The organism is Natronotalea proteinilytica (assembly GCF_055379935.1).
In genome coordinates, this window is sequence record NZ_AP043947.1 from 1,095,756 (window position 1) to 1,211,098 (window position 115,343).

The following is a 115,343-nucleotide window of genomic DNA, read 5'->3' on the forward strand; positions in this document are numbered from 1 at the left end:
GAACGCAGAACGTCGGGCCCACGCTACGGAGGATCCGTGCAATATGCAGGCGCTGCGTCTGCGTGGCAGTGGGATGCGGGCATCACCTACACGACCGGAGAAGACGAGGTGCAGGATGGAATCCGGGCTCCTGCTTTTGGGGGCCGTCACAACGTGCAGGAGTTCCAGTTCAGCGGAGCGGCACAACGCAGCCGCTCGGCACTATCTGTGCAGCTGCGCGCCGACGCCGGCTGGTGGGAAGGGCGTGGGACCGATCCGGTGTTTCGTGCGGTCAATGTGATATCGGAGGATGCTCACCTGCAACTTGAAGCCTCTCTGTGGCCTGGCGAACGGCGCGCGCAGGCCAGCTGGGGCATTGGAGCGGCGATCCGGGGCGATGAGGTGCTGCGCCGGGACGTCGTGAGCCAGACGGAGTGGGCTGCAACAGCTCTGCAGACAACGGTTCGGGGATGGATACAGCATCAGATAACCTCTTCATTCGTGGCTCGTGTTCAGCCACAGGTTGGGTACTATCAACCGGTTGCCCACCGCTATGCAGCACAGTCTCCCACGCGTCTGACCTCCGAGATTGTCTACCCGGACTACGCCTACTACAGCACGGCTCGATGGGCTACGCGGATGCACATGGGCATTGGGTGGCGTTCTTCAGGCGCCGACTCGGACCGGCTCCGGCTGTCGGTGACGGGCGACTACAGCCGGGCACAAGCCCCCATCGAAGCATCACGCCGTGCACTCCGCATCACGCTGCACGTGCTTGGGCGATAACCATCTATCTAATTTTCTACTTTATGAAAACGTCTTTTACCATGCGCATCATTACTATGCACACCTCGTCTGGCCCTATTCGTGTTTCGTTGCTCATTGGAGCAATCGTTACGACGTTCCTGCTGACAGGCTGTGCATCCATCAGCCCAGACCTCGCGCAAGAGGAGACTGCATCGTGGCAAGAGGAGCCTTGCTTTCCTGTAGAACAGTTAAACGATGACGATCGTGCACTGGCCGACTCGCTTATGCGGGATGCCGTCAACTACCAGGCTCTGTACACGCTTGTGGGCGACTTGAAACCGATGAGTACGCTGGTGCAGAAACGATTTGCCCTGGCACGTCCCGACTCGGTAGTAGCAGGCGTGCGAGATGCGATGAAGGGGGAGGCAGCGCAAGCAGCCTATAACGATGCAGACCAACTGCACCGGGTGGCCGATGCGCTCTCCTGCGGGGCAGTCCAAACCGTCGTCGTTCCGTTCAACGCAACACGCGAGGGAAACCGCACCGTGCAGGCGCTTCTTGTGGATCAGCGCACTTTGGGACGCACACTGGAAGATGAGTCGCCCTTCTGGGGCCAGTGGGCCTTTACGCCGAATGCAGATCCAGCAACAATTATCACAACCGTAGAGCATGAGGCATCGCTCGACCGCTTCCGCGGATACGGATACCTGTTTGGATATCCCGAGCATGCCGTTACGTTTTTCGTGGAAGCGGCACGAACTGGGGAAGAGGAAGACACATTCGTTGAGCGTGACTTCTTCCACATTCCTACAGCAGAGGCGGAAACAAGCCGGTTCACGTATGCCGTGCCGGAAGGGTACGTGCCTGCCGAGCCAGACTCTACGATCCACCATCGGGCCATGGAAATTCTGAACCTGTATCGTGAGCGGCGTGCCCATCACAAGGAAGAGAACGACACACTGCAGCCGGTTGAACTACTGCGTGAATGGTACCGTGACAAACCTGAGCTTGACCCACGCCGTCCAGGCACAGAGTAAACCACTCAAAGATGATAGCGCTTGAAAGGGAGAACCACTGCCTCAACATTGATCTGTGAGAGAATGTAACCCGGCAATCCGCGCTGCACAGAAATAGAACTGGTGAACCTCTTATACGTCGAGCGGGGTTTACTGTCATCTATGCACTCGCACTCATCTATCTCCTTCAGCCCCATGCTACACCGAACCGTGTTGCTCCTTCTTCTTTCAGCGGCGATCGTCGTGGCAGGCTGTGCCGGAAATGACGATCTAGGCCCGATGCAGTCGCCTGATGGCGATCCGATTGTGGATGAGGACTTTCTAACGGCAACGATGTGGGATGATGGAAATGCCGAGATGGCCTTTTATCATGTCGAACGCAACCACACGCAATACGAAGAGGGCGTGTCGCAGTCTTTCATGGTGGGAAGCTACCTGGTCAAGCATGACTACAGCGTGGCCGATCAAACCAAAGCGGTTGGAGAGATGGATGGCGAGGCGGCGTTTAAGTATAGCCTGTTTCAGGAAATCGACGCGGGGTCATACGAACGCAAACAGAACTTCGTGGTCAACGCCCGGCAGTCCGATTTGCGTCCATTCAAAGAATCATTTACCAGTTACGATTGGTGTTCGAACATCTATCGCGAGTTAGCGGTGGATGCGTCGGGAAGCGCTTCGTTTATGATGCGCAGTGATGATTATGGCAACACCGATCGCACCTTCAATTACCAGATGGGCGCCTATACCCCAGCTCAACTGCCGGTTGTGATGCGTGCCCTTGCGTTCGATGATAACGACGAGCATGTCTTCCACGTAATGCGAGACGATGGCTCGTTTGTCCGTGCCACCGCCACCCGTGAAGCGACCGAAACAGTATCTCTGGAGCATCTCGAAGAAGAAGGCGAGCGGATCGCTGTGGAGTTCGAAGACGCCGTCCCCGGTCTGGTGACGGCGATGGATGTGTCTGAAATGACGTACTGGCGCAGCACTACAGACGATCGCACGCTTTTACGTGTGCGCGGCGAAGATGTCGAGTTTGAGATGAGTCTGGTAGAAACCCTGCGTACCGCCTACTGGGAAGAAGACATCTGGGAGCAGCTTGAGCATGTCGATTCTCATCCGTAAGCGCTGGTTGGCCGCTACGTCCAAAGACGCGGTACGTCCATACGGACATCAAACAGAAGCACTTCGCTGTCGGCTGTAGCAGCGAGGTTGAGCGCGTCGATGTGGGTAAGGCCCACGCCGTCGCCGGAGTGAAGGGTGAGGGTGTTGAGGGTGTCGGGGCTGGTTTCTATGGTGAGTTCGCCCTCAACCACCTGCACCCAGGCGCCGCGTCCGGCGTCAAGCGGATGCGTGGCGGTGTCGCCCGGAGCAAAGAGCCCGGCATATACGAACGCATCCGTGTTAATCGGCATTGTGCCTTCGCGTCCATCAGGCGAGACGTAGCACCGAAACTGCCCTTGACGCTCGGCGGGCGTATACTTCTTTTGTCCATAGTAGAAGTCGGTCCCCGCGCGATCAGGCACAAACCACATCTGGTAGTTGTGCTCGACGGTGTCGTGCAGGTTTTCTTCGGAGTGGATCATGCCGCGGCTTCCGGCGCTGATGAGCTGCATCTCGCCCGCGTTCACCTCGGCGGTGTGGCCCTGGTCGTCGCCGTGGGTGAGTGTGCCCGAGGATACGTACGTCAGGATCTCGGCATCGCGATGTGGATGCGCGCCAAAGCCTTCGTGGGGCTGGATGTGGTTCTCCACTATGACGCGCAGCGGGCCAAAGTGCACCCACTCGGGGTCGTGGTAGTTGGCGAAAGAGAACGTCATCCAGTTATCGGTCCAGCCCATGTCCTCAAACCCGCGCTCGTCGCTGCGGCGCAGGCGAATGGTGGGCGTGTTGGAGGCGGTGGTTGTGGACATAGCAGTACGGGGGCGAGCAGAGCGTATGATTTCTTGTGTTGCAACACACAAAAGGAGGGGTGGATTCCTTGTGTGGAGCCTGTTGCGTGTTGGTTACGTAATTCTTGTTCTGGATCGGAATGACTTGAAGGGAGGTATTTGCGACAGGTGCGACACGCCCCCAGCACCGCACTCGAACTTTCTGGCAAACTAAGACGCGGTGCTGGACAGCCCCCTTTTCAACTCGTACCCTGCATATCCATCTTTTGCCCGAATCTGTCTACTGTGTAATGCTCGACAAAGAACATGCGCTATGGAACGCTGGATATTCACGCATCGCCGGGTTGGATGAGGCCGGACGCGGCTGCTTGGCTGGTCCGGTGGTGGCGGCCGCGGTGATTTTGCCGCATGATGTGTCGCTGCCCACGGTAACCGATAGCAAAAAGCTCTCTGCGAAAAAGCGTATAACCGCCCGTGCAGCCATCGAGGAGCAGGCCGTTGCCGTGGCAGTAGGTATCTGCTCGCCCGAAGAAATTGACCGTTGGAATATCCTACAGGCGGCGCTCCGGGCCATGCAGCGCGCCACCGACGACTGCGTGCCCCGCCCCGACTATCTGCTCATTGACGGCAATAAATCTTTCAACGACCCGCCGTGTCCGCACGAGGCAGTTGTAAAGGGAGATGCCACCAGCCTTTCTATTGCCGCGGCGTCCATCATTGCCAAGACCGAACGCGATGCGATGATGCACGCGCTGCACGAGGAGCATCCCGAGTACGGGTGGGACAGCAATGTGGGGTATCCCACCAAAGCCCATTACGCTGCGCTGGATACCCATGGCACGACCCCGTATCACCGGCAGTCGTTTAAGCTGTCGCGTAGCGGGTGAGTTTGGGCCATAGATCGCCGGGAACGCAAGCGGTCCCCGGCTATGGGTTTGACTCATCTCGTGCCGTTCTGTAGCCCGGGATCAGGAGCGAAGCGGATATCCCGGGCGGCCATTGAACCACGCTAAACACGTACTCAAGACCTGTCAGATCAGATCTCTACCCGATACAAATCCTTTCTAGAGTTTGTAACCCTTCACGAACAGAGCGTTACCCACCGCTACTCATCCGGCCCGTCTACAATTTCGATTTCGATCTCTGCCACGCCCGCGTCGATCATGTTCAGCGCTTCGGCAGCGCTGCGCGAGAGGTCAAGGATACGCTCCTCTTTCTGGGGACCGCGATCGTTGATCATGACGGTGACGGTATCTTCTGTGAAAGGGCGCGTCACCTTTACATAGGTGCCAAACGGAAGCGTGCGGTGCGACGCCGTGAGGGCATCCGGATCGTAGGGTTGCCCGCTCGCGGTGGGGTTGCCAGCCAGGTCATCCGCATAATAGCTGGCCTGTCCAGTGGTGCGAAGCGTATCGGGCGATGTTTGGGCATACACGGCAGAGGCGCCAAGCCCTGCGGTTACAACCAGCGCGAGTGCAGCCCCCCAAAAGAGGCGAATCAGATGGTTCATGCGTGACATCCAGTTTAGAGAAACGAAGGATAGAAACAGCGCGCGTGGGTAGCTACCACGAAGAAGCGCCGCCGTTGGTCGAAGATGCGTCCTGGTCGTTGCTACCGTTCACGATTTCCAGCGTCACCTCGGCAAGGCCATCATCGATCATGTTGATCTCGCGGGCTGCACGACGCGACAAGTCAATCACGCGCCCATCCACAAACGGCCCCCGGTCGTTGATGCGCACAACTACCGAAGCCCCTGTATCGACGCGTGTAACGCGCACCTCCGTATCAAAGTCGAGTGTGCGATGCGCTGCCGTCAACGCCTCAGGGTCATAGGTTTCGCCGTTGGCCGTGGTGCGCCCGGCAAACTCATCGCCGTAAAAGCTGGCAATGCCATCAGGTGTCTCGGCCACCTCAGAGGGCGGTGCGGTGCAGGCCGTTGTAACAAGCAGCAGACCGGCCATCAAGACAACACGAATAGAAACAGGCATACACAATACCAGCGGTGACCAAAAACAAAAAGTGCCAGGGCGTGCCGAACATAGGCTGGACATTGAGCACCCGTCCGAGTCAACCAAGTCAATCAAACGAACACGCAACTACCACGCCAGGACATTCGTATTTTACAATCCGAATTACTCAATCACAACCCTGATCTTCATGACACGTCGTGAGTTAGCCGTGCAGGGCATGGATTGTGCCGGATGTGCACGGAGCGTGGAAGGAGCGGTCCAACAGGTTGATGGTGTTGCAGGGGCCCAGGTGCGTCTGTTGAGCGGCAAAATTGTTGTCGATGCCGAAACGGGCCGGGATCCCTGGGCCAATGTCGAATCCGCCATTACACGCGCGGGGTACGAAGTGGCCTCTGCAGATACGCCTGAAGTGACTCAATCGCACACGCGTCGCTCGTTCGGGCTGTTAGCCGGGGTGGCGGCTGTTGTACTCGCGCTGGCTGTGCTTGGCCACGGACTCGGCGTGTTTCACTGGATCGAAGACACCATTCCGGCTCCCCTCGGCTGGTTGGGCACACTGGCGCTGGGCTACCCCGTGTTCAAAAAAGTGGCCGCAGCGACCTGGAATCGAAACGTCATTGCCCACACGCTCATGACCGTGGGCGTTATCGGCGCATTGGCCACCGGAGAGTGGGTCACAGCACTCATCATTGTCATTTTTATGCGGTTGGGCGATTACGTAGAGTCGTTCACCACCAACCGGGCTCGTGGCGCCCTGCGTTCGCTCATGCGCCAGGCTCCGCAAGAAGCGCGCGTTATTCGGGGAGATGCAGAGCGCACCATCTCTGTTGAGGCCGTACGTCCTGGCGATACCGTTGTGGTACGCCCCGGCGAAACGATCCCCGTCGATGGCACCGTGATTGGCGGACATGCCACCATCAACCAGGCGGCCATCACGGGCGAGAGTATGCCCGTAGAGGCCACCGAGGGCGCCTCCGTGTTTGCCGCCACCGTAGCCCAGGGCGGCCATTTGCGCATCCGGGCCGAAGACACCGGCACCGATACCACGTTCGGACGCGTCGTGCAGATGGTTGAGGAGGCCGAGGCCCATCAGGGCCGCATGCAACGCTGGGCCGATCAGTTTTCGGGATATTACTTGCCGTTTGTCGCGGTGGTAGCAACCGGTACGTATCTCATTGGCGGGAGCGTTATGGCCACGGTGGCTGTGCTCGTGGTGGCGTGCTCGTGTGCATTTGCGCTGGCTACGCCCGTTGCCATGCTGGCCGCCATTGGCACCTCGGCACAGCGCGGTCTTCTCATCAAGGGCGGCAAATACCTTGAGCGACTGGCCCAGGCCGATGTGCTTCTGATTGACAAGACCGGCACGCTCACGCTGGGCGAGCCGCAGATCACCGAGGTGGTACCGCGTAACGGATACGCTGAGGACGAACTGCTGCGCCTGGCTGCTGGAGCCGAGCACTACTCCGAGCATCCGCTGGCTGCAGCTGTGCGACACGCCGCCCATGCACGCGGCCTCACCGCATCTACGCCCAGCGACTTCGAGGCCCTCCCCGGACGCGGCATCCGCGCGCAGGTGGAGGCGCGCACAGTGGTGGTGGGTAACGCCAACCTTGCCGCCACCGCTGACCTGCCCGACCTTCCGACCGACCAAACTCCGCTGTATGTGCAGGTGGATGGCACCCTGGCCGGCTGGCTCCTCGCCGCCGATGCCGAGCGAGCCGGCGCCGTGTCGGCTCTGCAAGCATTGCGGGATCGTTTTGATCACATCGAAATCCTCACAGGCGACCGCCCTGCCGCCGCTGCCGCTGTCGCCGAGCGCACCGGCGTATCGTACCAAGCCGAGTTACTTCCTACTGATAAGATTGAGGCCGTACGGGCGCACCAGGCCGCCGGGCACACCGTCGTGATGATTGGCGACGGCGTCAACGATGCGCCGGCTCTGGCACAAGCCGATGTGGGCATTGCGATGGGCGGCATTGGCACCGATGTAGCCATTGAAGCGGCTGATGTCGTACTTATGCGTGAAGACTGGGCTCTCGTACCCATGCTCTGCACCACCGCCGACCGTGCCATGGGCGTCGTTAAAAGCAATCTGATGCTGACCGCTGTTTACAACGTGGTTGCGTTGTCCGCAGCAGCCGGCGGTGCTCTTCCCCCTGTTCTGGCAGCTGCCATGCATTCGATTCCCGACCTGGGCATTCTGGCGAACTCCTCACGCCTGCTCCGCCAATCGCCTGATGCGTAGCGCGATGAGTTTCGGGGCCGTGTCATTACGAGCGAAGCAAAACGCCTTGGCCACAGCGAGAAAGTGTTCGTTCGCTACCGCTCACAGCGCCACGTCAGCCGCAAGTGCCCTCCTCGCGATGAAAAGGTTGGCTCATACCATTCAGTGTGACGAAGCCCTATACTGTTTCTCCTTCTTTCCTTTGTAGCCACTCCTTCCAAGTAACGATACCCTTTCGATTTTCGGGGGTGATGTTCTTCCCATTTCGAAATGCACGAGCCACTTCTCCCGGAAATGGAAGCCGAAAGATGCTTTTAGACTTCTGTTTTAGCTCCATCCACTGATCTGAAAAATAGCGGAGGGTGCTAATTTCGGGCCCTCCAAACTCAGGCAATCGACCCGTATCTCCCGCCTGAAGATGTTCTACGATTTGATTGGCGACCTCTCGGGAATCGACAGGCTGTGCTTGAAAATCCGTCGGTAAGAATGTAATGAGTGGGAAACGCATGGCGGCTGCAATCAGCTGGTACACCAGCGAATGAAATTGCGTCGCTCGAAGGATAGCATGCGGAACATCAGCTTCTTTAATCGCCTGCTCCGCCAACAATTTGTGACGGTAATAGCTAAACGGTATATCCTCAATACCTACGATTGAGGGGTACAAGAAGAGATCTACGCCAGCTTTCTCAGCTGCCTTAAGCATACGTTTCGTTCCACCAACGTCTACCTTTTTTGATCGTCGTCCAGGGCTTGTCGCTGCATGCACGACAACATTCACTCCGTTTACAGCATCGTTGATTCCATCACCAGTTGATATATTGCCTTCGCTCCACGCTATGCCTCGACCAGCATCATCCGGCTGAGGTCTACGACTTAAGATTCGTATGGAGTCTACTTTGCCTCTCGCTGCATCCACAAATGCACTGCCAAGCGTACCGGTACCGCCCGTAATTAGAACTTTCATGGGTGCTGCTTTCTGATGAAAGGCCTCTAATGACGCTATCAGCATAGCGTTTCAAACATGAAAACGTTACGTTGACGCTTGTAAAACAGCATTGAAGAATTTTTGTCTCGGTACCAGAGTTCAACGTTTGCTACTATCAAGTGACGCTCTGATCCTGTCAAGCATAGATGAGCACATAATCTATTCAACTTCTCTCTGCCCTGGACACAAAAAAACGGGACGCCCCCTGAAGGAAGCGTCCCGTTAACGATCTAATCCCTAAGCAGCCACGACAGGCACCTAAAAGTCCATGTCGCTCATGTCAGGCATGCCGTTGCTGCCTTTGTTCTTCGACGGACGGCTGGCAATGACCGATTCGGTGGTGAGGAGCAATCCGGCAATCGAGGCCGCATTCTCAAGCGCACTACGCGCAACCTTCGTCGGGTCGAGAACGCCCTGCTCAAGCAGCGGGCCGTAGATGTCGGTGCGCGCGTTGTAGCCGAAGTCACCTTCGCCTTCTTTCACGTGCTCCACGACGAGTGAGCCCTCAAGGCCGGCGTTCGAGGCAATCTGGCGGAGCGGCTCTTCGAGGGCGCGGCGCACGATCGAGATCCCAATCTTCTGATCCTGGTTCTCTACGTCGAGAGTGTCGAGAGCGTGCAAGGCACGGAGGTAAGCCACACCGCCTCCGGGCAGTACGCCTTCTTCGATGGCCGCACGCGTGGCGTGGAGCGCATCCTCAACGCGGGCTTTCTTCTCTTTCAACTCCGGTTCGGTCGCTGCACCCACTTTCAGCACCGCTACGCCACCGGAGAGCTTCGCAAGACGCTCTTGCAGCTTGTCGCGGTCGTAGTCTGAGGTCGCGTTCTCGACCTGCTGACGGATTTGGTTTACCCGTGCCTTGATCTGGACCTCTTCACCCGCGCCATCCACAACCGTTGTCGTGTCTTTGTCAATTGTGATACGGCTGGCTTGGCCGAGATCGTTGAGCGTGGCGTTTTCAAGACGGTAGCCTTTCTCCTCACTGATAACGGTGCCGCCGGTGAGGACCGCCAGGTCTTCGAGCATGGCCTTGCGGCGATCACCAAAGCCAGGCGCTTTCACTGCAGCCACTTTCAGCGTGCCACGCAGTTTATTCACCACGAGCGTGGCGAGGGCTTCGCCTTCGATGTTCTCCGCGATGATGAGCAACGGATTGCTCGTCTGCGCGACCTTCTCCAGAATCGGAAGCAGGTCGTTCATCGACGCGATCTTCTTATCGTGGATCAGAATCCGCGCGTCTTCGAGGTTCGCGACCATGTTATCGGAGTCGGTCACGAAGTAGGGCGACAGGTAGCCGCGGTCGAACTGCATGCCTTCCACGACGTCCAGTTCGGTGTCGAGGCCCTTTGCTTCCTCTACCGTAATGACGCCGTCTTTGCCGACGCGCTCAAACGCATCTGCAATAAGTTCGCCAATAGCAGTGTCGTTATTGGCTGAGATCGTAGCGACCTGACTGATGTCTTGCTTGCCGTCCACCTCGCGGCTAAGCGCGCCGAGTTCCGCCACCACAGCCTGCACAGCCTGGTTAATTCCGCGCTTCAGATCCATCGGGTTGGAGCCGGCGGTTACGCTACGCAGCCCCTGCGTCATGATGGCTTGGGCAAGCACGGTGGCTGTAGTGGTCCCATCGCCCGCGATGTCAGAAGTCTGTGAGGCGACTTCTTTGAGCATCTGCGCGCCGATGTTTTCGAGGCGATCTTCAAGTTCAATTTCTTTGGCGACGGTGACGCCGTCTTTCGTGACGGTCGGAGCACCAAAGGACTTCTCAATGAGTACGTTGCGGCCTTTTGGGCCAAGGGTAACCTTTACCGCGTTGGCAAGGGTATCTACGCCACGCTTCAATGCATTGCGGGCCGTGGTGTCAAAAACGATTTGCTTCGACATAGGAGTTTGATATATGGTATGTTGTGGGTTGGGGAAATCTCTGGAGAGGACCGCGTGGTACCCTTCGCTAATCAGTGAGACGACCCAGGAGGTCAGACTCTTTCATGATGAGCAACTCGTCGTCGCCAATCATGACATCGGTGCCGGCGTACTTGCCGTAGAGCACGCGGTCGCCTTCGTGTACACTCATTTCAACGTGTTTGCCATCTTCAGTGCGGCCGGGGCCTACAGCGATAACGGTGCCTTGCTGCGGCTTTTCTTTGGCGGTATCGGGAATAAACAGTCCGCTTGCAGTTTGTTCATCGGCAGGAATTGGACGAATCGCGACGCGGTCGCCCAGGGGTTTGAACTTGGACATAGGGATACGGGGTGATTATTTGTAGAGGTACATGGTTTGTGCAAAGCGGCCAAAACACAAACTCGGCCTGCAGCACTTCAAATTGCCCGCAAAGCAATCCAAGTACCAATGTGAAATGAACCGTTTTGATTTGCAGAAACTGCACACAAAGAGGGGCGTGAGGACCGGCGGCAGTCAGGGTGGCAGGACGGAAGGACTCGGATAGATATGCGTGCTGCCAGAATGCCCTGTCACCGTGGCATTCTCATTTCGGAGAGCGCAGCGGCTAGGTAGCGAAGGACAAATTGTCGGGTTCATCCTTCTGATTATTCGTGAGCAGTGCGTGTTTCTTCGGTGAGGGCCTGTAGCGCTTTGATTTGTCGCTGTTCGCGCTGATCCTTTTTGTGGAGGGTAGGAGGGGCAACGCGCTCCTGACATTGATCGGCGGTGAGTGGGCAACGCTCGCACGTAAGATTTACCGTCATGCGTTCTACGGCGGGGTCGTTCGCAAAGCGGACCTGCGATCGGAACGTATCGTCAAGCAGAAAGCCGATGGATACGCAGGAGTTGGTGGTGGGCTTCAGGGCCAGCGGGCGGGCGGTGGAGAGGGTGAAGAACTCGGCATCGGTGTTCAGGAAATACGACCGTTGTGCTCGAATCGTGGGTGGCGCCACTTCGGGGTCGTGGGGGTGCGCGCCATTGGACTGCGCGGCGGAAAGGTCTTTGAGCAGTTGAATGGCGGGCCACCGCTGACAGTAGTGTTCGCGTAGGCCAATGCCGTGGGGTACGGGGATGCCTGACAGGTTCAGAATCTTTGTGAGGTGGTAGTCGGGCGAGCCCTGTTCGTGGTGGAAGCGCAGGAAGAAAAACGCATCGAGGTCGAAGTGGTGCGGGATGAGTTGGGTAAGACGGTAGTAGAACATTTCGGGCGTGGCCTCGAACCGCTCCATCTGCGCATGCAGTGCCGCGCCTTCGTCCCACGCGGGCATGTCGAACCAGTCGTGCAGGGCGTGCAGCAGTGACGGTTCATCGATAAGCAGCGCTCCGGCGACGTAGGAGGCTTTGAAGTTGTTGAGGACCTGCTCGAACGACTCGGCGCGAATCCACGAGGAGGTGCGGGCGCGCTCGTCGGCTTCGAGGGTCAGGTAACCGAGCTCGCGGGCATAGATAAACGCACGCTGAATGGGCATCAGGTCGCCGTTTACATAGAGCGTGGGGCCCGCCTCGGGCACGTACACTGATCGGAAAGGATGCAGATCGGGGTGATCGGGCAGCCGGTCGAGGTTGATGGTGTAGCCATGGTCGTTTTCGAGGACGGCGCGCAGCGTATCGTGAGAAATAGCCGTGCCCGGTGCCCAGTCGTGGGCGTCGCGGAGGGCGTTGGCTTCAGCTTCCAGGTCGGGGAAGTAGTTGTTGTGCAACTGCTGGTAGGAGCGCAGCGCAGCAAACAGGAAGTGCTCGACCTGCATGTCGTAGGTGCGCCCGACCTCTAAGAACGTACGGATGAGCGCGCCTGCTCGCGAGGGCGCGTCCGACACCAGCGAAAACACATCGTGCGGGGCGAGCCCGAACAGCTCAAACGGAAACTCCTGGATAAACGACGAGCTGAACATCTCTTTGAGCGGGTCCAGCTTATCGTCTACGTTGAGCGACACAAGGTCGTCGTACGGCACATCGAACGCCTCGGCGAGCGCGAGCAGCTTGTCTGGGTTTGGATACTTCTTGCCTTTCTCGATCTCGCTTAGATACGACATCGACAGGCCCGAGCGCTCCGAGATTTCTCGCAGCGAGGCGTTTTCCTCTTGCCGCAGCGTACGCAGCTTCAGACCAAGAATGAAGCGCAGGTTTTCAGGACGAATGGCCATGGAGGCAGCAGGATTGGTGGGCAGAAGCGCCGGATCCAATTATTCGCTGCTAGCGAAGTTTCTTTAAGCAGCTGTGAATGCTCCAAAAGTGGACCTGATAATATCCTCTGGTAGCGAAATTTCGCTTGACAGGTAGTTTCGCAGTTCATATACATGGTAGTGCATTCATGATCGACACCCAGGGGCCAAACCATACAGCACGTTATGTCTACTGCATCGCTCGACGTTCAACCGTCAACTACTACATGGACCAAACTCGCCGACGGCGTTGAAATCAATGAGGCGGCGCTTACATCGCAGGCCAGGGCGCTGCTCACCGATGAGGTGGTGGCTTTGCTTGCGAAGGCGCACCGCCGCTTTGAGCACGAACGCCAGACGCTTCTTGCCGCGCGCCGCACCCGCCAGGCTTCCTACGACGATGGCGCCGTGCCCGGATTTCTGCCCGAAGAGGAGCATCCGGAGGCGCACACCGACTGGCAGGTGAATCCGCTCCCCGAGGATCTGCTGCAGCGCCGCGTGGAGATCACCGGCCCGGTCAACGACCCGAAGATGGTGATCAACATGCTGAGCCGCACCGACGACGGGCACCGGGCCGATGCTGCGATGCTCGACTTCGAGGACGCCATGAAGCCCACCTGGCCCAACGTGATGCAGGGCGTGCAGAATGTGAAAGAAGCCGCCGAGGGCACGCTTAGCTTCACAAAGACCGACGCCGACGGGAACGCGCTCAAGGAGTACGCCATCAATCCCAGCGACATGCCACTCCTGATGGTGCGGGTGCGCGGCTTGCACCTGTACGAGTCGAACCTGCTCGTAAACAATATCCCCGTATCGGGCGGACTGCTCGACCTGGTGCTCACGGCCTACCATACGGCGCAGACGCTCATCGATCAGGGCAAGACGCCGAAGTACTACATCCCGAAGGTTGAGCACTACGAGGAAGCCCGCTGGTGGAATACGGTACTGTCTTTTGTAGAGAAGGAATTGGGCATTGACGACGGCACCATCAAAACTACGCTCCTGATTGAGACGCTGGGGGCAGCCTTTCAGATGGAAGAGATCCTCTACGAGATGCGCACGCATGCGGCGGGGCTGAACGGTGGGCGCTGGGATAAGATTTTTAGCGACATCAAGGTGCTCAAAACACACGACGATCGCATCATGGCCGACCGCAACTCCATCGGCATGAACCGGTCGTGGATGTCCAACTACGTGAAGCAGCTCATCCGCGTCTGCCATACCCACGGCGCATTCGGCATGGGCGGCATGGCGCCGCAAACGCCCGGACGTACCGAGGAAATGCGGAAGCAGCAGGTCGAGAAAGTGGTTGCCGACAAAGAGTTTGAGGCGTCGATTGGACACGATGGCTGCTGGGTGTCCCACCCGTACTTCATCGGTCCGGCGATGAAGCCGTTCGACGAAAAGCTCAACGAGAAGGGAGCGACGAATCAGCTCGATGTGATTCCCGACCTGCCCGACCAGCCCGACCTACTCCCCAAATCCACCAGTCCGAAGACTCTCGACGGCGTGCGTGTGAATGTGCGTGTGGCCATTGGATACATGCAGGGCTGGGGCAATGATTATGGATGTGTGGCGTGGGACAACCGGATGGAAGATCTGGCCACCTTCGAGATTTCGCGTGCCCAGGTGTGGCAGTGGCTCCACCACGAGGTCACCCTCGACGATGGCACCGAGGTTACGCCCGCGCTGGTAACCCGCATCTTCGACGAAGAGATTGCCGTCATCGAATCTGAAGTCGAGGACGCCATGGAGGGCGCCTCCGACGAAGCCATCGAAGAGATGTGTGCATCCTTTCGGGTGGCACGAGCCTGTGCCGAGGATATCTTCCTTGAAGATCAGTTCCGCGCGTTTCTGACGTGTGCCTCCGAACGCTTTGGCGACGAGGCTCACAAACAGACGCTGCTTGAAGAAGACTCTTGTGTGTAGGCGCAGGGGCTAAGTAAGATGAGCAAAAGAACCTTTGATTATGTCATTGCGAGGAGCGCCAGCGACGCGGCAATCTTGTGCCTTCAAACGGGGTGACACTGCCCAATCGCAAAGCATGAGATCGCACCCCAGGAGTACTCGGGCTACGCCCAGCGCCGCGTCGGTCGCAGGCTCCCTCCTCGCGATGACAAGGTGTAAACTTCTTGTTGACTTACTTAGACGCCCTGTATTCCTACGGCCCGGTTGAGCCTGTCAGCCCTCCCGGTTCCGAGTAGCGAACCCCACCAACCAATCATCGACTTGTCCAGAAACGGACATCACCTTACCACGAGGTACTATTATGAAAAACTCAACCCCCTTATCCAACGAAGCGCGTATTGAGGCGCTGGAGCAAGACTGGGCCAGCAACCCCCGCTGGGAGGGCATCAAGCGCGAGTACACCGCCGAAGATGTGATTCGCCTGCGCGGCTCCTTCGATATGTCGTACACCCTCGCCGAGCGAGGCGCCAACCGCCTGTGGGACTTGCTTCACAACGAAGACTACGTGGCGGCCCTGGGCGCGCTCACCGGCAACCAGGCCATGCAGCAGGTCAAAGCCGGACTAAAGGCCATCTATCTGAGCGGCTGGCAGGTCGCGGCCGACGCTAACCTGTCGCGCCAGATGTACCCCGACCAGAGCCTCTATGCTTCGAACAGTGCGCCCGATGTGGTGCGCCGCATCAACAACACGCTGAAGCGTGCCGACGAACTGCATCACGCCGAAGGCCAGGGCGACGACACCTACTGGATGGCCCCCATCATGGCTGATGCCGAGGCCGGACACGGCGGTGTGCTGCATGCCTTTGAACTCATGAAGTCCATGATCGAGGCGGGCGCCGCAGGCGTGCATTATGAAGACCAGCTGGCTGCCGAGAAGAAGTGTGGCCACCTGGGCGGTAAGGTGCTCATCCCCACGCAGCAGTTTGTGGAGGTGCTTACTAGCGCCCGTCTGGCTGCCGACGTGATGGGCGTGCCTACGCTCATTGTAGCCCGCACCGATGCCGACAGCGCCACCCTCCTGACCAGCGACGTCGACGAGCGCGACCGTCCGTTTATCACGAGCGAGACGCGCACCAGCGAAGGCTTTCATCGCATCTCAGGCGGACTGGAGATGGCCACCGCGCGCAGCCTGGCGTATGCACCGTATGCCGACTTGCTCTGGTTTGAAACCTCGAAGCCCGACCTGGCGGAAGCGAAGGCCTTTGCCGATGCCATTCATGAGCAGTATCCCGGCAAGATGCTGGCCTACAACTGCTCGCCCTCGTTCAACTGGAAGGCGCACCTCGACGACGCCACCATCGCCGCCTTTCAACAGGAGCTGGGCAAGATGGGCTATGCGTTCCAGTTCATCACGCTGGCAGGCTTTCATGCCCTGAACCACAGCATGTTCACGCTTGCGAAAGGCTACAGCGAGCACGGCATGACAGCATATTCTGCGTTGCAGCAGTCCGAGTTCGAAAGCGAGGCCGACGGCTATACGGCTACGAAGCACCAGCGCGAGGTGGGCACCGGCTACTTCGATACCATCAAGAACACGATCACCGGCGGCCAATCGGAAACGGCTGCCATGAAGGGCTCGACCGAGGAAGCGCAGTTTGCGTGAGCCGATTCCTCTGCGTGCTTGCGATCAAGAATCACGGAACGGGGTGCTCCGAATCGGTGGAGCACCCCGTTTTTGGTTGTAGGCTGGATGTGGTGGCGTGTCAAACCTGAAAGCTAGTGTACCTGGACAGCGAGGTGCCCATCGCGGTGGAGTTTGTTTGGCTTTACGAAAGAGACAAGGTCTGTATGATGCCCCACAAACCATATGTCATGGTGAGCGCAGCCGAACCATCTCCCCGACGCTCAGCAGGCTCTGATCGATCGAGCGGCCCTGCTCATGTCGAGGGAGATCTTTATTCGCTACGCTCATCAGTCGCTTCGCTCGTGTCAGGACTCCGCGTCTCCTAGGCGGAGCCGCTCCGCTCAAGATGACAACATAAAACGGGGGCGTTGTGCACCCAAACAATCAGGTGTGACAGACCCGTGGCAGCTATTGAGGCAGCGTCACATCCGCCAGTTCGGCTTCGACTTCTGCACGGCGATCCTGTAGGAACGGCGGCAGCATCAGTTTCTCACCAAGCGCATCCGTTGATTCGTCATGCAAGAACCCAGGCGGATCGGTCGCAATCTCGATGTTGATACCGCTTGGCGAGCGGAAATAAATGGAGTGGAAGTAGTTACGGTCTTTCATCGTGGTGGGCGCATATCCCGCCTCGGTAAGCGCAGCACGCAGTTCTTCCTGGTGGTCGTCATCGTGCGCCCGAAAGGCCACGTGATGCACCGTGCCATAGCCCCAGCTTCCCTCATGCATATTGGGTTCGTTGTACACGTCTATGTACCGGGCGTGTGTAGCATCGGGAGCCACGTAACGCGTCCAGTCGCCATCCTGCGGTGTGGGTTCGTAATCGGCCTCCTCATACCCCAGAGCCTCAAGCACGTCAAACGCGTCTTGTGCATTGTTGGGATGCAACGTGACGCTATGAAACCCACGGAGGGCATGCTCAGCGGGCACATCGTAGCCATCCCATGGCGTTACCGTTTCCGCGTGACGGGTGTCGCCAATGAGTTCGAGGGGCTGCCCGTCGAACGCATGCAGCCGGATGACGGGCGCTCCGAAGCGTTCGGTGAGCGGATAGGTTGTTACTTCGTGCGCTGCGAGCCGCTTCTGCCAGTAGGGCACGGAATCTTCCGGAATGGCAAACGCTGTCGCGGTGGCCTGTCCGCGTCCAACTTGGCCTTGCTGGATGCTGTTATGCGGCTTGAGTGTCATGACTGTGCCCGGTGTGCCCACCGCATCAGCAAAGTAAAAGTGATACATGGTGGGCCCGCGAAACGCTTCCGAGGGATTGTTGAACAGCACGGTTTGCTTCACCAGGCGCAGCCCCAGCACGCCGCTGTAAAAGTCAATGCTGCGTTGCGGGTCATCTGCATACGCAGTTACGTGGTGCAAGCCAGGAACAGAAAGAGACATAAGCACACGGAAAGTATTAAGAGAGCAATCGTAACGGGTTACGTAAAGATGCAGAGCGAGTGACCATAAATGCAATTCGAGGCGTCCCTGTCCTTTTTTCATGGTGCGCGACGGCCCATTAGCTGATGTGCGGGGGCACCGGCTCAGAAATACTATAACAGGGCGTGTGTTCTAACAGCCTCTAAGCACGCCGATAGAGGCGTTTCTACCGTACGCATGGGTAGAAACGTGACTGCAACGTACCGAAGCAGGCGCCTCATCACTGCCCTTCTTGCTAAGAAACGAAACAAAACCGTATCAGCCGACACTAAACAGTGGATTTATGCCCTTTTGATGACCGGTGTAGTGCTCTTTTGGCGCATTGGGCATTATACTTGTTAATTGTAATTACCCGGGCTCCTATCATGGATCTGCTTTTTATACCTTCTATGACTGCTACATTTCTTCTTATCGCATTCTGCTGGCTTCTTCCTCTAACCGTGATAGGATGGTTGTATGTTCGGGATGTGTTCAACGCCCCCTCGATGCAGCGCACCCCGTCAGAAACGACCCAAACCCCAGTCGAAGTTACTCTGGACGACGCTTCGTGGATGGCTGTGGCCGAGGACGTAGTCCATGTGCCAGCGACTACCCGGGTGTACCGCGTTGATGTGGCCGAAGGGCGCGCTGTGGTACGTGTCCACACTCCCAATGGTACGACCACCTACCGAGAGTGCACTTGGTTCTTGAACTGAACCGTCTTCCAGGCGCAATATGCCACCTCACACGTACCTGTGGCGTAGCGCTACGGTGTATACAGATCGTGGTTGGCCCTCGTGTATTGGACGTGCCAAGTTCAAAGGAAGGGCGCTAAGATCCGTCCGCCCCACGTGTCGATGGACCAATGCCCCTCCGCGTCGCCACGCTTGCTGGGACGTTTCAGCATCCCCAATCCACCCTACCTGGTTTCTTTATCTCGGGGGTACGTTGGACGCAGGGTAGGGATAAGTAGGGGAGCTCGCCTCCGGTTGCGTTGTGCATAAGCCGTAAGGTAACGAAGAGGGTGCAGATAGAAGACCTGGACACGGCACTGTGCGCTGCGGAGTCTGTATGTAAGGTGTTCTCCACGTGCACGTACCAAGCCAGCGTCTTTTTGTCCGTATGACCACCTCGCTCCGCACTCGGCTTTCGACGCTGGCTAAAGCCGGGCTTGCTGTGCTCGTTGTGGGGGCGCTTGTTCTGTACGTAGACCCCCAGGCCATGGCAGCTACCATTCGGGCTGCCAACCCGTGGCTGTTGGCGTTATCTGTGGCAATGGTGATACCCAATCTATGGGGCAATGCACGCGCCTGGGCGGCCCTGATGTCGCCCCTTATGCCGCAGATGGAGCGCCGTACACTGTGGCGAGCAGTGCTGGCTGGATTTGCCGTGGGGTTCTTCACCCCGGCACGCATCGGCGAATACGCGGGCCGCGCATTCAGCGTGGCATATCCCAACAAATGGTCCGTTACGGCGACCGTATTGCTGCAACGCCTTATCGATTTGGTCATCGGACTGTGGGGGGGTACCGTTGTGCTGGTCTATGTGTGGCACACCGGATGGCTGCCGCGTGAGGTCGGGTGGGGCATTGGATGGGGCGTCGTACTCATCGGCGGAATCGGCTTTGCCGCATTCGTAACTGCCGGACTGCTTGCTCCGCGGACGATGCTTCGTCTCGCCAAAAAATTGCCATCGCGGTGGATGGCGTGGGGCACGCATCTGTCCTTTCTAAATCGGCTATCCAAACGAGCCACCGTCCTCGCCTTTGGCTGGTCTGCCATGCGATATGGCGTTTTCATTGCACAGATGGCTGTGCTCGTCATCGCTTTTGACGCCAGCGTAGCTCTGGGACCTGCGCTGGCCGGTGCCGCACTGGCCTACTACATTCGCTATCTCATTCCGTCCATTACCCTGATGGACTTAGGGATGCGCGAAGGAGCCGCCGTTTTTTTCTTGCCATTCTTCGGAGCCGATCCGGCAGCAGCGCTTAATGCCGCCCTGGTCGTGTTCGCGCTCAACATTGCTGCCCCTTCACTCGTAGGAGCCGTGTTTTTGCGTGGCTTATCCTTCACCCACGATACGGTGCCTGTACAGCAGGCCGCGCCCTCACCATCCTCAGACTCCCCTCCACCCGCTGCATGACTTCTTCTGCCCTGTGGCTGCTCGTTTCCATTCCTCTTGCAGTGTACGTGTGTGGTATGGCTGCCCTTGCATACGGACGGAGCCGTAGCGCAACGCTTCCTACCGACGCTACGGTGCCCGACTCGATTTCAGTGGTTGTACCCGCCCGCAATGAAGGCGCCACCATTGGAGACTGCCTTTCGGCATTGCAGAATCAAACGCTCCCCGAGCACACCACGCTGCAGATCATCGTTGTTGACGATCACTCCGGCGATGCTACTCGCTCGAAAGCACGAGCCCGCCTCAACACAGCCGTGCCCGCAGGCGCCGACCACTCCGAGACGGCTGCCGATCATCGTGTGTATTGCCTGCCTGCCGAGCACGGACGAGGCAAAGAGGCCGCTGTAGCATATGGCAGCACACAAGCAACCGGCGAGGTGGTGCTGGTGGTCGATGCCGATTGCGTGCCCGAATCCACCTGGGCCGCGACCATGGCCCGCGCTTGCACTGCCGATACCCCGCTGGTCTGTGGCCCCGTGCGATACGACATCGATGACGAACTGTGGATGGAGCGCTTCCAGGCGCTGGAATTTCTTGGGCTGAATGCGTACGGCGCCGGTACAGCCGGGCTGGGCGTGCCAACCATTTGTAACGGGGGCAATATGGGGCTGCACCACTCCCTCGTCGAGGCCCTGCCCCCCGATCAACTCGCCGACCAACTCGCTGCCGACGAACTCTTGCTGCAGCACGTAGCCTATCGCACCGAACACCGCGTACGCTACGTGTGGCACGAAAAGGCTCGCGTGGAAACAGCCCCTGCCTCATCGTGGCGCGCCTTCTGGAACCAGCGCAAACGGTGGGCCCACGCGACCCGCTCCTACCACCCCATTCCGTGGCTACTCTCCGCCGCTATCCTTATCGTGCATGCCGCACTGATTGGAGCCGCCGCTGTTGGGCTCTCCGATCCCGATGCGCTCTCCCAACCGGCTGTAGCCGGACTCCTCGCCAAAATGGGCGCCGATCTGCTGCTGATTCTGCCGGCCTCTCACACGGTAGACCACCGTAACCTGATGCGCTCGTTCATTCCAGCCTCGCTGCTGCAACTGGTCTACGTTGTGGGCGCTGCGCTGCACGGCGTGTTTGGCGCCATCCGATGGAAAGGCCGTACCGTCTCCGAGTAACACGCCGTCGATTCCTCCACGCCGCCTCTGCACACATGCTCCCTCTGCCCGCATCGCATAGCTGGCTGCCCTGGTGGGCCAGCGTCGGAACGCGTCCACTGCGGCCCTTCGTTCCCGCTACCTGGTGGCGCCTGAAGAGCCCGCCTACTCATCCACCAACTGCTTACCTGACCTTCGATGATGGGCCCACTGCCATCGCAACTGATCCGCTGCTTCGGCTCCTCGACCAGTACAACGCCCGCGCCACCTTCTTCGTAATCGGACACCATGTGGCCGCCCATCCGAATCGTACGCGGCGGATTGTAGAGGCTGGGCATCGGCTTGGCAATCATACGTTTACCCATGTGGACCCGTGGCGCCACGATCATGCAGTGGTAACCAGCGAGCTTGAGCGCACAGCCGAAGTCATCGCATCCACTACAGGCCAGCATGTCCGGCTGATGCGCCCGCCGTACGGCCATCTCACCCCGGCGCTATGCCGCTGGGTAGATGCACGCGGCGGACGCGTTGTCATGTGGGATGTGATGCCCGCCGACTTTCAGCTGCAGGCCTCGCCCTCCTCTGTAACGCGCTTTACCACCGCCCACCTGCGGGCCGGCAGCATCGTTGTGCTGCACGACAACCCCATGACCGAGCCCGTCACGCTCAGTGCTGTCGAAGCCATTCTTCGCTGGGGATGCGCTCGCGGATGGCACTTTGCGGCGCTTCCGCTTCCGAACGACACCGCCACGAGTTGACTTTGCGGGCGCTGTGCTCGTAGTTTGAAGCCAATATGCCCTCCTCTCGTTTTACCTACTCGTGCTCATGACTGCTTCCCTGCGCTGGATCGCGCTCATCCTGTTGGCAGCACTGCTTCTGGCCGGATGTGATAACGACGCCCCCGCCGACCCTGATGCAACCGATCCTGATACAACCGACGCGATGCCTGCCGACACTGTCGAAACGAATGATGTGGATGCTATCGAATCTCCCGAGGCTGCTCCTGATTCCGATGCCCCGTTTGAGCGGCGCGGACTGGATTATGTGCTCACGGAAACCGACGAGCAGGTCGTTGATGGCGTTGGCACACTTGGGTTCACTTTGATGAATCGCATTGCTAACATCCCTAGTCACGCCGCCGGACACTTGATATCGCCGTACAGCATCCAGCTGGCCTTTGCAATGGTGCTGCACGGTGCTGAAGACGAAACCCGTGCCGAGATGGAGGAGGTGATGGGACTTGCGAATCTGGACACCGAGGCGGCCCTTGGCAGTCTAAGCAGTCTGAGTGCTGCGCTCGAAGAGCTTGATGAAGACGTAACACTGCGCATGGCCAATCAAATCTGGTATGATGCTGAGGCGGGCGTCCGCGATGCGTTTTTGGATACCAATGCCTCCCATTTTGGCATGACGCCCGAAGCGGCCGACTTTAGCGACCAGGATGCGCTGGCCGACGCCATCAATGCATGGGTCAGCGAGCAAACGGAAGGCCGCATCGATGACATTGCGCAGCCGCCTTTTGCGCGCGATCTGGCTCTCATGCTTGTGAACGCACTTTACCTGGATGCGGCCTGGACCCTTCCATTCGACGACGCACAGACCGAAGCGCGCCGATTTACGCGCGCCGACGATAGCACCGTCTCCGTTCCTATGATGCGCTTCGACGAGCAGTCCGAAGCCGATGGACTGGACGTGATCGGCCATGCCCAGGGCGACGATTACGAGGCGGTGAGCCTTTACTACGGCGATGCCAGCTTTCGAATGACGCTCGTGCAACCCGATGCCGATATTGCACTTATCGACTGGTTGAATGCGATGGATTGGGCCACCTGGCAAGACCTCACCGCTTCTCTCCAAAATCGCACACGGGTAACGCTGACTATGCCGACATTTGAGATGGAGTATGCGGTAGAGGACTTTGGCGAGCAGATGCAAGCACTGGGGATGGCACGCGCCTTTACGCGCGACACCGCCCAGTTCAACATCGCGGAAGCTCCGATGTACCTCGCGGCCGATGCCACGCGGCACCATACCTACATCCGCGTGGATGAAACCGGCACCGAAGCTGCTGCAGCCACGGCCGTCGGCGTGGGGGTAACAAGCATGCCCCGCCAGGTTGAAGTCGTCCTTGACCGTCCGTTTTTCTACGTAATCCACGAAGAAGACTCCGGCCTGCCCCTCTTTATGGGCACCATGATGGATCCGTCTGAGGCTGCTGTACAGTAGGCCATGTCTTTGCTGTACCGACACGAGAGACGGATCGACCGAGAGACAGGGTTGCCACGTCCAGTGCACGTGGGACGTACGTGTTTAGCGATATGCCACAGATCGCCGGGGACGCAAGCGGTCCCCGGCTATGGATTTTGCTCACATTGCGCCGTTCCGTAGCCCGGGATCAGGAGCAAAGCGCTGGGAGCACCGCGACCGAGTACTCCTGGGGTGCGGATATCCCGGGCGGTCATTGTACCACGCTAAACAGATACGACAAGGGGGAGCACTACACGATTCTGTAGGCCGATTGATGGACTGATGGAGCGCAGCGAAATAGAGAGAGGGTCGACCGAGACGAAGCTGCGGAATCCAGTCGCCTCATCACTTAGCGTCTATCCACTACCCAGTGCTTTACTCCCCCACACGCATCTCTCCACGAAAACCGCGCAAACCCGGCTGCGGGCAGAAACTAAACGTTACAGTGACGTAAGACGATAGCCACGACTCATCCGACTCTTTACACCATTAGCTATGCGTCATGCCTGATCCCCGTGCGCTAACCAATGACCCTTTCGACGCCCGTGATACGTTTGACACGGGGTCGGGAGAGGCTTATCTATACCGGCTTAGTGCCCTCGAAGATGAAGGGTACGAGCTCGATCATTTGCCCGTCTCCATTCGTGTTTTGCTGGAGTCGATGCTCCGCGAGTGCGATGGCACGATGATCACCCAAGACGACGTTCGCCGCTTCGCCCAGTACGACCCGAGTGCGCCTGCCGAAGAAGAAATCCCGTTCGTGCCGTCGCGCGTGCTGTTGCAGGATTTCACTGGCGTGCCCGCTGTGGTTGACCTTGCAGCGCTCCGTTCTGCTATGGAACGCCTGGGTGGCGATCCGAACGAGATCAACCCTCAGGTGCCCGTACACTTGATCATTGATCACTCCGTGCAGGTTGATCACTTCGGCACCACCGAAGCGATCCAGCTGAACTCCGAGATCGAGTTTAAGCGCAACCGCGAGCGTTACGAGTTTCTGCGGTGGGGCAGCGAGGCATTTGAAAACTTCTCGGTGGTTCCGCCCGCCAGCGGCATCTGTCACCAGGTCAATCTCGAATACGTAGCCCGCGGCGTATGGACGCGTCCTACGAATACGGGAATCGATCTGGCGTATCCCGACTCGCTTGTGGGGACCGACAGCCACACCACCATGATCAACGGTCTGGGCGTGCTCGGCTGGGGCGTAGGAGGCATTGAAGCCGAGGCGGCCATGCTGGGCCAGCCCATCTACATGCTGATGCCTGAGGTGATCGGCGTAAACCTGACCGGTGAACTTGCCGAGGGCGCCACCGCCACCGATCTTGTGCTTCGAGCAACCGAGATGCTGCGCGAGTACGGCGTTGTGGGTCGTTTTGTGGAGTTCTTCGGTCCAGGCATGCAGACGCTCACCATTCCCGACCGTGCTACCATTGCCAACATGGCTCCGGAGTACGGCGCTACAATGGGCTTCTTCCCCATTGACGATGCGGCACTCGACTACATGCGCCGCACCAATCGCTCAGAGGAGCAGGTGCAGCTCGTGGAACGCTATACGAAGGAGCAGGGGCTCTTCCACACACCGGACACCCCAGCGCCCGAATGCCTTGATGTGTTGGAGCTGGACTTGAGCACCATCACACCCAGCGTAGCCGGACCGAAGCGCCCGCAAGACCGCATTGCGGTGCCGGAGTTGCCCGAGGAGTTCAACGAGTCGCTCACCCGCGAGGCGGGCCCCATTGGGTTTGGACTCAAGGAAGATGCGCTCGACAACACGGGAGCCTACAACGACGGCACCTACGAGCTCGACCTGAAGCACGGCGACACTGTCATTGCAGCGATTACCAGTTGCACCAACACCAGCAACCCGTCGGTAATGCTCGGCGCTGGCCTGATCGCCAAGAAGGCAGTCGAAAAAGGACTGACTGTCCCGCCGTACGTGAAGACCAGTCTTGCACCCGGCTCGAAGGTCGTTACCGAGTACCTCGTGGAAGGCGACCTGATGCCATACCTCGACCAGCTCGGGTTTAACACAGTTGGATACGGATGCACCACCTGCATTGGTAACTCCGGTCCCCTCCCCGACGCCGTGGAGGAAGCCATCAAAGACGGCGACCTGATTGTAAGCGGCGTGCTCTCTGGTAACCGCAACTTCGAAGGCCGCATCCACTCGCTCGTGCAGGCCAACTATCTGGCTTCACCGCCCCTCGTAGTTGCGTATGCATTGGCTGGCACTGTCGATATCGACCTGACTGAAGATCCGATTGGCACCGACAACGCCGGTGATCCGGTCTATCTTGAAGACATCTGGCCGACAAGCGACGAGATCAAGACCATGATCGATGAGGTCGTGAAGCCTGAGTTCTACAAGCAGGAGTACGAGGGCATCGAGGAGTCCAACGAGACGTGGAATAACATCTCGATCCCCGAAGGTTCGGTGTATGCCTGGGACGATGAGTCCACGTACATCCAGGAGCCTCCGTTCTTTATGGACCTGACGCCCGAAGTGCCGCCCATCGAGTCGGTTGAAAGCGCACGCGTGCTGGTGAAAGCCGGCGATTCGACCACCACCGATCACATCTCCCCAGCAGGGTCGATCCCTGAGGAGTACCCCGCGGGCAAATACTTGAAGGAGCATGGCGTGAAGCCGTATGCCTTCAACTCGTATGGTGCGCGTCGGGGGAACCACGAGGTCATGATGCGTGGTACTTTTGCCAACATTCGCATCAAGAACGAGCTGGTGCGCGATGAAGAGGGCAACGTGGTGGAAGGCGGCTTTACCCGCAACTTCCTGAACGACGGAGAAGTCACCACGGTGTTCGACGCGGCCATGGACTACATCGACAACGATGTCCCGCTCGTGGTGCTTGGAGGCAAAGATTACGGCATGGGCTCCAGCCGCGATTGGGCTGCGAAGGGGACCATTCTCCTTGGCGTGGATGCGGTGATCGTGGAAAGCTACGAGCGTATCCACCGCTCAAATCTGATCGGCATGGGCGTGCTGCCGCTGCAGTACAAAGAGGGCGACACCGCTGAGTCGCTCGGACTCGACGGTACCGAAACGTTCGACATTCCGCTCGATGATGATCTTGAAGCGGGCCAGGACGTGGAAGTGATCGCCACCAAAGAAGACGGCACGGAGATCCGCTTTACGGCGGTGAACCGCTGCGATACGCCGGTTGAGGTGGAGTACTACCGCCACGGCGGTATCTTGCACTATGTGCTGCGCGATTACTTGAGCAACGCGCCGGTTGCTGCGTAACACACACAGCACCTGCTGTGCACGCAACATCACAAACGCCCCGCTTGTCCTGATGGACGGCGGGGCGTTTTTATGTGTGTGGGACGACTTTGTCAGGGCAGATTCCCGGCTATGGGGTTTCTTGGCCCTGGATCAGAAGCGAAGCGGATATCCCGGTCGATCTACCAAAAGCCATCAAGCAGGGACAAGGCGGGGATCAGTGCGATCCAGAATTAGCTTGAGCGTGATGATAAGCAGCAGCACGGCTACTGGGATCATCACCTGAAACACCGTGATGAAGAGCGATGACACCTGCAATCCAAGAATCAGCACGATAGCGGGTGCGCAGCAAGCACCTCCAGCCAGCAGTCCGGGAATGCTGGCGAGCACGCCGGTAGATCGGTTGAAGCTACACGCCCGTGGCTGTTTGTAAGCAATGTAAGTGATCATCAGGTTCAGACCGACGAGCAATGAAAGCACGGCGCCAATCAGAATGTTGAGGGGCGAGATTAAAACCGTGATATCGGGCACGGTTAGACGGGCAATGGCCTCAAAGGTAACGGTACCCGTCGCATCAAACATGCGGGTCCAGTCTACCGTCTGGAACTGAACGCCGCGTCCACCCAGCGAAATATCTTGCAGCGCAATCAGGAAGAGGACAAGGTATACCCCGCCAATCCCAAAGGTTAGCCACCGGTAGAACGGCTTCTGAAGGATGGTAGACAGTTTCTTCCAAAACGACATAGCTACAAGGGGTTCGATTTGACAGCCAACGAGCGTGTATCGCGTGTGGGAACGGCGACTCAAAGCACTGTTTCACCTACATCTCCGTGCTGTCCGGATAGAACGCATGCCAGGCAAAGTGAAACGCCTCCACCGAGACGAGCTTGTCGAAGGGAAGAGCATCGGCAGCGTAGGATGCGCCGTCTACCGTATAGCTGCCATCGTCGTTGGCAGACACGGCATCGGGCGATTCGGTGGCGTAGATGTAGCCGGTGTCAAGCTGCTGATCGTACACGGCAACGAACCCGTCGGACTGCTGCACACGCTCTTCAGCCAGCGTTTCCATGACGGCGTACACGCTCTCGTCAGCCGTGCGGGCGCCTACAATCATCTCCTTGGTATGATGCGCATTGGACTCGTGCATCAGCGGAAACATGACATTTTGGGAAGTATAGTAGCCGCCTGCTGGATTGTAGTCGCCATACGGGTCGTTATTGTAATTGCGCAGGTGACCGGTATCATCGCTCAACACTTGGGTGCTGGGGTGTGTCGCCTTCCATTCGCCCCAGGTGGTCCAAATCAGATTCACTTCGTCAAGCGTTTCTCCTGCATGCGCTCCGGTCAGTCCGGTCGCATTAATTTGCGAGAAGTAACTTTCGGTGTCGCGATCGAACATAACCAGGTTGCTATTCAGCAGCTGTCCGGATACACCGAGCGTCGTTTCTCCTCGGGCAAACCCTTGCGAAGTAGCCGTTAACGGGCAATACGTAATGGCCACGTTGAATCCGCCTACTTCGTCATTTACGATCTCGTGATGCACCATAATCAGTTGCGGATACGCACGGGCATCGCCATTATGCTCGTATCCGATAACCATGTCGCCATCATCGAGGTCGGCAGCGTCAGCATCGATGAAGTCGGGCTCATCGATGGAGGGAATGCCATCGGGCGGTGGCCCACCCGACATCATGAAGTCGGCGTAGTCTGCAATGGCATCGCCCAAGACGTACGAGGTATTAGCCAGAGGTAGAGGTGGATCGATCGCATCAGTCGATTCGGCACGAAGCAGTAGCGTACCGCCCAGTATTACGGCAAGACTGGTTACTCCGATGAGCAGATTGCGTAGGGAAAACATAGCCGGGTAGGGAATTACGGGATGGCAGGTGCAGAGTGCAGGAGGTCTTATCTTATAGGCTCTCCTGGGATGGTGTAGTGCATCATACAGACATCTTGTTACACTGCGCAGGGGCACGCGCTATCACCCACCACGTGCCTTTTGCTGTTTCCTACCACTTCCCAAATGACAGTGGCCCGTAGGCACGAAGATGCATTCGGGACAGTCAGTAGCAGGGCAATATCCGCTGTAGCCGCCTGCAAAGCGAGTTTGGGACGCTCACGCAGACATTTGGGACGCTCAAACAAGCACGTAGGTCTCCTAAACACTATTATTTAACAGCCTGGCGTAGAGGGCTATATGCCCGCCATCGCTTTTTGATAATGATTTGTGTCTTTTCAACAAGCACCTTCTTTTAGCCTTATGACAGACTCATCTACTCCATCCATGACAGACTCACCTGCTTTATCACGACAATGGGGTTGTATTCACCCTGCCGTATTGGAGGCGTCGCTCATTGCGTTCGGGGGGCACTGCTCCTGTGGGCCCTGGCTCTTCCTGCAGGAACGCAGGCACAGTCTAACCCCGACTTTGAACTGGCAGAAAATGGCGTCACGGTGCTCTGCGATGATGCCGAGGTCGGCGATACCGGCGAAGTGAATGGCACCGTCTACACCAAGCGTACTCGCTCCCAGATCAATGATCAAAATGCGGCTACGACATGCACTAGCGGGATAACAAATTTAGGCACACTATTTCGCTTTAACGACTCCTTTAACGAAGACATTAGTACGTGGGATGTCTCCAGTGCGACCAGTCTTAATTCGCTATTCCTTAGAGCCGAGTCGTTTAACCAAGATCTCAGCAACTGGGATGTCTCTAACGTTACCAACATGAGAGGTATGTTCGACGGAGCCGAGTCGTTTGACCAAGATCTCAGTAGCTGGGATACCGGCAATGTCGAAGACATGCGCAATATGTTCCGGGATGCCGAGTCGTTCGATCAGGATCTAAGCAATTGGGATGTGAGCGGTGTGGTTGAGGATGGAGGCAGCTTCGATAACACCATGGAAGGGATGTTTGATGGTTCTGGGCTGTCCAACAACAATTATGATGCACTCCTCATCGGTTGGGCGCAGCTTGATCTACAAGACGACATTACATTGGGAGCTTCTGGTATTCAGTATGGCCCTGACGCCGTGGAAGCCCGGCAATCCATCATCGACGATTACAATTGGACGATCAATGATGGGGGCTTTACCGGTATAAATTTTGAACTTGCGCCTAACGGCGTCACGGTGCTTTGTGAGGATGCTGATGTCGACGATGTCGGTGAGGTAGAAGGAGTTCTTTACACCAAACGCAACGTCGAAGACATTGACACCGACAATGCTGCCACCACGTGCACCAGCGGCATTACGGATATGAGTGAGTTATTTGAGGGGGAAACCGTGTTCAACGAAGACATCAGCACCTGGGATGTCTCTAGTGTTACCAGCATGCGCTTCATGTTTAGGGAGGCCGAGTCGTTTAACCAGGATATTGGCGCCTGGAATGTCTCCAACGTCACAGATATGGGCGATATGTTCCGAGAGGCGGAGTCATTCAACCAAGATATCGGTGCATGGGATGTCTCTAGCGCCACTAGTATGCGGGTCATGTTCGGAGGCGCCGAGTCGTTTAACCAAGACATTGGTGACTGGGATGTCTCTAACGTAACCAGTATGTACGCTATGTTTAGGGAGGCCGAGTCGTTCAACCAGGACATCGGCGAGTGGGAGGTCTCCAGCGTTACCGAGATGGCCCGCATGTTCTGGGGCGCCGAGTCGTTTAACCAGGACATCAGCGACTGGAACGTCGCTAATGTCACTGATATGCGCGGCATGTTCTGGGGCGCTGAGTCGTTTAACCAGGACATTGTCGTTTAACCAGGACATTGGCGAGTGGAACGTCTCCAGCGTCACTGAGATGAACGACATGTTTAGGGAGGCTGAGGCGTTTGATCAAGACCTAAGCCATTGGGATGTGAGCGGCGTTGTTGAAGACGGAGGATTCCAAGATAACACCATGGAACGGATGTTCGATGGCTCTGGGCTGTCCACCGAAAACTACGACCGCACGCTCATCGGATGGGCCGGGCAGAGTCTGAACGACGACATTGGACTTGGTGCCAGCGGCATCGAATTCTGCAACAGCGAGCCGTTCCGGGACCATCTCGTTGAAGAGTATAACTGGACTATTGAAGACGCCGGACAAGCCGATAACTGCCCGACAACCCTCGTCGGCGACGGATTTGCTGAGGTGGACAGCGACGGCGGCGTCGATCTTGGCACCACCGATGTGCGGGTTGACTTTGATGGCGTCGTCGGTTCCGGTCGCGTAACCGCCGCCCGCTTCGACGATATGGCCGAAAACATCGAGGGCATTGACGAAGCACAGGTCAGTCCGTACCGCCTGGTTATTGTAGCTGGAGATGGGCTGGCTTTTGATAATAGCACCGAAGCCCGCTTCGATGTGAATGCATTCGGCGGAATTGCTGATCCCGACGATGTCACCGTGTACAGTCGCCCGTTGCCAGGGACAGGCGAATTCGAGGACCTGCCCACCTCGTTCGACTCCGACGAAAACGAGATCGTCGTTAACACGCCGGCTTTCAGCGAAGTGGTGCTTGCCAGCGATGACAACCCGCTTCCCGTCGAACTTAGCTCCTTCGAAGCCACGCTCGACGGCGACGACGCCCTCTTGCAGTGGGAAACCGCCTCCGAGACTAACAACGCCGAGTTTGAGGTGCAGCGCGCCAAAGGATCAACCGCTGATGCATCGGCGGATATGTCTTGGGAGACCGTTACCACGCTTGACGGCGCGGGCACCACCGACGAACCGCAGTCCTACCGGTTCACCGACACCGCACTGCCCTACGCTTCCGACAGTCTGAGCTATCGCCTCCGTCAGATTGACACCGACGGCACCGAGTCGTTCAGCGACGCGGTGGTGATCGCCCGTCAAGTGACCGAAGCGGAGCTGTTGCCGACCTACCCGAATCCGGTGCGCGGACAGGCCACGGTGCGCTTTGCGGTGCCCGAACAGCAAGTGGTGCAGCTTGCGCTGTACGATGTGCTCGGTCGCCGGGTGCAACTGGTCGCCGACGGTCCAGCCGATGGCCGCACCGAGCAGGTGTTGGACGTAAGCGGGCTCTCCAGCGGCACCTACTTTCTGCGCATGCAAACCGACGGCCACACCGAAACGCAGCGCGTGACCGTGGTGCGGTAAGGGATGCTTGTAACGATAGTGCCCCAAGACCGGACAAGGGCCGGGGCTGTCGATCAACATAAAAACGGTCTGCTGGCCGATGGGCTAGCAGACCGTTTCTGTTTAGATCGTGTGTGTCGGGGCGCCCGGATTTGAACCGGGGACCTCTTCGTCCCGAACGAAGCGCGCTACCTGGCTGCGCCACGCCCCGATACAAAAGTGACGTACCTGTGGCGCATAGGAGAAGATCCGCCAGATGGGTGACCGCTTTGTGAAATGCGTTTAGGCCCAGGCTGATCCATTCTACCCTCGCCGCGAGAATGCATCATACATTTCGTCAATCAGGTCGCCGTAGGTGTCGTGAATGATACGCCGCTTTACCTTAAGCGTCGGCGTAAGCAATCCATTTTCAACGGTAAACGGTTCATCAATCAGTCGGAAGGCTCGGATTTTCTCATAGGCAGGCGCCTCTTTGTTGTACGTGCTTACGGCTCCATTATACAGCCGGTCAACCCAGCGCTCGTCGATAAGCGCTGTATTGTCCTCAGGATGCACCGGTTCGCTTTTGTCACGACCGTGCATGCGCAGCGCTTCAAACTCGGGCACAATGAGCGCGGTTAAGAACGGACGATCATCGCCCAGTACTACAATCTGGTCGATCAGGCCCTGCGTCTTGAAGTGCTCCTCAATCGGCCCTGGATAGATGTTTTTGCCGCCTTGCGATACCAGCATGTGCTTGATGCGATCGGTCACCTGCAGGTAGCCGTCCACAAAGCGCCCCACATCGCCGGTATGGTACCATCCATCGGGATCGAACGCCCCTCGGGTGGCCTCAGGCAATCGCCAGTATTTCTCCATGATGTTTGGTCCTTTTGCGACAATCTCGCCCTCTTCGGTGGTTAGCTTCGACGGATAATCATTGCCGTTTAGCGTACCGATGGGGGCATCCGTTTCCAGATCCTTGATGCAGACTTTTACATCCGGCAATACATGCCCAACGGTGCCATAGCGCGGCGCATCCATTGGATTCACGGCAAGAATCGGTGCCGTTTCAGTGAGGCCATAGCCTTCGATGATCGTAATCCCTGCTGCCTGAAAGAACTGCCCGATTTCTTTCGGGAGCGCGGCTCCACCCGATGCCGCAAACCGGAGGTTGCCGCCCAGCTTTTCGTGAAGCTCGGAAAAGACCAGTTTGTGAGCCAGCGCGTACTGCGTGCGCAGCGCCCATCCGGCTCCTCCATTTTGTTCAGCCTCCGCATGCCGTTGTCCAGTGTCTACCGCCCACTCAAAAATGCGCGCCTTCAACGCAGAACCGCTGTCGACCTTATCCCGGATTTTGCTGTAGACCTTTTCAAAGACGCGTGGTACCGAAATGAGAACGGTGGGTTTTACCTCCAGCAGATTCTGAGTCAGCGCCTCGATGCTTTCAGCATAGCTGATGGTAGCTCCTGCTGCCAGCACGGCAGTGTACCCGGCGGTGCGCTCGAATGCGTGGCAGAGCGGCAGAAATGACAGGTGATGGTCGCTAGCGTTGAATGGCACCCGGTCGAGCGCCGCCTTGGCGTTTTCGCAGAAGTTGCGATGGCTGAGCACTACCCCTTTCGGGTCGCCAGTGGTGCCGCTCGTGTAGATGAGCGCGCTGGTATCAGAGGGGCGCACGTCGCGTCCGAGGCGTTCAAGCACGTTCTTATGCTCACGCCAGTACGTCTCACCAGTGTGCTGCGCCTCATCCCAATGCGTCATGAAGTCAGGCGCATCATCGGGCAGTTCGCTCATTACTGTTATACCCTGCAGATCGGGACACTCCCCGGCAATGGCTTCCACTTTTTTGCGCTGCACGGGTACCGAAGCCACTACCCACTGCGCCCCCGAATCACGCAGAATGTAGCCGACCTTGGAGGCAGGCAAGGTGTTGTAAATAGAAACGTTGACAGCACCCAAAATCTGTGTGGCCAGATCGGTGATGACCCACTCCGGACGGTTTTCGGACAGGATGGCAACACGGTCGTCCGGACGAATGCCTTGCGCGTGCAAGAATCCGGCAAACGCCTGGACCTTTGCCTCAAGCGCTTCCCACGAAATATCTTCCCACTGATCCGTCGTTTTGGATTTGTACCGCAGCACCGTACGCGACTGACCTCGGTATTCGTCAACCAGGCGCGTAAACAGTTCAGGAATCGTGGAGAACGCAACCTTAGCAGGCATATTAATGCAGGGGTGGGTGATTCATTCTAAATGGCCCATGTAAACATGGCCTTAAAGCGACTGTTTCTTACCCTGTTTTTCTGTCTGCGGATACGCTTCGATAGGATAGTATAGTGCTGTGTCACAGGTCAATGGTTGGGTGGTGCGGCGTCAATGATTTAGCTACGTTGTCAGAAGAGATCCCGGCTCTGCGGCGCCGGGGCGCCTTGTCCGGGATGACTATGAGTGTTGGCAAGTTCATACTCTACCCTAAGATTCACGTGTGACACAGCGCTAAGTGAGGTCACGTGTCAACGTTGGTGTTCAGGGGGGAAGCCTGCACGATGATAATAACAAAACACCTGCCTCTCGTGGCGATGCACAACAGGCATGACCTTACGGCCCCTCTGCGTCGCCACGCTTGTCGGGACGCTCCAGCATCCCTAATCCACCACCTGGTTTCTTTACCTCGGGGGGGTTACGTTGGACGCAGAGCGTCCATTCGTCCGTCGCGACGCAGAGCATCGCGACGAGGACGCAAGCGGGAGTTCGCCTCCGGTTGCGTTGTGTATACACCATAGCTCCTCTGAGGGGGACTTGTTGAACGTCTTCCACAGTTCCTTCCTCCTCGGGGAGAAAGGGTAGGATGGAGGAGAAACCAACCGGCAATCCCCAAAACTATTGTTGAGGGCACTTACAGCCAGCCGAACTCCGATCTTTGCGTAAAACGGATGGACGCCCCGTTCCGTTCGTCCACTGTGCCTGCTACGTTGTAGATTCCTACGAACCCTCTTCCTTACGCACTGCAACCCATGCCCGACCTTTTCGATGCGCCCGCCGCCGACGGCTCATCCGACAACAAGAAATTCGTGACCATCTCCGGCAACATCGGAGCCGGCAAAAGCTCGCTAACCGACATCCTTAGCACCTACTTTGGCTGGCGTGCTTTCTACGAACGGGTCGATGACAACCCTTATCTTGACGACTTTTACGACGACATGCGTCGCTGGTCGTTCAACCTGCAGGTGTTCTTTCTGTCGAGCCGCTTTCGCCATCAGCGCCGCATTGAAGAGTCGGAGCAATCGGTCGTCCAAGACCGCTCGATCTATGAGGACGCCGAGATCTTTGCGCGCAATCTCTATCAGATGAATTTGATGAGCGAGCGCGACTATGAGAACTACACGGAACTCTTCAAAATCATGACGTCCTACCTGCAGGCGCCTACCCTGTTGGTCTACCTGAAAGCCTCGGTGCCTACGCTGGTTAATCACATTCAGAGCCGGGGGCGCGAGTTTGAATCCACCATCCGCATCGACTATCTGGAGCGGTTGCAAGAACACTACACCCGGTGGATTGAAAATTACAACCGAGGCCCCAAGATGATTATCGACGTGGATGAGGTCGATTTTGTACACAACGAAGCCGATCGGCGCCAGGTCGTGAGCCAAATCGAGAGTCGTCTCTACGGACTGTTCCCGGACGAGTGATGCCACAGGTGCTCAATCTGGTTTTAGCGGGCATTGTAGGCATTGTCCTGAGCATGGGCATGTCGATAGGACCCCGTGCATCGGGGCACGGGGGAGCGTTCGTCGTTGCCGATACCACAGAAACCGACACAACAGAAGCCGACACCACGGAGGCCCCGTCGCCGGATGTCGCGGAGCCCCCCGAGGAAGCGCCGCCTATCTCTGGAGGCGATCTGATTGACTTTACCCCCGACCCAGCCGGGCCTGCCCTGGCCGACTCGGTCTACGAACGGCGTCCGTATCCAACCATTGCGGAAAACCTGGCTGAGTATCCGGGCAGCTTTCTGTATCATCTGGGGCCCGAAGGATGGCCGCACGGATGGAGCCCGTACGGACTCTCGCCGCTCAACACCGAACTCTGGCTCGACGACCGGCGCTACACCGACCCCCTCACGCAGCAGCCGCGCCACGACCTGCTCGCGCCGCTGCTCACCACGCGCCCGCATCACGGTCCACATGGCCAGCAAGCCCCTGTGGCGTTGCATCAGCACTGGCGCTCATTCACAGAAACGCGTCCGCTCACCGAGTTGCGCTATCGGCGGGGCGGTGGCGATTTGCAAGCTGTAGAAGTAGCTCACACGCAGGGGCACGATGTGGCATGGTTCGGTCAACCGGCACGCATCCATGCAACGTTTGGATACGGAGGACGCTCGACTGTTGACACCTACAGCAGCTCCGAAGTCGATCTGGAGCGTCAGGTGCTGATGCGCGTGCGGTATCAGAAGCCACGGTGGGCCGTTGAGCTTTCCAACTACTCGGTGCGCCATCGCATGGCCACGCACGGCGGCGTAGAACCGGTAACTCCCGATGTACCCGCGACGCTGTTTGCGCCCGGCGTGGCCTCGGTGCGTAATGCCGGACAACGCCAAACCATTCGCAATGACCTCACAATGCGACTGCAGGGACAGTGGAGCCGCAACCAGCCGCCGCTTCGTCTTACCGGCGGGTGGACATCGAACACGTTCGATTATACCGAAGCCGACAAAACGACGTTCTTTTCGGATGTCTGGACGGCCACGCTCCGCCAACCGCTTACATGGCGGAATCATCATTTCGAGGGAACCGCATACGTGGAGCAGCGCACGGCCACGCTTCGCGACACCGCCGACACCTCTCAGCCCACTATTACACACCGGCGCATTGGTCTGCGCGATTCGGTGACCGTGGGCAAAACATCGCTGGATGCGCGGGCCCAGTTGCAGCAGGTGAACACCCTGACGCCGTCGCCGACCGGGGCGCTGCACGTAACGCGTCCCCTCGGTCCGATCGCTCTGCATGTGCATGCGTCGTCTACCGTACGGCTGCCGTCGCGTCTTGAACGCGATGGATTCTTGGACTTTGTGACTCCGATAGAGGAGGCCGTACGCTCACGCACGAACCATCTGCGTATGGGGGCTGAAGCAGAAGCCGGAGTGTGGCAGGCGCGTATCGAGGGATTTGCGAATCAACTCGTTGATGCTGTGGAATGGGAGCGCGGCAGCAATGCGTCTGAAAGTCAGGCTGTAGTTATTCCCGGCGCGCTAAACATGGTGGGGGGCACTGCCGAACTCCGTTGGCGCTATGCCTCTGAACGGGGACTATACGCGCTGGCGCAGGCCACCACGGTTGAGGTGCTCAACAGCACAGCGTCGCAGCAACACTTCAAGTATGCCGAAAGCCTGCCACAGTTTTTTGGGCGCGGACGCTTAGGAGCGCGGTTTGTACTTTTTCAGGATCTGGATGTGGATTTGTATGTGGAGGGCACCGGCTGGTCTACATTCCGCAGCCGATGGTTTCATGCGCCCACCGGTCAGCTCACGCTGCCCGCGCTTGATGCCGCTGCTACCCCGGGTACGCCGCTCGCGGTGCGCGAGGACGGGGTAATGAATGTACACGCCGAAATGGATTTGCGCGGCGCCAAGCTAATGCTCTCTGTGGAAAACGCGCTGGGCGGGACGGATGTGAGTCCGGGCACATACATGGTGCCTACCTTTCCCCTACCCAATCAACGCTTCCGGTTCAGCATCCACTGGCCGTTATTTGACTGATGGGGAGCACAAATTGTACCCGGTAGGGTGAACCCACCCGTGAGTCTTCCCGTTTGGTTACGTGTTGTGCGTCTGCCGATCCATCTGCCTGGCTGCTTATGTCCGATTCAGCGCTGTCTGAGCATCACGCCTCAGGGCCGGTTTCGTCAATGAACCCGAACCTGAAGCGTCAAATGCAACGCGCTACGTCGTTCTCGACAGATGCCTACCTGCACGGTATTGAATCAGGCGACCGCGTCATGATGGGCCGCGCCATCACGCTTATCGAGAGCACGCGTCCGGAAGATCGCGCGCAGGCCCATGCGGTGCTCGATGCATGCACCCCCGCCTCTACCAACACGGTACGCATTGGCATTACCGGCATTCCCGGCGTGGGCAAAAGCACCTTCATCGAAGCGCTTGGACTGCACATCGTAGAACAGGGGCACAAGGTCGCCGTGCTCACAGTCGATCCGACCAGTGAACGGAGCCGAGGCAGCATTTTAGGCGACAAGACGCGGATGCCCAAGCTCGCTACGCACGACAATGCGTTTATCCGCCCATCGCCCACCAGCGGGTCGCTGGGTGGGGTGGCCCGCACCACGCGCGAAACCATTCTCTTGTGTGAGGCCGCCGGGTACACCCACGTTCTCGTTGAGACGGTAGGCGTGGGGCAATCCGAAACCGCGGTTCGCTCTATGGTGGATGCGTTTCTGCTGCTGGCGCTGGCCAACACCGGCGACGAACTGCAGGGCATCAAGCGCGGCATTATGGAGATGGCTGATGCGATCGTCATCAACAAGGCCGATGCTAGTCCAGAGCATGCGGTAACCGAAACACGACGGACGCTCCGCCAGGCCCTGCAGTTGCTGCCCGATCGTTCATCGGGGTGGACGCCCCCCGTGCTGACGTGCTCAGCGCTACGTCACCGTGGCATAGACGATGTGTGGACCACCCTCACCGAGTACATCGCGCATCTGCGTGCGTCGGACGTGTTCGCATCGCAGCGGGCGAAGCAGGCGCGTCACTGGCTGTGCGAAACTATCGACCACGCGCTGCAGCAGGACTTTTACGCGAACGCCGATGTGCAAGCGGCGCTCCCCGATCTGGAAAACCAGGTTGCCCAGGGAGACGAAAGCGCCTATGCTGCTGCCCAGCAACTCATTGCGGCGTATCGGTCGGAATCGGATTGAAGCACACGAGAGGGCCCTTCAAAACGATGGCTTCTTGTCCAACGTCGAAATACGAGCATGTCTGTCGGTTCGTCAGGGGCTGCTGAGCATGGGAAGGCGTTACAGAAGCGCTGTGACGTTATGGGGCTGTGCCCCTCCAGTAGAAACGTAACAGCGTGTGCCTTAACGGCCCGGAAGACGGCGGAGCACTTTTTTGGCCAGCGTACGTGTGTGTAGAGCGCCCCGAATGAGATGCTGCACCCCAACAGGCGATCGCACCAGGGCCCCTTGCGGCCATGAGAACCGGTGGCTGAACTCGTCGTGCGCTGCAGTGCCCCTCCAGACAAATCGAGGCACGGCGCTCCACGGATACGGCTCGGCTAGACCGCGCGCCGTGCGGTCGGTGCCTTCCCCCAGTTCGCGCGGAAACGCCCCCCATGCTTCGGCTTCGGTCCGTGAGGGCGTTTCCCAGAAGAGACGAAGCGTTTGCGCCACGGCTTCGCGCACGTCTCCAAGCACAAAAGAACTGTTGAAGCGGAGCAAGCCGTCTACAAAGGCGTGCATCGTGGCCTCCACAACTGGAAATCCCCACGTCTCCATGCGGCGGGTCCACGAGGGCTCTAGCACGGGCTCGACCTGTCCGTTTGCCCTCGTTAGCCCTGTGGTCGTGCCATGCGCGGCGGTGCAGAACGTCTCCATCAGCGTGTAGATGGCTGTATGCGGAGTGAGCACGCGGGGGAGTCCGGCCTGCCGATGCTCATCAAAAAAGTAGGCATGGCGTGCCTCGGCGTGGGCCCCTTGCTGATTGGTAAGACCGAAGAAAAAACCGGGCAGTGGTTGCGCGTCGGGGATTGTGTCCGCACGCATATCGTTGAGCATACTGTGGATGCTGCCTTTCCACCCGATGTCTACCAGAGCACTGGATTGACCATCCGTAAGCCCTTCTTGCTGCAGGTAGTCCAGAAGCAGGCGGCGCGGCGTAGGTGCTGACGTCGGCAGATCGGCAGTGCCCACTGGCTGCATGACGGCGGGGGATGGGGCCTGCGCAGCACGTAACACCGCCCGGCTCAAGTAAATATAGCGGGCCTCGCATGCAATGCCCATAGCAGGGGCCAGGCGCTGCGCAATAGGCACCAGCAAGTAGCCATCGCGAGCGGTAAAGTACAGCCGTTCGATTTGCCGGGCCTGCGCCTGTTGAAGTATCCATGCCACAAACCCTACGAGTACAGGCGCCAGTACCCCTGATGCTACGGTGCGCAATGCCTGTTCATGCGGGGTAGATGCCCCGGTATGCAGCCGCGCGTAACGCGCCGCCCCCGCCAGTTGGGCGAGTCCAGCCGGACGGCGGCCCTCCGCGCGGCTCAACGCGTGCTCATAGCGGGTCGGGTTTGCCGTGGTGTAGTGATGCGCTTGCAGTCCGGCCTCGCGTGCGAAGCGCACATCGGCATGGGGACAGTTGCCCACATGCACAACCGATTGGGAGGGAGCGTGGTCGTGTACGGTGGCAAAGAGGCCTGTACTTTTAGTGGCCCCGTGCTCGCATGAGACCAGCAGCGTATCGCCCGGGTGCCACAGTCCATGCTTATGCAGACAGGCTTGTAGGAAGGTGCTGGGCAGGTACATATCGGAGGTAAACAAGATCGGAGCCCCCTCTGCGCGAAGCGATTGGATCGCTGCTTGGGTTTCGGGGATGGGATAGAGCACCGCCTGCTCAACAGCCAGTTCGGCTTCTTTAATGCGATGCAGCACAGCATCTGAAACCGGAAGCGCGGTGTGCAGCTCCTCATAAATGCGGTTTAGCGTTTTGTGATGGCCATGCCATTCATCGGCACGGCGGTCGGCAGCTGCGCGCAGCTTCGCAAAGTCGTGTGGCGTACACGCAGCCGGCAACAGGTCGCGAACGTCCTCGCCGGTCTGCCAAAAAACAGCCTCCGGCGGATGCACAGCACGGGCCAGAACCGTATCGAACACGTCGAACGAGTAGTGAGCCGTGGACGAGTTGAGCCATTGAGCAGATGCCCGCAAGGAATCAGATAACGACATAGCACAACAGTCAAAGAAACAGGTCAGGGGAAAATAAAGTCAGGACAGCTTTGATTGATGCAGCGGCTGCAGCCAACTCCCGAGCACGCGACGTAGCGGACGCGTGCTATACCGGATGGGGGTGACAACGAGGCTTTCGGTTGCATAGCGCGCGCAAAAGGCAAAGCGGGAGTGCGCTTCTTCAGTCGGGGAGTGCCACCCGCTGGCCCACAGCGCCTGGTACCACGGCCATTGCAGCGGGTAGTGGCTGGCCCGATGCCACGGCTTATCAGCACCGGCATAGTGAATGATGTGAGCGGCGGCGGGCAAATGCGTACGGAGCGCCCGGATCTCGTGCAGAAATCCGGAGTCGGCCCAGGCTTCCACATTGCGCATCCAGTAAGGCGCCTGAATGAAGTGAGGAATGTTCCACGCTGCCGAAATCGGTTTCCAGTCGTGCGCTAGCACGGCGTTGAGGCCATCTTGATCACCAAAGTGGTTTTCGTGGGCATGATCACCCAGGTAATTCATGACCTGCTCGCTGATGCGTTCGGTGCGCCAACGCACTAAATCCATCGCCATCACGCCCGCATTGAAATACGGTGTCGTTGGAGAGAGGCCCAGCGAACGATACGAAGCCAGTCCGCGACGGTCGGAGACATACGGAACCCCTGCATCCTGCACGGCCAAGATAGCGGCGCCCTCGAAAGAGGTGGTCCACAGGTCGGCAAGATTGCCCTGCACAACGAGGTCGCTATCCAGATACAGGGCCCGCGTGTGGTGGGTGGGCAGAACATCGGGGATATGCAGACGCAGGAATGTGGTATCGTTGAGCCAGGGCGCAGTATGCGTGCTGTGCGGCACAGACTCAGGCGTTACAGCCTTCCAGTGCACCTCGACAGGAGGACCAGCATGGGTAGCAACGTCTTCCAACCGTTGCTTGCTCGCTGATGAGATGCCACCGTCTAGGATATATACGATGATGGGCTGATCGGTTGTGCAGTGCACTAGCGCCGAATGCAGCGTAACGGCCATGGGGCGAGTGTACGCATCATCGCCGCCAAGAACAAGAACAACCGGATGATTTGAGTCGGACATGGAGCGGAGTGGCGAGCTATGAGGAGAAAACGGTTCGCTTCGTGTGGCGGTAAACATGTCCGAGTTGTTTTCGCAACTCTAACGGTGTAGGGGGCATGGCGGCCCAGTTCCAGACCTGGCGTAGCGGAAGTGCCAATCGGCGCGAGGCGCGCACCGAGGGGCGCTCAGCCAGACGCGGGATCCGCTCGAAGAGCACCTCAGCCCAGCGTTCGGTGGTACGTGCTACGGTAAAGTCCTGCGCCCGCTGGCGTCCGTGCTCTACCATCGCCGTGTAATGATCGGGCTCGTCGATAAAGCGGGTGAGTGCAGCAATGACGTCGGCATCAGAGGTCACCTCCACGTAGTCGAGCGGGTCGTCGCGCAGTTCCCGGAAGGCGTATTCGGGTCCCAGGAGCGCCGGAACACCGGCATGCCAGGCGTTGATGAGCTTTGAAGCGGGCTTGTCGTGAAACAGATCGCCCCGGTGCCAGGGGCGCCGCACGGCCAAGAGCACGTCCACGTCGTGGTAGTCGTGCCAGGGCTGCGGAGCCGTGCGATCCACGGTCTCTTCGAGACGAGCGGTAATGTCGTGCATATCGAGAAATGCATCCAGCCGATCCGTGAACAGATTTGGATGCAAGTTGCCTTTGTCGCCCTTAAAGGCGAGCGTGCGGACGCGGGCCCCTCGACTCGGATCCCGTGGACGGAGGCCGGGTTGTGGCCAGTGTGGAATGTGAAACGTGCGCACGTCATCGGCAAAACAGCCATTTTGTACAATTTCAGCATCCGCCAACGGCGACCGGAATCCTACGATATCAGCTCGAATCGTAACGATGAGCAGGTCGCGATGCGCGGAGGTGTACTGCTCGTGAAACGAGGCACAAAAGTGCGGCTCTGGCAACAGTACCACAATACCTGTATCAGGCAACGTCGCCTGAATGGCGACATCGTGCCCGGCTTCGCGTAAGCGTAAGGCCGTTTGCACAACCCACGCCCGAACGCGCACCGGTTGCGGTACCGTCCAATGATCCACTGTTTCATCAACAGGGGGGCCTTCAGCGCGTGCCAGTTCGCTAGGGTCAGGACAGAAAAAGGTTACCGGATACGTAGCCATTGGTGGTATAAGAACGTAGGATATACTGAGTATTAACCTCTGCTCCTATATACCGTCCGCGGCGCACTAAACGAATAGGTTCGCGGCGCACTCATCTATGGATGTTTGGCGCACTTATGGGTGGCGTATGGCCTGTTCTGATTCAGCCCCTGTTCTGATTTCGACACTGGATAGACGCTACGTGATAACGCGATAGGACATTGCATTTTCGTCGCGATACTGAACATCGAGAGGCATCATACCCAGGTGGTCATGCCACGGTGTTAGCGTCTTGGGCCCGCTTACAGCTGGTCGGCGATGCGATCTGCCTGGGTCCAGCCGGTGTCCATGGCGCGTGCTACGCGGCCTTTACCCACGCGGAAGTCGCCTGCAAAGTACAAGCCGACCGTGTGAGCCGCATCTAACGGTTCAGGGTCGGTTGCGGTGGTGGGAGCGGCATAGCGCCAGCGGTGGGCATCGGTCCAGGCGACGCCGTCGAGCGGGTTGTCGAGGAGAGCAGCGGCCTGGCGATGTACTGCTTCGGTGTATTGAGCCGGATCGTCATCCACACGAGGCGCGGTCCACGACGGACTCATCTGCACGCACACGATCGACTGATCGCGCGGGACGCGTCCGGGTTTGTCGTCTTCGATGCTTAGCCACGCGATGGGATGCTGACGATCGGTGTTGAGCAGGGCATGAAACGGCTCGGGACGCTCCAGGCGATGACGCAGGCCGTACACGTAGGCAAATTGGGGATCGTACGGGGTGTGCTGCAGCGCGCGGGAGCACGCGTCGATATGATCGGCAGCAGGCCCGGATGCAGTGCTGGCAGAAAGAATATCGACTTGTTGGGGGGCGGGCGGTGTGAGCAGCACGGCATCGAAGGGGCCAAACGATGCATCATCGGTGCTGTAGAGCGTCCAGGTCGCATCGGCATAGGCAAGCCGCTGGATACGCGTGCTGCGATGGACCCGAGCATCGGCAGCCTCAGCAAGGACTTTGCCGAGGGTGTTGATGCCGTGTGCGTACGTCCAGCGCGGTTTGGCATTCGATTTGGGATCGCCCGGCGTGCGGGTACCGTCGGCGTCGAACGTCCACACGGGTTGCGGGATGGTGGCCAGGCGATCGGTAGAGAGATGCTGTGTGATCAGGGTGCGAATACGCTTGGGCGGATGCGGGATGTAGTTGGCACCAAAGTCGTACCGTAGATTGCCGTGACTGCGCGTAGCGGCGCGCCCGCCATAGCCCCGGCTTTTTTCGAACACGGTGACGTCTGCGTCAATGGACTGCAGCCGCCAGGCAGCGGTAAGACCAGCAGGGCCAGCTCCTATAATGGCAATATGAGGCATACGGTGTGGGAAACGATATGTGATAAATGGAAGACGATACTTCGGGTTTTACCATATTGGAGTACGCGAGCCCCTGTTGGCTGAAAAGAAAGCGCATGAAACCGTCGTTTTCTTAGCAATTGGAGGGCGGCGTTGGAACTCTGTTGGAAAGCGGATCCGTTAAAGCGGTGTGTCTATTAACCTGTTGTTTGTGGACTGCACGTGACGCGGCTCCGCACATATTTTTCTTGCGACCTGTCCCTTAGGCTTCATGCTTGGCCGCCTGCTGCTTCTTTTTCTGCTCCTGCCTGCTATTGAGTTGGGGCTTCTGATTCAGGTGCACAACCTGATTGATTTCTGGCCAACCATGGCGCTCATTATTGTAACGGGCATTGTGGGGACGATTCTGGCGCGTAGGGAGGGGACCTCTACGTGGAAGAAGGTCAATGCGCGGTTGCAGCAGGGCGGGTTGCCGGGCAATGAACTGGTTGAAGGGGTCATCATTTTGGTGGCGGGTGCGCTGCTGGTTACGCCGGGCGTGCTTACCGATGTGGTAGGCTTTCTCGGGTTGGTTCCGCCGACGCGTCGCATGATCCGCCGGTATGTTATCAAGCGGTTCAAAAAGAAGATGTCGGAGGGTCAGGCGCAGGTTCATTACGGTGGATTTTATGGCGGTCCGATGGGGCCAGACGGCATGTCTATGGGAGATACGCCGCATGGGCCCACGCCCGACGGTCCAGCTCCCAGCGACGGCCCATCAGAAGCGCCAGGTGAGGGATCCGCCCACTGGCAGGGCTCGGGCCGACAGGTCCCCGGGCATATCGATGAAGTCGACGATTCGAGATCGGGATCCGATCCACGCGATGGTGTCTAGCAGTAGCAATCCGGCTCCCTGCACGATGAGTGCAGTGCCGTGCCCTCGCCATGCCGAGGCGTCGCTCACATCGTTGTAGCTGGCGATGACCATGGCTCCTCCTACAGCGGAGTAGCCGACGTTCAAGCCCATGTTTACAAGCAAGATGTCGTGGTACGTGCGCTCGGTGCTTAGCGCATCGCTCCAAGTGTCGGGCGTACTTCGTGAGCCAAGGAGCCCTACCGTGGCGATGCCCACGTTCACAGCGCCCCATGCGGCGGATTGCATGCCAAAGCTCCACCAGTCGGATTGTGCATCGCGATCGTGCGTTGCCATCAGCGCCAGTCCGCCCGCTACGTTGGAGCCGCCCCAGGCCGCTACGCGCCACAGGTGATTGCGCTCGGCGGTGTGCCGCTGCTGTACCAACGTCTCAATCCGCTCCACCGACACGCTGAAGGCCCCCTCTGTGCTGCCATCGCCTGCAGGGGAAGGAGGCACGGTGCCGGGCGTGTCAGCAGTGGTTGAATCGGTGACCGCCGGCACAGGTGACAGTTCGGGGGAAGACGGAGCGGTTTGTGCAGAGGCGGCTGTGGCCTCATACAACGCCCATCCACCAAGTGCCAGAAGGCCCCCTGCGATCCAGCGTGTGGTTGTGCTGGAGAGCGTGCTGGAAATCCAAGACATATCGGCTGCTTAAGGTTGACGAATAAGGGGACTGAATAACTTCGAACGAGTGCTTCGTCTGTCCGGTCCCCATGATTGATGGTTTTGGACACAGCGTTGCAGTTGGCAAGCTATTGTTGTGTCTATGGGTTGCAACACGCCCCGTTTTTATGTTGTCATCTTGAGCGGAGCAACTGCGTCTAGCAGGGGCGGAGTCCTGACACGAGCGAAGCGACTGATGAGCGTAGCGAATAAAGATCTCCCCCGAGATGGGCAGGGTCGTTGAATCACCAGTAGCCGTTGAACCTCGGGAAGATGGTTCCCCCGAATGCCATTCGGGGGCTACATGGGCCTCCTCCGTCGGCCTTCGCTCACCATGACAGGTGTTTTGTTATTATCATCGGGCAGGCTTTCACTCCCCCCTGAACACCAACATTGACACTTGACTTCACTTAAGTAACGGCATGTGCAGGTTTCTTTTTTACGGTAGCGGTTCAATGTTAAATGATTGCCTGTGGTTTACATCATCGCAATCTGCTCAAACCCCCTCTGTCTGCCGACATCTCCCCCTTGGCCAAGGGGGAGAAACCCGTAGGGAGAGGGGGTTCGAAGAAGAGAGAGCTGCTGCATTCAATTGCTTTATCATTTAGCGTCTATCCACTACCTTTTTTTCGTTGCTGATGGCCTTGTAGCAGAATACGCCGTCCTGACCTCCCCCATTCTCTTACGCTGTTCGGTGTTTCCCCCTTCGCGAAGGGGGAAATGTCGCGTAGCGACAAAGGGGGATGGGCGTCCACAAAGATAACGGAAAACTTGCATACCGCGTTAAGTACGTGTTTAGCGTGTTAGAATGGCCGCCCGGGATATCCGCTTTGCTCCTGATCCCGGGCTACAGAACGGCGCGATGTGAGCAACCCCATAGCCGGGGACCGCTTGCGTCCCCGGCTTGCTGGGGCACCACATTCCCGTCAGCACCACGCTCGTCGCGATGTACAACCGGTATGACCTTCGGCCCTCTGCGTCCGACGTACCTCCCGAGGTGAAGAAATCAAGGAGACACAAGCGATTCCTGGACGGTTTTCAATTGCATGTTGGGTTTTAGGCATGTAGGTTAAGGGGCCGTTTCGGTTTGTGCTCAGTAACTAAACATCCATTATCATTATGCCTATTTCCCCTTCGCGTCACACCCCGTCCACAGCCATGGCGCCTCCCGAAGCGTGGCCCGAACTTCCGAAAGTCTCTGACTGGCAGGACACGCTGGATACCGTGCACCGGTGGACACAGATTGTTGGAAAGATCCGAATGGAAGCCCATCCGTGGGTCAATCACTCGTGGGGAACTTCGCTGTATGTTACGCCGCGTGGACTCACAACCGGCCCAATTCCGCATCATGGGCGCTCCTTTTCGATTAATTTCGACTTCATCGACCACAGGTTGCGCTTTTCTACCTCGACAGGCGAACAGCCCACGGTCTCGCTCCAACCCATGTCGGTAGCCCGGTTTTACGAACAGGTCATGACCGTCATGGAGGAGTTGGACCTTGACGTGTCCATCTATCCGATGCCGGTGGAGATTCCGGACCCTATTCAACCGTTTCCGGAGGATGAAACGCACGCGAGCTACGATGCGGATGCCGTTCATCGCTTCTGGCGGGCGCTTACACAGGCTGCGCGGGTGTTCACTACATTTCGAGCACGGTTTCTAGGCAAAGTCAGTCCGGTCCATTTTTTCTGGGGAGCGTTTGATCTGGCAGTAACTCGCTTTTCGGGACGCGAAGCACCGACTCATCCGGGTGGTATTCCAAATTGTCCGGACTGGGTCATGGAGGAGGCGTATTCGCATGAATTGTCGAGCGCGGGCTTCTGGCCGGGCACGGGACTGGGCGAAGCTGCATTTTACGCCTATGCCTATCCTGAACCCGAGACATTTCGCACCCAATCCGCGGGTCCTGATGCGGCCTACTTTCACGAAGAGCTAGGCGAGTTCGTGCTTCCGTACGCTGAAGTGCAAACCGCCTCCGATCCGGATGCTATGCTCTTGCGCTTTTTGCAGCACACCTATGAAGCGGCTGCCGACGCAGGCAACTGGAATCGGTCGGCATTGGAGTACGCCCCCTCCTCCTCGTGAGAACGAAGGGGGCGCCGTCCGGCGCATGCAATGAGGGACCGGTGCGCGCTCACTCCGAAAGCACGTCACGCAGGGCCGCCTGGGCTTCTTGGGGGTCGGCGGAGCCGTTGGTCGTGCGCATGATCTGCCCCATGAAGAACCCCATGAGTTGTTGTTCGCCCGCCCGGAAGCGTTCGGCTTCTTCAGGATGGTCGGCCACAACCTGCTCCGCAACCGTGCGTAGCGCATCGGCATCATCGATTTGCTGCAGTCCCTCTGCTTCAACAATGGCTTCTGGATCGCCGCCTTCGGTCATCATGCGTCCGAAAACGTCGCGGGCGGCGCGGTTGGTTATCACATCGGTGTCGACCAGGCGCACCAGAGCGGCGAACTGAGACGCATCGAAGGGAAGCGCTGCAAGGGCGTCTTGGTCTTTACGAGCGCTCTGCAGCTCGTTGACGATCCAGTTGGCCAGTGGCTTTGGGGCGTCGTAGTGGTCGAGGGCGTCGCGGAAGAACGTACGCAGTGGGGCATCGCCTGCGAGCAGAGCCGCGCCGTCGCGTGTGAGGCCCAGTTCGTTGTGATACTGCGTGAACACAGCGCGTTCGGCTTCGCTAAGCTGTTCGACCGGGTCGCGCTGCGCAGCAATGGAGCGCTGCCGCTGCGCCTCCTTGGCAGCTTCTTTCGCCTTGCGTTCAGCTTCCAGGTCCACCGTGTCGCCCTCCTCAGCCCAGCGGTCGCGTAATGGCACGATCTGGTTGAATACCAGCGCATCCTCCGAAGACGTCTCCGGATCCTGCCAGAAGTAGCCTACCCGCTCGAACTGGTAGCGCTGGTCTGCGGGGCCATCAAGCACACTGGGCTCGACGATGCCTTGCTTGACTTGGAGCGAATGAGGGTTCAGGTGCGACTTGAAGTCTTCCGGGCCGCCATCGGGAGCGGGCACTGTGAACAGGCGGTCGTAGAGGCGCGCCTCGAACGGGATGCCGGCTTGCGCATCCACCCAGTGAATAACGCCTTGTGGAGTAGGGCCATCGGCAGGGTCTGTGTTGCCTTTGGTGGCCGGGTCGTAGGTGCAGTGCAGTTCAATGATGGATCCATCATCGTCGCGGACGACCCGCTCGCAGGTGATCACGTAGCTGTTGCGGAGCCGCACAGCGCCCCCGGTCGTCAGGCGACGAAAGTCATCGGGCGGATCTTCGCGAAAGTCGCTTCGGTCGATGTAGAGCGTCCGCGAGAAAGGCACCGAGCGGGTGCCGTCTCGGTCGATATCCCGCGGCCACGATGGGAGGTCCATCCACTCGGTGGTGTCGGCTTCGTAGTTGGTTAGCACCACCTTCAGTGGGTCGGTTACCGCCATCACGCGCGGGGCGTGGTCGTTGAGCGTGTCGCGGATGGCATGCTCGAAGCGGCTGATCTCCACGCGGCTTTCCGTTCGCGTCACGCCCACATCGTCACAGAACGCCCGGATAGCTGCCGGTGGCACCCCTCGGCGTCGGAGCCCGGCCAGCGTAGGCAGACGGGGATCGTCCCACCCCTCCACATCGCCGCGCTCTACCAGTTGCAAGAGCTTGCGTTTGCTCATCACCGTGTAGCCCACGTTCAGCCGTGAAAACTCGTACTGGCGCGGACGCGCCTCTTGTTCGTCGTCATCCAGGCAGCGCTCTAAGAGCCAGTCATACACCCGGCGGTTGTTGTCGAACTCCAGCGTGCATAGCGAGTGCGTCACATCCTCGATGGCGTCTTCGAGCGGATGTGCAAAGTCATACATGGGATAGAGGCACCAGTCGTCATCGCGCCGGTAATGGTGGGCGTGCTTGATGCGAAAGAGCAGCGGGTCGCGCATGATCATGTGCGGCGAGGCCATATCGATTTTGGCTCGAAGCACGTGCTCCCCATCATCGAACTCGCCGTCTCGCATGCGTTCGAACAGGTCGAGGTTTTTCTCAACCGAGCGATCGCGGTACGGACTGGGGGTACCAGGTTCGGTGACTGTGCCCCGGTGTTCGCGAATTTCCTCCTCCGACTGACTATCGACGTAGGCATCGCCCTGTCGAATAAGCTGGACAGCAAAGTCGTAGAACTGCTCGAAGTAGTCGGCTGCGTGGTAGCAATGCGCCCCCCAGTCGTATCCAAGCCACCGCACAGCGTCTTTGATGGCCTCGGCATACTCTACACTCTCGGTGTCGGGGTTGGTGTCGTCAAAGCGGAGGTGACACCGCGTGTCGGCAACGTCGGCATAGTCTTCGGCGATGCCAAAGTTGAGGCAGATCGACTTCGCATGGCCCAGGTGCAAGTAGCCGTTTGGCTCGGGAGGAAAGCGCGTTACGACCCGATCTCCATAGGTGCCATTGCGCAGGTCGTCGTTAATGATTTCGCGGATGAAGTTGGTAGCAGGGGGCAGGTCGTTGCTCACGGGGCACAGCAATTGGGTCACAGAAACGATGGAAGACGTTCGTAGGAGCCGCACCCCGAAAAGATCCGCATGCTGGAATCGAAGCTGCGCTGAACTTTCTGAATCTGCCAGGGTTGACATAACAAGTGCATAATGTTGTTGAATGTAGAGCCCAAACAATGCGTATACCTTGGTGGAAAGGCGCCCTGGCGATGGGCGGAACGTTGGTTGTACTTGGGGTGGGGGCCTGGGCGTGGTGGACGCATGGCGCAGCGGATGACCGATGGAAAGCGGTAGATCGGCTGATAGAGCGTTCAGTTGGTACGGTGCCAACGATCAGTACAGCTGAACTGGCTACGCGCCTGGATCGGCTCGCACACGAGCGTCCATTGCTTTTGGATGCGCGGGCGCCCGAAGAGTACGCGGTCAGTCACATCGAAGGGGCTCGTCTCTACGACCCCGAATCACCGGCCTCCTCACTTGTTGATACCCTTGATGTTGACGCCCCTATTGTGGTGTACTGCTCGGTAGGGTATCGGTCTGCCGAAGTCGTTCGCCACCTGCAAGCACAGGGCTTTACGAATGTGGTGAATGTGCGAGGCTCTATTTTCATGTGGGCCAATGAGGGACGTCCGGTTGTGCGCGAAGGAGAGGCGGTACGTCAGGTGCATCCGTACGATGAGGTGTGGGGACGTTTGCTTGAAGAGCCGCTCCGTGCAAGCGAGGCGCCCGCTCCCTACAGCACGGGGCGGTAGTCGCCGTTATACAGCCGAGATAGACCTATGGCTTACCACAACGGAACCGGAGACCAGCCCCCGCTTGCGTCCTCGTCGCGATGCTCTGCGTCGCGACGGACGAATGGACGCTCTGCGTCCGACGTAACCCCCGACGTAAGGAAACAAGGTGGTGGATTAGGGATGATAGAGCGTCCGCAGGTCATCCTGACGCCGCCAGGCGGACAGATCTCAACGCCATCCCTGCAGACTCGGCACGTTCAGGGCGCGTGGGGTGAGCAGCAGGGCTTCCTGGCCACAAGGCGCTGAGATGCTTCACTGCGTTCAGCATGACATCCCATGGCCGGACATTCTGGAAATGACATTTAGAGGATGCGCTCTCGTCTCCGGCGATTGTGGAGCGAAGGCTGCTAGTACTGTGGGGCCACCCCCGATCTGTGTAAACTGTAGGAGATAGACAGCGTGGCAGATGCCGTTTTGGCGCGATGTGCGGTTGTGACAGGCATGCGTATCTGTTGTGTTGCAATTGCGCACAACCGTGGGTGGCAAGCTGTCACGTTCCTTCCAAATAAGCGTTTGGCATCATATTCGTGAGGATGTGTTAGTGGATGCGTATCTGTACGCACCCCTTGCTTTCTGTCGAAAAAGAAACAGCCGAGATTATGCATACCCACTTTAGACGACTGGAGCGTTTGTACGGTCGTTCTGCCGCGGCCTCGACCCAGGTGGCGGTGTCTTTTGGACGGGCTCTGCTGAATAGCGATCTGGAAGATCGGTTTCCGGGTGTCACCACAGCCGATCAGTTGGTGAATGACGCGGCACGCCTGGCGGCAAGCTCCCTTAACAAGGAGCATGTTGTTACAGCCGATGAGTTTGAAATCGAAATCCACGAGCCCGACTACACGGGCCCGGTGCAAGCCATGGCACAGGTCGTGCTTACCCAGCCCCCGCGCTCGCTGGTGACGGTGCTGTTGATCGGCAATGACGAAACGGTTATTGCAGAGGCACAAGGGTCATTTACGCCGACGGAGCGCCCCCTGCCGGAACTCACCGACATGGAGGCCGAGCAAGTAGGCCGTTCGGTGCACACCGACACTGCCACCGACGAGGCCATTCTGACGCCCGCCTCGTTCATGCCTGTGTTTGTCACTCCAATGGGTATGGTGGGGTTGAATTAAGAAGGACCACCAAAGTATCTTTGATTATGTCATTGCGAGGAGCGCTAGCGACGCGGTGAGCGCAGCGAGGAAGTGCCTTTAGGGTGCAATCTTGTGCCTTCAAACTGGGCGGCACCCGCCCAATCGGGGGGCATGACTGCGCCCAGTGCCTGTGGGGATGCACTACGCCGCTGCTTGGGGTTCCGCTGAGTCCGGTTCATCGGACGCCGGATGCTGCGGGGTCCAATTGAACAGCGCCGTCATCGCTTCAAACAGTTCAGGGTGTTTGGCACGCATCGCCTCGGGCTCTTCAAAGAAATGCTCTACGGCCACCGCAAAAAATTCCGAAGGCGCCGTTGCTGCATACGGGTCGAGGATCGAGTGCCCCTGTTCGATGCGCTTCATCTCGGTACGCACCAGTGCCTGCCACGACGCCGCCGACGTGCTATCTACAAACGACGGGACGCCATCGGGGCCGGTATTGTCAAAGTCGAACAGATGCGCCAACTCGTGCAGCACGACGTTATCACCATCCGCCGGGCGCATCCAGCTGGCGCGCACCGACGGGGCCGACATAATGAGCGGCCCCTGCTCATGCGCCATCCCATCGTAATTCGCTGAATGGTCGTCGGTGTAGTAGTCGTCGAAGCGGCTCGGGTAAAACAGAATGGACCGTGTGCCGGGCAACTCCCAGTCGGGGCGCCCATGCAACAACAATGCAGCGGCAGCCGCTACGCTTAGGCACAGCTCGTCTGTGAGGCGCACCCCTTGCACCCCCTCAAACGAAAACTCCTCCATGAGAAACTGCACATCCCGCTGAAAACGATTCTGTGCTTCCGCATCCATTGCTGCGTAGGGGGGAAGGTGGCGCATCAGCCAGTGGTGCCAGTCGTCTGGAAATGCCGTCCGAGCGATGCGCCACCGTCGGTAGGAGCGCCGCAATCCACCCCAGATCACTACAGCGGCGGCCCCGATGCCCACAAGAGCGGCCCACGGATGAACCTGTGCTGCAATGATAGCTACGCCTCCTCCTAAGATAGCAGCCAAGCCCAGAGTTGTCCACAAGGTAGAGGGGCGAACAACACGCATACGACACCATGCTATGGATACGAAAAGAACCGAGAACATCGTTTATACGGTAACCCTACCCGATTATTCCGGCATCATCTTTCAGGGGTCTCTCCACGAAGAACCCATGAGGGGCACGCACGCAAGAACAATAAGAGGCGATCGCGGTACAGGAACGTTGCCTTGTAATCGTTGACGAAATCGTCACATCTACCACACCGACCAAACTGCTACGTATGGGTGTCATGAACAAACTCCGGGAGAACACCGGAGTGATTCTTTGGATTCTCGTTTTCTCGTTCGGCATTATCTGGGTCTTGCAAGATTCAGAGGTGTTCGACACCATTGGCCAGCCCACAGGTAACATTGCGGTGGTAAACGGCGCTGAAATTACGCATCAGGAGTACCGTGATGCGGTGCAGCAACAGATGCGCCAGATGCGTGAGCAGATGGGCGGCGATCTTAATCCGCAAATGGAAGACATGATTCGCGAGCAGACGTACACGCAGCTTGTGAACATGCAACTGATTGAGCAGGAGATGGACCGCCTGGGCATTCAAGTGACCGACGAAGAGGTCATGGATATGGTCTATGGTGACAACCCACACCCGATGATTCAACAGCAATTTGCTGATGACACGGGCCAGGTGGATCGCGAACTGATCGCCAATCTGGCGCAAAATCCGGAAATGCGCGAAAGTTGGCTGCAGATGGAGCAGTTTCTGCGTGATGAGCGCCGCGAGAACAAGATGAATACGCTGCTGCAATCAACGGTGCATGTCTCCAACCGCGATGTTGAAGAACATCACTTCCGCCAAAATGCATCAGCAGATGTTGAGTATGTGGCGCTGAACTACGCCTCGGTGTCTGATGAGGAGGTTTCGGTGTCGGATGCTGATCTGGAGGCTTATTATGACGAGAACCGCGATGACTTCCGTCGCGAGCGCACCTACGAAGTGCGCTATGCCATGCTCATGAAAGAAACGACGGCTGAGGACTCCGCAGCAATTGCGCAAGATCTCGAAGAAATGCGTGCCGAGTTTGAGCGGACGGAGGCTCATGAAGACTTCCTGCGGCGCAATGCGTCGGTGGAAGAGTTCACGGAGGACTTTCTCACTCGCGACGAGCTTGGCCCGGCTACGGCAAACGCCATCTACGATGACCTGACCGTGGGCCGTGTAACCGACCCTATTTTTGAAGAGGATGGTACGGTGCGCATTGCCAAAATCTTGGATGTAGAAGACGCTGCAGAGGCCGACGAGCCTGCCGTGCAGGTCGCCATCATGGCGCTTCCGCTACAACCGAGCATGGCGACCATTCGTGAGCTCGAAGATCGGATGGATGATATCTCCTTTTACACCAACGATGGGGGCGACTTCGAAGAAGAAGCCGAAGCCCAAAACGTGCCAGTACGCACGCTCACCGCACAAGATGGCGATGCCGACTTTCCCGATCTGGGACAAAGCCGTGCACTGCGCGACTTCTTGAGCGCCGCTAGCCGAGGCGATGTAAGTGATGTTATTGAGCTTGACGATCGCTTCGTCGTGGCAAAAGTTGAGTCGATCCAACGGTCTGGATATATTGACTTTGCCGACGTGCGCAGCCAAATTGAGCCGCGCGTCATTCAGCAGAAAAAGCAAGAACATCAGGTAGAGCGTATGCAGAGCGCATTTCAGGGCGCCGCATCGCTTGAAGAGTTGGCTGAAAACCTCGACACCCGTCTGCGCACCCACGACGGGCTTACCTTTGACGAAGACGTCATTCCGGGCCTTGGGCGCGATCCCTCGTTTGCAGGCACGGTGTTTGGCCTGGAAGAGGGCGAACAGTCGAACGTGGTAGCCGGTGCCAACGCCGCCTTTGTGGTTGTCCTCACCCGCTGGCATGAGCCCGCGCCACTGACCGAGTCAGAGCGCGAAGAGCTGCACCAGGAACTCCTGGCACAACGGCAGCAGCGCGTCATTGAGCAGTGGATCGAATCGCTGCGCGACAAAGCGTCTATTGACGATCACCGCGGACAGTTCGAGCAAATGTAGCGCGTCGCCTCCTTTCAACCCGCACCACCACAGGGCGCCTTGCATCATGCAGGGCGCCCTGTTTGTATAGTACCGCGTGTCTTCGTTCTATTTTTCCTACCGTTCTATGTCGTATCCAACGCCGTCGAATGAAGCTGAACGGCTGCGTCTAGAAGACGCGGAGTCTTGACACGAGCATAGCGACTGATGAGCGTAGCGAATAAAGATCTCCCCCGAAATGGGCAGGGCCGTTTAATCGTCCAGCGCCTGCTGAGCGTCGGGGAGATGGTTCGGCATGCTCCGGGCTGGGCCCGTCGCGTGCTCACCATGACAAGTTTTTGGAAGGGGGGGACAGAGTTTGGCACCTCTCCGTACCCTAACAACCACGTGTGACAGAGTACTATTGCTGTGTCACACAATGGTTGGGCGGTGCGGCGTCAATGATTTAGCTACGTTGTCAGGGGAGATCCCGGCGCTGGGGCGCCTTGGCCGGGATGACTATGAGTGTTGGCAAGTTCATACTCTACCCTAATATTCAGGTGTAACAGAGTACTATTGCTCTGTCACAGGTCAATCTTCGGGTAACGCATGTACCCTCTGACGTACCTAAACTAACTCACGTCCTTGTCATTGCGAGCGGAGCGAAGCAATCTCATTGCTGCCAGACCGGATGTAGCCGCCCAATCAACGGCATGAGATCGCCGCGCCAGTCGCAGGGCTCCCTCCTCGCGATGACAAGTTTGGACCCTAACAATCACGTGTGACACAGTACTATGGCGTCCATGCTAACGTGCCCTGGTACACGGTGCGGGCTGGGCCGTCGAGGTACCACGGAGCCGGGGCGTCGTTCTCATTGGCAGCGCGGCCAACGGTGAACGTGCCGCCGGGCGATCTAACAGTAACCGGCTCCTCAACACGTTTCTGTCGCAGCGCTACCGCTGCCGTGCCCACGACGCCCGTGCCGCAGGCCAGCGTCTCGGCTTCAACGCCCTTCTCGTACGTGCGCATCCGGATGTGCTGGGGACCTACAACCGTTGCGATATTCACATTGGTGCCTTCTGGCGCAAAGACCGCGTCGTGACGGATGGGCGGGGCCAATGCATCCAGCGGAATGTCATCTATGTCGTCTGCAAAAGCCACCACATGCTCGGTGCCCGACCAGATCTGGTGCCACTCGTATCCAGCTCCGTCTGCTTGTTCGAGAGAGCAGGAAGGCTGGTAGCCCGACGGCGCCGGAATCCACAGCCGTACGGGTGCTTCCGGGGCATCGGGTACGTCAGCGGCATACCGGCCCGCATCCGTGCCAAAGACAAGACGCGAACCGCCTATCCCCGCTTCTGCGGCAAAGCGGGCAAGACACCGCGCCCCATTGCCGCACATGGTCGCGGGCGACCCATCGGCATTCACGTAGCGCATCCGAAAGTCATGCGCTGCGTTAGCAGGCGGATCCAACGCTAATAGCCCATCGGCCCCAATGCCGCGTCGGCGGGGGCACCATGTGGCGGCAAAGCGCTGCAACTCCTCCTCCGAAAACCGAAAAAACCGATTGTCAAGCACGACAAAATCGTTGCCAGCGCCCTCCATTTTCGTAAACGATACAATCAGATCAGGCATTGATCAAACAAACCCTTTCACGGTACATATTACAACGCAGATGCATCCTCGATATGCCCTCTTCATCAACCACCGATCTCGTCCTTGGCCGAAAAACGATTCAGTATCGAAGGCACCGATCCGCTGCTCTTGTTTGGTTTCAACGACATGCACCTGCGCAAGGTTGAAGAGGCCTTTTCTGAGGCCACCATCACCGCGCGTGGTACCGACCTGCATGTCGAAGGGCCTACCGATACCATCGATGCGGTGGAATCGGTGTTCAGTGAACTGGTGGTGCTGCTCAAGCGCAACGGCACCCTCACTGAAGACGATGTGAACACCGTTCTGGCACTGGAGCAGTCGAATAGCGCCCCCCCACCGCCTAGCGATGGCACCGGAGATGTCATTCTGCACACCCCCGATGGCGAGGCCATTCAGCCGCGTACGCCTAACCAGGCTCGGTTGGTCGAAACCGCCCGTGCAAACGATGTGGTGTTTGCCATTGGGCCTGCAGGCACCGGCAAAACATACATGGCAGTGGCTATGGCAGTTGCTGCACTAAAAGAACACCGCGTCAAAAAAATCGTGCTGGCGCGTCCGGCGGTTGAGGCGGGCGAACAGTTAGGTTTTTTACCGGGCGATTTCTACGAGAAGATCGACCCGTATCTGCAGCCGCTGTACGATGCATTGGGCGATATGCTGCCCCACGAAAAGCTGGCCGAATACGTCGAAACGAATCGTGTGGAAATTGTGCCGCTGGCTTACATGCGCGGACGCACCATGAAGTCGGCGTTCGTGATTCTGGATGAAGCTCAGAACGCCACTACCGGCCAAATGAAAATGTTCTTGACGCGGCTCGGGCCGAACAGCCGCACCATCGTTACGGGTGATGTAACGCAGACCGACCTAAAGAACCGCCGCAATTCCGGGCTGGTTCAGGTGCAACATATCCTAGACGGCATTCAAGGTATTGACTTTGTGTACCTTACGCCTAAAGATGTCGTGCGCCACCGACTGGTGCGCGACATTATTGCTGCATACGAAAAGCACGAAGAATAGTGCGCTCGCACACGTCAATGGTTGGGATTGATCGGTTGGGGCTCTGATGCATCTTTCGGAACGAGGTGTGCATATGACGAATGCCTTTGTTCGCTTGGTTGCCCGCTTTCATGCACGCTGCTGCTCCATTTTTTATTGTTGGATGCCCCCGTTCTGGCACTACGCTGGTGCAGCGGCTTCTTTCTGCTCACCCCGATGCAACGGTGCTTCCCGAAACGTTCTTCGTGCGTCGGCTGATGCCACGGCGTAGCCCCCTCACCGATCCACTGACTGCAACTCAGCACCAGAGCCTTCTTCGACGCATTCAGCAGAGCGAAGCGTGGGGAATGCAGTCGCTTGACCCGGATGCGCTACACGGTCAGGCCCAGCGTCATGCTCGCACCGGGGCGGGCGTACTGCGTGCCTGGATGCAGGCTACTGCAGACGCTCACGGCGTGCCCTTCGTCGGGGAAAAGACACCTGACCACGCCTTGCAGATCGAGGAACTGCACCGAGCCCTTCCCGATGCGCGATTTATCCATATCGTGCGCGACCCACGGGCCGTGGTGAACTCATGGCGCTCGGTGCCCTGGTCTTCGGGCTACGCCTGGCGCGATGCCCAACTCTGGCGTGAGCGTGTGGAGGCCGTTCGTAAGGTTCCGGCACCGGTCCCGGTGCACACGATCACATTCGAGACGCTTGTCCACCATCCCGAATCTACGATGCAGCGGGTCGCGGCATTTTTGGGGCTGGATGTACACGCACGGTGGCGTAGCCATGCGCCCGATACGGTGGCGGTTGATGCTCAAGTTGAACCCTGGAAAGCCAACGCCCTGGCTCCTATTGATCCAACCGTAGCTACCCGGTGGCGCACAGCACTCCCGCCTGCCGACTGGGCCATGGTCGAAGCGATGACCGCCTCTGAAATGGCGCATTGGGGGTACTCCCCCGAAACCGATTCCGCTGCTCGTCGGCATGCCCGGCGACGGCGCTGGAGACATCACCTGCAGTGGAAAGTCGGCCTTCTTGTCCAGGCTGCTCGCGACAAGCTTCCTCGCTCCCCATTCAATTGAACGGATTCGCATCTGCGCATGACCATCGGCTATTTGCATGTAGGTCCGCCCGAGCATGGCGTGCACCGCTACGGTGCACTCTTAGACGAGGCCGCTCAAGCTCACCTCGATGCGAACGTCATTCGCGCCCACGCTATCATTAACCGTTCACCTTTCACGGCTCTTCGCGCGGCCCTCGACGCTCTCGCGGCGGCTGACGTAATCCATGTGCAGTACGAGCCCATCAGCTGGGGGGATGTGCAGGCTCCTGCAGCGATCGAGCACCTTATCGATCATACTCCTGCACCGCTGGTCGTGACGGTCCATGACGCGCGTGCAGGATACACCTGGCTCAACCGGGTGCAGCACCTGTGGGCAGCACGGTCTTCCAGCCCCTCCTTTCGGACTGTTGACGAAGCACCGTCCTCCTCGCCGCCCTCTTGGTGGATGCAGTGGGGCGCAAAAGCCGAGCGCGCCTGGCAATTCTGGCGCCGTGAATCGGCCAATGCACGTGCTACGCGTGGTATTCTCAATGCTGCCGCTGCAGTGCTCGTATGCACATCTACCGAACATGCCCGACTCGAACCATTGGCAACGGGCCCCCCAATCAAGCATATTCCCCATTTTGTGGAATCTCGGGTGCTTCCTCGTCGCTCTGTTGCGCGGGCCGAGCTTGATATACCAGAATCTACCCAACTTATTACCGTGCTTGGGTTTATTCATCGCCAGAAAGGGCACGACCGTGTGGTTGAAGCGCTGTCGCATCTTCCCAACTCGGTACGGGCTGCCTTTGTAGGAGCGCCATCAGACCCTGGCGATCGATATGCAACGGCTTTGCATCAGCAAGCACGGGAACGGGGCGTGGCCGAACGCATCCGTTGTACAGGATACGTGCAGGAAGCGACGCTCAACCAGTATTTGGCTGTCACCGATGTGGCGGTATGCCCTTTTCGTGAAGCCACCGCTTCCGGATCCCTCTCCACCTGGATTGCTGCAGGGCGTCCGCTTGTGGTGGCAGATCTTCCGCTGTTCGATAGCTACGAGGCAACGGCGCAAGCCGCGTTTGAGCGCGTTTTGGAAGATACGCCCGAAGCCTGGGCCCGTGCTATCGACGGGCATTTGTCGCGGGGCGCAACGCCTGAAGCGCAGAGCGCCCTGCGGAACCTACAGGAGCGGCTAGCTCTTTCCACCATCATCCACGAGCATGCCACCGTATACACGCACGTGGCTTCCTGATTGCTGCAAATCGCTTTTATGTTGTACAGCCAACCGGTCTTTTGGAAACGCCTCAAATCGCTTTTTGAGCTACGGCGCATGACAACCGTGTCGAGCGGCGTAGCCCTTTCGATATGTATCCTGATTGCAGTGGTGGTGTGGGCCGCGGTTACGCTGCAAGAAACGCGCACGGTCGCATTTAACGTACCCACCAATTTAATCAACGTACCTGAAGACCAGGCGCTGGTAGCCGAGCCGCCTTCGCACGTTCGTGTACAGGTTACCGGTGAGGTGATTCAACTGTTGTATCTGTACTTCAATCCGCCCACGGCCCCCATCGACGCGAGCAGCAGCGAGGTGCGTGTGCAAGAGGTGTTGGGGCTTTCGAGCAGTAATGTACAGCTAGAGAGCGTATCTCCCGAGCGCATTACAGTGCCTCTTGAGCGGCGCGTAGAGCGCTCCGTCCCCATCACATCACGGGTATCCGTGGATCTTGATGATGGATACGAACTCTTAGATCCCCCGCAGCTCAACCCCGACTCGGTAACGGTGTCGGGCGCCGAATCTATTATTGATGAACTGGACGAATGGCATACCCAAGCCTACGAGGCTGGCCGTGTGCGGGACTCGACTCGCATTCAGGTGCCGCTAGCCGATACGCTGGATGCGCTGGTAAGGCGCTCTATTGATGAGGTTACGTTTGTCGCGCACGCAGGCCGGTTTGCCGAAGAGACCCGCGAGTTGTTCGTTCGGGTCATTGATGTGCCTCCAGGTCAAGATCTTGTAGCGCTCGAACCCGCTATGGTGACTGTTCGTTACCGTGTGCTGTTCGATGAGATGTTTGAGGCACGACGTTCAGATGAGTTCTCGGCGGTGGTGAGCTACGACCAGATCCGGCAGGATACGACGGGACGCGTAGAACCCCGTATTCATACGCCTTCTGATCTCACCATTCGCGATGCCGAGGCATCGCCAGCACGACTGCGCTATTTCACGCTGATGTCGTCCTCGGAGTAACGGGGAGCGGGCTTCTGCAGCAGCGAATTGTTCGTGCTGTCCCCCTGTGTCGGTCGTCTGCATGGGGGAGGCTTCAGTGTGCTATCGTTTCGAAGCGGTTGGGCTTACACATCCGTCGAAGTCGTTATATGTTGTTTTATGAGTTTTGTAGATCTGTATGTTTTTCTTAGCGCTGGCCATTCTTTGCAGCGTCGCCATTGGCATCATTTTCAAATATACAGGCCAGCGCGGGGTAGACCGTGTCGCCTTACTCACCATTAACTATTTTGCGGCTGTAGGCGTAGCCTTGGCTCTTCTGGTTACTGGAGGAACCGCGCTGGATGCCGGAATCACCCTCTCTCCCGGTTTGCTTGGGCTAAGCGTTGTGGTCGGCGTGTTACTTATTGCAGGGTTCTTTTTACTTTCTTTGGCCACAGAACTGGCCGGCATGTCGCTGGCGCTGGGCGTATGGCGCGTTTCGGTTGTGCTTCCCTTTTTAGCCTCCTGGTTGATCTGGGCCGAGGCCCCCTCGGTATGGCAAGGGGTTGGCATGTTGTTAGCCGGCGGCGCCTTTTTTATGATTGCCAAGCAGCCCGAACCAGCGGTACCTACTCCTGCTGTTGAGCCCGCCGGATCCGCATCGGGCGCAGACGCCTCGCTACCCGACGATTCGCTACCCGACGATTCGGAGCCCGATGAAGAGGGGCTTACCGATCAACTCGTCGACGAAGCACCCGTCGTGGCCTCCTTTGGCGTGCTGCTGTTGCTCTTTCTGTCGAGTGGTGCCATTGATGTATCGCTGAAAGCCTTCGAGGAGACATTCAACGCCGGGCAGGGCGAGGTGTCGCTCTTTCTGCTCCTGTCTTTTGGAATGGCCGGACTCGTGGGCCTGGTACCCGTTGTAACGAAAGGGGTGCGCGAGCAGGTGTGGCCTCAACGCAACGCCTGGGGATGGGGCATTGTACTGGGGGTGGTCAACTACGGGTCGCTGGAGTTTCTGCTGCGCGCCTTGGAGTATCTGCCAGGCACTGTGGTCTTTCCCATTAACCACTTGGCTATTGTGTTGATCGGAGCCCTCATTGGGGTGCTCGTCTTTAGCGAACGCCTTTCACGCATCAATCTGTGGGGCATTACGTTAGCAACCCTCGCACTGGCGCTACTCATGATGTAGGAAGTCCATGAAGCAACGCATTGTTGGAGGCGCCCTGGCTTTGCTGCTTTTGGGGCTGGGCGCCGGACTTGCCTGGTGGGTGCAAGGACCGTCTGAAGCCGACATCCAGCGCGCCATTGTATCTACCGTACAAAAAGAAACCCCCGAGGCCTTTCTGGTTACGGGCGTGCTGTCGATGCAGGCCGAGGAGCGCGTAACCTACACCGAAAGTGTGGCGCCCGAGTTCTACCAGATGTTGCGCCGCTCGGGGCTGGCCCCCGATGTTGATTTGGTGACGACCGAAGCGAACGTACGGGTTTCGGGGAACGTGACATACGGCTTTTTAGTGACGCAGCTTGAGGCCTCACACATCGAACGGAAGCCCGATGGCACCGTGCACATTACGGTACCGCCTCTGCAGGTGCACAGCGTAGCTCCCGATCTTGAAACGCTTGAGGTGCAGACCGGCACCCGTGGGTGGTTTCGCCTGTTTTCGAGCGATTTAGAGGCCGATGCGCGCGCAGAAGCGCTCTCGGGGGTGCAAGCAGCGCTGCGCCGTCAAGCCGAGCAGCGCCTTCAGGAGCGCGCCCAGGCGCAGGCCAACACCGAAGACGCCCTTGAAGCCATGCTCGCGCCGCCTCTGAAGGCAGCAGGTGTTATACAGCCACGTTTTACTTTCACGTTCTCCGAGGCGGAAGACACCCCTGTCTTGCAAATGCCAACCGATTGATACGATGGGCTCCTGAGCGTATCGGCTACAAGCGTCTCATCGCGTAACAGAGTAACAGAACTGTCTTAAGATGAGGCCCTCCCCATCGTTTTCAAATAATTCTGAAACTGCAGGGCAAACGGGCGTGTAGGCATTGCTACATTATTTTCTCGGGGATCTACATACACACATGGGCCTGTTCTCGTCGGAGAAGCTGACCATCATGGACACGCCGTACGGTATGTTCACCTCCAACGGGTTCTGGTTTCATGTGCGTGAAGACGATGTGCGCGACTATGCCTCGGATGTCCTCAAATACGTGCCCCTCGAAACGCTCATCGCGTATGCCGGGCGCTGGATGCAATCGCCCCAGACCCTGGCAATATGGCTCTTGCCCATACTGATCGTGTTGATCGGGCCCATTCCAGCTGCTGCGTGCGCCCTTGGCGCCTACCTCGGATGGAAAACCTTCTGTCCGGCTCTGGTAAGCTGGAAGGCGATGGGTGTGATGCGTGTCTTGAACGTGGTGGTACTGCAAGGGCTGTTCTACGTGTTTGCCCTAAGCTATCTGGCCGTACAAGACAACCTGATAGGGGTGACCGTTGGACTGGCCGGATTTGTGCTTCTTCGTTGGGGCCTGGTACGCCGGGCGACGGATCCTCTTGTTCATTGGATGTGGCGTGGCCTGTATCGCATGCCCGTTGCCGACCAAGTGCTGAGGGCCGTCATCCTTCGGGCGGCTCGCGCGCACGGAGCCTCCCTCAAGCAACTTGATGAGATGCTGCTTACCGTCATTGAAAACTGGACGGCCCGCGCCGACGACATGGACGATGTGCGTCCGCCGCCTGAACGGCCCGACGCTTCCCGCTAACCGTTGTATCGCCTGCTGCTTCCTGCCTTTTTGCTGATATGCCTGATGCTCGCTCAACTACGCTATACGTGGTACGTCATGGCGAAACCGAATATAATCGCAAGCACATTATGCAGGGCAGTGGTGTTGACTGCCCGCTCAACGAACGCGGAACGGCGCAAGCCAATGCGTTAGCAACCCGTCTGGCAAATGAGGTATCGTTCGATGCCGTGTATGCGAGCACCCTCACACGAGCCCGGCAAACCGCTCGCATCGTTGCTACGCCCCACGAACCTGTCTCCTTTGCGTATCTGGATGATCTCAAAGAGATTGACTGGGGCATTTATGAAGGAACCGAGCCTTCTGAACACCGCGACCAAGCCATGGAAACCATCAAGGAGGCTTGGCGCAATGGTCATGTGGAGCGTGCCGTTGAAAGCGGAGAGTCGCCGCGGCAGGTGGAGGCCCGTGCTCGTCGGGCGCTCGACATTATCGTATCTAGCCACCCGGGCGAAAATGTTCTGGTGGTTACCCACGGACGCTACATGCGCATTATGTTGGCGTCGGCACTCTACAACCACGACCTTACCCGCATGCCCGATGTACCGCACGCGAACACCGGTCTGTACGTCATCCATTACAACGGCGGCACCTATCGTGCTACGGTACGCAACAGCGTAGCCCACCTGTCTGCTTAACGCATCCGGCCACGGGCCTTTCTGCTGCTTGATTTTGTTTTGTTATGCTTCCTCTTTCTCTGGCTTCTGTACACTCTGGCGACCGGCGTAATGCCGATGCGGTGCGCACGGCATTACGCCGGGCCGTACAGCAGGCCATGCAATCCATGAATGGGATTACACAGGTGCGCTCGGTCTCTGTTGAGGTCCCCGCCACCCTCAATCCGCTGGCCTGGGGCGCCATTCAGCCGCATGCCCCATTTGTCTACTGGCGCAGCCGCAGCACTGCAACCACATACGCAGCCGTAGGAACAGCGCATGCGTGGGGCGGGCCTCGCTCGCAACGCAACGCAACGCTGCCACGGGCTACCGTGCGCGATTTGGAGACCTGGCTTGAGCTGCTCCCGCCGGATGTTCGCATCTGGGGAGGGGCTCGCTTCGACCCCACGGCCCATCGTGAGGATGCATGGGGGAACTTTGGCCCGTGGAATCTGGTGTTGCCGCGCTTTACTCTGCATTGCGAAGGCGATACTACGCGCCTCTTCGCCACGCTGGTGGCCCCGCACGACACCCACCACCCCAACGCCGTGCTCAACCAGGTGGATGCCTTGCGATTTGCGTCCGATGGGCCCACGGTGCCTTTCACCACTCGCACCGACCGCACCGACCGTCCCTCTCGCACCGCCTGGATGAAGCAAGTCCGCGCCGCCGTAAGCGCCATTGCCGATGACCGTTTGCGAAAGGTGGTGTTGGCCCGTGCAGTAGACCTTACGTTCGACACCGCGCTCAGCCCATGGGCATTGTTGCAGCGCTTGCAAGAAGAGACCCCCCGCTGCACCGCGTTCGGTTGGCAGCCCAACCGATCCGGACCCGCGTTCATAGGGGCCACCCCAGAGCGGCTCTTTCAAATGGAGGGCTCCACCCTCCGCACGGAAGCCATCGCCGGGACGCGTCCACGCGGGGCCACCCCCGAGGAGGATGCTGCGCTGCGCCACGATCTGTTGAACAGTGCCAAAGATCGTCGCGAGCACGCCTTCGTGCAGGATGCGCTGGCTAACGCCCTGACGCCACTGGCCGATGCAGTTCACGTTCCCGATACCCCGGAAGAGCTCCAGCTGGAGCGCAAGCGCCACCTGCGCTCTGAAATCACCGCCACGCTGTGCTCAAGTACCACTCCGCTTGATGTGCTCAATGCGCTGCATCCTACGCCAGCTGTAGGCGGGACGCCTACCAAAAAAGCGCGCGCTTTCATCCGCGAATACGAGTCGTTTGACCGCGGATGGTACGCCGGGCCGGTTGGTTGGATGAGTCACGATGCAGCTGAAGTGCTCGTTGCAATCCGGTCGGCTCTTGTGAATGACAACACCCTCACGCTGTACTCGGGCGCAGGCATCGTCGAAGGCTCCGACCCGACGTCGGAGTGGGACGAAATCGAAAACAAGCTGGCCGACTTCAAGGCAGCGCTGGAACGATAGTCCCATCCGCTTCGCCTGCCTTCGTAATGCAGGTGCAGCACCGTGTCACACTGAAAGTTAGGGTGGGAGAGGCGTGTCGAGCTCCACGTCGCACCTCGATCAAAAAACGGCGAAGGTAGGCCCCCGACGTACGGAAGGTGTACAGCCCTTGCACCGTCACAGCGTGCTGTGACGCCTTCAGGGGCTGTTCGACGTTCAGCAGCTACTGGCAAAAGCCCTGCTCAATTCGGGGGAGATCTTTCGACTACGCTCAAGATGACAATATAAAAACGAGGTCGTTGTCCACCCAAACATTGATCTGTGACACACCAGTAGGTGCACAAACGTATCGCTTGCCATCTCATTGCAGGAATTTACGGGAGAACCACGGAGCTACGTCACACAACCGAGCCGGATGTGCGTATTTTGATGATGGATACGGGGCGTCTTCTTTCCATGATGGTACCCGTCCGGCTTTCTCATCCTTTTTGATGGTCCTTCCTGTGCATGACTGATTCTGATACGCCTGCTCCCTCTAACGTGCTTCGTACGGCGCCCAATCGCACCCATGCGTGGGCCCGAGCCATGATCGACGAATGCGTTCGTTCGGGTACCAGCATGTTCTTTATTTCGCCCGGATCGCGCTCTACACCCCTAACCACAGCCGTAGCACAGCATCCGAAGGCCCGGGCAATCCTGCATCTTGATGAGCGCGGCGGAGCGTTCGCGGCAATCGGATATGCCCGTGTCACCGGTCGCCCGGCGGGCTGGATTACCACCTCGGGCACTGCCGTAGCCAATGGTATGCCCGCTGTAGTAGAGGCCGCCCAAGAAGGCATTCCCCTTCTGCTGCTCACCGCCGACCGTCCCCCCGAACGGCGCAACACCGGTGCCAACCAGACCATTGACCAGGTGAAGCTGTTTGGCGACCATGTCTGCTGGAGTGCCGATGTGCCGCCCCCCGATGCCGAGGTTCCGTTGGCCTCGGTGCTTACCACCGTCGATCAGGCCCTTCACCATGCGCAGCGTCCGCCTGGCGGACCGGTTCATCTGAATGTAATGTACCGGAAGCCGCTGCATCCGGTAGAACAAGAGGCCTATGAGATCACCGATCCAGCTGTAGAGGCCTGGAGCCAGCGCCGCACCCCGTTTACCACGTATCCGGTACCCGTTCCGCATGCCACCGTCCCAGAAACGCTTATAGACGCCGTGCAGCAGGCCGAGCGCGGACTCATTGTAGCGGGGCGGCTTTCCGATGCCGATGCCAAAGAACTGCTCGAATGGGCGCAGGCACAGCACTGGCCGGTGCTGCCCGACATTACCTCGCAACTCCGCCTCGCGGCCGACTCTCCCGTTGTGCCCTATGCGCATCATATCATACAGGACGCGCCGAATCCTGAGGCACTGCATCCCGATGTGATCCTTCAGGTTGGTGGACGTTTTGTGTCGAAGCCCATGCGGCACTTGATTCGTGATGCAAACGCCTCCGTGCATGCTACCCTTCGACCCGCCCCGCTCCGTGTAGACCCTGACCATCGCTGTACGCACCACATTGAGACGACAATTGAAGCTGCCATTGATGCGCTTCCTACGCGTACGGCAACGCCGGCCTCGTGGAATGGCCAGTGGCAACGATACAACGAAGCGGTCGAGTCGGCCTTCGACGCGCCGCCCGAAGGGATGCCGGCGGTGCATGAGCCTGGTATTGCGTGGGCGATTAGCGAGCACATCCCCGATACCCACGCATGGATGCTAGCCAGCAGCATGCCCATCCGCGATGCTCAGCGCTATGCCGTTGCTTCGGGGCCGGCGGTGCCAGTGGTTGCCAATCGAGGCGCTAGCGGCATCGATGGAACGCTTGCCACGGCGGCGGGCATCAGTGCAGCACGTAACGCACCTACCACGCTCCTCATTGGCGACTTGGCTACGTGGCACGACGTAAACGCACTGGCCCTATTACAGGCGCATCCCGTAATCGCAGTGGTCATAAACAACGATGGCGGTGGCATCTTCCATTTTCTGCCGATTGCCCAGCATGACGATGTGTTCGATCCGTACTTTACCACCCCGCAGGGACGCTCGTTCGACGCCATTGCCGACGCCTTTGATTTGCCGTACGCACGCCCTACCACGCTGTCAGAGTTTACACATGCCTACCAAAACGCTTGCGACCGAGGGACGAGCGCTCTCATTGAAGTCGGCACCGACCGGTCTACCAATGCCGACGTTCATCATCAATTAGATGCACATGTTGCCCAAGCACTTGCCGAGGCTGCGTAATCTGTCGACACCCTTGTTCGCTTTTTTGCGTTTGCCCTGCGACGAATGCGCAACATAATGACGGCGTACGTGTGCAGGAAACGCCCTGGTGTTGCATCTGGAGGCGGCTTGTCGAACCTGACGGACACTTGCTATGCATTCTGATGTCATTTATCTTGATCATGCCGCAACCACGCCCCTCAACGAAGACGTGCTGGAGGCGATGAGGCCGTATCTTACGCAACACCACGGCAACCCATCGTCGGTACACCGGTGGGGCCGGCAGGCGCGCGTTGCCGTTGAAGATGCACGCGAACAGGTGGCAAGCTGCTTAGGAGCTGAACCCAGCGAGATTGTGTTTACAAGCGGAGCCACCGAGGCGAACAATTGGGTGCTTCGCCAACGCCTGGCGAATGCGGGCTCGGGTGCACACCTCATTACCTGTGCAGCAGAGCACGAGGCCGTCCTGGAGCCTGCAGCGTCGTTGGAGGCGCAGGGGTATCGCGTCACACGCCTTACGCCCACGCGCTATGGGCGCATTACCCCCGGCCAGGTGGAGGCCGCGCTTACGCCAGAGACCGAGCTGGTGTCGCTCATGCATGTGAACAACGAAACCGGCGCTCGTACCAACATCCCTGCCATTGCAGAGGTGTGTCGCGCGCACAATGTTGCACTACACAGCGACACCGTGCAATCGATGGGGTTGTTTCGCAATGACGTTCACGACCTTGGCGTAGACTACGCAACGATATCCGCCCATAAGTTCTACGGTCCCAAAGGCATTGGCGCACTCTATGTGCGTAGCGGAGCCGCCCTGGAGCCGCTTATTGAAGGCGGCAGTCAAGAGCGCGATCAGCGAGGAGGTACTGAACACATTGCTGGTATAGTCGGGCTAGCCACTGCCTTACAACATGCATACGACCGCGCCGATGAAGAGCGGGAGCGTCTCTACACGCTTCAACAGCATCTGCTAGAAACCCTCAACGACGCCTTAGGCGATACGCTCGTCATCAACACCCCTCCTGATCGGGCACACCGAGCCCCTCATGTTGTCAACGTAGCAATCCCCCCCCAAAACGACACACCCGTCGATGGCGAAATGCTTATCCTGAACCTCGACATGGAAGGCGTGTTGGCGTCTTCGGGCTCGGCCTGTACCAGTGGAACCCTCACGCCCAGCCACGTGCTCTCGGCCATTGGCCTTGACGACGAGACCGCTGCCGCTGCGGTCCGGTTCTCGCTGGGGCGCACCACCACAGCGTCTGACCTCGACCACGCAGTGGATGCCCTATCCACCACATTGCGTCGTCTCTGTAGGTAGCCCCGCTTCGGCCCCCTTATCTACTGCCCCCGCCCCAAACACTCGTATGTCCAGCGCTCTCCTCGTATTTGCTAAACGTCCACAGCCGGGCCACGTCAAAACCCGCCTCACTCCCGTCCTTACCGATGAGGAGGCAGCACAGCTCTACCGTGCCTTTCTGTTGGATTTGCTTGAGCAAACGCAGTCGCTCGACGCGGATGTACATCTGTTTTGGGATGCGCCGCCCACAAATGGGGTCGCTACCTCTTTTGCCGATTATGCCGATGCCGTACACGTTCAGCAAGGGGTATCCCTTGGGGATCGCCTCAAACACGGTTTCAACACTACCTTTTCAGCCGGATACGAGCGCGTGGCGGCTGTTGGAAGCGACCACCCGACATTGCCCACCGCCTTTCTCCGCGAAGCCTTTCGGGCTCTTGATCGCCCAAAAAGCATCACCATCGGTCCAAGCTACGACGGCGGATATTACCTCATCGGCATGAATAATGCCTATCCCGTGCTGTTTGAGAACATGCGCTACAGTCACCCGCAAGTGCTCACCCAAACCCTGACGCGTGCCGGACGCACCGACGCGTGCCTCACCGTGCTGCCCCGCTGGTATGATGTGGACACGCCTGCATCGCTTCGTCTCATGCTGGCTGACTTGGATGGGGATCTCCCGCCTACGCCTCATACCGAACAAGCCGTTAACGCGCTAGATCTGCAGTCGCTGGTGTAGCAGCACCCCGCGGCCATTAGAAATTCAGTCCGGTTGCCTGTTGCGCGTGCGTTGAGCCTCGCACTGCTGTTACCCATCGCATATTACGTTGAGCAACGTAGTCGGGGGCAATGTCAGGTGCAGGAGGACGGTCAGCAAGGCAACGAATAATAGGCTTACTACTGGTGTGTCACACCTGGATGTTATGGTATGGAGTGGACTCGCGTTGAAGCATCTCAAACCCAATGTTCTGTCATGTTGAGCAAGCGAAGGGCCCCCAGGGCCCGAAGCGCGTCGAAAGATCTCCTCGGCGCTCAGCAGCTACTGGCAAACCAACAGCCCTGCCCAGTTCGTGGGAGATCTTTACTCACTACGTTCGTCAGTCGCTTCGCTCGTGTCAGGACACCGCACCTGCTAGACGCAGTTGCTCCGCTCAAGATGACATCATTAAGACGGGGGTGTTGCAACCCGAAGATTGACCTGTGACACAGCACTACTTAGCGGCCGCACACTGACTCGCTTTACGCCTCTGCCTTCTCCCGATAGAAATCCACCACCTTCCCAGCTTTGGCAGGCCCGACCACCTCGGCCAGGGCCTGCGCATCCGCCTGTTTTACCTGCTTCAGCGATCCAAATTCGCGGAGCAGCGCCTGAGCGGTCTTTTCGCCGATGCCGTGAATATCCAGAAGTTCAGAGCGTAGCGTCTTTTTCTTACGCCGCTTGCGCTGGTACGTGACGGCAAAGCGGTGGGCTTCGTTGCGCAGGTTCTGCAATAGCTTCAGCGACGGGTGGTCTTTGCCCAGGTAGAGCGGGTCGGGGTCGCCGGGTTGAAAGATTTCTTCGAGCCGTTTGGCAATGCCGATAACCGGAAACATGCCGTAGACATCCAACTCCTTGAGCACGTTTACGGTACTCGAGAGCTGTCCCTTGCCGCCATCCACCACGAGCAGATCGGGCCAGGGGCCGCCCTCCTTGACCATGCGTTTGTAGCGGCGGTGCACGACCTCGCGCATCGACTTGAAGTCGTCGGGCGTTCCGTCTTCCACAGAGCGGATCTTGTACGTACGGTATTCGCTCTTGCGTGGCGTGCCATTCAGGAAGACGACGCACGAGGCCACGGTTTCGGTGCCGCCCAGATGCGAAATGTCGATCCCGTCGATGCGCTTCGGCAGGTCGTCCATCTGAAGCGCCTGGCCTAGCTGCTTTACGGCTTCGGGGATGCGGTCGCGCTCGCGCTTCATACGCTGCAGCTTGTACTCGTTCACGAGCAGTTTGGCATTGGAGCACGCCATGCGCACCAGACTGGCTTTTTCTCCGCGCTGCGGCACGCGAATGGGCACCTGGCGTCCTTTTTTCTGGCGCAGGAGCTCCTCTAACGGCACGGTGTCCTGGGTGGGGTGCTCGTTGGGGTCAACGGCCAGGAGCACCTCGTTCGGGTAAAAATGGGCGGATGCGTAGTAGTCCTCAATCAGCGAAAGCATCAGCTCCTCATCCGTGCGGCCCTCAATCTGATGCAGGTACGTGTGGCGCCGGCCAATCATCTTGCCCTCGCGCACGCGGAAGAGCGTCCCGCAGCCCACGCCCTCGTCGCGATCGACATGGAGACCGAAGATATCGCGGTCCTCGAAGTCCTGGCTGACGATCTTCTGCTGTTCGGAATATGTCTCAAGCGCCTGAATCTGATCGCGCAGACGGGCGGCCTCTTCAAAGTCGAGGTTTGCCGACGCCGCCTCCATCTGCTCGTTGAGATGCGAGGTAAGCGCCTTCGTGTGCCCGTTTAGCAGCTGCTCCACCTGATCGATGGTCTCCTGGTAGTCCGCCTCCGACTGCTTACCCACGCACGGGCCCTGGCAGTTGTCGATGTGGTACTGCAGGCAGACTTCGTGCTTGCCTGCTTCGATCTTTTCTTTGGAGAGGTCGAGCTTGCAGGTGCGCAGCTGAAAGACCGACCGGATGGCATCCATCATCTGGTTGAGCTGCTTCACGTCGGTGTACGGACCGAAGTACTTCGACCCGTCATTGTGCACCGAGCGCGTTTTGAAGACGCGCGGGAAGCGCTCGTTCTTGATGCAGATGTACGGATAGGTCTTGTCATCGCGCAGGTTGACGTTGTAGCGCGGCTGCAGCTCTTTGATGAGGTTGTTTTCGAGGATGAGCGCCTCCACCTCCGTATCGGTCACGATCACCTCGATGTCGGCGATTTTCTTGATCATTACCGCAATGCGTCCCGAGCGCTTGCGTCCCTGCTGAAAGTACGAGCGCACGCGGGTCCGCAGGTTTTTGGCTTTGCCCACGTACAGCACAGAGCCCTTGTCGTCGAGGTGCTTATACACGCCGGGCTCGCGGGGCAGGTGGTCGAGCTTTTTCTGCAGGGCGTCGGTCATGGAGTAGAGGATGGTTCAACAAACGGTACATTTCCAAAACGGGTAGTTGGAGGGGGTTGATTCCGTTGGACTGTAGACGTTCTGCAACCGATATGACGCGGGCAACATCGGGGGTTCACGATTCGTACACAAATTGCACAGTGCTTCCCTCGATATGCAGACCGCATTGGCTATGAAAAAAGAACTGACTGTACAGGTGGATGAAGAAGTGATCGACCAGGCTGCAGCACATGCAGAAGCGCGTGGACTGTCGCTCGATGACCTGGTGATCCGCTACCTTGCTTCGCTGGCCTCGACTGCCGCGCACGACGAGCCTGATGACGAACTGCCGCCCATCACACGGCGTCTTGCCGGTTCTCTGAAAACCAAAGGAGATAATCGCTTTACAGGAGATCCCGACGCAGAAGGGCGCGTAGATGCTGATTTACGTGACGAATATCGACGTTATCTTGAGCGTAAGCACCGCTAAAATGATAATCCTTTTTGATACCAATGTGGTGCTTGATGTGCTTCTCGCTCGTGATCCCTATGTGAGAGAGGCAAGGGCATTGTTTGAGCATCTCGAACAAGGTCATCTAATAGGATTCATAACCAGTACAACGATTACCACGGTGTATTACGTAGGACGAAAGTCCGTGGGAGAGCAAACGATTCGTCGCCGGATCCAGGACTTGCTTGATCTCTTTTCAACGATACCTGTACCGGAGCCTGTGCTTCAGTCGGCGTTGGATCTCGCGTTTACCGACTTCGAAGACGCCGTGCTGCACGAGGCTGCCCGACAGGCAGATGCAGAGGGTATTGTGACGCGGAATGCACGCGACTTCACCGCCGCAATGCTTGATATCTACACCCCAACCGAGTTGCTGGATACGGTGCGTGGGGCATGACTCCATGTAAACGGGGCACGTTGATAACTATCGACGATGTGATGTTTCACAAAGCGGTCCTGATACCCCTCGACGGGTTACCGATAGTCAAGGTTTGATCAAAACAGCTTATTTTAAGACTAAATACTATTAAACATTGAACCGATGTGCAACGGTAGAGTATGCATGCTCCACACAGACTCCATTCATTTAGCGCTTCAAGACGTATGGCTACGATAGACCCCGCAACCCCAGTGGCTGATTTGGTGACTGCACAGCCGCGCTATGCACGTATTTTTGAGGAGCTTGGGATTGACTACTGTTGTGGTGGCGATCGGCCTCTTGCGGATGCGTGTACCGAGGCAGGACTGGAGCCAACGACTGTGTCTCGGATGTTAAAGGCACACTCCGCCGCGCAACATGCCTCTGCTTCTGAATCTGTTAGTGAGACTGATTGGAGTAAGGCCTCGCTCGCTGATTTGATCAATCACATTGAAAAAACGCATCATGCCTATTTGCGGGGCGAGTTGCCCCGGCTTGACGAACTGCTGACAAAAGTCGTTCATGTGCATGGAACCGATACACCGTGGCTGTATGAAGCCAAAGAGGTGTTTGACGCGCTTAAAGCAGAACTTCATGCTCATATGGAGAAAGAAGAGCAGGTAGTATTTCCGTACATCGAGGCGTTGGAAACAGGGAAGGCGGTTTCTGCCCCCGACGATTTTGGAGATGATCCGATTGAACTCATGGAGCACGAGCATGATGAGGCTGGCGATGCGCTTCGAACGCTTCAACGGTTGTCAAATGACTTCACCGTTCCCCGAAGTGCATGTGGTACGATGCGGGCAACCATCAACGGGTTGCGGCTGCTTCAAAAAGATATGTTTCAGCATGTCCACAAGGAAAACAACATTCTCTTTCCCCGTGCTCGTGCTTTAGGTCATTCGTAAAAGCTTGGCGGGGTTGGGTATCGGTTCAATGGTGAGTACCCTGACCGCAGGGACGACGTGCTTTTGGCATGCGGTTTTTGCGGCGTTTATCGATTGTTAAGCCGTTGAGTTGGTATCGGAACCGGGGGCAGCGTCCGATTTTGATTCTGAATCGGGAGCGGCATCGGAGGAGGCATCATCGACGGGTTCGGGCGCGGGGGTGCGTCCGTAGGCTTTGGTCCAGGTGGCCAAGCGTTCGAATGCCGGATCGTCAAGCAGATCGCTGGACATGCGCCAGGACCAGTTTCCGGTTTCTGTACCGGGGGTATTCATGCGTGCTTCTGAGCCGAGTCCTACGATGTCTTGCACCGGAAACACCACCCGGTCAATGGCCGAGGCCAGCAGCATGCGTTGGGCTGCATACGGTAGCGAGGGGGCCCTTTCAAGATCTAGGTACGTGTGGGCTCGCTCACGCTCGCCGGGTGTAGTGTCGTCATTCCACCAGCCCTGTAGGGTGTTGTTATCGTGTGTGCCCGTGTACATCACCATGTTTCGGGCCACGTTGTGTGGCAGAAAGTTGTTATGCGCATCCGTTTCGAAGGCAAATTGCAGCACCGCCATGCCGGGCAGTCCTACGGTATCGCGAAGCTCAAGTACCGAATCGGTGATGTCGCCCAAGTCTTCGGCGACCAGCGGGAGGGGGCCCAGTGCGTCGCGAATGGTATCGAAGAAGTTCTTTCCGGGGCCGTCGGCCCAGTGGCCGTCTACGGCGGTGTCGGCGTCGGCGGGTACGACCCAGTACGCATCAAACGCGCGGAAGTGGTCGATGCGAGCCAGGTCTACGCGATCGAGCAGGTGGGAAAGTCGCCGCTGCCACCATGCATAATCGGTCTTGGCCATGTCGTCCCACCGGTAAAGCGGGTTGCCCCACGTTTGGCCTTCTGGGCTAAAGTAATCGGGGGGCACGCCGGCAACAGCTTTTGGGGAGCCATCGGGATGCAGTTGAAACAGCTCTTGGTTGGCCCAGACATCGGCGCTATCGGGGGCTACGTAGATGGGGAGGTCGCCAAAGAGTTGAATATTGCGTCGCGTGCAATACGTGTGTAGGGCCTGCCATTGGCGGTGAAAGAGAAACTGCCAGAAGGTATGTTTGCGGCGGGCTGTGGCGTGCTCTGTGCGGGCTTGGGCAATGGCTTCTGCCTCGTAGCGGGCCAGCGGAGCAGGCCATTCGGTCCACGGCGCATCGTTATGCGCTGTGCGCAAGGCCATGTACAGGGTGTAATCGTCGAGCCAGTCGGCGGCGCGTTGGCTGAACTGATCTACGGCGGCGCGTTGGGTCGGGGTGGCGTTCTGTTCGAAGCGTTCAAAGGCGGTTGTAAGGGCTGCCCGCTTATGGGTATGCACGGCCGGCATATCCACCTGATCGGTAGGAAGGGCCTTCAGTGGAGCGACATCACTTGGGGTAAGCAACCCCTGTTCGAGCAGCGGTTCGGGGCTGATCAGCAGGGGGTTGCCCGCAAACGTAGAGCGGCTGCTGTAGGGAGACCCTGAGGGACCGGTTGGGCCCAGCGGCAGGATCTGCCACAGTTGCTGATTGGTGGCAGCGAGGTGGTCGGCAAAGTCGTACGCGCCAGATCCTAAATCTCCAATCCCGTACGGGCTGGGCAGAGAGGTGATATGGGCAAGGAGTCCGCTTTGGCGGGTAGACATAGGACAAGAGGAGACAGCTAAACGAATGGATTACGATGAGGTAGATCGAGGCAGGGGCAGCGCACGCGGAGCGTCTGAGGCGGTAAGCGGGGGCAAGCCGTTTTCGGGGAAGGCCGTTGGGGTACGTTTGGCTTCTGCGACCTTGGCCGTGTAGAGCGTATGGAATTGGTCGTACAGCGTATCGATGGATGTATCTGCCACGGGGGCTTCCACATCAATAATATCGGGGTAGGCAAAGGCGGATGCGCCTGCTGTATCCACAAACATGCTTTTTAGGCCCAGGCGGCGCTGTAATATGCTATCGGTAGCGTAGACCACTTGATAGCGATTGATGGGCATAATCCACAGGTAGTGCCGCAGCACGCCGCGGCGCACATACAGACCGTCGTGGCCAATGCGGTAGCGGTGGTAGTAGTAGTGCAGGTAGGCAGCTACACCAATCAGTGGGATGGTGAGCAGGGCCCACCAGGGCAGAGCCACGCCGTATGGATGCCACCATCCACTGGGCCAGAAGTACAGAGTGGGCGCGAGTCCAGCCAAGAGCACACCCAGGCGGCGAAAAAAGTGGCGGCGGATGGTTAAGGGCGAAACGCGGTCGAATGTTTCGGGGAGGTCGAACGGTTTTACACGCTCGGCTAATCGCATCACCGTATCCCAGCGAGCAAATGGTGCCACCATGCGCTGGCCTTGCTGGTCGGCATTCAGGCCCATCGTTTGCACTTCAAGGGAGTACCATCCGAAGTAGCGCATCAACGGGGTGGTTTGTACGATCATCACCTGCACCTTGGCAATGGGGATGGTGCCCTCGGTGAGGGTAAAGAGGCCATGACGCTTCCGTAGTTTGCCTTCTTCGGCCCAGAGGGTAAAGCCGTAGTAGCGACTAAGCGTGATGAGAATGCCCGAGAGCCACCCCAGCAGCGCCGCTACAACAACAGTTACCAGTCCGGTAAGGAGCGGCGAATCGTACATCGTATCCATAAACTGGTCGACGCGGCCCTCTGAGCGCAGCAGCCAGTTGGTGAGCGTCTCCGGATCTACAAACTGCAGAATCGAGAAGATAATAGCCAGATAGAAAAGCGAGAACCGAAAGGCGCCAGCCAGGAGCACGCGCGAGAGAGACATCGAAAAGAGCGTTTCGCGGTCGGCCTCGACGTCTTCGGGAGTGGCCTCAGTGGTCTGCTCGGCGCCGGTGGCGGCCCGCTGGTAGGCGCGCACGGCGGAGCGAATTTTGTGGGCCTGGTCGAGTTGGACGTACTCGATGCTGGCTTCGGTGGAGGCGCTCCCTGCGGTTTCAATGCGCACCTGAGCCAGGTTCATGAGGCGTGCCAAGAGCCGCTGCTCAATCTCAACATTCTGAATGCGCTCAATCGGGATGCTCCGATTCTGTCGGTTGATCACGCCGCTCTGTATGATAATTTGCTGCGGGGTGATGCGGTAGCTAAATCGCAAATACTGAAGCACAATCGCCGGAACAGCAATCACGCCGTAGAGAAGGGAAAAGAAGAGCGGCAGCCATGCACTAGAATCGGGATTCGTTAACGTGGGCAACAGCAGAATTGCCAGCGCAGGAAGCGTGGCAATGAATCGCAGCACCAACGTGCCCGGGTGCAGCTTCTGCGGTTCGCGTACAAATCCATGCGGGGCGTTTTCCGGGGACGACGCCTCTTCCGGAGACGCACCAGCTGTAGCGGATGAAGGGCCGGGATCCGAATGAGGGGTAGAGGAAGGCATAATCGGAACAGACGACGAAGGCGAGGTAGGAGCAGTGAAACAGGGTTACAACACGTCTTCGGTCAGCGGATCGTTAAGAATATACTGCTTTACGTCGTCGCGAATGCGCTCCGCGGTGGCCAACGGAAGCCCGGGAATAACAACATCACTAGAGCGCGTACCTGCCGTATGGATAACCAGGCGTCCCAGGTCGTACTCTCGTTCAAACAAGTTTTGCGATACATCGAGGTGTTGGATGCGCCGCAGGGGAACGACGGTACGCACATGTGTGAGCACACCGTATTCAAGAAGCAATTCGTCGTCGTGCAGGGCGTATCCCCAGGCACGGTAGCGCAGCCGAGGCCACACCATGATGTACGTGGTAAGAACCAGCGCGCTTCCGCCAACCAGGCTTCCTATGAACAGGAAGCTGGCTCCAGAAAATAGTTGCGTCAAGGCGTAAAAGAGAACCCCCATAAAGAGGATTACGCCCACCAATGCAAGCTTGATGCGCCACACCGACTGTACCGACGGATCAAGCGCCTGAAGCGTACGGGTGGGGAGCAAGGGGCGGGATGAAAGTAGAGAGGCGGACGAGGCCATAAGGGAGCCGTTTAGGAACGATACCAAAAGCGATACTCATAGCAGTTCGACCCTCGTAGGTTTCGGGCGCGACCACAGATTGTTTATGCCAGAGTATTTTCCAGTCTCCGCATATTGGTTTTGACAACGCGGGAAAGAAAGGGATGATTTAGAAGAGGTGTTCAACAGCAAGTGTAGGAGGCACCATCCAGGTACAGAGAGGGCACGATGCGCCAAAAGCGTATACTCAATAAGGGAGATGAATGAACAAATAGATTAAAAACAGTATACCATATACTTCGTTTCGGGCGCACTGTAAAACCTCTTTATTGTTGACTGTGAGTGTATAATTTGCTACTTTGCAAAAACAAGCAATAAAACATAGTTTGATCAGCCGCTTCACCAATGCTTTTCGACTGAGGGTCGTGAAGGCTGTCTGTGCTGGTGAACTGAAAGCCCCGTGTGATTTGTGAGGGTACATATCCAAAAGCACAAATCGGGGTGCGCTTAAGGCGCAGCATGCTTCGTTCTAAAGCGATATTGGGACCTATCCTGAAAGAAGTGGGACGAATAAAGAAGCGTTTCCCAGCGAGATTCGTGTTATTAGAACGCGGTTTGAAGAAGTCAACCATAAAAACGGGTTCATGCTCTTACGCACAAGTGGGTACTAACGCGTATGTCAGGGTTACATCTGTGGTCAAAAACAAAAACGCTCCATTGGGGAGAACGCTCCGTGTCGTCCTGTGAATGCACATCATGTCAATGCCAAAGACAGGAGTCACTGGGGGCCATTGCAAAAGAGAAGATACAGTCAGCGTGTCGTGTATGGTCGAGGGATGGTGAAACGAACGCGAGATCAAGTCGAAGTGGCATGCTCATGCTTTCGGGGACGCTCTTCATTCTCGTATTAATCCCCGTGCTGCAAATGGAGACGTATGCAACTATCGGACGGATTATGCTCTATGGTGGAGGTGCCCTCCTCGTTGGAGTCCTGCTTTGGTGGATGGTGCGTCAGCTAAAAAAACGTAACGAGCGACTGGAGCATCTTGTTGAGCAGCGTACCGCTCGTGTGCAAACGCAAGCACGTCAACTAGCGATGTACAATGCCGAATTGATGCGTAGCAACCAGGAGCTCCAGGAAACAGCCGAGGAAAAATCTAAAGTGCTCGGTGTGGCAGCGCACGACGTAAAGAATGCGCTGTTTGGTATTCAGGCGCTCACTGCAGTGATGCTCGAAGAAGACACCTCGACCGATAAATCCATGACCCATCGCATTTCCATCATGCATGATTCAGCGAGCGAGGCTCTAGACACGATCAATAACCTGCTCAAGTCAGAGGCGAGCAGTGTGCATGGAACGTATGAGCACGAACGCGTCAATATCACCTCGTTGGCCGAAATGGTCACGCATAGCTTTTGGGCCCAGGCGGAGCAGAAGGAGCAAACCGTTACATGCTTTGTGCCCCCCCAAGACCTTTACGTGAATGGTGACAAAAACCGATTGCGTGAGGCGATAAGCAACCTGGTAAGCAACGCCGTAAAGTATGCGCCACTGGGTAGCGACATTCGTATGGACGTTACCTGCACCGATGCCAACGTACAGGTAGCCGTAAGCGATGAGGGGCCTGGGCTCGGCGACCATGAGCAACAGGGGCTCTTTCAGCCATTTAAACGCCTCTCAGCAGAGCCTACGGGAGGCGAGCCCTCATCGGGGTTGGGACTTTACATCGTAAAGCAGGTGGCCGAACGGCACAACGGAACGGTTCAGGTAGACTCGAATCCGGGAGAAGGCAGCACCTTCACTCTTGTGTTGCCACGCTCAGATTGTGCCGAGCATGAAACAAACGAACCATCCTCTATCCCGTCGAGCACAACGCGCGAACTGCAATCATAGCTGCAGGTAAATGGCCATCCCTTTTCAGATGCTTGATTTACGCATAGTGTTATGGATGTGTCGTCGCCCCTGTCAGTTAGTATTGTAGGATGCGGATGGGCGGGGCTCCCGCTTGGACGCGCACTGGCACAAGCTGGGCATACGGTGCGTGGAAGCACCACGCGATCCGAGCGTACAGATGTGCTTAAACAGGCAGGTATTGAGCCATTCGTCACCCGACTCACTCCGGGCCCTACTCCTTCGGTCGCCGATCTTTTTGCCAGTGATGTGCTTGTGTGTACAGTTCCACCGGGGCGATCCAACGCAACAGATGATGTATCTAAAGAAGTCTATCAGGCTCAGGTCAGCGCGCTCATAGACACTGCGCAGGCGCACAACGTCCCTTATGTCGTATATTTGAGTTCGACGGGCGTTTACCCGCCTACCAATGGCCCCGTAACCGAAGATGCATTCGATCCACGCACTCCCGAGGCGTACCCCCCGCCGAAGCGCCCTACGGCCCAATCCGTGCGGGCCGCCGAGCACATTGTACACGCTGCATATCCCACAGCATCGTTGCTTGTGCGTTTGGGCGGACTGTTCGGGCCGGGGCGGCATCCTGGACGGTTTATCGCTGGCCGTACCGATGTGGCTCGTCCCCATGCGCCGGTCAACATGGTGCATCAGACTGATGTGGTAGGCGCTGTACAACATCTCATCACCCGGCAAGCAACCGGTCCGGTCAATGTGGTGGCTCCAGATCACCCAACCCGTCAAGCATTTTATATTGCGGCTGCAGCATCGTACGACGGCGCGCCCCCCACATTTGCAGAACCAGAAGGCGGAGCCGGCAAACGCGTCATGAGCACCAAGCTTACGACAACGCACGAATACACCTTCACCTATCCCGACCCTATCGAAGCGCTTGATGCGCTGGCTGCGTAGGGGGAGGGGCGCAGAACGTGCAAGAAACGAGCGGTGTAACGTTCTCTGTAAACACGATCACAAAAGAGCCGACTGCTTTCATTTGTGCACAATCCTACCGTTTGTGTACACCCCAATCTGATCACCGCTTCCATACACGACCTACTTATGGCTACAACAACCCGTTCGAACTCGTCCTCTGCCCGCCTTCGATGTACCGATGTGGCCACCCTACCGCGCCGCTTTCGTACCGTGCGGGCTCGTACGGAGCGGTTTTGCGAGCCGCTGCACACCGAAGACTTTGTGGTACAAACCGTAGAGCACGTAAGCCCCACAAAGTGGCATCTGGCACACACCAGCTGGTTTTTTGAAACGTTTGTATTAGAGCCGCATCTCGACGGATTTGAACCGCTCGATGAGCAGTATGCCTATCTGTTCAACTCGTACTACATCCAGGCAGGCGAGCGCCACTGCCGCGACCGACGCGGCTACATTTCGCGTCCAACCGTAGAAGAGATCTTTGCTTACCGCACGTTTATCGACGAGCAGGTACAGGTGCTGCTGGCACAAGCAAGCGCCAAGCAGATGGAAGACATTGCGCCGCTTGTCGAGCTGGGCATTCACCACGAGCAGCAGCATCAAGAGCTCATGGTGACGGACATGAAGCACGTCCTGTCGGTCAATCCCTTGCGTCCGGCATATCGCGACGACCTGTCCAACGCACAGCCTGATACCGCGTTGCCCTTAGACTGGGTCGCGTTTGACGAGGGCTTGTACGAAATCGGCTACAACGGCGAGGGCTTTCACTACGACAACGAAACGCCCCGTCACCGCACCTACCTGCAGCCCTTTGCGCTATCCAACCGCCTGGTTACCAACCGCGAATATCTCGAGTTTATGGACGACGGGGGATATGAACGCCCCGAGCTGTGGCTCTCAGCCGGATGGGCAACGGTACAAGAGAAAAATTGGACCGAACCGTACTATTGGGAGAAGCACGACGGGCAGTGGTACGTGTATACGCTTGGGGGGATGCGCCCTGTAAATCTGGATGCGCCCGTATGTCACCTCAGCTACTTTGAGGCGGAGGCGTTTGCCCGCTGGGCCGATGCCCGCTTACCCACTGAAGCCGAGTGGGAAATCGCCGCTGAAGGGCTGCCGATAGAAGGCACCTTCGTTGAGGATGAGGCCTACCATCCACAGGCGGTGTCGGCCGATGCCGAGGGGCATGTCCCAACACAAGGCACAGGCGGCACGTTGCATCAGATGTATGGCGATGTGTGGGAGTGGACGCAAAGTCACTATTCGCCGTATCCAGGCTACGAGCCGCTCCCGGGGGCCATCGGAGAATACAACGGCAAGTTTATGTGCGGACAGTTCGTGTTGCGTGGCGGTTCGTGTGCGACGTCTGAAACACACATCCGACCCACCTATCGAAACTTCTTTCACCCGGATGAGGCCTGGCAGTTTATGGGATTACGCCTGGCGCGATCGCTCTAACTCGCACAGTGCGTTGAGAATCTGATGTTCTCCGTTCTCATAGCCCCCCCTTGTATGATACCGCTCCACATGTCCATGGCCTCTGAAACCCTTACCCCTGGGGTTCACCCGCTTACCGATTGCCATCCGAGTACCGATTCGTTTCGTTCTGATGTGCTCCATGGGCTGCAGCAGTCGCTCAAGCAACTGCCCTCCAAGTATTTATACGATGAGCGCGGCTCGCAGCTTTTTGATGCAATCTGTGAGCTGGATGCCTACTATCCCACGCGAACAGAAATGAGCATCATGCAAACACACCGGGCCGCCATTGCTGCCGAGGTGGGCACGCAGACAGCCGTAGTTGAGTATGGCAGCGGAAGCAGCACCAAAACCCGCATCCTGCTTGAGGCGCTTGACGATGTAGCTGCATACGTGCCGGTGGATATTGCACGCGAACACTTGCAAGATGCCGCGGAGCGCATCGCCGACACCTTCCCGGCTCTGCCGGTGTATCCCGTGTGTGCGGATTACAACGCGGACGTTCCCATCCCTATTCCAGCAGGTCACTACACGCGGGTGCTGGCCTACTACCCGGGCTCTACCATTGGGAATTTTCAGCGTGAGGATGCCCGCGCTTTTTTAGAACGCATGGCAACGCTTGTGGGGCCCAATGGCGCGGTGCTGATTGGCGTAGACCTCAAAAAAGATCCCGACCGTCTCCGCCATGCCTACAACGATCCTGAAGGGGTAACGGCTGCGTTCAACAAAAACGTGTTGCGTCGTATCAACCGAGAATTAGGAGCCGACTTTCAGCTGGATCGCTTTCGCCATGAGGGGCGGTGGGTGCCCGAGCACGGTCGCATTGAGATGCATCTGGTGAGCACCGAAGCGCATTCGGTTCACATTGGCGAGGAGACGATATCGTTTGAGCGCGGCGAATCCATTTGTACCGAGTACTCGCACAAGTACACGATCGAAGAAAGTGCTACATTGGCCGCTGAAGCCGGTCTATCGGTGCAAACGGTATGGACTGATCCAGAACGGCTCTTCAGCGTGCAATACGCCGTGCCGCATCCTAAGAAGCAGGAATAGCACGCTTCATAAATGCCGGCGGGCGGGCCGCATGAAACCCGCGATGCCAGCATTCTTTCGACTCGTACACATTTTTCCACAGACCCATTATAGCTTATGGCCACCGTATTTGCAGTCGGTATCGAGATCGACAATCAAGACGACACGCCCCGCTGGGGGTTGACGATCATTGAGCGTACGGAGGAGCAAGAACGGGCCTCGTTTGTCGTACACCGAACCAAAGAAGAACCGCTTAACGGCACGCCCGAAGACGCGGCGGCGAACGTACAAAAGCAAATTGCCGAAGACCCATTCACGGCTCGCTCGTCGGTCATCGTTCGCGTAGACCATGAGGCCGGAGAAGCCCTTGCCGATGCATTGAACGATCTTGGACTGCGCCCGGTGCGCGTGCGCGTTCGTACAGATGCCCAGGGCGCTACTCCGGGCGCCGAAGGAGAGGCGGTGCTGGATGCTCGTGAAGAGGCTGTTGCGCTCAGCGAGGCGCACCGCACAGGAACGCTGCGCTTTGACCACCGCAGCACCGAAGGCACGGCCAACCTGGCACGGCGTCTGAGCCTGATGGTTGACGACACCGATGATGGCCAACCGCAGGTTAAAGCCGACGATCTGCAGGTTCAGGGCATCAGCGCATTGCTTGCGCACTGGTGGGTTACTGAACAGGTAACAGACCCCACTGAACGGCTCCGCGCCGACCTCCCGGGCACCGAGCAAGCGATATAACTAAACCGTTGGCCGTTGTTTCAACGGCAAACTCACCGGTATTCCATACAGTATGGAGCGGCGACGCTGGTTTTCAGCGTCGCCGTTCTGTACACTATCGAGTCCGGTTCACGACTATTTGTTCACTTTTAGCCTGCCGCGTTATGCATCATCCCTGGCACGACATTTCCGTCGGTCCCGACGCTCCCGACATTATTCAAGTCATCATTGAAATCCCGCAAGGCGGGAAAGTCAAATATGAGATGGATAAACAGAGTGGGATGCTTCGTGTAGACCGCATGCTGTACTCCTCTGTTGTTTATCCGGCCAACTATGGGTTTATCCCCCAGTCGTTTGCCGACGACGATGATCCTCTCGATGTGTTGGTGCTTGCGCAAGAGGCTGTTGACCCGCTCTGCATCCTGCGCGCTCGTCCCATTGGGATGATGGGAATGGTCGATGATGGACAGAATGATGAGAAGATCATCTGCATCCATGTGGATGACCCTGCCTTTAACGATTACTACGACATCGACGATTTGCCCGAGCACCGACTGCGCGAGTTGAAGCGCTTCTTTCAGGATTACAAAAAGCTGGAAGACAAAGAGGTGCTGGTGCAAGACTTTTCCAATGCCGACTCTGCGAAGGAGGCCGTGTTACATAGCCTTGAACAGTACAAGGAAAAACACTTCGATCGCACAGGCTCTGTGGCGTAACTCTCGCCTCTCCGTTTTGGAAGGCGCAATCCGTTACGACGACATTGTCGAATACCAGAAAAAGCCTGTGCTGCCCGAGCACAGGCTTTTGGTATGCAGGGATGCACGTCCAGCAGCACGATACACCCAGTCCATTTGGGTTTGAGGCAGAGACGGTATTTTTTGAGAGTGCCGTTGGACTCCGTACCAACCTGGATACATGGCATCCTGAAGCGCCCACATGGGTCGAGCGGCTGCACGTCAAGGCCGAAGCCCAATGGCTGCACAGTGGCAGCACGCGCGATCAACTCTGGATTGAAGCCGCGCCCGGCGTAGCGGTGTTGCAAGGCCCATCGACGATGGGCTTGCACCTGACTATTGCTGTTGCCGTGGCGGGCGACCTACGCACCACCGTCCGCCCCGGAATTGGGCTGGAGGTGTTGTTGTGGTAGGTACCACCACTCCGCTGGCTGTCTCACGCCGCCACCACATCCCGATCGGCGATGTGGTCCATGATCTTTTCGGCGTGGAAGCGGCCGTTCTCGATGAACCAGCGGCTCGTGTCGCAGCCGCCGCAGATGGTGCCCGCCAGGTAGAGCCCCTCGCGATTCGTCTCGAACGTCTCGCCCTCTTCGTCGTGCACCGGCGTGCGGGCGTCGTCGTTGCGGATCGCCACGCCCATCGCCTCCAAAAGCGCGTAGTTCGGCTTGTAGCCAATCAGTGGCAGCACGAAGTCGTTCGCGATAGCCTTGGGCCCCTCGGGCGTATCCATCTCCACCGTGTCGTCGGTGATCGCCGTTACCTCACTCTCAAAGTGCGCCGTGATCGAGCCCTCCTTGATGCGGTTTTGCAGGTCGGGCTTGATCCAGTACTTCACGCCCTCGTCGAGCGCCGCGTCGCGGATGATCATCGTCACGTTCGCGTCGGTGCGGTGGCAGGCCAGCGCGGCTTTGGCGGCAGAGTTGCCCCCGCCCACAATCGCCACGTCTTGCAGCGCGTACGGGTACGGCTCCTTGAAGTAGTGACTTACCTTGTCCATCTCCTCGCCCGGCACGCCCAGCCGGTTCGGAATATCGTAGAAGCCCGTAGCCACCACCACATTGCGGGTGCGGTGCGTGCCCTGTTCGGTGACGACCGTGTAGTTCTGCGGCGTCCCCTCCAGATCGGTAACCCGCTCGTAGAGGTGGATGTCCAGCTCCTCGGCCACCGCCACACGGCGATAGTAGTCCAGCGCATCCTCGCGGCGGGGCTTGTAGTCGCGCGTTGCGAACGGATAGCCGCCAATCTCCAGCGGACGCGGCGTCGAGAAGAACTCCATGCGCGTGGGATAGCCAATAAACGAGTTGCAGAGCGCCCCCTTGTCGATGATGCGCGCCGAAAGCCCGCGGCGCTGGGCCGCAATGCCACACGCGAGTCCAACCGGACCCGCTCCAATGATGATGACGTCGTGCATAACGAGGTGGGCTGGTTGGTTTGCGAGGGAGTACATGTGCATCTACGAGATTGAAGGCGCAGGGTGAGCATGCAGTTTCAAGGCCGCCTGAGGCGTTGCGAGCCTGGCACATCCGTACGCACCCCTCAAAAAACATGTGTTAACACACGCATAGCGCAATCTTCGTTCTGGTTTCAGGGGGATGCAGAGCGCTGTAAGATTGTTGAAACAGCGATACGAACAGGGCACTTCTCAGGCCATGCGGGGTAGGGTGCCGTGGTTCGCATACTGATCTTCTTGACCAACACCCATCGCCCATGACACTGCTCTCGACTTACGACCTCGGGCCGCTTACGCTGCCGAACCGCGTGATCATGGCGCCCATGACGCGCAACCGTGCCGCCGGTGACTCGGGTACGGTGCCGACCGATATGATGGCGACCTACTACACGCAGCGCGCCTCGGCGGGGCTCATCGTCACCGAAGCCACGCAGGTCACGCCGCGTGGACAGGGCTACCCGAACACGCCGGGCATTCATAGCGAGGAGCAGATTGCAGCCTGGCGGCGCATCACCGACGCGGTGCACGAATCCGACGGACGCATCTTCAACCAGCTGTGGCATGTGGGGCGTATCTCGCACGGGTCGTACCACGATGGCGCCAAGCCGGTGGCGCCCTCGGCCATTGCCGCCGATGGCGATGCGATGACCGCCTCGTTCGAGATGGAGCCGTTTCCGACGCCACATGCGCTCTCGACCGATGAGGTGCGTGAGGTGGTACAGCAGTACCGCCACGGCGCCGCCTCGGCCCGCGAAGCCGGCTTCGACGGAGTCGAGATTCACGCTGCCAATGGCTACCTGATCGACCAGTTCATCCAGAGCGGCACCAACAAGCGCACCGATCGCTACGGCGGCGCGCTCGACGACCGCCTGCGCTTCCTGCGTGAGGTGGTAGAGGCGGTGCTGCAGGAATGGGAGGCCGACCGCGTGGGCGTGCGCCTGTCGCCCGGCGGCAGCTTCAACGACATGCACGACGACGCCCCGATCCAGACGTTTGGGCGCGCCGGTGAGGTCTTGAGCGAGTACGGTCTGACGTACCTGCACACCGTCGAGAACGAGTTCGCCACCGGCGAGACCGCTTCGTCGCTCATGCGCCAGGCCTACGACGGCACCCACATCGTCTGCGGCGGCTACGACCGCGCATCTGGCGAGGAGGCCCTGCAGGAAGAGCGCGCCGACCTCGTGGCCTACGCCAAGCTCTTTCTGTCGAACCCGGATCTGCCGGAACGTTTCGCCCAGAACGCGCCCCTCAACGAGTGGGACCAGAGTACCTTCTACGGCGGCGATGCCGAAGGCTACATCGACTACCCCACGCTGGAGGAAGCCGAGGAGCAGGAAGCCGCCGCGTGATGCGTCTCGGTTTCGCCCTCAATGGCACAACTGAACAAGACCACACGCCTCGATCCATGCCGGGTCGGGGCGTTTTCCCGTGTGAGGGCGTGTGGCGGTGGCATGCGCTGGGAGATCGAGCCCGACGAATTAGACAAGACGATCGTGCAGACAGCAGTTTGATTTTGAGTGCAGACAGATCGCATGCCCGCTCCATGCATTAACATCTACACGCAGTTTATTTCCGTACAGATGCTGCCTATGCAGATGCCATCCATACACCCGCCTGAACCCGCTGCGCACCATGACGACAGAGCACCCGAGGTCGACGTTGCCATCATTGGAACGGGCTTTGCTGGACTCGGCGCGGCCATTCGGCTCATGCAGGAAGGCATGACCGACCTTGTCGTGTTTGAGCGCGCAGACGAGGTGGGCGGCGTCTGGCGCGAGAATCACTATCCGGGCTGCGCCTGCGACACCGCTTCGCATCTCTACTCGTTCTCTTTTGCACCAAAGGCCGACTGGAGCCGGCGCTTCGCCGGGCGCGACGAGATCTTCGACTACCTGAAAGCGTGCGCAACGCAGTTCGGCGTGCGCCCGCACATCCGGTTCGGGCATGCGGTGCGCAGCGCGGCGTGGGACGAAGAGGTGCTCCGCTGGCGCATCGAGACGTCGGAGGGTGCCTACACGGCGCGGACGCTCATCTGCGGTCTGGGCGCCCATTCACAGCCCCGCATTCCCGACCTGCCGGGGCAGGAGCGCTTCGAAGGCGAGGCGTTTCACTCAGCCAACTGGCCCGAAGGCTTCGACCCGTCCGGGCGCCGTGTCGCCGTCGTTGGAACGGGCGCTTCGGCCGTGCAGCTCGTACCGGCGCTGCAGCCCCACGTTGAGCAGTTGACGCTCTTTCAGCGCACGCCGGCGTGGGTGGTCCCGCACGGCGACCGAGAGATTTCGGGAGCGGTCCACGACCTGTTTCGGCGCGTGCCGGTGCTGATGCAGATGTGGCGTGCGGTGCTGCATCTTCTCCGCGAAGCCTCCGGATGGCTCTTCTGGGACCAGCGCGTCGCCCGCCTGGCCGAGCCGTTCGTGCGGTACTGGATGCGGAGCCAGATTTCGGATTCCGACCTGCGCGAGGCGCTCATTCCCGACTACCGGCTCGGCTGCAAGCGCATCCTGCACTCCGACACCTACCTCACCGCCCTGTCCGAACCGAACGTCACCGTCGTCGACGGCGCAGCGCGCGAGGTGCATTCCAGAGGCGTGTCCGGGCCGGTGGAGCCGCACGATGTCGACGTGATCGTCTACTGCACGGGGTTTCAGTCAACGACGATGCCGTTTAGCCGCAGCATCTACGGACGGGAGGGGCAGGCGCTGGCGGCGACCTGGGGCGATTCGCCGCGGGCGCACCTGGGCACGACCGTGGCGGGGTATCCGAACCTGTTCCTGCTGCGCGGCCCGAACACCGGGCTCGGACACAACTCCATTTTGCCGATGATCGAGGCGCAGATCGAGCACATCCTGGGTGCGTTGCGGTACATGAATACAACGGAGACCGCCACCGTGGAGCCGCGCGCCGCCGCACAGGCCCGCTTCGTGCGCCAGGTCGACCGCTGGTCGGAGGGCACCGTCTGGACCGACGGTGGGTGCCGCAGCTGGTACCTCGACGCCTCGGGCCGCAACGCCGTGCTGTGGCCCCGCTCCGTCGCCGCCTTCCACCGCCGCGTCACCGACTTCAATCCAGCAGAGTATGCCACGCTGCTGTCGCCTACGAGAGGGCCTAATGCAAGAGACGAAGAGGTTAGCCGGGGAGTGGACGTGCAGGGAGCTGCCGTATAACGCTGAGGCGTATTTCAGCGACTTTCCGGGCTTCCGTGATGCAATCGCTCACCAGAAAGAGCGGAAGCGCAGCACCCCGACCGCAGAGAAAGAGTCCCCTTGAGTTGCCAGGAGTCAACGGGCCGACTATATTGTCGGAGGAGGTCGCTTCTCACCGGTCGTATCTCCTGAATCCAGTCATCGAAATCCGTGACGGCAAAACACGCGAACCGCCCTCGGCCCTGGCTTTACCTGCTTGGCGTTGTTGGGTGGACCTGGACGTTCCTCGGCATTGTTGCTATCAGCGGCCAGCCGTGGCTCTCTTTTCCGATGGTCCTCTGTACGTTGCTGGGCGGAGTGGGGCCGATTATCGTACCGGGGCTGCTCATTACAGCCGGATACTGGGATTCCTCGCTGGACCGAACAGCTGGCGACTTTTTTCGTCGTGCTTTCGACCCACGCACGGTGCCCTGGCGCTGGTATGGATGGATAGGCGTCTTGCTGTTGGCCATGAACGCCATCCCGTTGCTGCTGCATCCTGCTACGTTTCAACTCGATGGCGTCCTGTCGATGGGGCCTCTTCTTTTTCTGCTCATCGGCTTCGTCTTCGGGGCTCTCGAAGAGCCCGGGTGGCGAGGATACGCCCAGGAAGGCCTACAACGCCAGATGTCCGTGGTGGCAGCCAGCCTGGTCATTGGATTCTTCTGGGCGATCTGGCACCTGCCGCTCTTTATGATTGAGCACACTTACCAGAATCAGTTGGGCATAGGTACACCGGCCTTTTGGAGCTTCCACCTGGCTATCCTCATAAGCTCGCCCCTGTATGCCTGGCTGTACACCATGACCGACCGCGCAATTTTTGCTCCGCTCCTCTTCCACGGCCTGGGCAACGTGGTGGGCGAACTGACGGTCGATGCGCCTCCCCTCGCCATGCTGGGAGGAACAGCCTTGCTGACGCTGGGGATTGTCGTGGCCTACTGGTCGGTTATGGGCACTCATTGTAAGCATGTCGCACCTGAAAAAAGCGCGGGGCCCCACGCATCGGGCGAGCAAGACAGACGGTAACTCATAGCAAAGCCCCGACCAGCTTGCTTCTGCTGACCGGGGCGATATGCTTTGCGCAGGGAGGCGCGACGTCAGTTCACCTCACAGTCGGCTTCTGCGTTGTTTTCGAAACTATTCACACCGCAGATATCCGTGTTGGCATCGCTGTCGCCGTGGACCCACACGCCATATTCGGCGCTGGTACGTAGCACGCTGTTGGTAACATTCATCTCGCCCTCGTTGGCTCCGCTGCCGATGATGACATCCCCAGCAGGCGCGCCCACGAAGTCGTCACCACCACCGTATTCAACGGTTACCCAGTCGAGCAGATTATCGGAATTTCTCGACTCCACAAAAATGCCGTTCCACCAGCCCACCGTTTCCGTGGTCCCCGTAAAGAGAATCGGTTCCTCTTCGGTGCCATCGGCGACGAGGCCGCCATCGGTGCCGAGTTCAATGCCGGTGTCCTCTTCAAACTCAAGCGTTGTGCCAGGCGCAATTGTGAGTGTGATGTCCTGGATCTCAACCGTTCTGGTTTCGATTCGGTACGGGACGTTCAGGCGTTCCCAGGTCACATTTTCGCTGTCGAGCTGTGCAATGCGGTCGCGCGCGACAACGTAGTCGTTGGTGTTACCCGTGTAGTTCGACCCGCTGTCTAGCTGATGCACCTTGTTGTATCCGATCCCAACTGGCGCTGCCCCATTGCTCGTCAGGATGTTATTCTGAAAGCTGGACAGATCTCCGTTGCGCCGTACCCAGAGTCCGTCGGTGGCGCTATGACGCAGCACGCTATTGGTGATGCTGACGGAGGCGCCATCGCTCCCTCCGGTGGCCACAACAACATTCCCCGATTCAGCGCCGACGAAGTCATCGCCCCCGCCGTACTCAACAGTGACGTGGTTGAGCACGTTATCCGGGTTTTGTGAGGACCGTACGTAGATGCCATTCCACCAGCCCGGTGTTTCTTCGGTACCAGTGAAGAGAATGGGAGCCGCTTCGTTGCCGTCGGCAATGAGCGCGCTGTTTGAGCGGAGCTCAACGTGACTATCTTCCTCAAACTCAAGTGTTGTGCCGGGTGCGATCACAAAATCCACATCGCGCACTTCGATCTCGCTGGTCCCAACCCGATACGGCACGTCCAGGTTGTCCCACTGCACATCGGTATCTTCAATGGTGTCTCCCGACCGGGCATAGACGTATTCCTCGCTGTTGCCGGTGTAGGTGGAGCCATCGCCTAAGAGATGGACGTTGTTGTATCCCACGGCAGCAGGGGCTTGCTCATTTTGCGTAAGGGTGTTTCCTTCGAAGTTCGGCAGGTCTCCGTTGCTGCGCACCCACAGTCCATCGCTTCCGCTCTGCCGCATCGTACTGTTGGTGATGCTGATGGACGCGCTGTTCGTTCCATGCCCTACGACTACGTTTCCGGGAGCGGCGCCCGTGAAGTCTTCTCCCCCGCCATACTCAACCGTCACCCAGTTCAGCAGATTATCATCATTCTCAGAGGAGCGGACAAAAATGCCGTTCCACGATCCAGGCGTTTCTTCGGTTCCGGTCATGAGAATTGGGTCGGATTCGGTGCCATCGGCAACCAATCCGCCGCTGGATCGGAGTTCGAATCCGGTATCGTTCTCAAACTCGATAGTGGTGCCGGGCTCCACGGTGAGAAGCGCCCGCAAGTCCACCTCGTCGGTAACCACGTACAGCGTGTCGGAGTAGAGCGTCCGGTCCGCGGTGATGTCGTCGGAAATCTCTACGATGGACAGGGAGGTCTCTGCATCAATCGCCTCGGTAGCTGTGTCGATGGCTCCATCGGCGGAGACTTCGAGGGCCACGTCGTACGTTCCTTCGACATCTGCCTCGAAGGTCGTTGTCTCTGCTGAAGGATCGTCGACAACGGCGTTGCTACCGTCGGGGGGGGTGAGCGTCCAGTCAAAGGACAGCGCACCGGTATTCTCACCCGACGAACTGCTTCCGTCAAGGGTCACCTCTTCACCCACCTCTGGACTTGCAGGTGCAATCGTAAACGAGGCGGTCACCTCGGGGTCAGGGTCAGGTTCCGGTTCGGGACTGACAGGGTCGTCGTCGCATCCTACAAGCACAAGCGCACAGGCAAGCGCTGCAGGTAGCAGAAACGTTCGAACGGATAGAAACGAGGAGAGATTGGCATACAACATAACGGCTTAGTAACTACAAAAAAGAGTAACGCGCAAATAGGCCACAGCGCGAGGCATGGCTTGGTTATTCAGACTGCGCTGCTAAAATGCTGTGCGCTTAGCAAAATGTCGGCGCACGGTATGTATGATGACGAGTTGCTCAATGGTACATGCGCAAGACGTACCCTGTATGCGGACACGTGTGTCGTGCGCAAGTAGCTATCTTTCTGAAGTTTACAGCTGCTTCAACATGTGGTCTGTGTCAAAGCAGTAGCTGCGGTAGCGGTTCAATGGTAAATGACTGTCATATGGGTTATGTCATCGCAGTCCGTTCAACCCCCTGTCTTCGAGCTTCGCCGCAGGTGTGATCCTGTGGACATCTCCCCCTTGGCTAAGGCTAGTCTATGCACACAACCTGAGATGGTGATAATCGTTGACGATCGCTTGCCTGTTCTGAACTCGATTTAGGATCTGGATGACATTCGAGGGGGTGGCATTTGAGGTGAAAGGGAGCTTTCGTCTCCCAGCACCGTCTCCCCGACACGTCATCCTGAACTTGATTCAGGATCCATTCCCCCGACTATTCCCCCGAGAAGACGTCCAGATGGGTTCTTTTTGTGGGTTCTTTTTGTGGAGGCCAACAGTCTCTCATTGAACAGACGGTGGGGAAGTCAAATTTTCCATCAACGAAATATCAGAGAGAAAGTTATGTGTAAGGACTAGGGCCAAGGAGGAGAAACCCGACACGAGCCCGGAGAGCGACTGATGGAGCGAAGCGGAATAAGGGAGAGGGGGTTCGAAGAAGACGAAGTTGCGGTGTCCAATCACCTTATCACTTAGCCTCTATCCACTACTGTAATTTTTTGTCATGCACCACTGCTCAAAGTACCGATACCATTCAGGTGTGTCGTCGCAACACCCTGGAAATCAATCATTTTCGAGGGCCTCAAAGTAGCGGCGGATGAGCGTTTCGTACTCGGCGCTGTAGCCACCTTCCAGTGCGTCAATCAGGGCCTGGCGTAGGGCTTCTGTGGCTTCATGCGGGGGGAGTTCATCCGGCGAGGGGCGACGCTCAATGTCGCCGGGCCGGTCGCCCTGGCGGTCGTCGCTTTGGCCTTGCGCTTGCAGGGCCCGTTGCGCATCCAACATACGAGAGAGGATGCGCTGTTGCCGGTCGAGTAGGTCGCGTTCGTTTCGTGGGTTTTCGAGGTCGCGGAGCGATTCCTCCATCGCATCAGCAATGTCGTCTAGGTCGCCCAGCATCTGGTCGGCGGCGTCCTCTTCGCTCATCGCACGCATCGCTTCCTGCAACCGCTCTTGCTCGGCAGCAATTTGCTCGCGGCGCGCCTCTTCGTCTACGCTCAAGCGCTCGCCAGCCACGTTCTCGAGGTGTTCTTGCAGTTCACGGTTAAGCGCCTGCTGGTCGCCCGACATTTCTTGCATCTGCTGAATCATCTGATCCATCGACATGCCGCCGCCCTCACCGCCGCCTTCACCTTCCATCTGGTCGAGTAGCTGCGACAGCAGCAAGGCCAACTCGTTGAGGACCGTCATGGCGTCGGTTTGCTGCGGGCGCGCCTGGTCGCCTTCGCGATCGTCAAGGTGTTGCACGGCTTGCTGCATGGCGTTGAGACCCGCTCCCAGCCGTTCGCGCACCACCTGCCGCAGTTGAGGCGTGTTGCGTGCAGCTGCCGAAAGCGAGTCGCCCACCGATTCTAATCCGGTGCGTAGATTGTTTTGGGTGCGCATAAGGGTGCGCAGTTCAGCGGCATCATCGGCAAACTGGCTGACTTCATTGCGCAGGGCTTCTTGCTCTTTTGAAAGCCAAAGCGTGTTTTCGAGGGCGTACCAGATGGCGTTCACGTTCATCTGGGATTGGGCCTGGTCCATCTCTGCTTGCATCTGCCCGAGCGATTCAGACATATCGGCAAGCTGATCGCCTGCTTGTTGCTGAGCATCCTGTGCAGACGACCAATCTTGCTGCTGAAGCGCCTCGGCGGCAGCCTCCATCTGTTCTTGAATGTCGCCCTGTTCAAGCTGCTCTTGCAGGTCGTCGTAGGAATCGGTGGGGGCGTTGGGTGTGTCGGCCAGGTCCTCAGCAAAGTCGTCGAGCGCTTCCTGCAGTGCCTCCATCTCGGCACGGGCATCTTCTTGGCGGCGCTGCAGCGCCTCAGAATCGGGCGCCTCGTCGGCGTCTTGGGCGGCGGCTTCGGTATCGGATTGGAGATCGCCTTGCTGCTCGCCCAACTGGTCGGCACGATCGGTCATCTCATCCAGCTTCTGCTGGGTGCGCAGACGCTTGAAGAGCTCCATGGCACGCTCCAGGCGTTCCTGGTAGTCGGCGAGTTCATCTTCCACATCCCCCATGGACTGCTGCATATCGCCAAAGTCGAGCTCCTCCATGGCCTCTTGCAGTTGCCGCAGCGCATCCTGTAGATCGGGATTGTCGATCTCCTGAATCACGTCTTGCAGCTCCTGATACATCTGCTGCGTCTCCTCGCGCGCCAGACCGTCGCGCTCCATCTGCCGGGTGGACTCCTCCAGACGCTGCGCTGCCTCGTCGATTTGTTGGCTCATTTCTTCTTGCTGTTCGCGCAGCCGCTGCGCCTCTTCGCGGTCTTCCCACGAAGCGTCTTGCGTGCGGCGGACCTCGTCGCGAAGTTGCTCAAACTGTTGTTGCAGGGCAGACGACCGCTCGTTTACGGCATCGAGAGCCGACTGCGTATCGTCCTGGGAGCGGTCGAGGTCGGCGTAGCGGTCCGCGGCGGTGGGCATGCGCAGGCGCTGCCGATTGGTTTCGGCGGACTTAAAGCCGGCGACTGCGTCGTTATCCCACACCTCGGCGTAGTATTCGACTTCGTCGCCCGGAAGCAGGTCGAGCCCGGTGTCTTGCAGAAGCAGCCAGGTGTGTTCAACACGCTGGTCGGTATCGTAGGGAGCGTCGATGGGGATGTCGAACGACTCGAAGGAGACGTCCTCATCCGATTCCCCCCCGTAGTGAGGCCGATAGTGGATGCGCAGTTGAGAGAACCCGAAGTCGTCGCGGATGCGCAGATCCAGTTCAGTGGTGCGGTCGCTTTCGAGCGTCGTCATGGGGTCGGGGGCCTCAAACGAAATGCGTGGAGGCTCGTCCGGACGCACCTCTACCCGATGTTGAATTGGGGCGGGGTTGGGGATCCCCTCTTCATTTTGGATGTGGATCTGGTATGTGGTGGGTTGCTCTACAGTGAAGCGGGCCGATGCGCTATCGGCAGCCACCGTCATGGGGCGGTCGGCGGTGCCTTCGAATTGCAGCGCAGCTTCGGTGATGGGGCCTCCGCCAAGCGTGGCCTGTACGTGCACTTCGCTCCCCGGCAGGGCGGTCACATCGCCTGTGTTGGCTGGGAGCGACTCGGGAGTCTGATTGGTGTACGCAGGGGGATGCACGGTCACGTTCAGGCGGCGCACCTGCGGACGGGCCGCTACATCGACATCGTACGTGGTGGACTGCACCTCAGCCGTGCGTACGCGATAAGAAAACGACGACCGTATGTTCGAGAGCGCAGCCGTCCACGTATGCGAGTCGTCTTGGCTCATCCGGTGTTCGCGCACCCCGTCGGGCGTATCCATCTCGACAACGACCTCCGACGGTGGTTCGCCCATCTGATCGGTAATGTGTGCTTCCACCGTGAAGTCATCGCCCTCCACCAGTTCCGCGGATCCAGGGGCGACCTGCAACACGTACGGGGCGGGCCGCTCAAAGGCTGTGCCGGGCGAAAAGAGGCGCGCCGAGGCATCCGAAAAGAGCGCCACCGGACCAGCCACGATGAGCGCGGTTGCCAGTACGGGCACGGCCAGCCAGGGGGCGGCCCGGCGCACGCGGTCGGTGTCGACAAGGGCGTCGAAGGGTTCAGGATCGAGTTGGGCAGCAAGTTGTTGTACCGCGGCATGGCGTACGGCTGGAGGTGACGCACTGGCGCGCCCCTCCTCTAGCTGAAACAGCGCCACGAGGCGATCGGCAATGGCGGGGGTGGATGCTCCTACCGTGCGGGCCAGACGCTCATCGCTGGGCAACGGCCATATGCCCAGGCTCTGCAGTAACGGGGGGAACACGGTGTGTCCCAAGTAGAGGCCAGCGCCTGCGGCTCCGGAAGATAGCACCACGATACGAACCGGGGGCGGCATCCAGAGCCAGGCTTCCAGCGCCACAATGAGCGCACATAGCGCCCCACTGCCTACGAGTCCCCAGAAAAATGCTGCAGCCGCCTGCATGCGAGCATCGCGCCGATACATGCGTCGCAAGCGCTGCCGCAACGAAGCCACTGAAACCGCCGAAGACTCCATACTGCCAACCCGCTCTCGTGCGGAAAGAGTGAAGAGGATAGGACCGTGTGGTACCTCTATAGTTACAAGGGTGTTTCTGCTAAATTAGACACGGCAGGGGATAGATAAAGGTGAAAAACATGCTGAAATCGTGACGACGTATCGACAACCTCCCTCTGTGTTGGCTATCTATAACCTATCGTCTTCCCGCCCAATGCTTCGACCCTTGTGTACCATGACGTCTACTCCACGGATTGTTCTGCTTAGTGCCCTTGCGGTGCTGATCGTGCTAACTGGATGCCGCACCTATGGCGGCCACGATACCGAAGCCCGCACCTATGCACAGATGCAGCAGGCGACGGATCGTTTTGCCGATGATTTGCGCAGTGCCGAGCGCGATTTGGAGGCCCTGCAAGAAGCGGCTGCCACCAATGAGGCGCTGGAGCGGTTGGCTGAGCGGTTTGAGGGGTTTGTGGAAACTCACCGTGAGCGCATTGACGAGCATGCAGCTATCGTAGACATGGTGGATGAGACTACGGCGTATCGCACTCTGCACATGCGCTACCACCAGATCATCACCGAGCAGCGGATGGTGAACCAGGCATATCGTCGCACTACCGAGTTGGTTTACGCCATTGTGAACGAAACCGATGTGCCTACCCAGGTAGCGCGTGAGTCGGATGCGTTCACGGAGCCGCTTATCTACCGTCAGCAGCGCAATGCGCCCGCGCTTACCATGCGCGATGTGCTGAATCCGTAGTGTGCAAGAAGCAGCCCCCGACTGGATGCAGCCTGGGGGCTTTCATGTCACCACATTCAGAGAAGACGTGCTTTCAGCGTGCAAGGGCTCGTACCGTCACAGCGTGTTGTGACGCCTCCAAAGCCCATGTAGCCGCCATCTCCTCAATGTTCAGCAGGCGCCGGGCGATCGAGCGGCCCTGCTCATTTCGGCTAGTCTATGCACACAACTCGAGATGGTGATAATCGTTGATCACGGGTTGCAATCTGGACTTGTTGTTGACTGGACTTGTTGTTGACGGGGTCATCAACGTATTGGCCAGAACGAGGGACGGCGCCCGCGGGACCTCGTGCGGCCGATGCCTTTTCTGGATCCTGGATCGCGCTCGCAGGCTCGCTTGCCTGTCCTGAACTCGATTCAGGATCTGGATGACGTTCGGCAGGGAGGCATTGGGGTTGAAAGGGAGCTTTCGTCTCCCAGCACCGTCCCCCCGACACGTCATCCTGAACTTGATTCAGGATCCATTCCCCCGACTATTCCCCCGAGCAGACGCCCAGATGGGTTCTTGTTGTAGGATCTAACAGCCTCTCATTGAACAGGCGGTGGAGGCAACCAACGTTAAATAAACAACATAGCGAAGAAAAAGTTATGTGCAAGGACTAGGCTCATTTCGGGGGAGATCGTTATTCACGGCGTTCACCGGTCCCGGACCTGATCCGGATCGCCATTCGCTCGTATCAGGACTTCGCTACGCTCAAGATGACACCGCTTGCAAGAAGCAGGTTGCCACTCACACCATTGACCTGTGACACACCACATAGCCGGTTGACGGAAGATATGTGAATGATCTAGGGAGAAGGCGTGAAGGTGCTGCAATTCGGAAGGCGAACAGGCAGCGGCATGCATTGATTAGGCGAAAGTTCAACGCCTGAAAGGAACTGAAAAACCAGAATCGGCGCATAAATAGAGCGGCATTCCTGAATTTCCCTCTGCGTACAGATCCCTGATTTTTATGACGCCCCGCGAATTTCTTAGCGTCTACGAGTACGACAAACGGATCATCCGCGGCACATACTTCCCAAGCCGTCCGCTGCCCATCGAAAAAGGCGACACGGTTGGAGTTGTGCTCATGAACTTGGGCGGTCCAGACACCCTGGAAGATGTAGAGCCCTTTCTCTACAACCTGTTCATGGACCCGGCTATCATCGACATTCCGTTGATTGGGCAGACCTTCGTTCGCGATTGGTTGTGTAAACTCATCGCATCGCGCCGGTCGGAGTTTGTAGAGGAAGACTACGAGATGATTGGGGGCGGTTCACCGATCAATCGTCTTACGCGCGAGCAGTCGAAAGCCCTACGTACGCATCTGAATCGGCACTACGGCCAGGCCGCCGGAGTGGATTTCAAGACGTACATCGCGATGCGGTACTGGAAGCCGTTTAGCGAAGACGCCATCCGCGAGATGAAAGAAGATGGCGTTGACAAAGTCGTGCTGCTGCCGCTCTATCCGCAGTACTCTAAGACCACAACGGGGTCGTCGCTTGTCTATTGGAAAGCGCTCGAAGAGGAGGGGACCCTGCCAGAGTATCCCACTACGACGGTCTTTGAGTATGCCACCAATCCAAAGTACATTCGTGCTCTTTCCGAGCGCATTGATGAGGGGTTGCAGCGCTTTTCAGCCGAGGAGCGCGAGTCGGTGCATCTGCTCTTTAGCGCCCACGGCACGCCGCTCCGCGAAATGAAAGAGCGTCGGGATCCCTACTGCTGCCTGGTGCACTCCACCGTAGACAAACTCATGAAGTATCGGGAGCACGATTACCCCTTCCATTCAGCTTTCCAGAGCAAGGTGGGCCCGGCCAAGTGGCTCACCCCCGCTACCCCCGACAAGCTGGAAGAACTGGCTGAAGACGGTGTCAGAAACGTGCTTGTCGTTCCCGTAGCGTTCGTCACCGACCATGTAGAAACCAGCTTCGAACTCGACATTGAGGTGCGCGAGGAGGCCGAAGAGTTTGGCATTGAACGGTACGAAGTGACCGCTGGGCTCAACAGCCATCCGCTGTTTATTGAGGCGCTGGCCGAGTCCACCATGGCACAACTCGATTATCCGGTAGATGTGAACAGGCTGCGGCACGGCGGCGACGGCGCTCCCAGTGGACAGTACCCGCTGCGTCCGCTCGACGAACTGCCTCGCTACTCGGTAGAAGAACGCAATGTGCGGTGCCCCAACTGTGACTGTGTCACTGAATCACGCTGCTGGGCCGAGGACCTGAGCGTGGTTGACCAGGTGGAGCCAGCCAAAGATGCAGCTGCTAACGACGCATAACGCCTTATGACTTGTCGCGACGCGCTGCTGCGCACGCTTGCCTCGATACCTACAAACCGATATGTGTTGGTGCTGGGGTGCACCGATGGCACCTACACAGCTCCGCTCTTACGGCTGGGGTTTCCGGTGCACGCATGCAGCCCTTCCAAAGATGCTGTACGCACAACCCGCACCGCCATCGCCGATCTGATGGCTGACCCCGCTGATACGGCGGAATGTGTGCAGCCGTGTACGCCGCCTGCACTCGACGATTATCCCGACTCGGCCTTTGACTGGGTGGTGGCGCCTCATCTCGACGCGGTGTACACCTCGGCCTCTGCCGATCCGGCTTTCGACGCTGTACAGCGCATACTCAAGCCCGGCGGATGGGCCCTGCTCGGCATTACCCCTGCAACTTCGGCGAATGCCTCCAGCACCAACGCGTGGCCCACAACCTCCGACACACTGGTTGCACGGTGTGAAGCGCACGACCTTCTTAGCAGTACCGCCCCTCAAATCAACGACGACGCCTCTCCAGAGCATCTCTATGGGTTGTTTCAGCGCGATCGATAGGAGGAGTCCACACATCCGGCATTCAGATCAGAGTCGCATGAAAGTCGCTTGTCGTTTCAACGCACTATGCGATACGCCGTAAAGGAGAACACCTCTTGGTTGTTTTCCAACAATATGCAGCAATATGACGGATCTACGCCCTCCCAATTCGAATCCTTCCTCCTCTGATGATGGCTACGAGCAAGGCGATGCTTTGCGCAGTGCATTCGAAGACCGGGATGATCGTGCGGCGGAGCTCTCGCTGGCCGATGTGCTCGACGATCCGGATGGCTGGGACTTAAGCCGCGAGGAGTATTGGAACTGGGTTGCCCATCTTATTCGGGCCGGACGGGCTCTGGATGAGCGTCTTAACGAGGTGTTGCATGAGGCGTATGAGTGCTCTACGTCTTTCTATAACTTGCGCAGTCGGCGCCGTTTACAGCAACTGATGATGGAGCTGGGACGCCTACAACCGCAGTTGCGCAATTTGGAGCGTGATGTGAAGGAGCTGGCTCTGGTTATCGCTGCCGACCCTGACACGCCCAACACCGACGCGGACAACTTCACGATGATCGTGCTCGACAGCGCCAATCAGACGTACGACCGAGCCTATCAACTGTGTCAGGACAAGCTTGCCACCATCCAGCAGGGGTGGATTACCGCCACCAACATGTTCTTAAGCATCGTCATGCTGATTGTGACTGTGCTTTTCTGGATGGAGTTTTGGGAGTAAGAAACACATCTCCACTCTGCCTGCTCCGGGCTTTGCAAGCGTCACCGAACGCTGTGTACATGGTTAGCGGCGTGCTTCCTGATCGCCGGGGACGCAAGCGGTCCCCGGCTATGGATTTTGCTCACATCGCACCATTTCTTAGAGCCCAGGATTAGGAGCAGAGGGGATTGGCACTGGGCCTAGCCTGCTCCGCCCCCCAATCAGTAAGAGCTTCCAAATGTGTCTACCCGGAACTCTTCATTTCTCCCACAACAGATCCCCCAAAATAATAATCATTACACTTTGATATTAAAGATAATTTCGAGTATGTTTGTTACTCGGTCTTAAAAGTACTAAAAGTATCGAGTGCAATGGGCGAATACTACATTGGACAGATCATCATGGTCGGATTCGACTTTGCTCCTAAAGGGTGGGCGCTTTGCGATGGCCAGCTTCTTCCCATCAGTCAGAATCAGGCACTCTTTACTGTGATTGGAACCCAATATGGCGGCAATGGCCAGACCACGTTTGGGCTTCCAGATTTACGGGGATGTGTGCCTATCAATCAAGGACAGGGACCTGGACGCACAGCACGGTCTGTAGGAGAAAGCGGCGGTGCAGAGCAGATCACTCTCACTGAACAAGAGATGCCTTCTCATCAGCATAGCGGGGTGCTACAACCCAAAGCATCCACCAAAACAGCCGATCAGTCTGATCCAACTAATCATTATCCGGCGGTGGAAGCTGAAGGACGGGAAACCGTCGATGGATACCATGAAGACCACGATACGCAAATGGGGGGCACGTCCTACACAACCAGCCGGGCAGGCATGAGCTTGCCTCATTCCAATATGCAACCGTATCTGACTATTAATTTCATAATTGCACTGTGGGGCATCTATCCCCAGCACAAGTAATCTCGAATGGCTACGTCCACATTCACCCGATTCAGCGAAATAAAATGGCTACAATACACGACCCGTCTTGCCACCAGGAAAGCGATGGTATAACATGCTCCGTTCACCTGAAAGACGGGCGCACCGTTGAACTTACCCAGATTCGCTTTACAGACAACAGTACCGAGCACGTCGATAGTTTTTCTGTTGTCTTTGAGGGGCCCGCCGATCCTGTCCTCGAACAAGGAACCTATCAGGTGGATCACCCAAAGGCAGAAACCGGACCCGTTTTTTTGGTCCCATTACACGGACATACCGGCCGCCCGCGGTACGAACTCGTCGTCTCCGTCCTGAATGACGCGGTGACGCAAGACATCTAAAACCGAGTCCTTGGAGTGCACTGCACACTACTGATACAATTATAGAGAAACGTGTTATGGTGGATAGATTGATACAGACAACATCGACATTGATGCGTGGTGTGAGTGCAGCAATCCTTGTGCTCCTTATGGGTGCGTATGTGGATTCGGATGCGCATGCACAGCAAACTCTGTTAGAATACGATATTCAGGGCATTACCGGATTTACGGGTACACAGCTTTCTCCCTCAACCACTGCCGCCGATGTGTCGGCTACAGGGATAAGCTTTCCGAGTAATCTTGAAGTGGACAACGGCTTCTGGGAGGATTTGAATGAAGGTTTGTTTCTGGTCAACTGGGATGACGGCGGGTTTGATATCAACAACAACTACATGGAGTTTACGGTGGAGGCTACTGGCGGTAAGGAGCTGGTACTGGATAACCTGACGTTGGGAGTAGGGCGGGAGTCAACAAGTACGATAGCCGGTCCGCAGGTATTCCGGGTCTATTCCAGCTTAGACGGCTACAGTACGCCTGTTGGTGAAGTGACTCTTCCTGAGCGCACGGGTGCTGGAGACCTGACGCAGGACATTCTGGATATCGATTTAGGGCCCGAATTTGACGGCATCGAGGACGTCACCTTTCGCATTCACGGGCATGAAGATGTAGAAATCGGGACTTTCCCTCCCGGCGGCGGTCTCGCCCACATTGATCCCAACGGGGCTTCCGGCAGTGCCGATATCGAAAATTTCTTTGGGGATGTTGAGGGTACTGGCTCCAATGTCATTCTTACCGGTACCGTATTCGATCCTGCTGAACTCACGCTCACGAATGCGGGCGTGTCTAATCTCGGGCAAACCTCGGTTACCTTTGGTGCTTCGATCCCTTCTGACGGCGGTCTGAATATTACCGAACGAGGTTTTGTGTATGCCGAAACAGCCGTTAACAGCAATCCACAGATCGGGCAAGCCGGTGTCACGCAGGTTCCCTCCGGTTCCGGCGATGGTGCCTTCAGCGAGGATATCACGGGGCTGAATGAAATCACCGAATACACCGTGCGCGCCTACGTGAACACCTCTGAAGAAGGCACCGAGTATTCCGATACAGTGCCCTTCGCTACCCTCGCGCCGGAACTGGCCCGCTTCGATATTGAGAATATCGACGGGTTTTCTGCTTCTTCACTGTCTCCGGCGTCAACCCATCCAGATATCATCTCCTCCGATCTAACCTACGCCACCAATTTGAGCATTGATGCGGATTTCTGGGAAGGTGCAGAAAGCGGTATCATGCTGGTGGACTGGGAGGAAAGCTGGAACCAGAACAATTCCTACTTTGAGTTTCAGGTAGACCCTGAAGACGGGAATGTCATGAATCTTACGAATATCACCATTGGGCTGGGAAGAGAATCCAGCGATTTTGGTGGTACCGGTCCGGCTACATTTCGCCTGTATTCCAGCATCGATGGCTTTAGCCAGGGCGATTACATCGCCGAGTTGGAACTGCCGGAGGTCGAAAATCGGCTGGTTGCCCAGCGTGTTATGAGTGTCTTGCTGGACTCACAGTACGAAGGGTTGGAAGATCCCGTCACCTTCCGGGTCTACGGCTATTCCGGTATTGATTTGGGATCAGACACCAATGCTCTCCCGGGGGGCGGTCTATCCAATATCACCTCGGAATACGAGATCACGGATAGTGGCGGAGAAACCTCAACGGTCAGCTTCGATGGCAGCGGGTCTGACGTAATCGTTTCCGGAACGGTAGAAACGCTTGCAGACTCACCCACCGTAAGCACCGCCACCCCCACATCCATCACCACGAACTCTGCCACCCTGGGCGGTAATGTTACCGATGATGGCGGGGCTGCCGTTACAGAAAGAGGGGTCGTGTACAGCACCGACCCGGATCCGGATACCGGGGATAATGTAGTGCAAATAGGTTCGGGTACAGGTAGCTTTTCTCAAAATATTACAGGTCTTAGTCCCGGAACCACGTATTACGTCAGGGCCTACGCCACCAATTCCGAAGATACGGCATTTGGTACCCAGCAATCGTTTACCACGCAGGTCAACGTGGCGTCCATTAATCGCCAATCACCATCTGAGCAGCTCACCAACAGCAGCTCGGTGGTATATGAGGTGAACCTGACCGGTCCAGTAAGTGGGCTTGGCACGTCCAACTTTAGTGTAAACGAATCAGGAGGGGTTTCAGGGGCATCCGTGTCCGAGGTGTCAGGCAGTGGCTCCACATATCAGGTAACTGTCGATACCGGCTCCGGTGATGGCAGCCTCAGATTGGATTTGGACAATACTACCGGAGTCAGCCCATCAATTACAAGTCTTCCATACACTGCCGGACAATCGTACACCATTGACAAAACAGCACCGGAAATCACCTCCATCACCGCTCAGCAAACATCGCCCACCAACGAAACCGATCTGGAGTTTGAGTTGGTGTTCAGTGAGGACGTACAGGAACCGGAGGCTGGGGATTTTGACATCACCAACGGCTCGTTCTCTTCCATCAGTGGCAGCGGCGATACCTGGACGCTGATCGTCAATCCGGATGATACCGATAGCGAAGCAACCATTACCGTAGACGTGCTGGAAAACGGTGTGGAGGATCTGGCAGGGAATGCACTTGGTAATTCTGCAACCGAAACGGTGGATTATGACGGTGTGCCGCCAACCGTAGCCCTATCAAGCAATGAGACCAGCCCGACCAATGCGGATCCGATTCCTGTAGAGATCGACTTCAGTGAGGATGTGACCGGTTTTGAGGAAGGCGATATCGTGGTTGATGGCGGTGCTGCCTCTGATTTCGCGGGATCGGGTTCCAGCTACTCGGTGGATATCACGCCCGATGACGACGGCACGATCACCGTGGATGTTGACGCAGGAGTAGCACAGGATGAGGCAGGAAATGATAATGAGGCGGCTTCACAGTTCAATATTGTATCCAACACCTCACAACCCACGGTAACAGTTTCTACCGATAATGAAACCACAAACCTGCCGGTTATCCCCATCACCATTACGTTTTCCGAAGAGATGGATGATTTCACCCACAATCACCTCAATGTAGATGGTGGTTCGGTGGACAGCGGTTCATTTGATGAGGTGAGTACGGGCGTATTCGAGGTAAATATTATCCCTCAGAATACATCAGCCGGACAAAATTATGATATCATTATAGATATACCGGAAAATGCAACTTTTGACTTGGCAGGCAATGGCAACCTTGCCAGTGATGATCTGGTGATCGACTATGATACTACTCCTTTAACTGTAGAAATTGCTTCGGATGAGGAGGAGTTTACCAACGAATCCTCTTTTGATGCCACCATCAGCTTCAACAAACCGGCTCCTGACTTTGCGATTGGCGATATTACGGAATCCAATGCCACGCTGAGCAACTTCTCCGCGAATGCCGAAGAAGATGAGTTCACCGTTACCGTGAGCCCGGATTCTGAAGGCGAAGTTACGCTGGATGTTGCCGCTGATGTAACTCAGGACGCCGCCGGAAATAATAATGAAGCTGCTCAGCAATTCAGTATTATTTTTGACGAGACCGCACCAACTCCGGTTGTCTCCACTACAGCATCATCCAATACCAACACCAGTCCTATTCCTGTGGAAATCGATTTTGGGGAGCCGGTGATAGACTTCACCCAATCACTGGCGGAGGATGCGATCTCCGCTGCAAGCGGCACCGGTTTTTCCATCGAAGATTTTGATTCCGACGCGGAAGATGAAGTATTCACGTTCAATCTTATCCCTGATGCGGATGACACCTTCACCATTGAACTGGCGGCAGATGTTGTTACCGATCGCGCAGGAAATGAGAATCTGGTATCGAATGAAATAGTGGTAACGTATAATACCAGCCGTCCGGAAATCACCTTCCGCGCCGTGGAAGAGGGTGGACAGATAACTGATGATGAACTCGAAAGTCCCACCAGTGCCGATTTCTTCACGCTGTTCATGGATTTTGGCGAAGAGCTGCAGAGCTTCAATCAATCTGATATCGGAGCCGATAACGCGAGCCTCGATAATTTCGCTACGGTTAACTTATCTGAGGGCATATATGAGGTAAGAGTTGAGCCGGATGCAGACGGAGAAATTACCATAACCGTTGCCGAGGGAGCAGTGCAGGATGTAGCGGGCAATGACAATGAGGAAGGCCAGTTTCAGATCACGTCTGACCGCGGCGCGCCAACCGTTTCGTCTATCGAGCGAGCAGACGGTGTTAATGACCCGACCAACCAGTCGCCCTTCGACATCGAGATCACCTTCAACCAGGAAATTGCGGATTTTGATGAGAGTGAGCTAAGTGTCACCAACGGCTTGGCCACAGGCTTTTCCACCTCGGACAATACCACCTTCACCGTCGAAATCACGCCTGACGATGTAACCACGTCATCCAGCACGCTGGAAATCGGCATTCCGGCTGGTGTGTTCACCGACCTGGCAGGTAATGAGAACGAGGCCGACAGTGAGAGCTTCACCATCGAATTCGGCGATACGCGTCCGACAGCGGAGCTGACGAGCAACGAGAGCGACCCGACCAACGCCGATGATTTTGAGGTGACGCTGACGGTCACCGAGATCTTTGGTCAGGCGGTCAGCAGCATTGATGCCTCGGACTTTGCACTGGATCGGGCTCAGATCACCGATATCGATGCCACCACCAATCCGGAATTCGTGCTGACGGTCGAGCCGCTGGAAGATGGCGAGCTTTCCGTTCAGCTGAATGAAAATGTGCTCTCTGATGCAGCCGGTAATCAGAACGAGGCCTCGAATGAGTTCACGATCACTTACGACAACACCACCCCAGAGGTCGTGATCAGTTCGGATGAATCGGACCCGACCAATGCAGACCAGTTCGAAGTTGAGTTCACCTTCGACCAGCCGGTCTTCGGGTTCGAGAGCGGTGACATAATTGTGGACAACGCGACGCTTTCCGATTTTGCTGGCAATGACGGTGATTTCGATTACAGTGTGATGGTGACTCCAGACGACGATGGACTGGTCACCGTGGATGTGCCGACTGGCGTGGCGGAGGATGAAGCCGGTAATGGCAATGAAGCCGCCGATCAGTTCAGCATTGTGTTTGACCAGACCGCTCCGGAGCCGGTTGTAAGCACCACGGCGTCGTCGCCGACCAGTACCAGTCCGATTCCCGTTGAGATTGACTTTGGGGAGCCAGTAGCTGAGTTCACCGGCACGATGGCCGAAGCAGCTGTGAGTCCTGAAGACGGTACGTCCTTCAACATCAACGACCTGTCTACCGACGATGAGGAGGTGTTCACCTTCAACCTCCTCCCCGATGATGACGATGTGTTTACGATCCAACTGGCCGCGGACGTAACCGAAGATCTCGCGGGCAACAGCAACGAAGCCTCGAACGAGCTTAGCGTCACGTTCAGCACCGCCTCGCCCGTCGTTACGACGGATCCGGCGTCGGATGTAACCTCCACGACCGCCGATGTGAGCGGCTCGGTCAACCCCAGTGGGTTCTCTACCGACGTGACGTTTGAGTACTTCGTGACGGATGATGGCGAAGGCACCGCCGAAACGGTGAACGCCGTTGAAAGTCCGCTCACGGGCGACACCGATCAGGCGATAAGCGCCTCCCTTAGCGATCTGCTGGCAGGCACCGAGTACACCGTCCGCGTGGTGGCCACCAATGAAAACGGGACGACGCAGGGCAACGAGGAGTCCTTCACGACGGAAGCGGCGAACATCACGGTATCCGATGGCAGCACCTACACGCCGCCGCCCATGACGCCTGGAACCAACGACAATCCGGTCGGCCGCATTGCCTTTGAAGCCGATGCCCCCGGCGCCGCACTGGCTGCCCTTACATTTACGCTTGACGGGGCCAACCAAGGCGTTGAGAGCATCGACCTCTGGGTATCAAGCAGTGATACGTTTGACGACGGGGAAGCCACTCAGGTGAAGACCAGCTCGCAGGACCCGTCAACCACAACGCCCGACGTGATCACATACGACTTCAACAGTCCGGCTGTCGGCACGTCGGCTACGTATGTGTTTATGACTGTGGATCTGGAATCGGGGGCCGTGGGCGATCTGCAAGCTTTTGTGGATAACACCGGTGACATCACATTCAGCGGCGGCACGCTCACGGGCGATCCGACCTTCCCCCTGATGCTTTCGGATACACCAGCCCCGCTTCCCGTGGAACTCACTGCCTTTAACACCGCAATCGCAGAAGACGGCGTGCATCTGGTCTGGGAAACCGCTTCGGAGACGAACAACGCAGGCTTTCACATCGAGCGGTTGGTTTCAGAGGCCGACGAATCCAATGCGGAGTCGCCAAAGCCGTGGGACACGGTTGATTTTGTGGAGGGCAGTGGCACCACCGACAGCCCGCAGGCATACAGCTTCCGCGATGCCGATGTGCCGTTTGGGGCAGAGACGCTCTCCTACCGCTTAAAGCAGGTGGACGTAGATGGAACAGCCACCTACAGCGACGAACGCGTTATCGAGATGCCCACCCCCGATGTCGTGCACCTGCACACGCCTTTCCCCAATCCGGCACAGCATCATATTACGCTGCGCTATGAGCTGCCCGAAGACGCTGAAGTCGAACTCCGGATTTACGACCTGCTGGGGCGCCAGATTGAGCGACTCGATCCAGGATCCGTTCGGAAAGGAGCAAGCGAGATGCAGGTGTCAACCTCACATCTCGCCCCCGGCTCCTACTTTCTGCGCATGCGTGTCGGAGCGGCTGTAGAAACGAGACGGTTCACGGTGGTGCGATAGCACGCACCAGCAGTGTATCAAGATGGAGCTATCGGCTTGAACCTTTTCCTCCGATCTGCTGCATTCTCGTATCGTGCCGATCGTCCCCAAAACCGATCATGCCGGTTGTGCAGGGATTCGCGCACGCCGTGGATACATGGCCGTACGCTTATGCCTCGTCGCTGGCATAGACCAGCGCCACAAAACGATCGCGGTCGAGGCCGCCGAAGAAGGATGCTACATCCACATCGTGTAGGGCATCGTCTAATGCCTCAGGACGGTACGGCACCCCTTCGAGTTGGGTCTCTAGATCAGTGACATCGCGGTGACCCAGGAAGTCGCCGTAAATGGTGGCTTCCGTGATGCGTCCGTCATCAACAGAGAGCCGCACGTCAACTTCGCCCACATCATCGAAGCGGCGCGTGCGCTGCACATCAAAGGCGGGCGAGGCGCCGTAATTCCAATCCCACGTGCGATACTTCGTCTCCGCAAGCGTTTTGGCGGCCTCCCAATCCGCATCGGTAGGATCGTAGACGGTCACATCCTGCTCTGCCTTGAACGTGTTGAGCAGATGCGTGCGCAGGTCATCCACCCTGAAATCGTCATCCAAGAACTCCGCAATGTTGGCCACACGACTGCGCGCGGACTTGTGCCCCTTCGATTCGATCTTGCTCTGCTTTACATCGAGGGCACGGCTGACCTCGCTTAAGTCACTGTCAAACAAAAGCGTGCCGTGACTAAACATGCGCTTCCCGGTGGAATATTGCGCGTTGCCCGACACCTTGCGTCCATCAACCACAATGTCGTTTCGACCTTTCAGCTCAGCAGGTACGCCCAGGTCGTTCAGCGCGTGGATGACAGGCTTGGTGAAGTGCGTAAAGTTGTTCAGTCGGTCCGGGGCGTAATCGGTGATGAAGCTGAAGTTCAGATTGCCGGTGTCGTGATACACAGCCCCTCCGCCCGATACGCGTCGTACCACGTGGATGCCGTTCTCTTCGACATACTCGGCGTTGATTTCTTCGAGGGTGTTCTGATTGCGCCCAATGATGATAGACGGCTCGTTGATGTAGAAGAGCACGTAGTCTTCGTCATCGGGAAAGGTGCGCAATACGTGTTCTTCGAGCGCAAGGTTGAGCGTAGGATCGGTGGTGGGCGTCGTGTCGAGGTAGCGCATAGAGCGTCGGACGGTGGAAGCGTGAATGATGGGGGTGATTCAGCACACACGGTGCTGATCTGAAGTACATCCTGGTGTCGCTTTGTATGGATGCCCGATCACGGATGTGTCGTATCAATCGAAACAGATCGGAAACGGGCCGTGTCGGTGCTCATGCTCACGACCTCGTCCTCTTCGAACGCGTTACCAGGGCCCCATACTTCCCCGAACTGGGCAGCGCCGATCGGTCGATCAGCGCCTGCTGAGCGTCGGAGGAGATGGTTCGACGTGCTCCGGGCTAGGCCCGTCGCGTGCACTCTAAAAGCACTTCTTCCCTGCGGTCAGGGCGCTCACCATGACAGGTTTTTTGGGAGGGGGCTGGGATACAGAATTGGGCACGATCCCCATACCCAAACAATCACGTGTGACACAGCACTACGCGCCGCATCCAAGCTGATCTTTCAGCGCCTGCGCACGGCGGCGGCTCATGGACAGCGGCGCATCGGCTTGGCCCACAAACACCCTGAACGTATTGTTCGGCTGTCGCTCGATGCGTTCCACGTGGTTGGCGTTCACAATGGTGGAGCGGTGGATGCGAACGAAGTGCGTATCGGGCAGCTGCTCGGTCCATTCGCTAAGCGTAGTCGTCGTCCATGCATCGGGGCCTTCGGTGAGGTGCAAGGCCGTGTAATTGCCCTCGGCTGTGATGTGGTGGATATCGGCAATGCGAATAAAACGCGGCTGGCGGCCTTCCTCGTAGAAAAACAGATCGTCGTACCGAAATGATGCATCGGCACGGCTGTTGTCCTGCGGAACGGCGGCATCGGTTGCGCGCACTCGGCGGAGGGCCTCGGCCAGGCGGTTGGGCGAGACGGGCTTGAGCAGGTAATCCAGCGCATTGACCTCGAACGCACGCACAGCATACTGATCGTGGGCCGTCACGAACACCGCCTGCACCGGCGTGTCGATGCGGTCGAGTAGATCAAAGCCCGTTTCGCCACGCATCTGCACGTCTAGCAGTACCACATCCGGGGGCGTCTTCTCGATCAGCGCAGCGGCTTCGTCAACGGTGCCCGCCTCGCCGACCACCGTCGCGTGGTCCAGTTCAGCAACCGTGTTGCGCAGTGCGCTGCGGGCCAGACGCTCATCATCTACAACAAGGATAGCAAGCGAATCAGTCATAAGAGGCATCAGGATTAGATGCAGGATGTTCGATGCTAATACGAGCGTGCACCCAGCCGTCGTTCTCCGTAAGCGTAAAGCGGTGCGCATCGGGATACTGCGCCTGGAGCCGGGCCTGTACGTTGTTGAGTCCGGTGTCGGTGCCTGCCTCTATGGAAGGGTTCGTGCGTAGCTGCCCGGTGTTTGAGACCGCTATCCGAAGACGCCCCTCCGCCAGCGTGGCCGTCAGGCGAATGCGCAGCGGAAACGGACTTGTGTGTTGGCCGTGCTTCACGGCGTTTTCGATCAGGGGCAGCACCAGAAACGCGGGCACCGTCTGGTGAGCAGCGTCGGCCTCCACATCAACCGTAACCTGAAGGTCGTCTTCAAAGCGCATGGTTTCGATGGCAAAATAGTGCTTCGCGGCCTGTACCTCCTCATCGAGCGACACCAGGAGCGTGTCTTCATCGAGAAGTGAGTACCGTAGGAAGCCCGACAGTTCATGCACGGCCTCCTTCACGCGGCGCGGATTCTCATCGGCGAGGGCGTTGATGGTGTTGAGTGCGTTGAAGAAGAAATGCGGGTTGAGCTGGTAGCGGAGCATCTGCAGTCGAGCGCGCTGGGCCTCCGCATCCGCCTGTAACACGCGCTTCTGCTGGACTTGCCGTTCGTGCCAGAAGGCGATGCCGAGGTAGCATCCGCTCCAAACGAGCAGTACCACCGGAAAGGCCGCGGGATGCGAAAGCAGGGAGCCCTGACCGGGGAGCAGGTCTACATAAGCGAGAACAGGCAGCGCAAATGGGTCAATATAGGTGGCGCCCCAGTGGTTTACGCTGGCCCAGCCGGCGCCCACGGCCGCAGATCCCAGCGTCACAGTCAGGCTCTGCCATCCCAGATGCCACTTCGAGATGCCTACTGCGTAGTAGGCCCACCCTAACAGGGAACTGATGAGCAGGCCCGATCCGGTAGCCCAGAGGGCCTGCTGTAGCACAATATCAGTAAACGGGTTGTAGGGCCGCAGGGTTGTGTAGTATACGATCCCATAGACGATCCATCCAACGAGTTGCACAATGCCAAGTCCAATCCAGCGTGTGTGGGGATTGCGGAAAGATAGTGGCATAGGCGGCAAGGGACGCATGAAAAACGGAGCGTGTGCATGCTGAACATGACAAAACCTGTGGATAGATGCGACGGTGAATTAGATGAGCGGTTCGTATGCTGGACGAATGGCGCATCTGCAGACGGGTGAGGCGATACAACGTATTGATATCATTCATTCTTTGTCTGCAACAGGCCGCGACAATGTCAATCCGATCGATCATATATGTGGGCCAATGGCTATTGCTGTGCAGTGTGCTGGTGGCCTGTGGGCCATCGGAGCAGGAACAGGCATATGCAGAAGAGGCCACAGAAGCCGCTTCTGAGTGGCTGAAACTGGTCGATGCTGGAGAATACGAGGCGTCGTGGGCAGAGGCAGCCAGCTTCTTTCAGAATCAGCTTACCGCCGAACAGTGGGCCCACTTAGTCGAGCAAGCCAATAATCAGCGGGGGCTTGAATCGTTTGAGGGCCGCACGTTGATTGCGGCCCGCTACACCGATTCGCCGCGGGATCGGCCACGGATGAGCGAACTGCCTGGACAAGTGCCCGACGAATATGTCGCAATCCAGTATCGCGCGGACTACGGAAAAACAGTGATCGAAACGATAACGCTTACCCGAGACGATGGAGACTGGCGCGTCATCGGTTACTATATTCGCCCAGAAGATGGATTATCGGGTTTGTAGCAGCGCCTGGATAGGGCGCATCTCCTTGTCGTATCCCTACCCTTAAACCAAGAACGAACAATGTGTAGCACACAACGACTTGTAGCTGTTATCGCGCTTGCTCTTTTGATGCCATGTGCGCTATCGACCCACGCCCAATCGCTCGATGACGTGGTGGGAGCCTGGCATGGGGAGTTGGATGTGAATGGCATGACGCTGCCCATCATCTTTCATATCGAAGATACCGGTACCGCCCTTGCAGCCAGCATGGATAGCCCCGATCAGGGCGCTACAGGTATTCCGGTTGAGTCGGTGACGCTGGAAGGCGATACGCTCACCTTAGAGGTGCCTGCTATTCAAGGGGAGTACGTGGGCGCGCTCACAGACCCTGAAACCATTGAGGGCACGTGGACACAGGCCGGCCAATCATTCCCGCTGATGCTGTCACCGGCAGATCCAGAGATGGTAGAACCGCCTGCGCGTCCGCAGCACCCTGAGCCGCCGTACCCGTATGCGGAAGAAGATGTGCACTTCCCCAATACCGATGACAACATTACACTGGCGGGTACGCTGACCGCCCCGGAAGATGAAGGGCCCCATCCGGCGGTGGTGCTGGTAAGCGGATCGGGTCCCCAAGATCGCAACTCCGAACTGATGGGGCACCGCCTGTTTCATGTGCTGGCCGACCATCTGACGCGCCAAGGCATTGCGGTGCTGCGCTACGACGAGCGCGGCGTGGGCGAATCGGAGGGTCCCGCGTTTCCAGCATCGACCTCTGAAGCGTATGCCCGTGACGCTGCAGCAGCCGTTCGGTTTCTGAAAGAACGGCCTGAGGTGAATCCCGAGCGCGTGGGTCTGATTGGACTCAGCGAGGGCGGGCTAATCGGGCCGATGGTTCATACTCAGAATGAACCGCTTGCCTTTCTTGTGCTGATGGCTGGGCCCTCCGTCCCTGGCTACGATATCATCATTGAGCAGACCGCCCAGATGGCCCGAGCCGTGGATACTCCAGAGGACGACATTGATTCGACACGCACCGCCCAACAACGCATGCTTAGCGTTGTACGGGAGGCGCCAGACACCACCACAGCAGCCGACTCGCTGCAGGTTGTGTTGGAGGAGCAGGGGGTATCCGACGAACAGCGCGCATCGCAGATTGACAATTTCACCGCGCCGTGGTTCAGGTTCTTTCTCGACTATGACCCGCAGCCTACCCTCACACAGATCGACATTCCGGTGCTTGCGCTCTTTGGGGAGAACGACCTGCAGGTGCTGCCCGAACAGAACGCCGAGATTATGCGCGCGGCTTTAGCGGAAAGCCCAAGTCCCGATGCGACGGTGGAGGTGCTCGATGGGCTCAACCACCTGTTTCAACCCGCCGAGACCGGGCATCCGTCCGAGTACGGCGCGATTGAAACGACGATGGCGCCTGCGGCACTGGAGCGCGTATCTGGATGGATACAGGGCCAAAGCGACGAGTAAGTGACCTCAACGATGGTTTTGGGGATTGCCGAGTGGTTTCCCCTCCATCCTACCCTTCCTCCCCGAGGAGGAAGGAACCGTGGAAGGCGTTCATCAAGTCCCCCTCAGAGGAGGGGGATTTAGGGGGAGGGATTCTGCCAAATCACATATATTAAGCACTTATGCGAAACTCAGCACCGTACGAATGAGAGCGTGTATTAACAACGT

At 58.0% G+C, this 115,343-nt stretch carries 86 protein-coding genes and 1 tRNA gene (1 of these 87 only partly in view); 57 read left to right on the forward strand and 30 right to left on the reverse strand.

Annotation, left to right across the window (positions count from 1 at the left end; all coding sequences use genetic code 11):
* The 3 genes from ACZ5AL_RS04540 to ACZ5AL_RS04550 form a co-directional block, all read left to right on the forward strand.
* Window positions 1-765 carry the end of a DUF6850 family outer membrane beta-barrel protein gene (locus tag ACZ5AL_RS04540; protein ID WP_464512470.1) on the forward strand. It extends 795 nt beyond the left edge of the window, so 765 of the gene's 1,560 nt are visible here — the last part of the coding sequence; its start codon lies off the left edge, out of view; its stop codon occupies window positions 763-765.
* A gap of 23 nt (window positions 766-788) precedes the next feature.
* Window positions 789-1,763 (forward strand): hypothetical protein, encoded by a 975-nt coding sequence (locus ACZ5AL_RS04545; RefSeq protein ID WP_464512471.1) that lies wholly within the window; start codon window positions 789-791, stop codon window positions 1,761-1,763.
* Between the two features lie 174 nt (window positions 1,764-1,937).
* A complete protein-coding gene (locus tag ACZ5AL_RS04550; protein ID WP_464512472.1) occupies window positions 1,938-2,867 on the forward strand; it encodes a hypothetical protein in 930 nt (309 codons plus the stop codon).
* 14 nt (window positions 2,868-2,881) lie between these two features.
* Here the strand turns inward: ACZ5AL_RS04550 and ACZ5AL_RS04555 are convergent, their stop codons facing one another.
* Window positions 2,882-3,655 carry a pirin family protein gene (locus ACZ5AL_RS04555; RefSeq protein ID WP_464512474.1) on the reverse strand — a complete coding sequence of 258 codons (774 nt, stop codon included), beginning with the start codon at window positions 3,653-3,655 and terminating at the stop codon, window positions 2,882-2,884.
* 269 nt (window positions 3,656-3,924) lie between these two features.
* Between ACZ5AL_RS04555 and ACZ5AL_RS04560 the strand changes: the two genes are divergently transcribed.
* A complete protein-coding gene (locus tag ACZ5AL_RS04560) occupies window positions 3,925-4,521 on the forward strand; it encodes a ribonuclease HII (protein WP_464512475.1) in 597 nt (198 codons plus the stop codon).
* A 218-nt stretch (window positions 4,522-4,739) separates the two neighbouring features.
* On the opposite strand, the gene ACZ5AL_RS04565 is transcribed toward ACZ5AL_RS04560, so the two are convergent.
* Both ACZ5AL_RS04565 and ACZ5AL_RS04570 read right to left on the reverse strand, forming a co-directional pair.
* Window positions 4,740-5,144, reverse strand: a complete 405-nt coding sequence (locus tag ACZ5AL_RS04565) for a septal ring lytic transglycosylase RlpA family protein (RefSeq protein ID WP_464512476.1) — start codon at window positions 5,142-5,144, stop codon at window positions 4,740-4,742.
* A 52-nt stretch (window positions 5,145-5,196) separates the two neighbouring features.
* Window positions 5,197-5,622: a septal ring lytic transglycosylase RlpA family protein gene (locus ACZ5AL_RS04570; protein ID WP_464512478.1), complete on the reverse strand. Its 426-nt coding sequence runs from the start codon at window positions 5,620-5,622 to the stop codon at window positions 5,197-5,199.
* Window positions 5,623-5,791: 169 nt separating this feature from the next.
* Between ACZ5AL_RS04570 and ACZ5AL_RS04575 the strand changes: the two genes are divergently transcribed.
* Entirely contained in the window at window positions 5,792-7,849 is a 2,058-nt protein-coding gene (locus tag ACZ5AL_RS04575; RefSeq protein ID WP_464512479.1) for a heavy metal translocating P-type ATPase, read from the forward strand.
* A 157-nt stretch (window positions 7,850-8,006) separates the two neighbouring features.
* Here the strand turns inward: ACZ5AL_RS04575 and ACZ5AL_RS04580 are convergent, their stop codons facing one another.
* The 4 genes from ACZ5AL_RS04580 to ACZ5AL_RS04595 form a co-directional block, all read right to left on the reverse strand.
* Entirely contained in the window at window positions 8,007-8,837 is an 831-nt protein-coding gene (locus tag ACZ5AL_RS04580) for an SDR family oxidoreductase (RefSeq protein WP_464512480.1), read from the reverse strand.
* A 234-nt stretch (window positions 8,838-9,071) separates the two neighbouring features.
* The gene (groL, locus tag ACZ5AL_RS04585; protein ID WP_464512482.1) at window positions 9,072-10,697 is read right to left on the reverse strand and encodes a chaperonin GroEL; all 1,626 of its coding nucleotides are present in this window, start codon (window positions 10,695-10,697) and stop codon (window positions 9,072-9,074) included.
* A 67-nt stretch (window positions 10,698-10,764) separates the two neighbouring features.
* Window positions 10,765-11,055, reverse strand: a complete 291-nt coding sequence (locus ACZ5AL_RS04590; RefSeq protein ID WP_464512483.1) for a co-chaperone GroES — start codon at window positions 11,053-11,055, stop codon at window positions 10,765-10,767.
* A gap of 305 nt (window positions 11,056-11,360) precedes the next feature.
* Window positions 11,361-12,899, reverse strand: a complete 1,539-nt coding sequence (locus ACZ5AL_RS04595; protein WP_464512484.1) for a helix-turn-helix domain-containing protein — start codon at window positions 12,897-12,899, stop codon at window positions 11,361-11,363.
* A gap of 204 nt (window positions 12,900-13,103) precedes the next feature.
* Between ACZ5AL_RS04595 and ACZ5AL_RS04600 the strand changes: the two genes are divergently transcribed.
* Together ACZ5AL_RS04600 and aceA are read left to right on the forward strand one after the other, a co-directional pair.
* Window positions 13,104-14,846: a malate synthase gene (locus tag ACZ5AL_RS04600; protein WP_464512486.1), complete on the forward strand. Its 1,743-nt coding sequence runs from the start codon at window positions 13,104-13,106 to the stop codon at window positions 14,844-14,846.
* A gap of 340 nt (window positions 14,847-15,186) precedes the next feature.
* Entirely contained in the window at window positions 15,187-16,488 is a 1,302-nt protein-coding gene (gene aceA, locus ACZ5AL_RS04605; protein WP_464512487.1) for an isocitrate lyase, read from the forward strand.
* Between the two features lie 429 nt (window positions 16,489-16,917).
* Here aceA and ACZ5AL_RS04610 read toward each other — a convergent pair whose 3' ends face one another.
* On the reverse strand, window positions 16,918-17,898 hold the full coding sequence (locus ACZ5AL_RS04610) for a ring-cleaving dioxygenase (RefSeq protein ID WP_464512489.1): 981 nt from the start codon (window positions 17,896-17,898) through the stop codon (window positions 16,918-16,920).
* 428 nt (window positions 17,899-18,326) lie between these two features.
* Here ACZ5AL_RS04610 and ACZ5AL_RS04615 point away from each other — a divergent pair, with 428 nt between their 5' ends.
* The 6 genes from ACZ5AL_RS04615 to acnA all read left to right on the forward strand — a co-directional run bounded on the left by ACZ5AL_RS04615 (window position 18,327) and on the right by acnA (window position 26,700).
* Complete coding sequence (locus ACZ5AL_RS04615; protein ID WP_464512490.1) at window positions 18,327-18,632, forward strand: hypothetical protein; 306 nt, start codon at window positions 18,327-18,329, stop codon at window positions 18,630-18,632.
* Between the two features lie 406 nt (window positions 18,633-19,038).
* Window positions 19,039-20,058 (forward strand): lysylphosphatidylglycerol synthase transmembrane domain-containing protein, encoded by a 1,020-nt coding sequence (locus tag ACZ5AL_RS04620; protein ID WP_464512491.1) that lies wholly within the window; start codon window positions 19,039-19,041, stop codon window positions 20,056-20,058.
* Window positions 20,055-21,218, forward strand: a complete 1,164-nt coding sequence (locus tag ACZ5AL_RS04625) for a glycosyltransferase (protein WP_464512492.1) — start codon at window positions 20,055-20,057, stop codon at window positions 21,216-21,218. The genes ACZ5AL_RS04620 and ACZ5AL_RS04625 overlap by 4 nt, the downstream gene beginning before the upstream one ends.
* 35 nt (window positions 21,219-21,253) lie before the next feature.
* Window positions 21,254-21,955 carry a polysaccharide deacetylase family protein gene (locus ACZ5AL_RS04630; protein ID WP_464512494.1) on the forward strand — a complete coding sequence of 234 codons (702 nt, stop codon included), beginning with the start codon at window positions 21,254-21,256 and terminating at the stop codon, window positions 21,953-21,955.
* Between the two features lie 67 nt (window positions 21,956-22,022).
* Window positions 22,023-23,423 (forward strand): serpin family protein, encoded by a 1,401-nt coding sequence (locus ACZ5AL_RS04635; RefSeq protein ID WP_464512495.1) that lies wholly within the window; start codon window positions 22,023-22,025, stop codon window positions 23,421-23,423.
* 523 nt (window positions 23,424-23,946) lie between these two features.
* The gene (acnA, locus tag ACZ5AL_RS04640; RefSeq protein WP_464512496.1) at window positions 23,947-26,700 is read left to right on the forward strand and encodes an aconitate hydratase AcnA; all 2,754 of its coding nucleotides are present in this window, start codon (window positions 23,947-23,949) and stop codon (window positions 26,698-26,700) included.
* A 174-nt stretch (window positions 26,701-26,874) separates the two neighbouring features.
* Here the strand turns inward: acnA and ACZ5AL_RS04645 are convergent, their stop codons facing one another.
* A complete protein-coding gene (locus tag ACZ5AL_RS04645; RefSeq protein ID WP_464512498.1) occupies window positions 26,875-27,423 on the reverse strand; it encodes a hypothetical protein in 549 nt (182 codons plus the stop codon).
* A gap of 76 nt (window positions 27,424-27,499) precedes the next feature.
* Window positions 27,500-28,537: a DUF3179 domain-containing protein gene (locus ACZ5AL_RS04650; protein WP_464512499.1), complete on the reverse strand. Its 1,038-nt coding sequence runs from the start codon at window positions 28,535-28,537 to the stop codon at window positions 27,500-27,502.
* A gap of 455 nt (window positions 28,538-28,992) precedes the next feature.
* On the opposite strand from ACZ5AL_RS04650, the gene ACZ5AL_RS04655 reads away from it, so the two are divergent.
* Both ACZ5AL_RS04655 and ACZ5AL_RS04660 read left to right on the forward strand, forming a co-directional pair.
* Window positions 28,993-30,444 (forward strand): BspA family leucine-rich repeat surface protein, encoded by a 1,452-nt coding sequence (locus ACZ5AL_RS04655; RefSeq protein WP_464512500.1) that lies wholly within the window; start codon window positions 28,993-28,995, stop codon window positions 30,442-30,444.
* Window positions 30,434-31,786: a BspA family leucine-rich repeat surface protein gene (locus tag ACZ5AL_RS04660; protein WP_464512502.1), complete on the forward strand. Its 1,353-nt coding sequence runs from the start codon at window positions 30,434-30,436 to the stop codon at window positions 31,784-31,786. Before ACZ5AL_RS04655 ends, ACZ5AL_RS04660 begins: the two co-directional genes overlap by 11 nt.
* Window positions 31,787-31,902: 116 nt before the next feature.
* Here ACZ5AL_RS04660 and ACZ5AL_RS04665 read toward each other — a convergent pair.
* Both ACZ5AL_RS04665 and ACZ5AL_RS04670 read right to left on the reverse strand, forming a co-directional pair.
* Window positions 31,903-31,976: transfer RNA gene (locus ACZ5AL_RS04665), tRNA-Pro, on the reverse strand.
* Between the two features lie 92 nt (window positions 31,977-32,068).
* Complete coding sequence (locus tag ACZ5AL_RS04670) at window positions 32,069-33,970, reverse strand: AMP-dependent synthetase/ligase (RefSeq protein WP_464512503.1); 1,902 nt, start codon at window positions 33,968-33,970, stop codon at window positions 32,069-32,071.
* Between the two features lie 791 nt (window positions 33,971-34,761).
* Here ACZ5AL_RS04670 and ACZ5AL_RS04675 point away from each other — a divergent pair.
* The 3 genes from ACZ5AL_RS04675 to meaB all read left to right on the forward strand — a co-directional run bounded on the left by ACZ5AL_RS04675 (window position 34,762) and on the right by meaB (window position 38,674).
* Window positions 34,762-35,436, forward strand: a complete 675-nt coding sequence (locus ACZ5AL_RS04675) for a deoxynucleoside kinase (protein ID WP_464512504.1) — start codon at window positions 34,762-34,764, stop codon at window positions 35,434-35,436.
* Between the two features lie 59 nt (window positions 35,437-35,495).
* Window positions 35,496-37,502, forward strand: a complete 2,007-nt coding sequence (locus ACZ5AL_RS04680; protein ID WP_464512506.1) for a hypothetical protein — start codon at window positions 35,496-35,498, stop codon at window positions 37,500-37,502.
* Between the two features lie 98 nt (window positions 37,503-37,600).
* Entirely contained in the window at window positions 37,601-38,674 is a 1,074-nt protein-coding gene (gene meaB / locus ACZ5AL_RS04685; RefSeq protein ID WP_464512507.1) for a methylmalonyl Co-A mutase-associated GTPase MeaB, read from the forward strand.
* 162 nt (window positions 38,675-38,836) lie between these two features.
* Here meaB and ACZ5AL_RS04690 read toward each other — a convergent pair whose 3' ends face one another.
* From ACZ5AL_RS04690 to ACZ5AL_RS04705, 4 genes are all read right to left on the reverse strand, one after another.
* Window positions 38,837-40,696 carry an HAD family hydrolase gene (locus tag ACZ5AL_RS04690; protein ID WP_464512508.1) on the reverse strand — a complete coding sequence of 620 codons (1,860 nt, stop codon included), beginning with the start codon at window positions 40,694-40,696 and terminating at the stop codon, window positions 38,837-38,839.
* 39 nt (window positions 40,697-40,735) lie between these two features.
* Window positions 40,736-41,773 carry a glycosyltransferase family 8 protein gene (locus tag ACZ5AL_RS04695; protein WP_464512509.1) on the reverse strand — a complete coding sequence of 346 codons (1,038 nt, stop codon included), beginning with the start codon at window positions 41,771-41,773 and terminating at the stop codon, window positions 40,736-40,738.
* A 16-nt stretch (window positions 41,774-41,789) separates the two neighbouring features.
* Window positions 41,790-42,866 (reverse strand): glycosyltransferase, encoded by a 1,077-nt coding sequence (locus tag ACZ5AL_RS04700; RefSeq protein WP_464512511.1) that lies wholly within the window; start codon window positions 42,864-42,866, stop codon window positions 41,790-41,792.
* A 281-nt stretch (window positions 42,867-43,147) separates the two neighbouring features.
* A complete protein-coding gene (locus tag ACZ5AL_RS04705; protein WP_464512512.1) occupies window positions 43,148-44,197 on the reverse strand; it encodes an NAD(P)/FAD-dependent oxidoreductase in 1,050 nt (349 codons plus the stop codon).
* Between the two features lie 250 nt (window positions 44,198-44,447).
* On the opposite strand from ACZ5AL_RS04705, the gene ACZ5AL_RS04710 reads away from it, so the two are divergent.
* On the forward strand, window positions 44,448-45,050 hold the full coding sequence (locus tag ACZ5AL_RS04710; RefSeq protein ID WP_464512513.1) for an FxsA family protein: 603 nt from the start codon (window positions 44,448-44,450) through the stop codon (window positions 45,048-45,050).
* Here ACZ5AL_RS04710 and ACZ5AL_RS04715 read toward each other — a convergent pair.
* Window positions 44,934-45,713 (reverse strand): DUF6992 family protein, encoded by a 780-nt coding sequence (locus ACZ5AL_RS04715; protein WP_464512515.1) that lies wholly within the window; start codon window positions 45,711-45,713, stop codon window positions 44,934-44,936. The genes ACZ5AL_RS04710 and ACZ5AL_RS04715 overlap by 117 nt on opposite strands.
* 1,140 nt (window positions 45,714-46,853) lie before the next feature.
* Here ACZ5AL_RS04715 and ACZ5AL_RS04720 point away from each other — a divergent pair.
* Entirely contained in the window at window positions 46,854-47,819 is a 966-nt protein-coding gene (locus tag ACZ5AL_RS04720; RefSeq protein ID WP_464512516.1) for a DUF5996 family protein, read from the forward strand.
* A gap of 49 nt (window positions 47,820-47,868) precedes the next feature.
* On the opposite strand, the gene ACZ5AL_RS04725 is transcribed toward ACZ5AL_RS04720, so the two are convergent.
* Window positions 47,869-50,214: a glutamine--tRNA ligase/YqeY domain fusion protein gene (locus ACZ5AL_RS04725; protein WP_464512517.1), complete on the reverse strand. Its 2,346-nt coding sequence runs from the start codon at window positions 50,212-50,214 to the stop codon at window positions 47,869-47,871.
* A 158-nt stretch (window positions 50,215-50,372) separates the two neighbouring features.
* Here ACZ5AL_RS04725 and ACZ5AL_RS04730 point away from each other — a divergent pair, with 158 nt between their 5' ends.
* Together ACZ5AL_RS04730 and ACZ5AL_RS04735 are read left to right on the forward strand one after the other, a co-directional pair.
* Window positions 50,373-50,948 carry a rhodanese-like domain-containing protein gene (locus ACZ5AL_RS04730; protein WP_464512519.1) on the forward strand — a complete coding sequence of 192 codons (576 nt, stop codon included), beginning with the start codon at window positions 50,373-50,375 and terminating at the stop codon, window positions 50,946-50,948.
* 608 nt (window positions 50,949-51,556) lie between these two features.
* Window positions 51,557-52,105 (forward strand): hypothetical protein, encoded by a 549-nt coding sequence (locus tag ACZ5AL_RS04735; RefSeq protein WP_464512520.1) that lies wholly within the window; start codon window positions 51,557-51,559, stop codon window positions 52,103-52,105.
* 162 nt (window positions 52,106-52,267) lie between these two features.
* Here the strand turns inward: ACZ5AL_RS04735 and ACZ5AL_RS04740 are convergent, their stop codons facing one another.
* A complete protein-coding gene (locus ACZ5AL_RS04740) occupies window positions 52,268-53,173 on the reverse strand; it encodes a zinc-dependent peptidase (RefSeq protein WP_464512521.1) in 906 nt (301 codons plus the stop codon).
* A 224-nt stretch (window positions 53,174-53,397) separates the two neighbouring features.
* On the opposite strand from ACZ5AL_RS04740, the gene ACZ5AL_RS04745 reads away from it, so the two are divergent.
* Window positions 53,398-55,185 carry a SurA N-terminal domain-containing protein gene (locus ACZ5AL_RS04745; protein ID WP_464512523.1) on the forward strand — a complete coding sequence of 596 codons (1,788 nt, stop codon included), beginning with the start codon at window positions 53,398-53,400 and terminating at the stop codon, window positions 55,183-55,185.
* A 750-nt stretch (window positions 55,186-55,935) separates the two neighbouring features.
* On the opposite strand, the gene dapF is transcribed toward ACZ5AL_RS04745, so the two are convergent.
* A complete protein-coding gene (gene dapF / locus ACZ5AL_RS04750) occupies window positions 55,936-56,778 on the reverse strand; it encodes a diaminopimelate epimerase (RefSeq protein WP_464512524.1) in 843 nt (280 codons plus the stop codon).
* 84 nt (window positions 56,779-56,862) lie between these two features.
* Here dapF and ACZ5AL_RS04755 point away from each other — a divergent pair, with 84 nt between their 5' ends.
* From ACZ5AL_RS04755 to ACZ5AL_RS04810, 12 genes are all read left to right on the forward strand, one after another.
* A complete protein-coding gene (locus ACZ5AL_RS04755) occupies window positions 56,863-57,816 on the forward strand; it encodes a PhoH family protein (RefSeq protein WP_464512525.1) in 954 nt (317 codons plus the stop codon).
* Between the two features lie 110 nt (window positions 57,817-57,926).
* Window positions 57,927-58,868 (forward strand): sulfotransferase family protein, encoded by a 942-nt coding sequence (locus ACZ5AL_RS04760; protein ID WP_464512527.1) that lies wholly within the window; start codon window positions 57,927-57,929, stop codon window positions 58,866-58,868.
* An 18-nt stretch (window positions 58,869-58,886) separates the two neighbouring features.
* Window positions 58,887-60,083: a glycosyltransferase gene (locus ACZ5AL_RS04765; protein WP_464512528.1), complete on the forward strand. Its 1,197-nt coding sequence runs from the start codon at window positions 58,887-58,889 to the stop codon at window positions 60,081-60,083.
* 18 nt (window positions 60,084-60,101) lie between these two features.
* A complete protein-coding gene (locus ACZ5AL_RS04770) occupies window positions 60,102-61,079 on the forward strand; it encodes a CdaR family protein (protein ID WP_464512529.1) in 978 nt (325 codons plus the stop codon).
* Between the two features lie 157 nt (window positions 61,080-61,236).
* Window positions 61,237-62,229 (forward strand): hypothetical protein, encoded by a 993-nt coding sequence (locus ACZ5AL_RS04775; RefSeq protein ID WP_464512531.1) that lies wholly within the window; start codon window positions 61,237-61,239, stop codon window positions 62,227-62,229.
* A 7-nt stretch (window positions 62,230-62,236) separates the two neighbouring features.
* Entirely contained in the window at window positions 62,237-62,938 is a 702-nt protein-coding gene (locus ACZ5AL_RS04780) for a DUF4230 domain-containing protein (protein ID WP_464512532.1), read from the forward strand.
* 169 nt (window positions 62,939-63,107) lie between these two features.
* Window positions 63,108-63,788 (forward strand): hypothetical protein, encoded by a 681-nt coding sequence (locus tag ACZ5AL_RS04785; RefSeq protein WP_464512533.1) that lies wholly within the window; start codon window positions 63,108-63,110, stop codon window positions 63,786-63,788.
* Window positions 63,789-63,826: 38 nt separating this feature from the next.
* A complete protein-coding gene (locus tag ACZ5AL_RS04790; protein WP_464512535.1) occupies window positions 63,827-64,465 on the forward strand; it encodes a histidine phosphatase family protein in 639 nt (212 codons plus the stop codon).
* A gap of 44 nt (window positions 64,466-64,509) precedes the next feature.
* On the forward strand, window positions 64,510-65,919 hold the full coding sequence (locus ACZ5AL_RS04795) for an isochorismate synthase (protein ID WP_464512536.1): 1,410 nt from the start codon (window positions 64,510-64,512) through the stop codon (window positions 65,917-65,919).
* A 486-nt stretch (window positions 65,920-66,405) separates the two neighbouring features.
* The gene (gene menD / locus ACZ5AL_RS04800) at window positions 66,406-68,178 is read left to right on the forward strand and encodes a 2-succinyl-5-enolpyruvyl-6-hydroxy-3-cyclohexene-1-carboxylic-acid synthase (protein ID WP_464512537.1); all 1,773 of its coding nucleotides are present in this window, start codon (window positions 66,406-66,408) and stop codon (window positions 68,176-68,178) included.
* 133 nt (window positions 68,179-68,311) lie between these two features.
* Complete coding sequence (locus ACZ5AL_RS04805) at window positions 68,312-69,478, forward strand: cysteine desulfurase family protein (RefSeq protein WP_464512538.1); 1,167 nt, start codon at window positions 68,312-68,314, stop codon at window positions 69,476-69,478.
* Between the two features lie 46 nt (window positions 69,479-69,524).
* On the forward strand, window positions 69,525-70,196 hold the full coding sequence (locus tag ACZ5AL_RS04810; protein ID WP_464512540.1) for a TIGR04282 family arsenosugar biosynthesis glycosyltransferase: 672 nt from the start codon (window positions 69,525-69,527) through the stop codon (window positions 70,194-70,196).
* Window positions 70,197-70,696: 500 nt separating this feature from the next.
* On the opposite strand, the gene uvrC is transcribed toward ACZ5AL_RS04810, so the two are convergent.
* Entirely contained in the window at window positions 70,697-72,559 is a 1,863-nt protein-coding gene (gene uvrC / locus ACZ5AL_RS04815; protein WP_464512541.1) for an excinuclease ABC subunit UvrC, read from the reverse strand.
* 172 nt (window positions 72,560-72,731) lie between these two features.
* Between uvrC and ACZ5AL_RS04820 the strand changes: the two genes are divergently transcribed.
* The 3 genes from ACZ5AL_RS04820 to ric all read left to right on the forward strand — a co-directional run bounded on the left by ACZ5AL_RS04820 (window position 72,732) and on the right by ric (window position 74,375).
* Complete coding sequence (locus tag ACZ5AL_RS04820) at window positions 72,732-73,028, forward strand: DUF6364 family protein (protein WP_464512542.1); 297 nt, start codon at window positions 72,732-72,734, stop codon at window positions 73,026-73,028.
* A gap of 1 nt (window position 73,029) precedes the next feature.
* Window positions 73,030-73,446 carry a PIN domain-containing protein gene (locus tag ACZ5AL_RS04825; RefSeq protein WP_464512544.1) on the forward strand — a complete coding sequence of 139 codons (417 nt, stop codon included), beginning with the start codon at window positions 73,030-73,032 and terminating at the stop codon, window positions 73,444-73,446.
* 206 nt (window positions 73,447-73,652) lie between these two features.
* A complete protein-coding gene (ric, locus tag ACZ5AL_RS04830; protein ID WP_464512545.1) occupies window positions 73,653-74,375 on the forward strand; it encodes an iron-sulfur cluster repair di-iron protein in 723 nt (240 codons plus the stop codon).
* Between the two features lie 96 nt (window positions 74,376-74,471).
* On the opposite strand, the gene malQ is transcribed toward ric, so the two are convergent.
* The 3 genes from malQ to ACZ5AL_RS04845 are packed head-to-tail and all read right to left on the reverse strand — an operon-like array spanning window position 74,472 to window position 78,377.
* Entirely contained in the window at window positions 74,472-76,064 is a 1,593-nt protein-coding gene (gene malQ / locus ACZ5AL_RS04835) for a 4-alpha-glucanotransferase (RefSeq protein ID WP_464512546.1), read from the reverse strand.
* A gap of 30 nt (window positions 76,065-76,094) precedes the next feature.
* On the reverse strand, window positions 76,095-77,795 hold the full coding sequence (locus tag ACZ5AL_RS04840; RefSeq protein WP_464512547.1) for a PH domain-containing protein: 1,701 nt from the start codon (window positions 77,793-77,795) through the stop codon (window positions 76,095-76,097).
* A 45-nt stretch (window positions 77,796-77,840) separates the two neighbouring features.
* Window positions 77,841-78,377 (reverse strand): PH domain-containing protein, encoded by a 537-nt coding sequence (locus tag ACZ5AL_RS04845; protein WP_464512549.1) that lies wholly within the window; start codon window positions 78,375-78,377, stop codon window positions 77,841-77,843.
* Between the two features lie 850 nt (window positions 78,378-79,227).
* Between ACZ5AL_RS04845 and ACZ5AL_RS04850 the strand changes: the two genes are divergently transcribed.
* From ACZ5AL_RS04850 to ACZ5AL_RS04880, 7 genes are all read left to right on the forward strand, one after another.
* On the forward strand, window positions 79,228-80,250 hold the full coding sequence (locus ACZ5AL_RS04850; RefSeq protein ID WP_464512550.1) for a sensor histidine kinase: 1,023 nt from the start codon (window positions 79,228-79,230) through the stop codon (window positions 80,248-80,250).
* A gap of 51 nt (window positions 80,251-80,301) precedes the next feature.
* Window positions 80,302-81,174: an SDR family oxidoreductase gene (locus ACZ5AL_RS04855; protein WP_464512551.1), complete on the forward strand. Its 873-nt coding sequence runs from the start codon at window positions 80,302-80,304 to the stop codon at window positions 81,172-81,174.
* A 147-nt stretch (window positions 81,175-81,321) separates the two neighbouring features.
* Complete coding sequence (gene egtB, locus ACZ5AL_RS04860) at window positions 81,322-82,653, forward strand: ergothioneine biosynthesis protein EgtB (RefSeq protein WP_464512553.1); 1,332 nt, start codon at window positions 81,322-81,324, stop codon at window positions 82,651-82,653.
* A gap of 75 nt (window positions 82,654-82,728) precedes the next feature.
* Window positions 82,729-83,724 carry an L-histidine N(alpha)-methyltransferase gene (gene egtD / locus ACZ5AL_RS04865; protein WP_464512554.1) on the forward strand — a complete coding sequence of 332 codons (996 nt, stop codon included), beginning with the start codon at window positions 82,729-82,731 and terminating at the stop codon, window positions 83,722-83,724.
* A gap of 96 nt (window positions 83,725-83,820) precedes the next feature.
* Entirely contained in the window at window positions 83,821-84,444 is a 624-nt protein-coding gene (locus ACZ5AL_RS04870; protein ID WP_464512555.1) for a hypothetical protein, read from the forward strand.
* Window positions 84,445-84,587: 143 nt separating this feature from the next.
* Window positions 84,588-85,139, forward strand: a complete 552-nt coding sequence (locus ACZ5AL_RS04875) for an inorganic diphosphatase (RefSeq protein WP_464512557.1) — start codon at window positions 84,588-84,590, stop codon at window positions 85,137-85,139.
* Between the two features lie 101 nt (window positions 85,140-85,240).
* Window positions 85,241-85,570 (forward strand): hypothetical protein, encoded by a 330-nt coding sequence (locus ACZ5AL_RS04880; RefSeq protein ID WP_464512558.1) that lies wholly within the window; start codon window positions 85,241-85,243, stop codon window positions 85,568-85,570.
* A 23-nt stretch (window positions 85,571-85,593) separates the two neighbouring features.
* Here the strand turns inward: ACZ5AL_RS04880 and ACZ5AL_RS04885 are convergent, their stop codons facing one another.
* Window positions 85,594-86,571 (reverse strand): YpdA family putative bacillithiol disulfide reductase, encoded by a 978-nt coding sequence (locus ACZ5AL_RS04885; RefSeq protein ID WP_464513270.1) that lies wholly within the window; start codon window positions 86,569-86,571, stop codon window positions 85,594-85,596.
* A gap of 296 nt (window positions 86,572-86,867) precedes the next feature.
* Here ACZ5AL_RS04885 and ACZ5AL_RS04890 point away from each other — a divergent pair, with 296 nt between their 5' ends.
* The 3 genes from ACZ5AL_RS04890 (at window position 86,868) to ACZ5AL_RS04900 (ending at window position 90,818) form a co-directional block, all read left to right on the forward strand.
* Complete coding sequence (locus ACZ5AL_RS04890) at window positions 86,868-87,959, forward strand: alkene reductase (RefSeq protein ID WP_464512559.1); 1,092 nt, start codon at window positions 86,868-86,870, stop codon at window positions 87,957-87,959.
* 183 nt (window positions 87,960-88,142) lie between these two features.
* Window positions 88,143-89,774: a flavin-containing monooxygenase gene (locus tag ACZ5AL_RS04895; protein ID WP_464512561.1), complete on the forward strand. Its 1,632-nt coding sequence runs from the start codon at window positions 88,143-88,145 to the stop codon at window positions 89,772-89,774.
* 189 nt (window positions 89,775-89,963) lie between these two features.
* On the forward strand, window positions 89,964-90,818 hold the full coding sequence (locus ACZ5AL_RS04900; protein ID WP_464512562.1) for a CPBP family intramembrane glutamic endopeptidase: 855 nt from the start codon (window positions 89,964-89,966) through the stop codon (window positions 90,816-90,818).
* A gap of 71 nt (window positions 90,819-90,889) precedes the next feature.
* Here ACZ5AL_RS04900 and ACZ5AL_RS04905 read toward each other — a convergent pair whose 3' ends face one another.
* Together ACZ5AL_RS04905 and ACZ5AL_RS04910 are read right to left on the reverse strand one after the other, a co-directional pair.
* On the reverse strand, window positions 90,890-92,971 hold the full coding sequence (locus ACZ5AL_RS04905) for a hypothetical protein (protein ID WP_464512563.1): 2,082 nt from the start codon (window positions 92,969-92,971) through the stop codon (window positions 90,890-90,892).
* Window positions 92,972-93,877: 906 nt separating this feature from the next.
* Window positions 93,878-97,273: a DUF4175 family protein gene (locus tag ACZ5AL_RS04910; RefSeq protein ID WP_464512565.1), complete on the reverse strand. Its 3,396-nt coding sequence runs from the start codon at window positions 97,271-97,273 to the stop codon at window positions 93,878-93,880.
* A 214-nt stretch (window positions 97,274-97,487) separates the two neighbouring features.
* On the opposite strand from ACZ5AL_RS04910, the gene ACZ5AL_RS04915 reads away from it, so the two are divergent.
* The 7 genes from ACZ5AL_RS04915 (at window position 97,488) to ACZ5AL_RS04945 (ending at window position 109,597) form a co-directional block, all read left to right on the forward strand.
* A complete protein-coding gene (locus tag ACZ5AL_RS04915; RefSeq protein WP_464512566.1) occupies window positions 97,488-98,012 on the forward strand; it encodes a hypothetical protein in 525 nt (174 codons plus the stop codon).
* Between the two features lie 991 nt (window positions 98,013-99,003).
* Complete coding sequence (gene hemH, locus ACZ5AL_RS04920) at window positions 99,004-100,314, forward strand: ferrochelatase (RefSeq protein ID WP_464512567.1); 1,311 nt, start codon at window positions 99,004-99,006, stop codon at window positions 100,312-100,314.
* 6 nt (window positions 100,315-100,320) lie between these two features.
* Window positions 100,321-100,866 (forward strand): class I SAM-dependent methyltransferase, encoded by a 546-nt coding sequence (locus ACZ5AL_RS04925; protein WP_464512569.1) that lies wholly within the window; start codon window positions 100,321-100,323, stop codon window positions 100,864-100,866.
* A gap of 124 nt (window positions 100,867-100,990) precedes the next feature.
* Entirely contained in the window at window positions 100,991-101,578 is a 588-nt protein-coding gene (locus tag ACZ5AL_RS04930; RefSeq protein WP_464512570.1) for a hypothetical protein, read from the forward strand.
* A 350-nt stretch (window positions 101,579-101,928) separates the two neighbouring features.
* Window positions 101,929-102,474, forward strand: a complete 546-nt coding sequence (locus tag ACZ5AL_RS04935; protein ID WP_464512571.1) for a phage tail protein — start codon at window positions 101,929-101,931, stop codon at window positions 102,472-102,474.
* Window positions 102,475-102,518: 44 nt separating this feature from the next.
* On the forward strand, window positions 102,519-102,833 hold the full coding sequence (locus ACZ5AL_RS04940) for a DUF6916 family protein (protein WP_464512572.1): 315 nt from the start codon (window positions 102,519-102,521) through the stop codon (window positions 102,831-102,833).
* Between the two features lie 101 nt (window positions 102,834-102,934).
* Entirely contained in the window at window positions 102,935-109,597 is a 6,663-nt protein-coding gene (locus ACZ5AL_RS04945; RefSeq protein ID WP_464512574.1) for an Ig-like domain-containing protein, read from the forward strand.
* Window positions 109,598-109,745: 148 nt separating this feature from the next.
* Here the strand turns inward: ACZ5AL_RS04945 and ACZ5AL_RS04950 are convergent, their stop codons facing one another.
* The 3 genes from ACZ5AL_RS04950 to ACZ5AL_RS04960 all read right to left on the reverse strand — a co-directional run bounded on the left by ACZ5AL_RS04950 (window position 109,746) and on the right by ACZ5AL_RS04960 (window position 113,010).
* Window positions 109,746-110,750, reverse strand: a complete 1,005-nt coding sequence (locus ACZ5AL_RS04950) for a lipoate--protein ligase (protein ID WP_464512575.1) — start codon at window positions 110,748-110,750, stop codon at window positions 109,746-109,748.
* Window positions 110,751-111,164: 414 nt separating this feature from the next.
* Window positions 111,165-111,911 carry a LytR/AlgR family response regulator transcription factor gene (locus ACZ5AL_RS04955; protein WP_464512576.1) on the reverse strand — a complete coding sequence of 249 codons (747 nt, stop codon included), beginning with the start codon at window positions 111,909-111,911 and terminating at the stop codon, window positions 111,165-111,167.
* Window positions 111,904-113,010 (reverse strand): sensor histidine kinase, encoded by a 1,107-nt coding sequence (locus ACZ5AL_RS04960; protein WP_464512578.1) that lies wholly within the window; start codon window positions 113,008-113,010, stop codon window positions 111,904-111,906. Before ACZ5AL_RS04960 ends, ACZ5AL_RS04955 begins: the two co-directional genes overlap by 8 nt.
* A 206-nt stretch (window positions 113,011-113,216) precedes the next feature.
* On the opposite strand from ACZ5AL_RS04960, the gene ACZ5AL_RS04965 reads away from it, so the two are divergent.
* Both ACZ5AL_RS04965 and ACZ5AL_RS04970 read left to right on the forward strand, forming a co-directional pair.
* Complete coding sequence (locus ACZ5AL_RS04965) at window positions 113,217-113,675, forward strand: DUF4019 domain-containing protein (RefSeq protein ID WP_464512580.1); 459 nt, start codon at window positions 113,217-113,219, stop codon at window positions 113,673-113,675.
* Between the two features lie 108 nt (window positions 113,676-113,783).
* Complete coding sequence (locus ACZ5AL_RS04970) at window positions 113,784-115,136, forward strand: alpha/beta hydrolase family protein (protein ID WP_464512581.1); 1,353 nt, start codon at window positions 113,784-113,786, stop codon at window positions 115,134-115,136.
* The last annotated feature ends 207 nt before the right edge of the window (window positions 115,137-115,343 follow it).

Excerpts from the sequence above, each read along its gene's own strand:
- ACZ5AL_RS04545 (WP_464512471.1), top strand. The coding sequence starts at position 789 with ATGAAAACGTCTTTTACCATGCGCATCATTACTATGCACACCTCGTCT.
- ACZ5AL_RS04550 (WP_464512472.1), top strand. The coding sequence starts at position 1,938 with ATGCTACACCGAACCGTGTTGCTCCTTCTTCTTTCAGCGGCGATCGTC.
- ACZ5AL_RS04555 (WP_464512474.1), bottom strand. The coding sequence starts at position 3,655 with ATGTCCACAACCACCGCCTCCAACACGCCCACCATTCGCCTGCGCCGC.
- ACZ5AL_RS04560 (WP_464512475.1), top strand. The coding sequence starts at position 3,925 with ATGCTCGACAAAGAACATGCGCTATGGAACGCTGGATATTCACGCATC.
- ACZ5AL_RS04565 (WP_464512476.1), bottom strand. The coding sequence starts at position 5,144 with ATGAACCATCTGATTCGCCTCTTTTGGGGGGCTGCACTCGCGCTGGTT.
- ACZ5AL_RS04570 (WP_464512478.1), bottom strand. The coding sequence starts at position 5,622 with ATGCCTGTTTCTATTCGTGTTGTCTTGATGGCCGGTCTGCTGCTTGTT.
- ACZ5AL_RS04575 (WP_464512479.1), top strand. The coding sequence starts at position 5,792 with ATGACACGTCGTGAGTTAGCCGTGCAGGGCATGGATTGTGCCGGATGT.
- ACZ5AL_RS04580 (WP_464512480.1), bottom strand. The coding sequence starts at position 8,837 with ATGCTGATAGCGTCATTAGAGGCCTTTCATCAGAAAGCAGCACCCATG.
- groL (WP_464512482.1), bottom strand. The coding sequence starts at position 10,697 with ATGTCGAAGCAAATCGTTTTTGACACCACGGCCCGCAATGCATTGAAG.
- ACZ5AL_RS04590 (WP_464512483.1), bottom strand. The coding sequence starts at position 11,055 with ATGTCCAAGTTCAAACCCCTGGGCGACCGCGTCGCGATTCGTCCAATT.
- ACZ5AL_RS04595 (WP_464512484.1), bottom strand. The coding sequence starts at position 12,899 with ATGGCCATTCGTCCTGAAAACCTGCGCTTCATTCTTGGTCTGAAGCTG.
- ACZ5AL_RS04600 (WP_464512486.1), top strand. The coding sequence starts at position 13,104 with ATGTCTACTGCATCGCTCGACGTTCAACCGTCAACTACTACATGGACC.
- aceA (WP_464512487.1), top strand. The coding sequence starts at position 15,187 with ATGAAAAACTCAACCCCCTTATCCAACGAAGCGCGTATTGAGGCGCTG.
- ACZ5AL_RS04610 (WP_464512489.1), bottom strand. The coding sequence starts at position 17,898 with ATGTCTCTTTCTGTTCCTGGCTTGCACCACGTAACTGCGTATGCAGAT.
- ACZ5AL_RS04615 (WP_464512490.1), top strand. The coding sequence starts at position 18,327 with ATGACTGCTACATTTCTTCTTATCGCATTCTGCTGGCTTCTTCCTCTA.
- ACZ5AL_RS04620 (WP_464512491.1), top strand. The coding sequence starts at position 19,039 with ATGACCACCTCGCTCCGCACTCGGCTTTCGACGCTGGCTAAAGCCGGG.
- ACZ5AL_RS04625 (WP_464512492.1), top strand. The coding sequence starts at position 20,055 with ATGACTTCTTCTGCCCTGTGGCTGCTCGTTTCCATTCCTCTTGCAGTG.
- ACZ5AL_RS04630 (WP_464512494.1), top strand. The coding sequence starts at position 21,254 with ATGCTCCCTCTGCCCGCATCGCATAGCTGGCTGCCCTGGTGGGCCAGC.
- ACZ5AL_RS04635 (WP_464512495.1), top strand. The coding sequence starts at position 22,023 with ATGACTGCTTCCCTGCGCTGGATCGCGCTCATCCTGTTGGCAGCACTG.
- acnA (WP_464512496.1), top strand. The coding sequence starts at position 23,947 with ATGCCTGATCCCCGTGCGCTAACCAATGACCCTTTCGACGCCCGTGAT.
- ACZ5AL_RS04645 (WP_464512498.1), bottom strand. The coding sequence starts at position 27,423 with ATGTCGTTTTGGAAGAAACTGTCTACCATCCTTCAGAAGCCGTTCTAC.
- ACZ5AL_RS04650 (WP_464512499.1), bottom strand. The coding sequence starts at position 28,537 with ATGTTTTCCCTACGCAATCTGCTCATCGGAGTAACCAGTCTTGCCGTA.
- ACZ5AL_RS04655 (WP_464512500.1), top strand. The coding sequence starts at position 28,993 with ATGGGGTTGTATTCACCCTGCCGTATTGGAGGCGTCGCTCATTGCGTT.
- ACZ5AL_RS04670 (WP_464512503.1), bottom strand. The coding sequence starts at position 33,970 with ATGCCTGCTAAGGTTGCGTTCTCCACGATTCCTGAACTGTTTACGCGC.
- ACZ5AL_RS04675 (WP_464512504.1), top strand. The coding sequence starts at position 34,762 with ATGCCCGACCTTTTCGATGCGCCCGCCGCCGACGGCTCATCCGACAAC.
- ACZ5AL_RS04680 (WP_464512506.1), top strand. The coding sequence starts at position 35,496 with ATGTCGATAGGACCCCGTGCATCGGGGCACGGGGGAGCGTTCGTCGTT.
- meaB (WP_464512507.1), top strand. The coding sequence starts at position 37,601 with ATGTCCGATTCAGCGCTGTCTGAGCATCACGCCTCAGGGCCGGTTTCG.
- ACZ5AL_RS04690 (WP_464512508.1), bottom strand. The coding sequence starts at position 40,696 with ATGTCGTTATCTGATTCCTTGCGGGCATCTGCTCAATGGCTCAACTCG.
- ACZ5AL_RS04695 (WP_464512509.1), bottom strand. The coding sequence starts at position 41,773 with ATGTCCGACTCAAATCATCCGGTTGTTCTTGTTCTTGGCGGCGATGAT.
- ACZ5AL_RS04700 (WP_464512511.1), bottom strand. The coding sequence starts at position 42,866 with ATGGCTACGTATCCGGTAACCTTTTTCTGTCCTGACCCTAGCGAACTG.
- ACZ5AL_RS04705 (WP_464512512.1), bottom strand. The coding sequence starts at position 44,197 with ATGCCTCATATTGCCATTATAGGAGCTGGCCCTGCTGGTCTTACCGCT.
- ACZ5AL_RS04710 (WP_464512513.1), top strand. The coding sequence starts at position 44,448 with ATGCTTGGCCGCCTGCTGCTTCTTTTTCTGCTCCTGCCTGCTATTGAG.
- ACZ5AL_RS04715 (WP_464512515.1), bottom strand. The coding sequence starts at position 45,713 with ATGTCTTGGATTTCCAGCACGCTCTCCAGCACAACCACACGCTGGATC.
- ACZ5AL_RS04720 (WP_464512516.1), top strand. The coding sequence starts at position 46,854 with ATGCCTATTTCCCCTTCGCGTCACACCCCGTCCACAGCCATGGCGCCT.
- ACZ5AL_RS04730 (WP_464512519.1), top strand. The coding sequence starts at position 50,373 with ATGCGTATACCTTGGTGGAAAGGCGCCCTGGCGATGGGCGGAACGTTG.
- ACZ5AL_RS04740 (WP_464512521.1), bottom strand. The coding sequence starts at position 53,173 with ATGCGTGTTGTTCGCCCCTCTACCTTGTGGACAACTCTGGGCTTGGCT.
- ACZ5AL_RS04745 (WP_464512523.1), top strand. The coding sequence starts at position 53,398 with ATGAACAAACTCCGGGAGAACACCGGAGTGATTCTTTGGATTCTCGTT.
- dapF (WP_464512524.1), bottom strand. The coding sequence starts at position 56,778 with ATGCCTGATCTGATTGTATCGTTTACGAAAATGGAGGGCGCTGGCAAC.
- ACZ5AL_RS04760 (WP_464512527.1), top strand. The coding sequence starts at position 57,927 with ATGCACGCTGCTGCTCCATTTTTTATTGTTGGATGCCCCCGTTCTGGC.
- ACZ5AL_RS04765 (WP_464512528.1), top strand. The coding sequence starts at position 58,887 with ATGACCATCGGCTATTTGCATGTAGGTCCGCCCGAGCATGGCGTGCAC.
- ACZ5AL_RS04770 (WP_464512529.1), top strand. The coding sequence starts at position 60,102 with ATGTTGTACAGCCAACCGGTCTTTTGGAAACGCCTCAAATCGCTTTTT.
- ACZ5AL_RS04775 (WP_464512531.1), top strand. The coding sequence starts at position 61,237 with ATGTTTTTCTTAGCGCTGGCCATTCTTTGCAGCGTCGCCATTGGCATC.
- ACZ5AL_RS04780 (WP_464512532.1), top strand. The coding sequence starts at position 62,237 with ATGAAGCAACGCATTGTTGGAGGCGCCCTGGCTTTGCTGCTTTTGGGG.
- ACZ5AL_RS04785 (WP_464512533.1), top strand. The coding sequence starts at position 63,108 with ATGGGCCTGTTCTCGTCGGAGAAGCTGACCATCATGGACACGCCGTAC.
- ACZ5AL_RS04790 (WP_464512535.1), top strand. The coding sequence starts at position 63,827 with ATGCCTGATGCTCGCTCAACTACGCTATACGTGGTACGTCATGGCGAA.
- ACZ5AL_RS04795 (WP_464512536.1), top strand. The coding sequence starts at position 64,510 with ATGCTTCCTCTTTCTCTGGCTTCTGTACACTCTGGCGACCGGCGTAAT.
- menD (WP_464512537.1), top strand. The coding sequence starts at position 66,406 with ATGACTGATTCTGATACGCCTGCTCCCTCTAACGTGCTTCGTACGGCG.
- ACZ5AL_RS04805 (WP_464512538.1), top strand. The coding sequence starts at position 68,312 with ATGCATTCTGATGTCATTTATCTTGATCATGCCGCAACCACGCCCCTC.
- ACZ5AL_RS04810 (WP_464512540.1), top strand. The coding sequence starts at position 69,525 with ATGTCCAGCGCTCTCCTCGTATTTGCTAAACGTCCACAGCCGGGCCAC.
- uvrC (WP_464512541.1), bottom strand. The coding sequence starts at position 72,559 with ATGACCGACGCCCTGCAGAAAAAGCTCGACCACCTGCCCCGCGAGCCC.
- ACZ5AL_RS04820 (WP_464512542.1), top strand. The coding sequence starts at position 72,732 with ATGAAAAAAGAACTGACTGTACAGGTGGATGAAGAAGTGATCGACCAG.
- ACZ5AL_RS04825 (WP_464512544.1), top strand. The coding sequence starts at position 73,030 with ATGATAATCCTTTTTGATACCAATGTGGTGCTTGATGTGCTTCTCGCT.
- ric (WP_464512545.1), top strand. The coding sequence starts at position 73,653 with ATGGCTACGATAGACCCCGCAACCCCAGTGGCTGATTTGGTGACTGCA.
- malQ (WP_464512546.1), bottom strand. The coding sequence starts at position 76,064 with ATGTCTACCCGCCAAAGCGGACTCCTTGCCCATATCACCTCTCTGCCC.
- ACZ5AL_RS04840 (WP_464512547.1), bottom strand. The coding sequence starts at position 77,795 with ATGCCTTCCTCTACCCCTCATTCGGATCCCGGCCCTTCATCCGCTACA.
- ACZ5AL_RS04845 (WP_464512549.1), bottom strand. The coding sequence starts at position 78,377 with ATGGCCTCGTCCGCCTCTCTACTTTCATCCCGCCCCTTGCTCCCCACC.
- ACZ5AL_RS04850 (WP_464512550.1), top strand. The coding sequence starts at position 79,228 with ATGCTCATGCTTTCGGGGACGCTCTTCATTCTCGTATTAATCCCCGTG.
- ACZ5AL_RS04855 (WP_464512551.1), top strand. The coding sequence starts at position 80,302 with ATGGATGTGTCGTCGCCCCTGTCAGTTAGTATTGTAGGATGCGGATGG.
- egtB (WP_464512553.1), top strand. The coding sequence starts at position 81,322 with ATGGCTACAACAACCCGTTCGAACTCGTCCTCTGCCCGCCTTCGATGT.
- egtD (WP_464512554.1), top strand. The coding sequence starts at position 82,729 with ATGGCCTCTGAAACCCTTACCCCTGGGGTTCACCCGCTTACCGATTGC.
- ACZ5AL_RS04870 (WP_464512555.1), top strand. The coding sequence starts at position 83,821 with ATGGCCACCGTATTTGCAGTCGGTATCGAGATCGACAATCAAGACGAC.
- ACZ5AL_RS04875 (WP_464512557.1), top strand. The coding sequence starts at position 84,588 with ATGCATCATCCCTGGCACGACATTTCCGTCGGTCCCGACGCTCCCGAC.
- ACZ5AL_RS04880 (WP_464512558.1), top strand. The coding sequence starts at position 85,241 with ATGCACGTCCAGCAGCACGATACACCCAGTCCATTTGGGTTTGAGGCA.
- ACZ5AL_RS04885 (WP_464513270.1), bottom strand. The coding sequence starts at position 86,571 with ATGCACGACGTCATCATCATTGGAGCGGGTCCGGTTGGACTCGCGTGT.
- ACZ5AL_RS04890 (WP_464512559.1), top strand. The coding sequence starts at position 86,868 with ATGACACTGCTCTCGACTTACGACCTCGGGCCGCTTACGCTGCCGAAC.
- ACZ5AL_RS04895 (WP_464512561.1), top strand. The coding sequence starts at position 88,143 with ATGCCCGCTCCATGCATTAACATCTACACGCAGTTTATTTCCGTACAG.
- ACZ5AL_RS04905 (WP_464512563.1), bottom strand. The coding sequence starts at position 92,971 with ATGTTGTATGCCAATCTCTCCTCGTTTCTATCCGTTCGAACGTTTCTG.
- ACZ5AL_RS04910 (WP_464512565.1), bottom strand. The coding sequence starts at position 97,273 with ATGGAGTCTTCGGCGGTTTCAGTGGCTTCGTTGCGGCAGCGCTTGCGA.
- ACZ5AL_RS04915 (WP_464512566.1), top strand. The coding sequence starts at position 97,488 with ATGACGTCTACTCCACGGATTGTTCTGCTTAGTGCCCTTGCGGTGCTG.
- hemH (WP_464512567.1), top strand. The coding sequence starts at position 99,004 with ATGACGCCCCGCGAATTTCTTAGCGTCTACGAGTACGACAAACGGATC.
- ACZ5AL_RS04925 (WP_464512569.1), top strand. The coding sequence starts at position 100,321 with ATGACTTGTCGCGACGCGCTGCTGCGCACGCTTGCCTCGATACCTACA.
- ACZ5AL_RS04930 (WP_464512570.1), top strand. The coding sequence starts at position 100,991 with ATGACGGATCTACGCCCTCCCAATTCGAATCCTTCCTCCTCTGATGAT.
- ACZ5AL_RS04935 (WP_464512571.1), top strand. The coding sequence starts at position 101,929 with ATGGGCGAATACTACATTGGACAGATCATCATGGTCGGATTCGACTTT.
- ACZ5AL_RS04940 (WP_464512572.1), top strand. The coding sequence starts at position 102,519 with ATGGCTACAATACACGACCCGTCTTGCCACCAGGAAAGCGATGGTATA.
- ACZ5AL_RS04950 (WP_464512575.1), bottom strand. The coding sequence starts at position 110,750 with ATGCGCTACCTCGACACGACGCCCACCACCGATCCTACGCTCAACCTT.
- ACZ5AL_RS04955 (WP_464512576.1), bottom strand. The coding sequence starts at position 111,911 with ATGACTGATTCGCTTGCTATCCTTGTTGTAGATGATGAGCGTCTGGCC.
- ACZ5AL_RS04960 (WP_464512578.1), bottom strand. The coding sequence starts at position 113,010 with ATGCCACTATCTTTCCGCAATCCCCACACACGCTGGATTGGACTTGGC.
- ACZ5AL_RS04970 (WP_464512581.1), top strand. The coding sequence starts at position 113,784 with ATGCCATGTGCGCTATCGACCCACGCCCAATCGCTCGATGACGTGGTG.